The following is a 115343-nucleotide window of genomic DNA, read 5'->3' on the forward strand; positions in this document are numbered from 1 at the left end:
TGAGCATCAGCTGCTGATGCTTCTCGGACTGCTCAACAGTAAGGTTTCTTCGGAGCTTGCAAAAGTACTCAATCCTACGCTGAATATGAATCCGGGGGACGCAGCAAGACTGCCGATGCCCGAGTCTGAACTTTGTGATGAGGATATTGAAGGTATAGTCCGTGAAAACGTTGAAATATGCGTCTCTGACTGGAACAGCTTCGAGACTTCATACGACTTCAACCGCCATCCCTTGCTGTGATTGCAGAAAAAGCGGAAATATTTCGCCGTAAACATTGATTTATATGATTTTTTGTGTTATAATAGTGTAACCGTATATTATCGACATAAGCATAATATTTATATAGATGAGGAGAATACGAATGGCTATTACCGAAGCAGTTGAAAATTACCTTGAGACTATACTTATACTTTCACAGAAGCAGCCCGATGTCCATGCTATCGACATCTGCTCTTATCTCGGCTATTCACGTCCGACTGTCTCTATAATCCTCAAAAAGATGAAGGATGAGGGACTTGTAACGGTTGACGATGATAATCACATAAGACTTACTGACGGCGGCAGGATAGTTGCTGAGCGTATCTATGACCGCCATACTGTGCTCACTGATTTCTTTGCTTTTCTCGGAGTTAAGCGTGATGTGGCTGCTGAAGATGCCTGCAAGATCGAGCACGACCTCTCCGACGAGACTTTCGCGCTGCTTAAAGCGCATTATAAGAAGCTTGCCGAAGAGCAGAAATAAGCCTTTTTCGGAGGAACTAATGGGTAAATATGAAAAATTCAGGGAGGAAGCTCCCGTATTCGTATACAAGTCATACAGCATAGAGGAAACTGCCGATACTGTTGAAATCGGCTATGAATTTGAGTTCCCGGGCTTAGCTAAGTTCACTCCCGGCTGGACTTTCCGCAAGCCTGCGGATATGACAGTAAATGGTGACCTTACTTTTGAAAGACTTGTTTTCTCGCTTGGTATGGCAGAAGCCGTGAGCTACTGGAAAGCTGCCTGTTCGCCTGTATGCCGCGTAGAGTGCGGAGAGCTTGACAGCGAGCAGATACAGTGGTGGAAGAAGCTGTGGTTTCTCGGACTTGGCGAGCTTTTCTTCGTAAACGGCATAAAAGCTGATTTTGAGACCTTTGTGGAGATTGTTCCCACAGGTAGCTTTGACAGTTCACTCAAAGAGACAGACCGTCAGCCCTCAGGCTGTCTTGTGCCTGTTGGCGGCGGAAAGGACTCAGCACTCACACTTCAGACTCTTGTTGATGCAGGTATGAAGTGCAGATGCTACTCCATAAACAAACGCCGTTCTATAACTGATACGGTTACTACAGCAGGGCTTTCCGAAGATGCGCTGATAATCTCGCAGCGCCATTTTGACCGTTCACTTATCGAGCTAAACAACAAGGGCTACATCAACGGTCATACGCCATTTTCGTCAATAGTTGCTTTTTCGGCTGAAATAACAGCATACCTTAACGGACTTAAATATATCGTTCTCTCCAACGAGTCAAGTGCCAATGAGAGCACTGTAGTAGGGCAGGACGTAAATCATCAGTATTCCAAGAGCTTTGAATTCGAGCAGGATTTTCACAGCTATGAGGAGAAATATCTCCGCACGGGACAGTACTATTTCAGTTTTCTGCGTCCTCTTGCGGAGTTCCAGATAGCTAAGATGTTCGTATCTCACAGGAAGTATCTCCCCATATTCAGGAGCTGCAACCTTGGAAGCAAGGTATCTCCCGATATATGGTGCGGAGAGTGCCCGAAATGCCTTTTCGTATGCCTGATACTCTCACCCTTCCTCAGTCTTTCCGAGCTCAATGATATATTCGGCAGGGATATGCTGAATGACGAGAAAATGAAGGAATATTTCATCGAGCTTATCGGACAGTCCGAGCACAAGCCTTTTGAGTGTGTGGGTAGTATCGACGAGGTGAATTTGGCTGTTTCACTGGCGATACGCCGACTTGAACAGGAGGGGGAGAAGCTCCCGATGCTGTTTGAGGAATATAAGGTACGCGGACTTTATCACCCCGAGAGTATTGATATGCTTAATGAGAAGTGCTGCGGCTCATTCAACGAGCAGAACCTGCTGCCCGAGGAATTCAAAAACATACTGACAAAGGAAATGGAGCGTTTGCTGTGAATAAATTCAGCGAATATATAAAAGAATACACAAACGGAAAGAAGATATGCATTCTCGGCTTCGGACGAGAGGGTAAGTCCACTTACAAGATACTGGAAAAGTACGGCACACAGGCTTCTTTAGCTATTGCAGACCTTAATCCCATAGACCGTGAGGCAAACGGACTACCCGACAGTATTGAGCTTATCTGCGGCAAGGAATATCAGCAGTGCCTCGACGATTTCGATATGGTGTTCAAAAGTCCCGGAATAGTTCTCGAAAAGTCCCTCAGTGAGCTTAAATGTCAGATAACCTGTGAAACACAGGTATTCTTTGAGGTGTTCCGTGAAAAGATAATCGGTATAACTGGTACAAAAGGCAAGAGCACTGTTACTTCCATCATATACCATGTGCTGGATAAGTCGGGAGTTGACTGCCGTATCGCAGGTAATATCGGTATACCCGTATTCGATATCGCTGAGGGTATGACTCAGGGAACTGTAGTTGTCTGCGAGCTTTCCTGCCATCAGCTTGAATATATGACGGTTTCTCCGCGATATGCTGTATTCCTCAATCTATATGAGGAGCATCTCGACCACTACGGTACTATGGAGAATTACTACAATGCAAAGAAGAATATCTATCTTCATCAGCAGAGGGGCGACCTTCTCTGGATAAACAGTGAAATAGCTCCGAACTGCGATAACACGGAAGTTATACGTGTTTCAAACTCCGACAGCGAGGCTGATATATACGTTGCTGACGGCGTTGTGAACTACGAAAACGGCAGGAAGTACAATATCCCTGTTGACGATATAAAGCTTCTTGGCGTTCATAATCATTACAATATCGCTATTGCACTTGGCGTTTGCAGTCAGTTCGTGGACGAAGCGGACTTCGACAAGGCTGTACGCACATTTGATCCTCTTTCTCACCGCCTTGAATATGTGGATACTGTCCGCGGTATACGCTGGTATGACGACTCTATATCTACTGCCTGCGCAACTGCTATTTCAGCTTTGCAGAGCGTTCCGAGCGTTGGAACTATCCTCATCGGCGGCATGGACAGAGGTATCGACTATACTTCACTTGTAGATTTCCTTGCTGATTTTGAGGTTCAGGTCATCTGCATGGAGGCTTCGGGCAGGCGCGTTTATGATATGATACAGGCAAGCAGCAGCTTTAACAATAAAGACCGCGTACATTACGCCGACCACCTTGAGGACGCAGTAAAGCTTGCTGCGGAGATAACTCCCGAGGGTATGAGCTGCGTTATGTCGCCTGCGGCTGCAAGCTACGGCATTTTCAAGAACTTCGAGGAACGCGGCGATGCTTTCAAGAAGCTCGTTTCAGAAATAAAAGATAAGAACTGATTGCAGGGGCGGATATTTATCCGCCTTTTTCATGTCTTTCTATAAGAGGGTAAAAAACAGGCTTTTTTCAACGAAAAAACATTGAATATCAAAAAGATACACCTTGGGTGGAGTTGACACATATGATATGTAAATATGAGCGTCGCGACAAACATATTGTCATTTACAGTTATAAACGGGCGAGCGGAACTCGCCCCTACAGCGCGTTCATGCTACTTATTGCGTAAGGCGCGGGCTGTCGAGGACGCCAGCCCCTACGATCCTACTCACTAATAACTGATTACTATGCACTAACCGCTAAAAACTTGCCAAATAGGCTTTTATTGCTAAATTTTATGGAAACTCTTGCAATTCACAGCAACCTATGATATAATATTAACGATGGGGTCTTGAGCCCCGTAAATGAATTCTCAGGAGGAATTATATCTATGTTAACTTCAGCTACAGAAATGCTCCAGAAAGCAAGAGCAGGCAAATACGCAGTAGGTCAGTTCAATATCAACAACCTTGAGTGGACTAAGGCTATCCTTCAGACAGCTCAGGAGTGCAATTCACCTGTTATCCTCGGTGTTTCAGAGGGCGCAGGCAAGTATATGTGCGGTTTTGAGACTGTTGCAGCTATGGTTGCAGCTATGGACAAGTCTCTCGGAATCACAGTTCCTGTTGCACTTCACCTCGACCACGGCTCATACGGTGCTTGCTACAAGTGCATCAAGGCTGGCTTTACATCAATCATGTTCGACGGTTCACATTTCCCGATCGATGAGAACGTTGCTAAGACAACTGAGCTCGTAAATGCTGCTCACAATCTCGGTCTTTCTATCGAAGCAGAAGTTGGTGCTATCGGTGGTGAAGAAGACGGCGTTATCGGTAAGGGCGAGTGCGCAGATCCTGCTGAGTGCAAGATGATCGCAGACCTCGGTGTTGACTTCCTCGCAGCCGGTATCGGTAATATCCACGGTGTATATCCTGCAAACTGGGAAGGTCTCAGCTTTGAGACTCTCGAAGCTATCAACAAGACAGTAGGTGATATGCCTCTCGTACTCCACGGCGGTACAGGTATCCCTGACGATATGATCACAAAGGCTATCTCTCTCGGCGTTGCTAAGATCAACGTAAATACAGAGTGTCAGCTCGTATTTGCTGAGGCTACAAGAGGATATGTTGAGGATGGTAAGGACAAGCAGGGCAAGGGCTTTGACCCAAGAAAGCTTCTCGCACCGGGTGTTGATGCTATCAAGGCTAAGGTCAAGGAGAAGATGGAGCTCTTCGGAAGCGTTAACAAGGCTTGATCATAATAATTCCATAAATATAAAACCTGAGGACTTTGTGTTCTCAGGTTTTTCTTTTATATATTCTCGCAGAAGTCTATGATCTCAGTTTTTCGCGGTTCAACTGCTTCCTTGTACTCTATGGAGCAGAGTCCGAGACTGCCGCAGCATTCAATTTCAAGGTGACCGTAAAAGTGCTCTATAGTACCTATTATACGCTCACACTCCTTCATATTCGGCCCTGTACGGAGTGCTATGGTATAGCCCTTTTTTCCGCTGCTGAGCTTGGCATGAGGTTCATGTGTATTGCACCACGGAGTGCATCTGTCGATGAAAGCCTTGAACTGAGCAGGAACGTCAGCCCAGTATGAAGGGGCAACAGATACGATGATGTCTGCGTTCTCGAACTTATCCATAATTACATCAATGTCGTCGTGCTGAACACACTCCGCCGTATTATGACAGCTCCTGCACCCTTTGCAGAAACTGAAATTAAAGTCGTCTATGCATATACTTTCGGCAGTGTATTTACTTGTCAGTTCCTCTGTGACTATGCGGACTATCTCCGCTGTTGCGCCGTTTCTTACGGGACTGCAATTGATGATGAGTGCGTTCATAATGATACCTCCGTTTTATAATAATAAAACAGATTATAGCACAGTATAACTCAAAAGTCAATATGTAAAGGCGGTATTCATACGGAAGTTTAAGGGCTATGGCTTTTATAAATTATGAGTTAACGTAATTAATTGATGAGCGTATGAACGGGATTCCAAAGGGACTTTGTTCCTTTGGCAGAGTCCAGAGACGGCGTCTCTGGTCGCTGTTCCCAGTTTTTAAAGAACAGCGAAATAATACGAAGGCGCATCGCAAAGGGTGAATTTCAAAACAGTCCGGTGGACTGTTTTGAAAGAGGGAACGCCTTGCAAGAGAAGGCGTTCCCTACAACGGGACGTCGAGGACGCCGTCCCCTACAAAAGAGTTTTTAGCTGTTCAGTAAAGATAATGGGTCGATATACTTGCCGTTGTGAGTCATTTCGATGTGGATATGAGGAGCAAGTGAACTCTCGATATCGGCAGAACCACCAACAGTTCCTATGACATCGCCAGAATTGAGTTTGTCGCCCTCCTGTACTGCGAGGTCGGCATTGAGTCCGCAGTATTTTGTAGTATATCCGTTTTTATGGTCGAGGAGCAGAGTTACTCCCCATAACGCGTCATTCTTTACAGCTGTTACCTCTCCGCCTGCTATGGCATAGACCTCGGTACCTACCTCGGCAGCAATGTCAACACCGTTATGGGTCTGCCATGAGCCTGTAGTCTCATTTTTTACAAGCTCACTTCCGCTGAATGGTGCGATAATATTGCTGATATCGCTGACAGGCAGCCTGAGGTCTGTCATGCCCTGTGCAACTGTTTCCTCAGCTTCTGCCTGTACGGGTTCGGCAGGCGGCGGAGCGTCAACGCTTATCTCTGCGGCAGGTATAGTAACTGTGGGCGCGTCCGTAAAAACGGGTATGGTAGCGACTGCGGTAGTGACCTTGTAAGCAGGAGCAGTGGCTTTCGGTATGTTTGTAACTCGTCTGTCAACGGCAGCTTCTTGGACGATGGTCTTGTCCGCAGAAGGCTTTACTTCGGTGATCCTGTCGCCCTGTCTGTGAGCGAAAAAGCAGGCAGCACCTATCATAACGGCGCTTATGCCAAGAGCGGCATAAAATCCCTTAGAGCCTTTCGCGTAATGTTTATCGGTCAGTTCATTTTTCTTCATACTAACACCTCCGACCATATTATTGACAATTTGACGTATAATATTCATTTTTTATGTTTTAGAACTTTGAGCAGCTGTAGGGACTGCCTTTGGCAATCAGAATTATTATTGATTAATACATAGTGATTAGTAAGTGAGCATGACCTGCGCCCTTATGGTATGTTTATGTGTAGGGACGACCAATGGTCGTCCGTCAATAGCGCACAACCTTCCACAAATGTGACAAAATAAAAAGGGGACGATATAACATCGTCCCTTTGAGTTTAAAATACAAGTTTAAAATTGTCTCCGATGAAAACAGCATTATTTTCGAGACCGTTTACAAATTCACTGTTTTCCTCGTCAATCTTTTTCTGGTCATCGCCTGTAACGTCATTAAGCTTGTTCAGAATGAAGTATATTGCTAATGCACACAGTACAAGTATAACGATTTTTGGAAGAAGATTTTTTATTCTCATGTCACCACCTCCTTGTCAGTTATTTTCAGGTTCCTGCGATGTATCTGAAGAAAGCGCATTAGGATCATAAGGTAGTGTGGGTTCTGTAGGAACAGCGGCAGGATATTCTGTCCATGGCTGCTGCTGTACAGGCTGAGTCCAAGGCTGCTGGTCGTCTGCCGAAGGCTCGTTGTACTGCTCTATAGTTGCAGGCTCTGTAGTAGTTGTGGTTGTTGTGGTGGTAGTAGTCGTAGTGGAAGTTGTTGTAGTTAGCTCAGGGCGGACTTCCTCAGGGAGCTTCTGTTTTGATGGCTTGACGCCGTTAAGACCGTAGCACTCCTGATAAGCGAGGAGAAGGTCACGTATCATATACTTTGAATACTCACCGCTTTCGATAACGCCTGCAAAAGCGACTTCGGGGTTATCAGCAGGAGCAAAGCCGATGAAGAACGAGTTCTGCTCATCGAGTATCTTACCCGTCTGAGGAGTACCTGTCTTTATAGCCACATCGAAACCAAGGTCTGTAAGAGAGTATCTTGCAGGCATATTTCTTGCAGCGTCCATCATACCGCCGACAATATAATCATAGAGGTCGGGAGTATTGAGCTCTATCTGCTGAGCTATAGTCGGTTCAGTCTTTTTGATAAGTGTATCTGTACCGTATTTGTAATAGCTGTCTACCAGATATGGCTGATATCTTACACCGCGGTTAGCGATAGTATTTGCAACTACAGCCATTTGCAGGGGAGTCATACCGCAGTCCTGGTTACCGATACCTGCCTGTATAACATAACCGATATACCATTCCTGACCGTATTCGGCAAATGTCTCAGGGTTACAGAGATAGCCCTCTGCATCGCCTGTTTCAATGCCTGTATGTGAGCCAAGTCCGTAGAGCTTTGCGTACTTTGTGATATTGTCGATACCGAGCATTCTTGATACTTCATAGAAGAAGCTGTTACATGATACCTCGATAGCAGGGCGGACAGTGATATTGCCGTGGTATCCCGTACACTCGTATCGTGTTCCGTAGAACCAGTAGTCATGGGAGCAGTTGAGCGGAGTGCCGCCTGTGATTACTCCTTCATTCAGACCAGCCGTAGCAGTAATGGTCTTGAAGGTTGAACCCGGTCGGTAAAGACCATAGGTACAGCGGTTTACAAGGGGAGTATCCTTAGCCTGTAAGAAGTAGTCATAGTTTTCGGAGTAATCCTTCAGATTATAAGTGGGGGCGGTAGCCATTCCTCTTACAGCACCTGTCTTAGCGTCAAGAACGCATATAGCACCGCAGTTTCCCTTGAGTACCCACGGTTTCGGATTTATAGACGGGAATGTATTATTGAGGAAGTTATCAAGTATATTCTGGAGCTTGAGCTGATAAGCACCGTTTACGGTAAGCTTTACAGTTTCACCTGATGTGGCATCGGATATAGTCTTTACATCTCTTACCACACCGTCCTTGACAGCTATCTGTTCCTGACCGTTGAGACCTCTGAGCTCGGTTTCCATAGCGGCTTCGATGCCGTTTTTACCAAGTACATCATTGTAGCTGTAGCCCTTGTTTTTAAGTTCATCATACTCCTCAGCGTAGATAGGACCTACAGTGCCAATCTCATGGGGGAGGATATCTCCGCGGACTATTTTTCGCTCGGAAGCATCAATTGCTTCGATGCCGCGGTAGAAATTGCCAAGCTCTTTAAGGTCAACTACAGTTTTTTCATCAACGCCCTCAGCGAGGAGAAGGTCGTTACTGTAGGAGAAGTCCTTATCTATCATCTGATAGCGCATACCTGCAATTATACGTTTTTCCTCGTCGTTATACTTATCGTCGATCTCATAATCGGATATGAGCTTGTCGATGCAGTTTTCGGCAGTGGCATAAACGTTGAGGTTAAGGTCTGAGATAAGCTCATCTGTCTCCTTTGAGGTGAAAACATAAGGTTTTGTAAAGGATACGGGTATGCTTTCCTTGAATTTATAGCCTCTTTCCTCCAGTGCGCGGTAGATGCCGAGGAGAGTTTTGTTGCCCTCTTCAAGATCAGTGGGGAAGAAAGCCATTCTGAGCACCAGATCTGTTCTGGATTCGTTGGTAACTATGGTATTGCCGTCGTAGTCTATTATCTCTCCGCGAGTAGCCTTTACGCCTTTTGTATAGGTAAGAGTACCCGGCTCATACTGGTTTGGAGAGGCGATATTCTTATCGCCGACTACCTGTATCTTCATAAGTCTGAGAGAGCTCAGCAGAGCAAGCAGGACTACCAGCATGATAATGATTATGGATTTAAGGTTTTCTGCAAATCCTTTCAATGGACTGCCTCCTTTATATTTTTATGACCGCACGGTTAAGTGCGGTCCGAAATATATCATCTTTTGTTTTCTGTCTGTATATTTGTATTTATGGCTTCTTCGATAGTAAGATGCTCCTTCGGCATAAGCAGCTTGTTGACCAGCTTTATGAGAAGATATACGAAGAAGGAAGATATAACAGTGTATGCCCAGACTCTCAGGGATACCCTTACGAATATGCGTCCGACGTTTTCGTAATCCCATATCTGATAGTAGAATTTGTAATCCAGCCAGCACTGTATGTATGATACCAGAGCAGTTATCATCAGGTAATTGATGAAGCGGTTTTTCAGGTAAAGCTCAAATACAAGGTTTGCAGCTATACAGAAGAATGCAAGTATAACGGCGTTATATCCGAAAAGCTTACCGCAGCATATATCAATGAGGAAGCCGCAGAATGCTCCTGTAACAGCCGAACCGTAGATATTGTTGTTTATAGCGATACCTATGGCAAGTGGAACAAGGAGTATTGGCTTATAGAGCGTTCCCGATGTCATTATGATAAAGCTCAGGAAGATAAGCAGATAATACAGCAGCCAGCGTATAGATGTTTTTATGCGCAGGATATGCTGCTGACGGGTAGTTTTAATCCTCATGGGCTTTTCCCTCGTCCTTATCAGCCTTGTCCGATTTATCGTCCTTTTCCTCTTCCTCGTCATCGTGGAATTTACCGCTGAAATCGGTTATAACTATAACAGAGGTAAGTCTTGTAACGTCCACACACGGCTGAATATCGGCACATACGGAGAGACCGTTTGAGTCAAGACCGATGTCAAGGATAGTACCGATAGGGTAATCCTTTGGGAAAAGACCGCTTGTGCCTGTGGTTATCATAAGGTCGCCGCGCTTCAGCTTGTTCTTTTTCGGAACGTGTATAAGCTTGGTCTGACCGTTCTCAGATGAGAGTATATTGCCCTCGATTATGCCCTGATCGGCATTTGACGATGAAGCAACTGCTGCAACGGAAAGGTCGGGAGAAAGGATAGTTCTTACAGTTGAAACGTGCTTTGATACTTCGACTGTGATGCCCACAAGTCCCTCTGCGGTAACAACAGGACAGTTCACCATTATTCCGTCCTCAGAGCCGCGATCGATTGTGAAGGACTTGAACGGATCATTGGTAACGTATCCGAGAACTCCGCATGGCTGAGAGAGCTGGTAATCCTCGTTCTTTTCCTTTATGGTGACGAATTTGCGCAGCTCCTCGACTTCAGCTTTTATAGCGTCATATTCGGTAAGCTGAGCATTCAGCTCGCCGATCTGCTTTTTGAGGCGTTCGTTCTCCTCGTAATACTTGTCGGCGTTTGAAAGCTTGTCAACAGTATTCTCCATTTTCATGCTTATCCTGTTTGAAGCGGCACGAAAAGGCTTTGTGATCGTATTTATAAAGGAAGCTCCCGAAATGGAATAGCCGCCTCTTGTGACGGCATAGATCATTATACCAATAAGGAAAGCGAGAAAAGCAAGCAGGATCTTACATCTGGTGCTTTTTAAGAATTCACGCATGAAGCTCCTCCTTAATAGTACTTGACGTTTTCGGTGAGAGCGTCCTGATAATCGCTTATATTTTCGAGTATCTTGCCTGTACCCTCAGCAACGCAGTCGAGAGGATACTCTGCGATATAAACAGGCATACCTGTTTCACGGTTTATGAGCTTGTCCAGACCGCGGAGAAGTGCACCGCCGCCTGCAAGGGTAATGCCGTGGTCAATGATATCTGCCGAAAGTTCGGGAGGAGTTTCTTCAAGAGTGGACTTTATAGCGTCGATGACTCTTGAAAGGGGCTCAACGAGAGCGTCACGTATCTCGGCAGAAGTAACTGTTATATTCTCCGGGAGACCGTTGAGAAGATTTCTTCCCTTAATCTCTTGAGCTTCCTCCTTCTCGCTTGGAAAAGCAGAGCCGATATCAAGCTTGATGTTCTCGGCAGTTCTTTCACCAATGAGGAGATTATACTTTTTCTTGATATAGTTGATGATAGCTGCATCGAACTCATCGCCTGCACATCTTACAGAGCGTGAAGCAACGATGCCGCCCATTGATATTACAGCGACTTCGCTTGTACCGCCGCCGATATCAACTATCATGCTGCCTGCGGGAGCGTTTGTGGGGAGACCTGCGCCGATAGCGGCTGCCATAGGCTCCTCAATTATGAGTACGTTGTTTGCGCCTGCCTTTTTGCAGGATTCACGTACAGCACGTCTTTCAACGGCAGTAACGCCCGAAGGAATGCATATGATAACGTTAGCTTTTGTAAAAAGAGTACCCTTGAGGGCTTTTCTTATAAATTCCTGAAGCATTGTGGTAGCTATATCGAAATCGGCGATAACGCCGTCCTTCAGAGGTCTGACAGCAACGATAGAACCGGGGGTACGACCGATGACGTCCTTTGCCTCCTTACCGACATAGCGGCATTTATCTGTTCTGGTATTTACGGCAACTACTGAAGGCTCTCTTATTATTATACCTTTTCCCCTCATATATACAAGGGTATTAGCAGTTCCCAGGTCAATGCCAATATCTTTTGTAAACATTTTGCAGCTCCTTAAAATGCATTAATTCTTGTTATACACATATTATATTATATCACCAACGGGACATATGTACAAGAATTTTCGGCGAGAAAAAGCATTTCCCGACAAAATTAGTGTAATACGGTCACATAACAGTCCGCAGGTGATGAAAAACTGTCGAAAAGGACAACAGCGGTGATTATATCAGCCTGAGATGACCTTCGGAGCGGTTTTTATGTACGCATATATCGCTGCGATGATACAGATTACCTGTGCAACGCTGATATTTATGGAAAAACCGAAGGTAAGTGATATAAGGTCAGTAGCGAATGTACTCGGGGCAAGTGTGATACCTCTTGACCAGCCAAGCCATGCGAATGAACCTGAAGCAGCACTTGCGATTATACCGCCGAGTATACAGCCGCATATAAGAAGAAGCAGAAAATATAGAGTTTTTTTCATAGTAATATCTCCAATCTTTTGTAAAAACTTAGTATATATCAGATGCCTGACGAGCCGAAGCCTCCGCTTCCGCGCTCAGTCTCCGAGAGTTCGTCACTGACTTCTATCTCGGGCATTAAGATACGTGTGGGGATCACCTGTGCGATACGCATACCGTGTTCAACGGTAAAGGGTTCTTTTCCATGATTTATCAGCGGAACGAACCATGCTCCGCGGTAATCGCTGTCAACAACACCTACGCAGTTGGCAAGAGAGACTCCGAATTTTGACGAGAGCCCCGAGCGTGGGTAGATAAGCAGTGCGATATCGTCACAATCGGGCTGTGCGGTAATACCGATCGGTATCATTTTTATCTCGCCCACACCGAGAGTCACAGGCTCATCGAGACAGGCACATAGATCGAGACCTGCGCTGCCTGCTGTGGCACGTGAGGGGATAACAGCCTTTGGATCGAGTTTTTTGAAGGTAAGTTTCATATTCAGATACCTCTGTAGTATAGTCCGCGGGTGATGTTTCCCTGCGGCTTCCGCCCTGAGAGAACAGAGCGTATCATATCGTCTTCCTCGTCGGAGAGATAAGCGACACCGAAGGATATATTGCTCAGCTCGTCTGTTCTGTCAAGCATGGAGAGCTTGTCGGCGTTGAGTATCTCCACATAGTCCTTTGAACAGGCTACAGGGAGCTCTCGTCCTGTACGGTCAATGAGCTTCTTTGTGCATTTTCCGCAGCCTACTTCATTCTTTATAGGGCAGTTTCGCGTGAGCATAAGGGGAAGTCTGCCGTAAACTGCCGCACCAACAGGCAGGGATGTATTTACATGAGCGATCTGCTGTAAAGTTGCTTCAACGGAGAAAACGCAGTCCTCAAGTCCGAGACCGTTAAGGTATTCAGCACTGAAAGAGTTGAAAACATTAAGGGTGAAGCTTCCGTGAAGCTTGTATCCAAGCTTTCTGCCAATAGCGATATGATCGGGAGTATGGCAGTAAAGTCTGTTCAGCCCAATACTTTTCAGCTTTGTGAGCCTGTCTGCGAGTTTTTCCTCATGTGCAATGAAGCGCGGAGGAGAAACTATTATCTTTTCCATATCCACGGCACCGAGAAGCTCGTCATTTATCAGCTCTTCGGGAATAATGACATATTCTGAAAGAGAAGCTGCAATGACAGCCTGTCTTATTGTTCGGCAGAAAGTCCTTACAGGAAGCTTTTCGCCGATATTCGTTGCTGAGCTCTCAGGCAAACGCGGTGAATAGTCCGTTATGGTATAAGCAGGCGTATTTGCAGATATAACGCGTTCTGTGAGTTTTTCACTCACTTCGCGGCGCAGCTCGTTGAGCTTGCCTGCGGTGACTATTAGTCCATCATCTATATCAGCAGTAAGCTTTCCGAAGCTGAACACAGTATCACCAAGCTTTGAAAGCTGCTTTGTGAGCATTTCCATGTCAGTAGGGCGGTTTAAAGCATGCTGAGGAATATCTCCCTCTGCACTTGCCGAGATATCGCCGCAGGTCGCAGTGATGCGGACAGGAGTATCTTTTTTGATAACTGCGTGGAAATCAGCAGTAAAAGCCTTGCGCTCAAAGCGGTAAAGCTCGTGTATCTTTGGGATAAGCTCGTGAGCGGAAATAACATCGTCCTTTTCACGGACTCCGAACATATCAGTCCTCTGTGCGGTATAGTAGCCGTCGGTAAAGCCGCTCCGTGAAAAAACTCCGCGCAGGAGCTTCATATCGGGGGCTTCACCGTCAAGAGAAGCTTTTAGCTCGTGTACAGCCGAAGCTGCATATTCGGGGCGCTTCATGCGTCCCTCTATCTTGAATGAGTCAACGCCTATTTCGGCAAGCTCCCGTGCATAGGGCAGGAGAGAAAGGTCTTTCAGGGACAATGCGGCTTTGCTTTTATTTCCCACAGCCGAGAACGGCAGTCTGCAAGCCTGTCCGCAGCAGCCTCTGTTGGCTGAACGCGAACCTATCATGGCGGACATATAGCACTGTCCCGAGACTGACATACACAGCGCACCGTGTACGAATATCTCGGTCTCTATACCCACATTGCAGATGCGTGAAATAGCAGCTTTGTCCAGTTCACGCGCAGGGACTACCCTTGCATAGCCAAGCTCACGGAGCAGGGAAGCTCCCTCGGCAGTATGCACAGACATCTGTGTAGAGCCGTGAAGTACGGCATCGGGAACACAGCGGCGTATAAGCTCCGCACAGCCCCAGTCCTGAACGATGAATGCGTCAACTCCGCTTTGTGCAGCGACTTTGATATATTCGCAGAACTCTTCGGCTTCTTCATCGGAAATGATAGTATTCACAGCAAGATCAAGCTTTGCACCGTATTTATGGCAGAGCCTTGCGGCTTCGGCTATTTCCTCCGCAGAGAAATTGGCAGCACTGCTTCTGGCGGAAAAACGCTTGCCGCCTATGTATACAGCGTCTGCACCCGATCTGAGAGCAGCCTGTAAAGTCTCCATGCTGCCTGCGGGGGCGAGTATTTCGGCTTTATTCATTAAATGCTGTCGCTGAGCTGCTTGAGCTTGACCATATTCTCAAGCTGAACTATCTTAGACTTGAGGACTTCGATCTCCTTCTGTGCAGCGTCACGCTCTATACGTGTTCTGCCAGCCTCGTCAACATATTCCTTAGTCTGGTCACGGATACTGTCAAGGCGCTGATTAGCCTTGTTGAGGTCGTCAAGGAGAGCCATAGCGACCATTATTGAAGCAGCATAGGGTGAAGAACCGCTTGCTGCAGTAATCTCGTTGATCTTTGTTTCAAGTGCTCTTGCAAGAGCAAATACGTAATTAGGTGCTTCTGCGGTCTTTATCTTGTATTCCTTTCCGCAGATGATTACCTTAACTTCATTAAGCATAGTATCGTCCTTTCCGTGGCGTATTTTAAACCAACTTACATTATACACTATTTCTCGAAGAAATGGAAGAGTTTTTTGAAAATTTTTATTTTAGTGATAAGTTATTAGTGCATAGTGATAGTGTGAACGTTATTACAGAGCAGGATATTTCTCCCAAAATATAGAGCTGTTAAGGGTTCAATAATAACTCTCAACTCTTAATTCTCAACTTATATAAAGGCGAGTATGACACCTATCATAAATACAGCTGATATTATGATATGCGGAATACTTTCCGAAACAGCTTTGCGTATAGGTAACTGCTGTTTGAAATACCTGTATCCTATTCCGAAAAGAGCAGGCAGAAGTATAGCAACAGGGGATAACGGTCCGGGAAGTCCGGAGTCCATAGTGATAGCAAAAAAGATAACTGCAACGACCGTGAGAACTATGACTTCCATAGTTTTTACGGAATATCTCGACTTCTGCGGCTTATCATTGTTATGTGCACTGGCAAGCGTCAGCATTTCAGTTATCTTTTTCTCAGCTTCCTCGGAACTGAGCTTGCCATCGGTCAGCTCTGACGAAAGTGCGGCTACGTCAGACTGTAATCTCTCATCTCTCGTTTTTGCACTTTCTTTCTTTTCCCTTGTGCCTGTAAATATCCCTGTGCTCTTTTCCTCGGTTTCATATGGCTCGGAATTTATATCAGGAAGTTCAAAGGGATCGGGTGTTTCTTCGTCAGATGAACTGCCGTGCTTTTTCTTTTTGCTTGCACTCTGAGCCCTTGCCTGTGCAAACATTTCCTCGACTTTTGCCGCAGCTTCCTCGGAACTCATTTTCTGTCCTGAGGAGTTTCCGTCGTCGGACGCAGTGGACTTGAAGGCTGACAGTATGTCGTTAAGATCGTTATTTTCGTGCTTATCCTGCATTTTTATCAACTCTTTTCATTAAACTTTGAGTACCCGTTTTCGTATTTCTTGTCAATGTCAAAGGAGTCTATCTCTGCCTTTGAAAGATCGCTTTTTCCGTCAAAACGGTAAGATCTGCCGCTATCGGCTATAATTTCCAGAACGCAGTAGTCCTCGTCATCAATGCCGTTGGAATAGTATTTTTCATCGCCCTCATTCCAGAGAAGCTCCTTATACTCTCTTTCGGAGCGTATCTCAGCTCTTCCGTACAGGCATACGCCCTCAAATGTTGTATCATCTGAGAAGTACAGGCAGACATGATTGTTTTTTATAAGGCTATTTACATGGCTTGAACTTGTATTCGTGGAGATAAGGTGTCTGCCCAAGCCCTTGTGCCATACACAGAAAACCTTGCGAATATTCTGTCTGTTTTGTTCGTCGGTGTATCCAATTTCGGCAAATAAAGAACGGTCAATAAGTGCCATTATTTCGTTTAGTGTCATGTTTTTCACCTCGGAATTGTTTTAGTTGAGAATTGAGAGTCTGAGATAAATCAGAATTTACAAGCGCAATCATTTATCCAAAATATTTAGAATTGCCAAAAAAACGAATAATCCTGTAAGTAAAACCAAAACAATATTACCTTTTATAGCCCCTTTCAGATCAAGGTCTTGCTTCTTCATAGCTAACAGAACTTTTATGACCAAAAAAGACATGATCACAGGTATTACAAGAAAAGACGGAAGAAATTCCATACTTAGAATGAACAAAACCAATAATACCAACAAATAAACGATAGTATTAGATTGCATCATACTTTCTCTTAGCTCCGCCTTTCCTCTCTTTATATGGGCTTGAGCCATTATTTCTGCTATTTTATCTTCGGTATTCTGATGGTTCCTGTCTTGTGAGATAGGCTCAGGTTGGGGATCTTCTCCGGGCATAAGCGGTTCGAGAACAGGCGATTCACCGGTATTATTTAATTTATCACTCATATCATTTCCTTAATAATATTTATCATCTAAATTCCGCTTTATCGTAGTAACGTCTGTCTGAGGGACGTCGAGGACGCCGTCCCCTACAAGCTGACGGCTAAAGGTAATGGCTTAGTAATAACGCTTCAAGCCGATGACTTTTCCGAGAACTTCCACTTCGTCCACGATAATAGGCTCCATAGTATCGTTCTCGGGCTGTAAACGGTAGTGACCGCGCTCCTTGTAGAAGGTCTTTACGGTAGCCTCTTCGCGGTCTATGAATGCTACTACGATATCGCCGTTTTCAGCGTAGTTCATGCGTTTTACGATAACTATATCACCGTCGAGGATACCTGCATTTATCATGCTTTCACCGCGTATCTTCAGAGCGAAAAGCTCCTGCGGATCAACTCCGGGGGCTTCAAAGCCGATATATCCCGTGATATCTTCAACAGCTGTGATAGGCTTGCCTGCTGTGACAGTACCCATAACGGGAACAGAAGTAGTACCGCTGTTTGGCAGGCGCAGGGTGCGGTTCAGGTTGCCTGTTTTCTCAATGAGTCCCTCACGGACGAGAGTCTCGATATAACGGTGAGCAGTTGATGTGGACTTGAAGCCCATAGCGTCCATTATCTCTCTTACAGAAGGTGACATACCGTCGCTGAGACGGGATTTGATATAATTGAAAACAGCGATTTCCTTATCCTTGAGCATAATTATTCCTCCGAAAGCTTTTTCAGTATCATCTTAGCGATCTTGTAAGCGTCACCGCAGCCGAGAGTTATGACAAGGTCGCCATCCTCAGCGTGATCGCATACATAGTCGCATATCTGTTCAAAGTTTGCGTATTTTCTTTCGTCTGTCCATTCAGCTGTCTCGTCCTGCGGGAACCATATGCAGTTGGGTATCTTTTCTGCAAGGTGACGGGTGAAGATACCGTATGTGTTCTTTTCGCGGCTTCCCATTATGTCGGTGAGAACTGCGTGATCGGGTATCTGTAAAACTCTTGCGAAGTCGTCAAGCAGGAGCTTTGTACGTGAGAATGTGAAAGGCTGGAACACAGCCCAAACGTGGTTGAAGTTCATCTCCATAGCTGCATTGAGAGTAGCTTCCAGCTCTGTTGGATGGTGAGCGTAGTCATCGACTACAGTTATGCCCTTTTCAAAGCCAAGCTTTTCGAAACGGCGTTTAGCACCGCGGAAGTCCTCAAGTCCTTTCTGTATGAACTTGAAATCCGTTCCTACATAGCGGGCAGCAGCAACAGCAGCAAGTGAGTTGAGGACATTGTGTATGCCTGCAACGTGGAGAGTCACAGTGCCCAGTTTTTCGCCCTTGTACATAGCATCGTAAGTTGTGAGGAGACCGTTTTCGTGCTTTACGTTCTCGGGATAGTAGTCGCAGGAGCTGTCCTTGCCGAAGGTGATTATCTCCTTGCCTGTGATGCCTTCAAGTGACTTCATTGAATTCGCGTCAGAGCCATTTACGATGATACACTTTGAAGTATTCTCGTTGAATTTATGGAAAGATTTGATGATATTTTCAAGTGTGCCGAAATAATCGAGGTGATCTGCGTCGATGTTGAGTATTACGGATATATCGGGGAAGAATTTAAGGAAGTGATCCTCGAATTCGCAGGACTCACATACCATTATATCGCTTTTGCCTGCAATGCCGCTTCCGCCGATGCATGGGAGCTTTCCGCCGATATACGCAGAGAGGTCTATGCCTGCTGTGTAAAGTATCTGTGTTATCATTGAGGTGGTCGAGGTCTTGCCGTGAGTACCCGAAACGCAGATAGCGTTGCTGTACCAGCTTGTTACGATACCGAGCAGGTCTGCACGTTCAAGTACAGGTACTCCGCTTGCTTTTGCGGCTACGAGCTCGGGATTGTCAGCCATGATAGCGGCAGTGTGTACGATAAGATCAGCACCTTCGATATTCTCAGCTCTCTGACCTATGAAAACGGGAATACCCATTTTTCTTACGGCATCAAGGGTCTCGGTCTCGTTATTATCCGAGCCTGTAAGATAGTATCCCTGTGAATGGAGTATCTGTGCGAGGGGGTACATACCCGAACCGCCTATGCCTATGAAATGAATGTGCTTTTTACCGTTTAAAATATTGGTATCCAAAATGATCACCTTTCTTAATATATTATAATAGTATATGCCCGAACAGGATCGGGGGATATAAACAGTCCATAATTTATGATGAACTGATATTTTCTTGTGTTTAAAACAGAAAATGTTAACAATTTTTGTAATCTGATGATGTCTGTAAAACAGCTCAAATCACGCTGTCACGCACTTTTCACAAAGTTTTCATCACTTTCACTCGAAATAATTAGATTTTTTCCTCGTATAATCAAAAATTAGCTTGCATTTTTACAAAATATAAGCTATAATAGTTTATAGGTTTACTAACTGCTGCGTAATGTGGGAGAAATAAAGAAAATCAGCAGTCAGACCGATGAGTTCATAGACATTTTAAGGAGGAAAATCTATGGAAATTACAGATGTAAAGGTTAGGAAGATCATGTCAGAGGGCAGATTAAGAGCCGTAGTTTCAGTAACTATCGACGATATGCTCGCAGTGCATGATATCAAGGTGGTACAGGGAGATGAAAGACTCTTCGTGGCAATGCCAAGCAGAAAGGACGAAAACGGAGTGTTCCGTGATATCGTTCACCCTATCTCACCTTCAGCAAGAAAAATGTTTGAGGAAAGCATACTTGAAGCCTATGACAGACAGCTTGCTATACTTGAAGCAGAGGAAGCAAATGAAAATGTTGAAGAGGCTGAAGGAGCTTGATCTATGGCACTATTTAAAGACCTGCCGCGAGGTGGGTCTTTTTATATTTTCAGTATCCTTGCGGCTTTTAGTATGGCTACCTGAGTCTTTCCGTCGCGGATAGTGCCGTCCATGACCTGCTTTACAGCTTCCGAAAGAGGTATGCGCTCAACATCGAGGAATTCATCGGGGTCAAGGTTCTGACTGCTGAAGGTAAGTCCCTTTGCAAGGTACATATATGTTATCTCACTGTTGTAAGCAGGAGTAGGCAGCATCTCGCCGAGATAGATGTATTCCGAGCAGGTATAGCCTGTTTCTTCAAGGAGCTCGCGCTTTCCGCATTCAGCGTGGTCCTCATCCTTTTCGAGCTTGCCTGCGGGAACTTCTCTTGTTACGGTCTTAAAAGGATAGCGGAACTGCTTTACAAGGAATATCTCGTTGTTCTCGGTTATGGGTATCACGCATACGCCGCCGTGATGGTGGAGTACATCTCTTGCGGCAGTTTTGCCGTTTTCAAGCTCTGCGGTATCATGTGTGATAGTGAAGATAGGTCCTTCGTACTTTACATCGCTTGATATAGTTTTCTCCTGTAAGTGCATAATAATTCCTCCAAGCATATTTTTAAGACTTTTAAGTCTGAGAACTTTATAAGCAAATAGATAAGTTTATTATATCATAATATACTGCAAAAAGCAACAGAAAAACGAATATATTTTCGATTTTGCGCTAAAAAGTGAAAAGCGGCAGATTGCTTCCAGCGAGTGTCGCTATTTCCGTAATTATATGTTATAAGCGCGGAGCCCGCGCCGCCATGTTCGCGGTCAAAAAGTGAAAAGCGGCAGATTACTTTCCGCGAGTGTCGCTATTTCCGTAATTATATGTTATAAGCGCGGAGCCCGCGCCGCCATGTTCGCGGTCAAAAATGAAAAGCGGCATATTACTTTCCGCGAGTGTTGCTATTTCTGTAATTATATGTTATAATGTAATGTGCTACTATAAACGAATGAAGGGAACATAAAATGGAAGTTTACCTTGACAATGCTGCTACCACAAAGCCATGCGCAGAAGCTATAGAGGCTGCTGTGGAAGCTATGACAGATAATTACGGCAATCCGTCGTCGCTCCACCGCGTGGGACTCAATGCACAGCTCCTCATGGACGGCGCAAGAAAGGCAATTGCCGACTCAATAGGCGTTGAAAGCGGCTGTATCATTTTTACTTCGGGAGCTACCGAGAGCAACAATCTCGCACTCCGCGGAGCTTCGGCTGCTTACGGAAGAAAGCGCAAAAAGATAGTTATATCCGCAGTTGAACACGCCTCTGTGGAAGAGACTGCCGCTGACCTTGAAAAGAAGGGCTTCGAGATAGTCCGCGTTTCTCCCCGTGAGGACGGAAAATACTACGCCGCTGACTTCGTAAATGCCTGCGATGACGACACCTGCCTCATAAGCATGATGTATGTCAATAACGAAACAGGCTATATTATGCCGGTCAAGGAGACTTTCTCCGCAGTGAAGCGGAAATTTCCCGAAATAATAACTCATACCGACTGCGTACAGGCTTACATGAAGCTGCCTGTTAAGGCAAACGCACTCAGTGCCGATCTCATATCACTCAGCGGACACAAGATACACGGCGCAAAAGGTGTGGGAGCGATCTACATAAAAAAGGGAGTCCGCGTACTTCCCGTAGTTACAGGCGGCAAACAGGAAAAGGGGATACGCTCAGGCACTGAAAGTGTTCCGCTTATTGCGGCATTCGGTGCGGCTGTGAAGAAGCTTGCTCCGACCATATCGGAGCGTTACGAAAAAGTCAGCAGACTTAAAGCGTATCTGCTGGATAAGCTCGGCGGTATAGAGGGAGTTACGGTAAACTCTCCCGAGGACGGTTCGCCCTATGTGGTGAATATCTCGGCTGTGGGTAAGCGTTCGGAGATAATGCTCCATTTTCTTGAAAGTAAGGAGATATATGTTTCCAGTGGTTCTGCCTGTTCAAAGGGACAGCAAAGCGGAGTTCTCGGACAGTTCAGCATAAGGGACAAACGTGCGGACAGTGCACTGCGAATCAGCATGACAGCCGAGACTACCGAGGAACAGCTTGATATCTTCTACGAGGCTCTCCGCGAGGGCATGGAAAAGGTAAGAGGCTGATATGGAAGAGGAACAGAAAAAGAAGAAGTTCCCGAAAGGGCTGATCATAGCCGCAGTAATATTGATTGTTTTTGCGTTTGGCTGCGAATTCATGTCTTATTGCTTTAATAAGTATTTTTTAGGCTATAGGATAGATGAGAAAAACGCCAAAGCAGAATACTGCATGAAAGCCGTTAATACAGTTGTTATCGAGACTTATGAAAAAAAGGGTGAACAGATACCGAAAGACAAGGAATATATCGTAAGAGGCAATGGACAGAATATCGAAGCGTGTGAGCTGATCGCAGAGAGTTCATACAGTGATTACCTGCGCGATGATAAAAAGCTGTACTGGGCTGTGAAATTCAGAGACGGCGAACCCTGCGAGGCGTGGAGCTGCTATCGTCCGATCAAAGATGATGAACTGAGATATTACAGCAGAGATGAACAGGTAGAGTTATATAATAAAAATGTGATGAAAAACAGTAAAAACGTGCTCGGTTACTTCAATGCCAAGGAAGGCGTAAAGTATTTCCACTGATGCAGATATTATAATAGTATAGGAGAATTTGAATGAAAGAGTTAATACTTGTAAAATACGGTGAAATGGCACTGAAAGGTCTCAACAAAAAGACCTTTGAGGATATGCTCATAAAGAACATAAAGCGCAGACTGAAGCCTCTCGGTCACTTCCAGATGACCAGTGCTCAGTCCACAACATACATAACTCCACTCGATGATGACATCGACCTCAGTGAAGTTGCCGACAGAGTGGGCAAGATATTCGGTATCGCAACTTATTGCCGTGCTTGTGTGTGCGAGAAGGACTTCGACGACATCTGTAACAAGAGCTATGAGTATCTTGAAGATGTACTGAGCTGCGCAAAGACATTCAAGGTCAACGCAAAGCGTTCGGATAAGGCTTTCCCTATGAAGTCGCCGGAGATATGCATGGAGCTGGGCGGAAAGCTGCTTGAAAAGTTCCCGCATCTCACTGTTGATGTTAAAAATCCCGAAGTTACGGTAACTGTAGAGATACGTGACGAGAATGCTTTCGTTCACGCCGAGAACATCAAGGGAGCAGGCGGACTCCCAGTAGGAAGCAGCGGAAAGGCTATGCTTCTGCTTTCAGGCGGCATCGACAGTCCTGTAGCGGGATATATGATGGCAAAGCGCGGTATCCATATCGCAGCTATACACTATGTAAGTCCCCCTTATACATCAGATCGAGCACAGCTGAAAGTTGAGCAGCTCTGCCAGAAGCTCACGGACTACTGCGGAGGAATCGCATTCTACTGCGTACCGTTCACAGAGCTTCAGGAAGCTATCAAGGACCACTGTCCCGAGGAGTTCTTTACTATTATAATGAGAAGGCTTATGATGGAGATAGCTCAGCGCATCGCGGCAAAGGACAACTGCCTTGCACTTATCACAGGTGAGAGTGTGGGACAGGTGGCAAGCCAGACAATGGCAGCTATGGTCTGCACAGATGCGGTATGCCGCATACCTGTTTTCCGTCCATGTGTAGGAATGGACAAGACTGAGATAATCGAGATAGCACGTAAGATAGATACCTTTGATACATCTGTACAGCCCTATGAGGACTGCTGTACTGTATTCACCCCTCGTCACCCAAAGGTAAGACCTCAGCTTTCAGACATAGAAAAGGCTCAGAACAGCTTCGATTTTGAACCGCTTATACAGAAGGCTGTTGAAAATACAGAGATGAAGACCTTCAATTTTGGAGATTGATTTTTTAAGTTTTTCACAAAGTAATCACTTAATTTTTGTGAAATCTTGACTAAAGAGAGCGTGTTGATTTAGTGGTAAGCAGTAAATTTTCTGAATGTAACCCCGAAAAACTTGACAAAACCGTTGCAAATGTTGTAAAATTATTAGAACGAAAGGGTCTGACTATATCTACAGCGGAGAGCTGTACGGGCGGACTACTTTCGGAGCTTATAACATCAGTATCGGGCGCGTCGGCAGTCTTTGAACTTGGGATATGTACTTATTCGGAGAGAATAAAGACAAAGTTCCTTAACGTTCCTGCTGAGGTGATAGAAAAATTCGGAGTCGTAAGTGAGCAGACTGCACTTTTCATGGTCAGAGGACTTAAAGAAAGTTCGGGTGCAGATGTGTGTGTTTCCGTAACGGGTATCGCAGGTCCATCGGGCGGAACTGCGGAAACACCTGTGGGAACGGTGTATATCGGCTTCGATATCTGCGGCAGACAATTTGTACGGCTGCCCGAGCTTTGGAAACTCAGTGATATGAGCAGAGAGCACATAAGACGGTGTGCGGCTGCTTATGCATTTGAAACTATTGAAAAAATACTGATGGAGGCGGTAACAAACTGATGAGCGATAGATTAAACGATGAAAGCTCAGAGGCTCAGCGCAGAGCTGAGAAGATAAAAGCTATCAGAAGGTCGATACACGGCGAAGCAGAAGTTGCGCCTACGACCTATGACAATAAAACAGCAGAAAGTGAACGCTCGGAAACTATGGCGGAACGTATCATGCACGTGAAGGAAAAACACAGCTCGACAGCTGAGGATATCCTTGATGAGCTTGACGAGGCTATAGCTTTTGAAAAGGCGGAAGCTGTGAGAATGGCTGCCGAAGAGGCTGCCGAGGCTGAAAAGGCTGCTGTTAATGCTTCTCCTGATATCTCGGACATCATCAACGAGCTTGAAACACCCGCACAAGAGGAATTGAGCGAAATTGCTGATGAAATTACCGAGGATTTTTCAGAGGTTGATACCGATATTGCAGCAGAGGTTGAGGACTTCACCGAAACTGCGGCTGAAAGTTCGGAAGAAGAATTAACGGAAGTATCTGATGAGGCTGAGGCTGAAACTGAAACGGCTGAGACAGGATCGTATGCGGAAGCTGAAGACATCGAAGAAACAATGGTGTTCACTCCTGTGGGACAGAATACTACTGTTGAAGACCAGCTTGCTCCTCTAAAACGGGCTGAGGAGGAAGCGGCACAGCAGCTTGGAATGACCGACAGGAATATTGACGGGCATAGCTTTCAGCCTATGGAAAAGGCTGACGAAACAGTCAAGCCTGAAAAGAAGAAAAAAAAGAAGAAGAAAAAGCCTTTCAAGCAGAGGCTTCGCGGACTGTTCCCGGAAAAGGGCGACAGTGTGCTCGAATGCATAAGAAAGATCGTTTTTCTCGGCTCAGTGATCGCTATCTGCGTCTGCGGATACCTTGTCGGAGATTATTATTACGATCTCTGGTCAAGCAAGCACAAGACAGCGGAATTAATGGATCTGTACGATATCTATAAGGAACGTGAGCCGCAGATCGAAGAAGAAACAACTCCCGAGGGAGATAAAAGAAAAAAATATGGCGGTATGCTCGACGGAGCTAAAAAGCTCTGGGACATCAACCATGATATAGTAGGTGTTATCAGTATCCCTGATACGCCGCTCAACAACCCTGTTTTACAGGCGGACGACAATTCAAAATATCTGAACATGAAATATGATCTCACTGAAAATATCGCAGGAGAGATATTCATGGACTACAGAAATCATTTCGATGATGTAGGTGAGGACGGATATTTAAGATATGAAAATTCGCAGAATCTGATCATCTACGGACATGATATGTGGGACGATCAGATGTTTGGCTTTTTAAAGTATTATCTCAGGAATGAGGCATATTACGGAGCACATCCCGTAATTGATCTCAGTTCTAATTATGAGAGATACAAATATAAGATATTTGCATTTTTTATGCTCGATAATAACGACGATACAGATACTAAGTTTGACTGCTGGAACGTTCTTGATTTTGCTGACGAAAAAGAATTCTACGATTTCGTAAATGAGGCAAAGAGAAGAACTATACGCACAAATGACGTAGATGTTGAGTACGGAGATCAGCTCCTTACACTTTCTACCTGCAGCACCTTCTTCCCTGATGAAAGAGGACGTCTTATAATTCTTGCAAGGCGTGTAAGAGAAGGTGAAGATCCGATGAAGGGAACTCAGGACAGCAAAGCAAATCCTAACATAAAGTGGCCTACATTATATTATTCGATACATCCGGACGAACACTATGATCCGAATGCCGAATTTGTTCCCTACGGTCCAAAGGGAGGAAAGTGATTAGCAATGAACAAGAACGCGAAAACAATAACAGCCTGTGTAAGCTGCGCTGCGGCTGTTGGACTTGGTGCGTTTGCATTATACCTGAACAAGGACAAGAAATCTGTTCCGACTGTGGATAATGGCACAACGGCTGTGACAGAAGCAACAACGGAAGAAAATGCCGAAAAGCTTTCAGCCGATTGGGCAGACAATTATGAATATGTACCGTCTCTTAACGGTGTGACCGAAAGAACCAAGTCACTGATGCGTCTCAACAAGGACATTATGGGCTGGGTAAAGATCGATGGGACTCAGGTCGATTACCCGTTCTTGAGAGACCCCGGTGAGGTAGCTGCAAACGATCCGTATTACGGACCTGATGAGTGGGTGCCTAATTCATATTATCTTGAAAAGGATATATTCAGACAGTATTACGACCGCGGAACATTCTTTGCGGATTACCGCGATAATTTCGGCGGCGATGAAAGTCAGCAGTCTGATAATCTTGTGATCTACGGACATAACTGGTATGACGGGACTATGATGGGCTCATTGAGAAAGTATCGTCCCGATCCCGAATTCTATGAGCAGCATCCTTTTATCGAGGTAAGCTCGAACTATAAAGAATACGATTACGTTGTCTTTGCATATCTCATAACAAGCGGAAGCTATAATGCTACCGACTTCCATTACTGGGATATGGAAGATTTTGATACAGAAGAAGATTTTAAGTTTTACATCGACAACTGCCGTGGCGGACAGCTTCTGGATACAGGAGTTGATGTTAAGTACGGCGACAAGCTGCTTACTCTTTCTACCTGCTATGCTGATTATGATAATTCGCGTTTCATAGTTGTGGCAAGAAGACTGAGAGAAGGAGAAGTCGCAGGAGACATGACAACTATACAGCACACTGAGGAGTATTTGAAGAAAAAGAATGAGGAAGCTGAAAAGGCTTCAAAGGAAGAAGCGGAAAAAGCCGCAAATGAGGAAAAGCCTCAGTGATCTGACTTTATAATCTAAAGGAGATTGTTATGAAAATGCAGAAAATGCTTAAACGAGCAGCAGCTGCAGCCTCGGGAATCATTGTATTCTCTGGGACAACAAGCATGACTACCTTTGAAAATGCCGATACTGATGTTAATGCGTCAGTGGCGGCAGAAGAGGTAAGTAGTGCAGCAGACGCTGTAACGGAAGCAGCTTCTGAAATTGCTGCGGATACCGCAGAGGAAAAACAGAAGATGCCTGAGGATTGGGAAAAAGCTGATATCAGCGAATATGACTCAAGCCTCACGCTTATAAGCTATGAGCTTGCAACACCTGAAATGGCTAAGATAGGTGAAGCTGCTGACCCTTATGCAGGGCTTTCAGAGGAAGAGCGCAAGGCTCGTGAGGAAGCTGTGGAAAAGAAGAAGAGTGCTTTGAAAAAAGGTACTCCTTCTTTGTCAAAGAACGCTGCAAAGAGCAGAAGCAAAGCTCCGACTGCTGTCGAAATAAAAACTTCGGGAGCATTCGTGGGTGATATCCCCGATTCTCAGCCGGGACCCACAGTAGACGCTCAGCCGGGACAGTTCGCATTCGTAACATACGGCTGGGGACACGGTGTTGGCATGAGCCAGAACGGTGCTAATTTCTATGCCGCTTATGCGGGCTGGACTTATCAGGATATACTGTTCCACTATTATCCCGGAACATACCTGATGAATACAGGAATGACAGACGATGAAGAGCTTACTATCGCTCACGAACCGGCAGGTGATACCCTGAAGGTCGTATCCGAGATAGTAAACCGCGAGGTTGGCGGAAGCTTCTCTTATGAAGCTATCAAGGCTCAGGCAGTTGCTGTATATACTTATTTAAAGTATAACGGTGATGATTCAAGAGACCTGAGAGGTAAGCCAAATCCGCCGCAGGTAGTTATTGATGCCTGCGAGGAGGTTCTCGGCGAAGCTCTTTATTATGATGATAATTACGCCCTTACAGTATTCTCTGCTTCGAGTGGAGGCTGTTCGGCAAACTGCTATGAAGTATTCTATGCAGACTACCCGTACCTGAGAAGCGTACCGAGCGAGTATGATGCTGCGTTTGATCCGCACTGGGGTACAGTAAAATATATGGACGCAGCAGAAGTGAAGAAGAAGCTGGAAACAGCTTACCACATTACTCTCTCTGACGATCCGGATAACTGGATACAGCCTGTATACTCGGAAGAGACAGGATATGTAACAGAAGTATGCATCGACGGACAGACTACTGCAAAGGGTTATCCGTTCTCAATGATGATGGGACTTAAATCATCAAAATTCAATCTTACATATACACATGATTGATAAAAGGCGATAAACAGCCTGATTAAGAACAAAAGGAATAAGTCTTTGGATATACCAAGTGTTACGGCATTTTATATTCGGAGACTTATTCTTTCTTTTTGGGTGATGAAAGGTGAATCCGAGTGGTAAAAAAATCCTTAAAAATACCCGAAAAGGTGAAAAAAGGTGAAAGCAAAGCAAAATATTTAACGAATATAGAAACGTTTGTTTCGTTTTAAAGCAACCGAAAGTTAAACTTTAAACAAAATCGACAAAAAATAGCCGATTTTAGGGTTTATACTTGTGAGATATTCCATCTTGAATTTCTACCCAAATGATGTTAAAATAGGTTTAGGGTGAAAAAAGGTGATTGGATGTGAAATTTTCCAAATTAGGGTGATCGAATCCTAAGAGGTTGTACGAAAGCGAGGCGAGGTTCAAATGGCAGATCTGTTATGCGGTACTTATTACCCGAGTATAGATCAGAAGGGCCGTATGAGCTTCCCGACAAAGCTTCGTGAGATCCTCGGACCGGAGTTTTATCTCTGTCAGGGACATGATGACGCCTATATCGCCGTATACTCACCGGAGGCATTTCAGGAATACTGCGAAAAGCTTAATTCCGTAGCAGGCAAGAATGGTGCAAACATAAGACGTATGCTTCTTGCAGGTGCTGATAAGCAGGTCCCCGATAAACAGGGACGTATCTTTATCACACAGCAGCTCAGAGATCATGCAGGTATCACCGACGAGGTCGTTGTTATCGGTGCAAACAAAAGAGCTGAGATATGGAATAAGTCTAAGTGGGAAGAATTCAACAATAGTATCTCTCAGGATGAGATCAACGACTTGCTTGCTGATCTTGTTATCTGATACGGACGTTTCTGTATTCGTTTTCCGAACATTGTCGGATTAAGGAGAGTTTTGTTTAATGGAATTCAGCCACATACCTGTTATGCTTGAGGAATGTATTGAAGGACTTGATATCCGCCCCGATGGTATCTATGTAGACGGTACCGCAGGAGGTGCAGGTCATTCCTCTGCAATCGCTGCCCGACTGAATGAAAAGGGCAGACTTATCGCTCTTGACAGAGATCCCGACGCAGTTGCTGTTGCAACAGAAAGGCTGTCGGTGTTCAGTAATGCCAGAGTGTTCCACAGGAACTACTCGGAGATAAGGGCGGTCCTCGACGAACTTGATATAGACTATGCCGATGGTATCCTTATGGATCTTGGCGTTTCGTCATTTCAGCTGGACGAGGGAAGCAGAGGTTTCTCTTACCACACTGATGCTCCGCTTGATATGCGAATGAGCAAGGAGGGTATGAGTGCAGCAGATGTTGTCAATACCTATTCAGAGTCAGAGCTTGCAAGGATAATATTCGAGTACGGAGAAGAAAAATTCTCACGAAAGATTGCTGCGAATATAGTCCGGGCAAGAGAAGCTGCTCCCATAGAGACTACATTACAGCTTGCAGATATAATAAGAGAAAGTGTTCCTCAGAAGGCGAGACGCGAAAAGAACCCTTGTAAAAAAACCTTTCAGGCAATAAGAATTGCTGTCAACGGAGAATTCGAGCACCTCGAAAAAGGTCTTGACGACGCTTTTCACAGCCTGAGAACGGGCGGACGGCTCGCAGTTATAACCTTCCATTCCCTTGAAGACAGAATAGTAAAAAAGATATTCGCGGAATGGTGCAGGGGCTGTATTTGCCCACCTGACTTCCCACAGTGTGTATGCGGACACAAGCCGCAGGGAAAACTTGTAAACAGAAAGCCTTTAGAGGCTAAAGAAAAGGAACTCGAAAGAAACAACAGAAGCAGAAGCGCAAAGCTCAGAATAATAGAAAGGAGTGCGGAAAGCAATGGCTGAAAACACTGTACGCTATTATAACGACGAAAGCTACGACGATGCCGACTCGGACGAGACAACCGATATGGACGACGCAGTAAAGAATGATACTGAGCAGAAGCCTGAGATACATATGAGAAAGAACGAAGCACAAAGCGGTTCGGTTCTTATGATAATATTTGTGTCGCTGCTGGCTGCCGCACTGCTTGGCTCGGTTATCTATTCGCTTGATAAGCGGAACACGGTGTACAACAAGGTGTCCGCAATGAACGAGAAGCTTGATGAAGCCGAAGCCGAAAACGTAAGACTCCAGTCTGAACTTGATAGCAAGATGTCCGCTAAGAATATAGAAGATTATGCGGAAAATGTTCTGAAAATGCAGAAGATAGATTCTACACAGATAAAATATATCAAGATACAGACAGGTGATGTCGTTACTATTCCGGAGCAGGAAAAAGGTGTGATATCGAAAATCAAAACCTTTTTCGATAATTGCGTGGAATATTTCAGAGGGTAAGTCCAATATAAATATAACACATGGACTGCCTGTATAATTAATGAGCACTATCGGCGATAAAAATATAAAAAGCCGAGGTTATATGTAGAACACGGAGATACAGCGGGTGATCGGAATATCGGAATTGCAGTTCCCGGACTCTTAGAGAGAAAGAGAGTCCGGGAGCGGCAGTCCCACGCTTGAATAGCGATAAATCCTTCGTCGTATCAAAACAAAAGGACATCCCAGAAAAGAAATAAAGATGTTCACGGGCGGGGCACACAAAAACCCTGCCTTATTTATTTATAGACGATTTTTCGCGGAAAGGAAGAATTCTGCTGTGATAAATACAAATCCGTCGAATTCGATGCGGTTCAGGTCAAAAATAGTTATGACAGCTGCTTTCAGTCTGCTTTTCGGAGCTGTTGCAGCCAACTTCTTTAAAATATCCGTTCTTAACAACAAGAAGTATCAGGATATGGCAAATGACCAGCATTTTGGTTCTATAAGCATCTCTGCTCACAGAGGTACTATATACGATTCAAAAGGTATAACCCTTGCAAAGAGTGCGACTGTATACAAGATCTTCATTGATCCTGCCGCTTTTAAGGAGGATCTTAAAACTCTCCAGAAGCGTATCGACAAGAGAAATGAGGAAAAAGCAAACGGGACATATACTCCTGTCTATGATGAAGAAGGCAAGGAGATAAATATACTTCCCGAGTCAGCTGATGAGTTCAAGGATAAGGCAGCTGCATTTGTTGCACTGAAATTGAATGTAACAGCCGAGAAAGTCAAAACAGCTATGGACGCTGAGGGCAGATATTCAGAGATAAAGGTACAGACAGAAAAGCCTGTGGCTGATGAGATACTGAATTATTTCTATGATATGGGCTTTGTTTCTGTAGGAAGTGTCGAGGATACAAAGCGTTATTATCCTCAGAATGACCTTGCAGCTTCTGTAATAGGCTTTACCAGAGGAGACATAGCATACGGAGTAGAGTCATATTATAATAAGTATCTGTCAGGCGTTGACGGAAGAACGGTTTCTGCAAAGGACTCTAACGGTAAGGAGCTTCCCTACAGATACTCCAAGACCTTTGAGCCTAAGGACGGCGACGACGTATACCTTACTATAGACAGAGAGATACAGTATATCCTTGAAAAGCATCTTAAAGAGATGTCTGAGGAGCATGATGTCAAGAACAGATCATGTGCTATAATGATGAACCCCAAAACAGGTGCTGTACTGGGTATGGCAACATATCCAAGCTTTGATCTTAACAATCCTACAGAGCTTTCAAGCGATATGCTCCTCAAAAGAGTATTCTATGATAAGGATATTGATGATCCTAAAGAAAAGGATATTGAGGAATGTACTCCCGAAGCCCGTGAGCGTCAGTGGAACAACAAATGTATCAGTGAGCGTTACGAGCCTGGTTCGGTATTCAAGATAATCACAGGTGCCTCTGTAGTTGAGGAAAAGGCTATAGACATCAATACATGGTCTCATTTTTGCAGCGGTATCGAGTACTTTCAGGACGGCGACCGTAAGCTTCCTATAGCCTGTCACAGCAAGGATACAGGCGGACACGGCTCAGAGTCGTTCCAGAAGGCACTTACAGATTCATGCAACCCTGCTTTCATGGCTATGGGTCAGGCGCTCGGCATGGAAAAGTTCCAGTATTACTTCGATGCTTTTGGTTTCAGAGAACCAACAGGTATTGATCTCCCTTACGAGGCAAACGGTGATCTTCCGACTCTTGAAAAAATGATAGATATCGACCTTGCCGAAGCATCTTTCGGTCAGTGCGAAACAGTTACACCTTTAGAGCTTATCACAGCTTGCAGTGCAGTTGTAAACGGCGGCTACCTGCTTCAGCCCTATGTTGTTGACAAGGTAGTGGATCAGGACGGAAATATCGTTCTGAATAACGAAAGAACTGTAAGGAGACAGGTAATATCTGAAGAGACCTCAAAAACAATGGCAAATGCCCTGAGAAATGTCGTTATAGGCAATACCGCCGGCAACGTTGATATAATGGGCTTTTCTATTGGCGGTAAGTCGGGTACTTCACAGCGTTTCAGTGCTATAAGACAGAATGTTGCACAGGAATACGGCAAGGAAAATGAAAACCTTAATGAATACGGTGCTTCGTATGTATGCTTTACTCCTTCCGATGATCCCGAACTGATACTTCTTGTGCTTGCTGATATGCCTGATAAGAGCAATCAGCAGTATTACGGAAGCAAATGTGCAGTTCCCTGCGCACAGGATATCCTCACAGACGTTCTCAGATACCTTGACAAGAGCCCTGAGTATGATGAGACTGAGCTTAAAAACCTTAATGTAAAGGTACCGCTCCTCAAGGGAGCATCTATAGATGATGCAATAAAGACCATCGAAGGTCTTGGCGTAAAATACGAAAAGATAGGCAACGGTATCGAAGTAGTCGAGCAGTCTCCAATAACAGGAACAGCTATATCAAAGGACGGCTGCATCTATCTTTATACAGAAAAGGGCAATACCTATGAGGCTGTAACAGTTCCGGATCTTTCGTATTACACCCCTGAGCTTGCAAACGAAGTGCTCAGTGCACTCGGTCTTAACTATGTAGCTAAAAATTCTCTTGCGACACAGGAGGGAGCAACGGTAAAGAGTCAGAATATTGATCCTTATTCAGTCGTAGCTAAGGGTACTACTATAGAACTTGAATTCCAGGCACAGTCGTTCAACGACTAAATGCAAAAGAAAAAGACAGGAGGCAGACAAAATGAAATTATGTGATCTTATTGAAAATAACGCCGTGACAGCTATAGGCGATACCGAAATAAGCTCCGTGACCGACGATACACGCAAGGTAACTGAGGGAAGCCTCTTTGTCTGCGTAAAGGGTGGAAGCTTTGACGGACATACGGCGGCTGCGGAGATGCTTGAAAAGGGGGCGGCGGCTGTAGTGTGCGAGCGTGATCTCGGACTTGGCGACAGGCAGATAATCACGGATAATTCCCGTAAGCTTTACGGTCAGATATGTTCGGCATGGTTCGGACACCCCGAGCGCAAACTGAAAATGATAGGTGTTACGGGTACTAACGGCAAAACTACCATAACTAATGTTATCAAGCATATCCTTATGAAAAACGGTCACAAGACAGGTCTTGTAGGAACTATACAGAACGAGATAGGCGATGAGGTCATTCATACCGACAATACAACGCCTATGGCATACGATTTCATGCAGCTCCTTGCAAAAATGGCTGATGCAGGCTGCGAGTATGTTGTAATGGAGGTATCTTCATTCGGTCTGTGTCAGTACAGGATAGGCTCGTCTTACTTTGAGACTGCGGTGTTCACTAATCTTACTCAGGATCACCTTGACTATCACAAGGATATGGAGGACTATTATCAGGCAAAGAAAATGCTCTTCGATATCTGTGATACAGCTATAATCAATGCAGACGATGACTACGGCAAGAGACTTTTCGGCGAAGTAAAGTGCAGAAAGCTCAGCTTCAGCGTAAAAGAAAATGCTGATATATATGCCGACGGTATAAAGATAAAGTCAACAGGCTCAAGCTTCTGGTTCTGCTGCGGTGATAAGTCCCACCTGATAAAGACAAGAATGCCGGGACTTTTCAATGTATCCAATCTGACAGCTGCAATTGCAGTATGTCTTGAAGCAGGCGTCAGCATAGACAGCATAATTTCTGCTGTTGAGGAATACAACGGCGTAAAGGGACGCTGCGAGGTAATACCCACGGGTCGTGATTTCACAGTTATCTGTGATTACGCTCATACTCCCGATGCTATCGAGAATATACTCAGAAGCGTTAAGGAGTACACCGAAAACGATCTTATATGCCTGTTTGGCTGCGGCGGAAACCGCGATGCGGCAAAGCGTCCGAAAATGGCAAAGGCTGCTGCAAAGTACGCCGACAAGCTCATAATAACATCGGATAATCCGCGAAATGAAGAGCCTGAAGCTATAATAAAGGACATACTCGCAGGCATCGAAGGTATGACGGTGAACTACGATGTTGTCACTGACAGAAGGGAAGCTATATATCATGCCTTGAAAATTGCTGAGAAAGGTGATATAATAGTTCTTGCCGGCAAGGGTCATGAGGATTATCAGATACTTGCGGGCATGGAGCATATCCACTTTGACGAGCGCGAAGTGGTAGCCGAAGGGCTTAAACTGCTCGATAAATAAAAAACTGGAGTTGTTATATTAAAATGTCTTTCTGGATAATCAATCTTGTCACATCACTTCTTTCATTCGTGATAGCAGGTGTTTCGGGTATATTCCTTGTACCCTTCCTGCATAAGATAAAATTCGGTCAGCCCATAAAAACTGTTGACGGACCAAAGTGGCACGCGAAAAAGCAGGGAACTCCCACAATGGGCGGTTTTATGTTCATAATATCCACAGTGATAACCGCTATTGCAAGCTACTGGATATACAGATGGAAAATGGGCTTGGATACTACAGATAAGAAGAGTTTCTATCCGTTCTATCTCATGCTGGGCTGTATTCTTTTTTCCGCAGCTTTCGGTATCATCGGTTTTATCGACGATTACACAAAGGTAGCCAGAAAGAAAAATGACGGACTTACTCCGTGGCAGAAAATTGCTTTACAGCTTTTATTCTCTGTAGGTTTTCTCGCAGTGATACACTTCTTTGGTGACGGCGAGACACGTATAGATCTCGGGTTCTGGAAATCTCCTTCACTGGGAATATTCTATTATATACTTATGATGGCTGTGATAATTTACCTAACGAATGCGGTAAACCTCACAGACGGCGTTGACGGACTCTGCGGCTCTGTAACATTTGTAGCTATGCTCATATTCACAGTATGCTGCACTATCCTCAAAAAAGACGAGATGACCTGTTTCACTATGGCACTTGCAGGGGGCTGTCTCGGATTCCTGCTCTGGAATCTCAATCCCGCAAAATGCTTTATGGGCGATACAGGCTCAATGTTCTTAGGTGCAGCCGTAACAGGTGTGGGACTTATCCTTCACAAGCACCTGCTGCTTATCCTTGTTGCACTTGTGTATATACTTGAAGCACTTTCCGTAATGATACAGGTAGGCTACTTCAAGATCACAAAGAAGAAGTACGGCGAGGGAAGACGTATATTCAAAATGACTCCTATCCACCACCACTTCGAGATGAGCGGATTCAGCGAATACAAGATAGTCATAACTTTTTCGCTTTTCGGCATTATTTTCGGAGTATTGGGAATAATAACACTGCTGGCTCTGTGATGTGAGCAGAATTTGTCATACCATAAGGAGGAAAAATGGCAGCAAGCAAAACTGAAAATAAAAAGCGCGTTTCTCTTCCGAATGTTTTTTCGGGAGGAAGAAAAGGAGACCTGAGCCTTTCGTTCTTTGCATACGTTATGATACTGCTTGTTGTCGGTATCGTAATGATGTCCTCTGCAAGCTATGCATGGGCATACAGCGAGCACGGCGGTGATGGTCTTTACTATGCAAAAAAACAGGCGAAGAATGCTATAGTAGGCTTTGTCGCAATGATCTTCTTTATGAAGATGGATTATCACAATTTCAAGAATTTAAAGCTCCCTGTACTGAAGAAATTCAACATAGCAGGACTTTTGTATTGTGTGGGTATCGTTCTCCTCATAGCCGTACTTATTTTCGGTAACGATGAAGGCGGTTCAATGGGCGCAAAACGATGGATCGACATCGGCCCTCTCAACCTGCAGCCGTCAGAGGTGGCAAAGCTTGCGCTTATTATCTTCTTTGCCTATAATATGGAGCGCGACGGCGAAAAGATGAACGATTTCAAGACGGGAATAGTCAAGTATGCCATAATACTCGGCGTATACGTTGCACTCATTGCCGCTGAAAAGCACATCTCGGGTATCATACTTATAAGCACCATCGCAGTTGCTATGATACTTTGCGGCGGTGTTAACAAAAAGCACTTCCTTGCTTTCGGAGCAGCAGTCCTCGGACTTGCGATAGCTTATATCTCATGGCAGGCACAGGTGCCCGACAGCTATGTAAACGTCAGAATAAGAGCATGGAAAGATCCCTTTGCTGATAAGCTCGGCGATACATGGCAGAATGCAAACTCTATTATCGCTATAGGCTCAGGCGGCCTTTTCGGACTTGGTCTCGGAAACTCCCGTCAGAAGTATCTTTATCTCCCTGAGACAAAAAACGACTTTGTTTTCCCTATAGTATGCGAAGAGCTTGGCTTCGTGGGAGCACTTGCCATTATAATCGTATTTTTCCTTCTTATTATAGAAGGCTTCTCAATAGCAGTACGCTGCAAGGACAGATTTGGTATGCTCATTGCTGTAGGTATCACTACACAGATAGGCATACAGACTGTTCTTAACTTAGCAGTTGTAAGCAACCTTATACCTAATACAGGTATCAGCCTTCCGTTCTTCAGCTACGGCGGTACCGCGCTGATAATGCAGCTGGCGGAAATGGGGATAATGCTGAATATATCACAGCATCGGTATTATCCCGATGAAAAGCCCAGACCGAAAAAGAAGAAAAAAACTGTAAAAGAAGAAAAAGCAGAGTTAAAAGGAGCATGAACATGAGAGTACTCATTGCCTGCGGCGGAACAGGCGGTCATATAAATCCCGGACTTGCAATAGCTGATATTATCAAGAAGAAGTATCCGGATACGGAATTCCTCTTTGCAGGTACTCCGAAGGGTATGGAGTCAAAGCTTGTCCCGAAAGCAGGCTACAGACTTGAGACTATTAAGGTAGCAGGATTTCAGAGAAAAATATCCCTTGAAAATATCGGCAGGAACGCCAAGGCTGCGGCTTATCTTGTTACATCGGGCAGGAGGGCAAAGCAGATAATAGAGGGCTTCAAGCCCGATATCGCTTTAGGTACAGGCGGCTACGCAGCAGGTCCCGTTATCAGGAAGGCTGCAAGAATGGGTATACCTACGGCAATACATGAGCAGAACGCTTATCCGGGCGTTACAAACAAGCTTCTTTCCAAGGAAGTGGACTATGTTATGCTCACCGTTAAGGAAGCTCTCAAGTTTATGGACAAAAGCAAATTCGAGTACAGTGTTACGGGACTTCCCGTAAGAAGCAATATAAATACCATGAGCCGCGAGGAAGCACGTAAGAAGCTGGGTATGGACGACAGCTTCACTATCCTTTCATTCGGCGGCAGTCTCGGTGCAGGCTGCATAAACGAGACTATGACCGAGGTCATCAAGTGGCACGTGGGCAAGGGACTTGACATCAACCATATCCACGGCTACGGCGGTATGGGAAAGGATACTTTCCCACAGGCTATGGAGGCAGCAGGTATACCTCTCAAAAATGACAGACTCCGCATTACAGAGTACATAAACGATATGGACGTATGTCTTGCTGCTGCGGATCTTGTTATCTGCCGTTCGGGAGCGTCTACCCTTGCCGAGCTTGAAGCAGCAGGAAAGGCTTCAATACTTATACCCTCACCTATAGTTGCTGGAAATCACCAGTACCACAATGCAATGGTGCTTGGAAACGCAGGTGCGGCAGTAGTCATCGAGCAGAAGGACGTTACCAACCAGCGCATGATAGACGAGATAGAAAAGCTTTACGGCGACAGTGCGAAAGTAAAGTCTATGTCAGAAAGTGCAGCTAAGCTCCACCTTGCAGATACAAATGACAGAATACTTGCAGTAATAGATAAGCTCATTGAAAAGAGGAATAAAAAATGAACACAGGTATTAGAGTTGAAGTAAACGGTGAAAAGCTTAATGTGTACAGCGAAGGAAGCGGAGATATTACCATCGTTTTTATGGCGGGAAACGGCGTTACCTGCCCTGTGCTTGAGTATAAGCCGATATATCGCAGAATGTCAAAGAATTACCGCATAGCAGTCATTGAAAAGGCAGGCTACGGTTTCAGCGATAGGGCGAAAACTCCGAGAACTATCGAAAATCTTATCAATGAGGACAGAGAAGCTCTTATCAAAGCGGGCATTGAGCCGCCATATGTTCTCGCAGCGCATTCCTATTCTGGCTTTGAGGCAGTATACTGGACAAATACCTATCCCGATGAAGTGAAAGCAGTGCTGAGTATGGATATGGGTATCCCGACTATGGCGATATTGCAGGCTAAGGAAATAGGCGAGGAAAAACGCACCGCCTTGATAAAAAAGCAGCTGAAGCTGCTTCAGAAGGTGGCAAAAGGCGGATTTCTTGCAAAGCTTTTCAGGAACAAGCTTGAAAATGCTTCGGGTCTTCTCAGCGGCAGCGAGCTTGATGACGAAGAAAAGAAGATATACAGGGAAATGTTCTATAAAAACATCGCTAACACCGAATTTTCCGAGGAAGCGATGTACATGACAGAAAATGCACAGAAAGCAGAAAATACAGGCATTCTTAAATGCCCGTGCTGCTTTTACATAAGTGATATGAAGACCGTGACTAAAAAGGTCTCATGGAGACAGGTAGGCATAGATTACGCAAAAAAATGCGGCGGAGAGATACATCTTTCCGACAAAGGGCATATGATGTATGCTTTCATACCCGATGAAATGTCGGAGACATTCACAAAATTTCTAAATTCAATTCGCAATTCATAATTCGGAATGCAGAATTGAATGTGTCGGCTTACGCCGACGGATTAAAGATTATTTTGATTCTGTTCGCCGAATGGCGAACACCTATAATTCCTAATTCCGAATTCCTAATTTCGCATTACAAATCCAAATTTAGAGGAGCTAAATTTGGATTTGTAACAAAATATCCCTCACAGGCATACAATACATAAAAATGCTGTGAGGTGGTATAATGCAGAAATTCATAATAACGGGCGGCAAAAGTCTGCGAGGCGAGCTTGCCCTGCAGGGGAGCAAAAACAGTTCGCTGCCGATAATGGCGGCTGCACTGCTTTGCTGCGGCGAGTGTACGCTGCATTGCTGTCCTAAGCTTACCGATGTTTATGCAGCTTCAAGGATACTTAACTGCGTAGGCTGTCGGTGTACATTCTCGGATAATACGGCTGTGATAGATTCACAGGTAGTCGACAGGACACAGATATCCGAGGAGCTTATGCGCGAGATGCGCTCTTCAATAATATTCATGGGTGCAATGCTTGGCAGGACAGGTGAATGTGTTGTAAGCGTTCCCGGCGGCTGCGAGCTTGGTCCGCGCCCTATTGATATGCACCTTGCGGCACTGAAAAAAATGGGTGTCGATATTACGGAAAGCGGCGGCAGCATAGTCTGCAAGGCTGTATGCGGCAGAGCAAAGGGTGCAAAGATATCACTTGTTTTCCCATCGGTGGGAGCAACAGAAAATGTTATACTCTGTGCAGTGACTGCTGACGGCGAGACAGTGATAAACAATGCTGCCCGTGAACCTGAGATATGTGACCTCTGCGGATTTCTGAGAAGCTGCGGAGCTGATATAAAGGGCGACGGCGAGAGCAGGATAGTAATAAAAGGAAAAAAACAGCTTCACGGCTGTGAATATACAATAATGCCTGACAGGATAGCAGCGGCGACTTATCTTTCTATGGTCGCAGCCGCACATGGCGAGCTTATACTTACAAATGCCTGCGTCCCTGAAACAGAACCGTTCCTGTCAGTGCTTGAGCAGACGGGATGCAGCATATATACATCGGAAAACAAAATATATCTGCGCAGCGGTCCGCGCCTCCGCGCTGTAAGGGAAAGGATCAGGACAATGCCTCATCCCGGATTTCCCACAGATGCACAGGCGGTACTCATGGCTGCGCTTGCTGTTGCTGACGGAACGAGCATTTTCGAGGAGAATATCTTCGACTGCCGATATCGTCACACAGAGGCTCTTATTAAAATGGGGGCTGATATACAGGTACTTGGCAAGGTGGCAGTTGTTAAGGGAGTGGAAAAGCTTCACGGAGCCAAAGTGCAGGCTACTGACCTTCGGGGAGGAGCGGCAATGATAATATCTGCACTTTGCGCTGACGGTACATCTGAGATAAGCCGTATATGTCATATTGACAGAGGATATGAAAGAATTGAAGAAGCCGTAAGACTTCTCGGCGGAGATATGCGTCGGGTCTGAGGCGGAAAGATCTGGAGAAAGTATGAAGGACGTCGAGAAAACAAGTGTCGAAAGAAAGAACAGCCGAAAGCGTATCAGACGGCGAAAAAGGTGGACGAATGTTTACGGACTTGTGGTGCTTCTGCTGGCAGTAACCGCAGGAATAACCATTAGCTATACATTCCTTTTCAATATAAGCGAGATACGTGTTTCAGGCGAATCTGATATGTATTCCGCTGAGGAGATAGTCGTTGCATCGGGTATTAACGAGGGCGATAATCTTCTTAGGCTCGATACGAAAAAAAGTGAGCAGAGGATACTTGATGAGCTGCTATATGTCGAGACAGCAAAGGTGAAAAGGGACTTTCCTTCATCACTGGAAATAACGGTAACTCGCTGTATACCTGCTTTCAATGTTCAATACGACGGTGGAGTTCTTATTGTCAGCAAAAAGGGAAAGATACTTGCGGAAAATGATTTCATTACCGAGGGCCTTCCCATAATATACGGACTTGACCCATCAGGACCGACTCTCGGAAAGCCTGTATCCTCGGAAAATGAGCATAAGAACGAGGCGTTCACAGAGCTCATCAGTACAATGGTTTCCATCGGAGATGACAATATTGCTATTGTAGACCTGAGTGACGAGCATTCCATAGTCGTTCAGTATAAGAATGATATGATATTCAAAATGGGCAACTGGAATGATGTGGAATATAAGCTCAATCTTGCAAAGAATGTTATGAACGACGACACTGTAAAGGGGAAAAAAGGCTATCTTACGATGATAGGCTCTAACCAGTGCAGCTTCAGAACAAGCGACTCTCCGGCATCTACTCCGGGTATCATTGAGCCCACAACACAGCCTAAAACAGATGAATACGGCAATCCTATAGACGATATCGGCAGCGGTGAGCGAAATCCCGAGCAGGAAGCAGATTTTGACCGTATAAACAGCACAACTGCAACCACTCAGCCCGAGCCCGAAACCGAGGCACAGAACCAGTGGACAGATAACGGTTATGACTACAACAGCGGTTACGATGACGGAAGTCAGTGGCAGAACGATGGCGGATACAGTGATTATGGCGGAGATTACGGCAATTATGACAGTGGTACACAGCAGTGGTAAGGAATAAAAATGTACAAAATGCTGAAAATATGCCGCTCGTTATTGTTAAATTCGCAGAAAATAAAAAATGTTTTATTTACTCTTGAAAAAAAAGACTCAGTATGCTAAAATATAAAGTGTATTTATAGGTTAATATATAAATTTGATGATTTATAAGGATAATAAATAGTAGGAGGAGTTCAAATGTCAGATTTCAATTATGAGGAAACACTCGAACCCGATGTTAATATAAAGGTCATAGGTGTAGGCGGCGGCGGCGGAAACGCTGTAAACTGCATGGTAGATTCGGGCGTTAATAATATAGAATATATCGCCATCAATACAGACGCAAAGGCTCTCAACAAGTCAAAGGCTACAACAAGAATACCGATCGGTGCTAAGCTCACAAAGGGCAGAGGCGCAGGAAACAAGCCTGAGATCGGTCAGCGCAGTGCTGAAGAGAACCGCGATGAGATCGAGACACACCTCAAGGGCGCTGACATGATCTTTATTACAGCAGGTATGGGCGGCGGAACAGGTACAGGTGCTGCTCCTGTTGTTGCAAAGATCGCTAAGGAAATGGATATCCTTACAGTTGCTGTTGTTACAAAGCCTTTCCTCTTTGAGAGAGAGCAGAAAATGGCGCAGGCTGAAAGAGGTATCGCAGAGCTCAGAAAGTATGTTGACTCCCTTATCGTTATCCCTAACGAGAGACTTCTCGTAGGTCTTGACAAGCCTCTTACAATGATGCAGAGCTTTGCTCTTTCAGATGACGTTCTCAAGACAGGTGTAAAGAGCATTTCTGATCTTATCGTTGAGGAAGGATACATCAACCTCGACTTCGCAGACGTTTCTACGATCATGAAGGACGCAGGCTATGCTCACATGGCTATCGGTCACGGTACAGGCAAGGACAAGGCAAGAGATGCAGCAAATGCAGTTATCTCCAGCCCGCTTCTCGAAACATCTATCTCAGGTGCTAAGAGACTCCTTATCAATATCGCAATGTCAGAGGATATCCTTTCATCTGATGTTGATGCAGCTACAAAGATGATCACAGATACAGCTGCTGAGGGTGTTGAGTTCATCTTCGGTACAGCATTCAAGGAAGATATGCAGGATGAGATGACCATTACAGTTATCGCAGCAGGCTTCGATGATGATTCTGCTCCTGTTGCAGACGCTCCTATTGAGGAAAGCCCTGAGGAAGAGATCATTCCTATCGACAATCCTCTTATTGACGGTTTCGGTTATGGTGCTCCACAGCAGAGACCTGCACAGCCTTCTTCAAGTCAGGATTATGATCTTGATGACATTTTCAAGATGCTTGGCAACTAAGAAAAACAATTATCAGCGGTCCTTTGCGGACCGCTTTTGTTTTATGTAAATGACGTAATTTAGCCATGTCAAATACTTTTTGCAGAATTTTTTGCCGCCTGCAAAACAGATTTGGTTGCAATAGAGTCCTGCATCTGCTATGATGAGTACAGACAGGTAAAACCTGCGGAAAGGAGAAACGCTATGGAGCTTGGAAAGAAAATAAAGGAACTGAGAGCGGAAAAGAACTGGTCACAGGAGATGCTGGCAGAACGCGCGTATGTCAGCCGCCAGACTGTTTCAAACTGGGAGACTGAAAAGAATTATCCCGATGTTCACAGCCTTCTTATCCTAAGCGATATTTTCGGCGTTTCTCTCGACGAGCTTATCAAAGGAGATGTTGATACTATGAAAGAAACTATCAAAAATGAAGAAGGCAAAAGGCTTAAAAGACTTGAAGTAATTGCTGTTATCGAAATGCTTGCGCTTATGTTCGGTGTAACTCTTATTGTGGATAAAGGCGGCGAGATAGGGCGTATGATAGGTCTGTTCCTTGCGGGAGTGTTGTCAGTCATCATTATAATGGATTTCCACAAAATAGAAAATATCAAAAGGGATAATGATGTTCAGACCTACCGTGAAGTAGTTGCGTTTATGAACGGAGAGACTCTTGATGATATCGAAAAGGAAAAGGAAGCTGCAAAGCGTGTGTCAGAAAAGAAAAAGATACTTATTTTTTTAGTGTGTTATTTATCAGCAGCTGCTGTTATCGCACTTATTAAATTTGTTTTTTTTCACTGAGCGATCGTAAAATATAATTTGACTTTGACTCCTTTGTAAATGTTCCTTGTTCTAAAACAATAATGAATATGAGCAACAGGAGTTTCTTTTTATTATTTATGTTATTAAATTGTAAAAAAGATAAATATTGTCTAAAAATAAGATAAAGCAGTTGACAGTTAGTTAAACACTTAGTATATTTTACATAAATTTTATAGTAAAGTGCACTAAAATAACTCCAAAATTTCTACATTTCAATAGTTGAAATAATATAGTCAATATGTTATAATTTATATAAGGCATAAATCAGCAGAACCTGTATTCTTATACTGTGAAGGCTTATTTATATGCAATATCACCAATGAGAAGGGCTTCACTGTGTTAGAGTGCGGGTTTTTGTTCCTTAAATTTTTAACCTCGATTTAGCGAGGGGAATGGAGTGTACCATGAGCGATCAGACACCGACAGTATTAAGAGAAACCAAAATAGGTCAAAAAGGTTTTGTTAAAGAGGACGTTATTACATATCTTGACGAACTCAATTCAAAGATAGTTGGTCTTGAGGAAGAAAATAAAGTTTTAAAGGAGAATGGCCCTGCAACAAATTCTGATGAGCTGAAAAAGGCTTTAGCTCAGGTCGAGAACCTTCAGGAGAAGCTCAATACCTCCAACAACGCTCTCAGAACTGCAAAGAAGGAAAACGAAGAACTTCAGAAAACCATAAATGAGCTCAAGGCTGCAGGCGGCGGACAGGCATCTGTTGCTGCACTTGAAGCTGCTAAGAAGGAAATTGAAACACTTAAGGGACAGCTCAAGGCTGCCGAGCAGAAGGCTGCTGCAAGCGGAAATGCTTCACAGGCTAACGCTCAGACAACAGCTGCACTTGAAGCTGCTAAGAAGGAAATAGAGGATCTCAGGAACCGTCTCAAGGCTGCTGAGCAGAAGGCTGCCGCTACAGGCGCCGCTGCTGCAACAGGCGCTGCTGCTGAGGGCGAGGTCGCTAAGCTCAAGCAGGAGATCGCAAAGCTTTCAGAGGATATCAGCAGCAAGAACAAGGAGCTTTCAGAGAAGGACGGCAAGCTTGCTGACCTTGCTAAGAAGGATGCTGAGATCAAGTCACTCAATGATGAGATCGCTAAGCTCAAGGAAGAGGGAAGCAATCCTATCGCTATGATGGGCGCAATGTTCGCTGAGGCTCAGAAGAACGTTAACCAGATCCAGAATCAGGCTAAGATCGATGCTGATAACGTTACCAAGGAAGCTAATGACAAGGCTGCTCAGATACTCGATGATGCAAACATCGAAGCTGAAAAGGCTGTTGCAGTTGCAAATGCTGCTGCTGAGACCTGCATCAGAGAGGCTAACGATCAGGCAAGAAATACTATTAATGAAGCTAATGCACACGCTGATAAGGTAAATTCAATGTCCAAGACTGTACGCGAGATGCTCCTTACAGAGATCGAAAGCGTAAACAGCAAGTTTGCTGATATCAAGTCTGTACTTAACAACCTTACAGGTCAGTGCACAAGCAGAATGGGCGAAGCTCAGAACCTTATCGGTGAAGCCCGCAAGACTGTTGATACTGCAAAGTCTGACGAGAATACCATCAAGAAGGCAGAAGCTCCAAAGGCTGAATTCTCACCTTCAAAGGCTCCGAAGGCTGCTCTCTCCGATCTTCCATCTGCAAAGACAGGTGACAAGAAGAGCGACCCTTTCGCTAATGTAGGCGGCTTCAATAAGGATAATAACAATAATAAGAATAATAACAATAATAATTTCAACAATAACAATAACAATAATAATAAGCCTGCACAGACACCTGCTCAGAATCAGCAGCAGAACAAGCCTGCACAGGGCAATAAGAGCGCAAGCTTCAACTTCGATATGGCAGAGCTTTTAAAGGCTGCCGAAGAGGAAGCTGCAAAGGATCCTGAGAACTAATAATACGAATTACCGACCTCCCTTCGGAGCGATCCGAGGGGAGTCGGCAATATAAACTTGTATGGAAAATGCAGATTGTTGGGTGGATATCTTGCTTGATTTGGATTTCAATTTGAATGAACTGAACAGCAAAACGGACGAAGAGCTTGCCGTTCTCGGAAAGACCGAAAAAACAGCAGCTGCTGTCCTTATATCACGCTATTCCAGGCTTGTTTTCATTAAATCGGAAATTTATGCGAATTCTGACACCGACAGTGACGACCTGCATCAGGAGGGCATGATGAGTCTCCTTAAAGCGATAGATGCTTTTGATCCTCATAAGGGGGTAAAATTCTGCACATTTGCAGAGGTATGCATCGTTAACCGCATGAGGACTCTTTCCAAAAGATCTGTGAAAAATACTTCTTTTGCAGAGCGCATAGATGAAGAAGAAGCAGAAGATGTTCTGTCTGTGGAAGAAACTCCTGAAAGCATTTACTTTTACAAAGAATTTTTTTCCGAGCTCTGGAAAAACATCTGCTCGGTGCTGTCATTGACTGAGCTTAATGTGCTTACACTTTGTGTACAGGGATTAAGCTATAAGAGTACAGCAGAAAAGCTCGGTATGACCGAGAAAGCTGTGGACAATGCCATGCAGCGTGCAAGAAAAAAGATACGTGCTGTCATGCACGACACAAATTGAAATATGACCGTGTAGCTCAAGCCAGAGAGCGTTGTTTTACAAAGATGTGGGTGGAAATCCAACCGTGGTCGAAGAAAAAATTAAGCGAGGTATTTAAGATGTACGAAGACAAGACATTAGTTTGCAAAGAGTGCGGTCAGGAGTTTATTTTCTCCGCAGGTGAACAGGAATTTTATGCAGAGAAAGGCTTCGTAAATGAGCCACAGAGATGCAAATCATGTCGTGATGCAAGAAAGAACGCAGGCAAGGCTGAGCGCGTAATGTACACAGCAACTTGCGCTTCATGCGGCGGCGAAGCAAAGGTTCCTTTTGAGCCAAAGGAAGGAAGAGCTGTATATTGCAGCGAGTGCTTTGCAAAGATGAACGAAGCATAATTGATCAGACCGAAAGCACAGTCGGAAACGGCTGTGCTTGGTTTTGTTTATGCGTACTGCCGAGCAGTGCGCTATTTTTGAGTTTATGAGGTGCAGAAATGCTTGATAACAGACTGAAAAAAATTGCAGAGCTTGTCAGCGGCGAAGGTATCGCCGTCGATGTCGGTACAGACCATGCATACCTCGCGGCTGAACTGGTTAAGAGCGGAAAGTGCAGTAACGTCATCGCTTCCGATGTAAAGGAAGGTCCTCTTGAAGCTGCGCGTAATACAGTGGAAAAATACGGAGTAAAGGACAGCGTTGAGCTGGTGCTCTCTGACGGACTTGATAATGTTGACCTCACAGGTGTTACGGATATCATTATCGCAGGCATGGGCGGAGAGACTATCGCTGATATAATGGAGCGCGTTGCCAAGTCTGGCAGAGCAAATGAAGAGACAGGCTGGATACTTCAGCCTATGACAAAACCTGAGGTGCTCCGCAAAAAGCTTTATGAATGCGGTTTTGTCCTATGGGACGACATCGTTGTTGAGGAGGGGGACAAGCTTTACAACATTATGAAAGCGGAATATGACCCGAATATCCTCTTTGACTTTACAGAAACTGAAAGCATAATGGGGCATCTTGATGAGGAAGAGCCTGTTTCGCGTAAATACCTCGACCGTGAAGCAGAACGCTGTCTCAGAGTTGCGGAAAGTCTTAAAAATGCTGGGAAAATCAGCGATGCGCAGCATTATGAAGCTATCGCAGCAAAGTTGAAAAACGGTATCGGTACTGAAAATGTTAGCGATATTGCAGCTTTCCTTGATAGTCTCTACCCTTTCGGACTTCAGGAGAAATGGGACAATTCAGGCTATCTTGTGGAGTGTCCCCTTGAAGAGTGCAGAAGGATACTCCTTGCGCTGGATATTACAAATGAAGTTGTGGACGAAGCGTTTAAAAAGAATGCAGACCTTATTATCTCTCACCACCCTGTCATTTTTGATCCGAGAAAGAGAATTATGAAAAACGATCCTGTTTACAGGCTCATAACAGATGGTATCGGAGCTATCTGTATGCATACTAATCTCGATATAGCACAGGGCGGTACAAATGGTGTAATACTGAGCAAGCTCAGAGAAAAATTCAGCTTTGAGTGTGAGCCTGAGCCTTTTGAGGAGCTTGGCGGCGAAAACAATCTCGGCTGGATAATAACTCTTGAAGATGCTGTATTGCCGAAGCAGCTTGCAGAGATTTGCAGGGAGATATTCGGCTGCGAATATGTCCGAATTAGCAAATGCAGACACAGGATATCAAGGATAGCCTTTTGTTCGGGTTCGGGCGGCTCTATGCTGGGTGAAGCATTGGAAAAGAGCTGTGATGCCCTTATAACAGGCGATGTGAAGCACGATGTGTGGATAGATGCGAATAACAGCGGTATCGTACTGCTCGACTGCGGTCACTTCCACACTGAAAATATCGTTTTATGGGAGCTACGCCGCGTACTGGAAGAAAAATTCCCACAGCTGGATATCGAAATATCCGGGAATTCTATTGATCCCTGCGAATATGTCTGAGGTGAGAAAATGAGTATATTCATATGTCCAGTGTGCGGAAAAAAGCTCGAACTGTCAGGGAATTCCTACGTGTGCGAAAAAGGACACAGCTTTGACAGGGCAAGGAGCGGCTACGTAAATCTGCTGCTTTCAAAGCATATGGGCAAGACAGTACACGGCGACAATAAGCTCATGGTGCAGGCGAGGAGAGATTTCCTGAATAAGGGCTACTATTCCCCACTGTGTGATGCACTGTGCGATGCTGTATCCGATAATCTCAGCGGTTCGGTCGTTATTGATGCAGGCTGCGGTGAAGGATATTACACATCAGCAATAATTGACAGGCTGAAAAATGATAATATCATGGCAGAAATATGTGGTATAGACATATCCAAAACAGCGGTTGAGTACAGCTCGAAGCGTATCAAAACGGCAGAGCTTGCAGTTGCAAGTGTTTTTCACATACCTGTTGCAGACAGCTCCTGCGATATGCTGGTAACACTATTTGCTCCCTACTGCGGCGAGGAGTTTCAGAGAGTTCTCAGAAAAGACGGTATAATGATAATGGCTATACCTTCGGCAGATCATCTCTGGGAGCTGAAAAAGGCTATATATGATACTCCGTACAAGAATGAGGTCAAGCCATATGAGCTTGAGGGCTTTGAGCTTATAAGCAAAAAGCGCGTGACTTATGAGATGCACCTTGACTGTCAGGAGGATATAAATGCGCTGTTTTCCATGACTCCTTATTACTACAGAACAGGTCGTGAACAGCAGGAGAGGTTGTCACAGATACACCAATTAACAACAAAAGCAGATTTTGAATTGCTTATCTATCGCAATATATGATAGGAACCTGCCTGCAATAAATGCTGCCGAATTTATACTAAGCACTATCAACGCTCGCAGCTGAGTCAGTTGAATGCAGTGGAACTGCACATAAAAAATAGCAAAGGAATGATCTTATGGCTCTTGACGGAGCTTTCTTATATGCAGTCAGAAACGAACTACTGCCCCTTATCGGCGGAAGAGTCGAAAAGATACATCAGCCTTCCCGTGAGGAGGTAATTATTTCCATACGCACCCGAAGCGGCAGCAAAAAGCTGTATATTTCTTCAAATGCTGGAAGTGCAAGGGTGCATATCACTGAAAATACTGTGGATAATCCCCAGACTCCGCCTATGTTCTGTATGCTTCTCAGGAAGCGTCTCGGCAGCGGTAAGCTCATTGATATCAGGCAGGACGGGCTGGAAAGAATACTTTTTCTTGATTTCGAGTGCGTCAACGAGCTTGGCGATGTAGTCACGGTGACTCTCGCCTGTGAGATAATGGGACGCTGTTCAAATCTTGTCATTATCAGCCATGAAGGCAAGGTCATCGACAGTATCAAACGAGTTGACGAGGATATGTCCCGTGAGAGACTTGTGCTGCCCGGAATGAAATACACCATGCCGCCCCGTGATGACAGACTGAATTTTCTGACAGCCGAGCCCGAGGAGATAGTATCGCGTCTGCGGAGTACCGAGCCTAAGGAGCTTTCAAAGGCTCTTATACGAATATTCGAGGGTATATCGCCGATACTTGCCCGTGAGTGGGCATTCTTCGCAGGCAGGGGAGCGCATCTCGAAAGCGACACCATAGATGGCGATCAGCTTGACAGGCTTCTTTTCGTCATAAAGCGCACGAAGGGACAGCTTGAAAACGGCGAGTGCTGCTTCTCGGTTGCAAGCGACAAGGAAGGACAGCTGAAGGATTTCTCGTTTATCCGTCTTTCACAGTTCGGAACACTCATGTACACAAAGGAGATACCCACAGCCTCGGAGCTGCTGGACTATTTCTACTCTGAGCGTGACAGGGCGGCGCGTACAAAACAGCGCGCAAATGATCTTTTCAAGCTGCTGATGAACCTTACAGACCGTACTTCAAGGCGTATCGCCGCACAGCGCGAGGAGCTCGATGCCTGCGCCGACAAGGAACACGCAAAGCTCTGCGGCGATCTTATCTCGGCTAATATGTACCGTATTCAAAAAGGCGACAGCAGTGCAACAGTAGAGAATTTCTACGACGAGAGCTGTCCGCAGATGACCATAGAGCTTGATGTGCGGAAAACTCCTGCACAGAATGCTCAGCACTACTACAACGAATACAAGAAATCCGTTACTGCCGAGGAAAAGCTGGCAGTGCAGATACAAAAGGGCGAGGAAGAGCTTCAGTATCTTGAAAGCGTGTTCGATTCGCTTACAAGAGCTTCTTCTGAAAATGATATCATACAGCTTCGACTGGAGCTGCGTGAGCAGGGCTATGTCCGCTATGCAGGCGGAAAAGCTAAGCCGCCAAAGGCGCTGCCCCCTGTGGAGTACAAGTCCAGCGACGGCTTTACCATACTTGTGGGACGAAACAACAAGCAGAATGACCAGCTCAGTCTGAAATTTGCGGAAAAGTCAGATATATGGCTGCATACTCAGCTTATTACAGGTTCTCACGTTCTTATACTTACTGACGGTGAAACTCCGCCTGACAAGACAATTGAAGAAGCTGCCGTAATAGCTGCGGTAAATAGCAGCGGCAGAAATTCGGGACTTGTTCCCGTTGACTACTGTCTGGCTAAGTTCGTGAAGAAGCCTGCGGGAGCAAAGCCGGGTAAGGTAATATTCACCAACTACAAGACCGCATTCGTAAAGCCCGATGCAGAGCTTGAGCAGAGTCTGAGGGTATGAGTATGAATAAGAAACTTGATGCGGAGTTCTTTCACCGCGATGCACTTGATGTAGCTCCCGACCTTGTAGGAAAGATACTGGTACACAGGCTTGCTGACGGTACTGAGCTGCGCGAGCGTATCGCTGAGACAGAGGCTTACCGCGGCGAAGAGGACAAGGGCTGTCATGCAGCAAAGGGGCGTACAAAGCGTACAGAGCTGCTTTACGGTGAGAGCGGTGTCATTTATGTGTATCTCTGTTATGGTATGCACTGGCTTATGAATGTCATAACAGGTGAAAAGGATCAGCCTCAGGGCGTACTTCTCCGCGCAGGGGAGCGTTTTGACGGACCTGCAAAGCTTACAAAAAATATGAAGATAGACGGCAGCTTCAACGGTGTAATTCTCGAAGAAAATGAAGAGGTATGGTTTGAGGACGACGGTTACAGACCTGAAATAAGGACTGCGCCCCGTGTGGGCATAGACTATGCAGGTGACTACTGGAAGGACATAGAATGGCGGTTTATTGCTGACGGGAAGTGATAATGTGGATATACGCTGTACAGGCTGGAATTCTATATATAAAATCGGAACTGTGTTGAAAAAGCAGTCGGACTGTGAGTATATGCTCCTGCTCATAAGGAGCAGAAGCTGCGTTTTTATTGACGGAGCAGAGATGCATCTTCCTGCAAATACGCTCATTCTGTGCAGCGGCAGGCGAGAGGTAGAGTGCTCGGCAGACGAATGTGCAATTATGTGCGACTGGATATGCTTTGATGCAGGAGACGAGCAGGAGCTTATGGAGTCACTTGAGCCTGTTTTCGACAGTCCCGTAAGATTTGCGGATACAGAGTTCATATGCGGACTTATGCGGAATATTTCCGAAGAGTATTACACTCTCGGAGCGAGAAGGCTGAAAATGCTTGACAGCCTTATGAGGATACTCCTTATAAAGATAAGCGACGTGGCAGTGCGCAGAGATATGTCTGTGCAGACTACAGAGCCACACTACGGACTTCTGATAGAGCTTAGAGAAAAGATATACCGCAATCCTCAGATGAAGTGGAATGTTGATACTATGGCAGCGTATGTAAATATGTCAAGGTCGTATTTTCAGCACCTTTACCGCGAGACCTTCGGCGTGTCCTGTATTGCAGATGTTATCAGCGGAAAGATAGAAAAGGCAAAGGAGATACTCAGCGAGACAGGCTGTACAGTATCACAGGTGGCGGCAATGTGCGGCTATGACAATGAAGAGCACTTTATGAGACAGTTCAAGAAAAATGTGGGAGTTACTCCTACAAAGTACAGAAAGCAGTTGTGATGTTAAAAAATAGTTCACAATTAACAAAGTTTATTAACAGTAATGATGCGACAAACAACGAAATAACGGCATTTTTGTCAATTATTGCGGACTATTGTTCAATTGTTGCTGTTTTTATGTACAAATGAGGTGATAAAACTTAAAAAAGGCATTATCCTAAGGCAAAATAATGGTATTTATCAACAAAAAATAGCAAAATATTGTCATTTGGTCTCGGGGTATTATTTATAACAATAAAGAAAAAAGTTCATACGGCAAACGCAAACAACGTATTACAGGCGAAAATCGGCTTGTCTTGTCATTGTGTGGAATCAAGATGAAGATTTGGTGAATTAATGGCAAACTTAAGACTATTTTAAGAAACGGCGGCTATAATGTAATCAAATGATACGAAAGGAGTGTGAGACTCCGTGCGGAAACAGCCGTTTCGGAGGTAGTTATGGCAATCAATACATTCGCTCGCAAAGAAATCAAGTTTCTCCTTAATATGGATCAGTATCACGGACTGATGGAGGTCATATCAGAGTATATGAATCCTGATGATTACTGCATAGGCGGCAAGGAGTACGGTATCTATAATATCTATTATGATACTCCCGACGATTATCTTATAAGAGAGTCGCTTTCAAAGCCTTATTACAAGGAAAAGATCAGACTTCGCAGCTACTATTCGCCTGCAAAGCCCGATGACAAGGTTTTCCTTGAGATAAAGAAGAAGATCGGCGGAATTGTTACAAAGAGAAGAGTTTCAATGACTCTTGCTGATTCAGATGCATACTTCGCTGACAGAACAAAGCCTGTATTCGATAAGTACATAACAGAACAGGTTTTCAGGGAACTTGATGTTTTCCTTGACAATTATCCCATCGCACCAAAGCAGTATATCAGCTATCAGCGTGAGGCTTTCTTCGGCAAGTATGACCACGATTTCCGTCTTACATTTGACAGAAAGATAACTGAGCGCCGCTATGATCTTGGATTGAACTATGAGAGCTACGGTAACTATATAATCGGCGCAGACCAGAGACTTATGGAAGTCAAGGTCTTAAACGCTATTCCTGACTGGCTGGTAGGCAAGATGTCAGAGTTGGGCATCTTCAAGACCAGCTTCTCAAAGTACGGCAGAGCATATCAGAATTTTGTAAAGACACAGATCGAGGGTGCTCAGCAGACTTCGGGAAGAAGAATTTATATATCAGGCATCTCAATGGTCAATAATAACGTAATTATGAACAGGAGCGTATAATTTATGTTTGAACACGGTTTTTTCGGAAATGTACTTTCAAAGTATTATGAGTCGAGTGATTCGGTTATAGCAAGCAGTGACTCAATGTTTAATCCTATCAAGGCAGGAGAATTCTTCCTCTGTGTAGGAGCTGCACTTGTTATAGGCTTCCTTATCAGCCTTATCTACATCGTTACTCATAGAAAAGAGGGCTACTCTCAGAGCTATGTCCTGACAATGATAATGCTTCCGACTATCGTTTCACTTATACTTTTACTTATAAACACAACAGCAGGCGCACTCAGTCTTGCAGGTGCATTCACACTTGTACGATTCAGGAGCGTTGCCGGTGACCCGAAGGATATAGCATATATCTTCTTCGCAATGGCAGCAGGTACAGCCTGCGGTATCGGATATATCGGATTTGCAATCGTATTCTTCATTATCCTCGGCATCGTAATGTTTATCCTCAGCGAGACAGACTTCGGCGGCTGCAAGAAGAGACATATGACTCTTAAGATAGCTATCCCCGAGAACCTTGACTATCAGGGCGTATTTGAGCCTGTTCTCAGCAGATACACTACATTCCACAAGCTCAGAAGAGTTAAGACAACAAACTTCGGTACACTTTTCGAGCTTATCTACAGCGTTGATGTTCTTGACAACATCGACCAGAAAAAGTTCGTTGATGAGCTCCGTGCTCTTAATGGAAATATGACCATCAACCTCGTATTCTTCAAGTATGACGACAAGATCTACGAAGGCTGATATAAAAAATCAAAAACCCTCTCCAGCGAATTTGTCAGGCTCTAACTGTAGGTCTGACAAATTTTGCATATTTGGAAAAGGAGATACAGATATGAAATATAGAAGGTTTACTGCAGCGGCTGCTGCATTTCTAACACTGATAACAACTATATCCTGCGGAAAAGATGAAGTTACCGAGTCGGACAAAGATAAAAATCCGACTATATACAGCGAAAATACTACAAAGAATTCCACTCAGAAGCTTGACTGGGGCGACAGCTCCAAAAAACAGCAGCAGAATAACGGCGGACAGAACAACGGTCAGAATATGCCTCAGCAGAACGGAAATAACGGCAATATGCAGGGTAATAACCCTCAGGGGGGCAATTCTGCGCCTCAAACAGGCGGAAGCGGCTATCCGTCAGGCAGCGGAAATAATAATTTCTGGGGCACAGGTAATCCAAACAGCGGCGGACAGCAGTATAATCAGAACTATGGACAGTCAGGCGGCACATGGGGCGGAGTTCAGAATAATAATAACAACTATTACGGCGGCGGTTTCAGCGGCTATACAGGCGGAAATAATCAGAGCAGCGGAGAAAACCAGAGCAATGAGAATACACAGCCAAATACCCAGCCAAATACCCAGCCTGCAACACAGGCTCCTACTGCACCTGTCAGCAGTACAGAAGCTGAAGTGCCTGAAGACAATATGAAATATACTGCCGAGGTAACTCTTGGCAGCCAGATAAATATTAAGGGCAGCAATATAAGGCTTAACGGTTCAGTGTTGACTATTACCTCAGAGGGCGATTATATATTTACCGGAAGTCTGCCAAACGGTCAGATCTGTGTGGACACCGAGTCTCCTACAGATAAAGTAACTATCGTGCTCAACGGCGTTGATATAGCAAACTCAACAGGTCCTGCTATACTTATTGACGAGGCTAAAAAGTGCACTATCAAGGTCAAGGAGGGAACTGCCAATTATCTTGCAGACGGCGGCGACAACAAGGCGTATGACGGTGCTATCTTCTCAAATGATACACTGAGACTCAAAGGCAACGGTGAGCTTTATATAACAGCAAACAATGCACATGGTATCGCCTGTGACGACGATATAATCATTGATAACGGTACATATAATATCATTTCTGCCAAGTCGGGAATCATGGTACATGATGATCTTACGATCAACGGCGGCAGAGTAAACATTAAAGCTGGTACAAACGGTATCAAATCAAAGGGTACTATCAATATAAACGGCGGCTGTACTATGATCTCCGGAGGATATAAAGAGGAAAAACGCTCAATTTACGCTATGGGAACATTCAGCTATACAGGCGGATATGTATTCGCGGCAGGCAATCAGGTATCTGTTCCGACATACTCCGAGAAACCGTATGTCGTTATGGATCTTATTGATCCTGTTGAGGGCGGCAGCACCGTTGAAATGGTTCTCAATGATATACAGATGGCTACATTTGTTCCTCATACAGAGTTCAGAAGCCTTATGATGCTTGCACCTGAAATAGCAGCAGGAAATACATTCTATGCTGTAATAAACGGTGAAAATACCGAGACTTTTACTGTAGAAGACGGACTTAATCTGTTTAATACAAAATAAAAGAAAAAATATAAATATATTGTAAATATGTAATAAGTAAAAACTTATTTACATAAAATTAACTTGAAAAAATATAAAAAAATAAGAAAAAGTACACTTTATTGTATTTTTGTAGACAAATGTATATTGTAAAGTACGTGATAATGCAATATAATAAATACAGCAAATGAAGATTATTGGTATTCAACATCAAGTACCCTCCCCTCTCATGTGCTTGATATTGAGTATTAGTTCACTTGCACGCCATAGAAATAGTTTTGTCAAGTAATAAAACTAACCCCTTTCATTTGTAATTTTTTCATGTTTTCTATTCTCAATAATTTGTTTTAACTTATCGTCTATGGCTCGACTCACAGTGCTAAACGAGAAATCGTTTGAGTCGAATATCCGCTCCCTCTGAGCGGATTTTTTTTGCATTGTGAAACTTGCGTGAAAGATTATATAATCCGCTTGACAAATTCTATAATCAGTGATAGTATATATGTAATGAAGAAGGGAAGTGATGTACCCGTGAAAAAAAGTGTATACAGTCTCGTCCTTATGGACGATGTTATAAAAGCCGTGGACGAACAGGCTTACCGACTGGGAACGAGCCGTTCAAATCTGATAAATCAGATACTTGCCGAGCACCTTTCCTGCGTTACTCCCGAAATGCGAATGAGGGAGATATTTGAACAGGTGGCAGAGCTTGTGAGCAGCAGCTTCCGTATACAGGAGCAGCGTTCACCGTCGCTTATGACTGTTCGGACGGCTCTCGAATACAAGTATCGTCCCACGATCAATTATAAAGTGGAGCTTGAACGCTCACCGTCGGATTATATAGGTACGCTCAGAGTGAATATAAGGACGCAGAGTGCTGCATTGATAGATATGTTCCACAGCTTTTTTGCGTACCGCGCAAAGCTTGAAAATTCTTATCTACAGCAGCTCGGTATAAATAAGTACAGCTGCGAGATAGGTGACGGAAGCTTTTCGAGAAGGCTTATAAATACAGGAACGCTGTCAGGCGAGCAGGTGGGCGAGGCAATAGGCGAGTACATCAAGGACCTCGACCATGCAGTGAAGGTATATTTTGCATCTCCGTCGGAATTCGGCGAGAGTGCTCATATACTTGAAAAGAATTATCGGGCACTACTGGGCAGGTATATCATTTAGTTCAGAGAATAATGTGATGATAAGAAAGAAAATGTGAATGGAGGAATAAATATGAATGCAGAGAAATTGACTCAGAAATCAATAGATGCCGTAAGAAAGGCTCAGAGTATAGCTGTAATGCAGTCAAACTCGGTGATCGAGCCTATTCACCTGCTTGCAGGACTTGTTCGTCAGGAAAACGGACTTATACCGCAGCTCCTCAAAAAAATGAATATAGATGTGGATATCTTCGATTCCGAAGTAGAAAAGAAGATAAATTCACTCCCAAAGGTAACAGGCAGCGGAAGAAGCAGCAATATCGGTATCTCGGCTGAGTGCGACAGAGTTCTCACATCGGCTGAGGGTATTGCTTCAAATATGAAGGACGAATTCGTGTCCGTTGAGCACCTTATGCTTGCCCTTATCGACAGCAAGGACAGAGATGTATCTCAGCTGTTCGGTACTTTCAATATTGCCCGTGACAGCTTTCTCAGCGCACTTATGTCCGTGAGAGGAAATACAAGAGTTACCAGTGAAAATCCCGAGGACACATACGATGTCCTTACAAAATACGGTCAGGAGCTTGTGGGACTTGCGAGGAGAAATAAGCTCGACCCAGTTATCGGCAGAGACAGCGAGATACGAAACGTTATCCGCATCCTCTCAAGAAAGACGAAAAACAACCCTGTGCTCATTGGTGAGCCGGGCGTCGGAAAAACTGCCATTGCTGAGGGACTTGCCCTCCGTATCGTGGCAGGAGATGTCCCCGACAGTCTTAAAGACCGAAAGGTGTTCTCCCTTGATATGGGAGCTCTCGTGGCAGGAGCGAAGTACCGCGGCGAATTTGAGGAGCGTCTGAAAGCTGTTCTCAACGAGATAAAGAACAGCAACGGACAGATACTGCTCTTTATTGATGAGCTCCATACTATCGTCGGCGCAGGCAAGACCGATGGAGCTATGGACGCAGGCAATCTTTTGAAGCCTATGCTTGCAAGAGGTGAGCTGCACTGTATCGGTGCTACTACACTTAACGAGTACCGCCAGTACATCGAGAAAGACCCGGCATTGGAGCGCCGTTTTCAGCCTGTTATGGTTGATGAGCCAAGCGTTGAGGATACAATATCAATACTTCGTGGCCTGAAAGAGCGTTACGAGGTATTCCACGGCGTTAAGATAAGCGACAATGCACTTATTTCAGCTGCAATGCTTTCAAATCGTTATATCACAGACCGTTTCCTGCCTGATAAGGCTATTGACCTCATAGATGAAGCCTGCGCGACTATACGTACGGAAATGGACTCTATGCCTACCGAACTCGATGTTATCTCACGTAAGATAGTTCAGCTCGAAATTGAAGAAGCTGCACTGAAAAAGGAAAGCGACAATATCTCTCAGGAGCACCTTGAAGAGATACAGAAAGAGCTTGCAGAGCTTCGTGAGAAGTTCAACAGCATGAAGGCAAAGTGGGAGAACGAAAAGAACGATATCTCCGCTGTTCAGAAGCTTCGTGAGGAGATCGAAAAGACAGGCGGCGAAATAGACAAGGCAGAGCGCGAATACGATCTTAACAAGGCTGCCGAGCTGAAATACGGCAAGCTTCCGCAGCTCCAAAAGGAACTGGAAGAGCTTGAAAAGCAGGCAGAGCATGATGTGGAGAACGGCAGACTGCTGCGTGACAGAGTTACAGAGGACGAGATTGCAAAGATAGTATGCCGCTGGACAGGTATTCCCGTATCAAAGCTCATGGAGGGCGAAAAGGAGAAGATACTCGGTCTTGAAGGACTTCTTCACAAGAGAGTTATCGGACAGGACGAGGCGGTAACTAAGGTCAGCGAAGCTATCCTGCGTTCACGTGCAGGTATACAGGCTCCCGACAGACCTATCGGTTCGTTCCTCTTCCTCGGACCTACAGGTGTCGGCAAAACTGAGCTTGCAAAGGCACTTTCAGAGATACTCTTCGATGATGAGAGAAATATTATCCGTATCGACATGAGCGAATATATGGAGAAATTCAGCGTAAGCAGACTCATTGGTGCGCCTCCCGGCTATGTCGGTTATGATGAGGGCGGTCAGCTTACTGAAGCAGTTCGCAGAAAGCCTTATTCTGTAGTTCTCTTTGATGAGATAGAAAAGGCTCACCCCGATGTGTTCAATATACTCCTGCAAGTCCTTGATGACGGCCGTATAACCGATTCACAGGGCAGAACAGTTGACTTCAAGAATACAATAATCATACTCACATCAAATCTCGGTTCACCTTATATCCTTGAGGGGATTGACGAAAAGGGCGAGATAACGGACGAAGCACGTTCACAGGTGGAGGGACTCCTCAAAACACAGTTCAGACCTGAGTTTCTTAATCGTCTTGATGAGATAATCTTCTACAAGCCGCTGGCTAAGACGGAGATAGTCAAGATCGTAGATCTTATGCTTGCAGACCTCCAAAAGCGTCTTGATGACAAGCACATACGTATAAATGTAAGCGATGCGGCTAAGAATTACATCGTTGAATGCGGTTACGATCCGAATTTCGGTGCAAGACCGCTGAGAAGATTTATTCAGCGCAATGTTGAGACTCTTGCGGCAAAGCGTATAATTGGCGGCAATCTGTCGGCAGGTGACATTATAGATATAGACCTTGATGCAAATGGAAAGCTGACTGCGGATTAATGTATAAAGTTTCAGCCATAGTATCCCTGACAGTATGTGGAGATACTATGGCTTTTTTGTGCCTGTCGGAGCTTTAAAAATGACAGATCATGTTGAAAAACGGGATTTTTTGCATGAGTTCACAAAAAGTTTAGAAAATCTGTCGTGAAAACGTTGATTTTTTTACCTTCAAAGGGCTGATTTCACTGTATATTTCGGAATATTTTGGCTATAATATACAAAAAGTAAAATAATATTTGCTTCGTCTCACCGCTTTCAACGGAAAATAGGCAAATTCTATGGCGGTTTTGAATAAAAATGGGGCTGTATACAGCCAAATATAGGTAGATTTGTCATTTTTTTTTGAATTCCTTGACAAATCATCACAAAGGGTATATAATTCAATTGTAAAATCTTATTTATGGAGGATAAAACTATGACAAAGACCGAGTTAATCAGTGCAGTTGCCGATAAGGCTGACTTCACAAAGAAGAATGCAGAGACTGCTGTAAACGCTATCATCTCAACAATTACAGATGCTCTCGCAAGCGGGGAGAAGGTTTCAATCGTAGGCTTTGGAACATTTGAAGTTCGTGACCGTAAGGAGAAGCAGGTAATCAACCCTCAGACAAAGAAGATGATGACAGCTCCAGCATCAAAGGCTCCTGCTTTCAAGGCTGGTCAGGCTTTCAAGAACGCTGTAAACAAGTAATTCTAAGGAGGATACTATCATGCCGGAGAAGAAGACTGCAGAAACAAAAGTAGTTGAGACAGCTGCTCCTGTAGAGGAGAAGAAGGCTGCTGCTGCAAAGAAGCCAGCTGAGAAAAAGGCTGCTGCAAAGAAGCCTGCTGAGAAGAAGGCTCCAGCTGCTAAGAAGCCAGCAGAGAAGAAAGCTGCTGCTAAGAAGCCTGCTGCAAAGAAGGCTCCAGCTGCTAAGAAGCCTGCTGCTAAGAAGGAAACAGCTGAGGAGAGAAAGGTATTCATTCAGTACAACGGTGCTGAAGTTGCAGGTACAGACCTCATTGACAAGGCAAAGGCTGTTGCCGGAGTAAAGTCTGCTAAGAGCGTCGTTGTATATGTAAGACCTGAGATCAACAAGGTATATTACGTAATAGACGATAACACATTCGGCAATTTTGATCTTTTCTAAGAATTGAAAGGCTCCGCTTTATGCGGAGCTTTTTTGCGCCATGCGGGGAGCCCCCGCAGCCAAGTTCGCGTTTCAGTAAAACTGATGCGCTGATTTATTTTCCGCGCATGATGTTGTATCAAAATTGTAACACACATAAACAAGGCTCTCCATACAGGAGAGCCTTATACTATATCATGTTTTTATCAGTTTAAATAATCTTTTGTAAAAGCGTGTGTCATCAGCTTATACTGCGCTTTCGGTAGTTACCTTATGATGCAGGTGTTGGGTCAAAACCGAGGAGTATGCGCTGTATTGCAAGTGCGTCCAGAGTTGAAATTCCATCGCCGTTCATATCACCGAGTGCAATTCCTCTTTTTGTGATATGTTGTGCGTCAGTACCGTTTTCGCCGTACTTGTTAGGATTTGCAAGAGACTGCATTATAAGAACAACGTCGCCCATGTCGAGTGAACCGTCTCCGTTGGCATCTCCCTTATCGCCGCTGTATTCTTCAACTTCAAGTTCGCTGCGGATGATAGTATTTGTATCAGGAGAAACATAGATATTACCTGAAACAATGTCGCCCTTGCGGATATCTGAGTCAAAGCAACTGTTTATAGTGTAAGCACCAACGTTGCTTATAACAAATCCGTTTTCTGAACCGATAGTGAAGTCTGTAACCTCAGCGTTGTTGATCTTTACGAGCTTAGCTGACTTATCAGCTGAATTGATGTAGACTATAAAAGAGAATTCAACTGATTGTGTGTCATAAACAGTGCGGTCGGATGATTCACCTTCTACATTGCACTTGAAGCTGCCGTCTGTACCAATTTTTACGATATAAGTACCGCCCTTGAGTGTGTTGAACTCATCGGCTGAAACAGAAGTATCACCGTCAAGTGACTCTATCTTGATGTATTCGGGATAAATGTTTGTGATATCCCATAAGTAATCGGTCCTTAAAACCTCAAAATTGCCCTTGTTTGAATGTCTGTTTACGCTGTGGTAAGCACTGATAGCAAGACCGCTCAGATCGAGTGACTCGCCCTCGTCGTAGATAGTCTTTGTTGGGATAGTCTTTATCTCGTTGAAGTGGTCAACGCCTGTACCGTACATCCAGAGTTCAGGTTCTGTATATGTTGTTGAATTGTCGGGAACATCGTTATTTGTACCGCCGTAAGGGTAAGATACATTAGCTGTTGTGGTAGGGCTCGGGTTATAGTGAGTTGTAACAGAATATAGATCAATTCTGAAAATATCATAGAGATAGTTTACAGCCATATGGCTTTGATTAGCAGTTACTATTATATTATCGCCCTTATTGAGGCTCTTTAGTATTTCAGTGACTTTTTCTTCCGAAAGACCGTCTTCGAGGCGGAGAGAGCTTAAAGTGTATTTTATACCGCCGCTGAGATAAAGCTCCTTATAGCTGCCACAATCAGCATAGCTGTCGAAAGTACCTCTGAACGATGTGCGGTCATATTCTTTTACACTTGTTACCGGAGCAGTTAACGTAGTTGTGATCGTAGTAGTTGTTACAGGCTGAGTAACTGCCTTATCGGTAACTGTTACCTGGAATGACTTTTTATCTGCGCCTGTACCGCTGCCGTATATTACGTAGATAGTATATGTGCCGGGCTTTGTGTTGTCGAATTCAGATGCATCGACAGTATAGTAATCAGAATCAAATGATGCACCGAAAACATCACCGTGCATACCCTTTGAGTTCTCATATATTCCATATGCACGGCTGCCTGATAGGTCAAGCTCTTCGCCTATTGCATAAGTGGTCTTGGTGGGATATGACATTACAGAAAGAGCATACTTTTCCCAGTATTCTGTAGTAACAGGCAATGTCGTGTTAATGCAGGTGGTCGTTGTCGTTATTGATGTCTGGACGCTTGTTGCTGTAGTTGTGCCCTCAAGAGTCTTTTCTATATTTATAATAGTATCAGAAGCTGAAAGGGTAACATTTATTATATTGCCCTTGCTCAGCGAATTGACGATCGCTGCAAGTGATTCGCCATATGGATATTTTTCGTTGTTGATGAAATAGAGATAACCGTCCTCTGCATGGTCGAAAACGCCTGCGATACCGTGAACTTCATTATCCTCCACAGTTACAGTGGTATCGTTTTCTGTGCTTGCACTTTTGAAGGTGATGATGTAATGATCGTCAGTGTGCTCGGGATTATCTACATATGTATATTCCATATTCAGTTTTTCACCGACTTTGGGTTTGTGACCGAGCTTGTTTGTGAGGTGCTGTAATTCAAGCGGAGCGTTGAAGAAGTATTTGCCTGCTTTATCGAGTGTTACTGAGTCGTTGTCGATAGCAGTTATAATACCGCTTGCACTGGAAGTTACTGTCGGAAAACAGCATGAAGCAGCAGGATAGCAGTCATAGCAAGCAGCACAGCCGTTTGAAGCAACGTGTATTTCGCTTTTTGGCACTTCCTTATGACAGAGCATACACTTTGCCATATAGGCTTCCTGTGCTGTATCAGCGGCTACAGCTACTGATGTACTTGTGATCGTAGGTGCAGCAGAAATCATTGATGCTGACATTGCAGCTGCAAGTGTGATTGATAATAATTTTTTGAATAGCATAAATAATACCTCCTTTGTAAATTTTTCATGCTTTCTATTACTTAGACGGAGCAGGAAAAATAAACTCTCACATTTTTTCAGAAAAATATTATGAACTTTTTATGAATGGATATATTGCTTTTATTACTATATATAATATATGAATAGCAAAATAATTACCATGCGAGATGATAATTGACGGATTGTGTGAGATTATTTATACTTATAGCACAAAACATCATCTAATAAGTATTATATGTCATTGAAAATACAGATATTGGAATATATAATATAGACAGTGAGAAAAGGTATGCAATAGGCATACTGTTCAGAGGATATTAAAATCTGGAGGGATTTGCAATGAAAAACACTAACCTTAAAAAAAGAGCTGCATCTGTTGCGGCTGCGGCTGTTATGACAGTGTCAGCAGCGGTAGGTACAACTGCCAATGTTTTTAACTTTGGTACAGGTGCAAAACTAATGACCGTGTATGCGGCTGAGAGCAGTGTTAAGATACTCAGCAGTCAAGGCTACGGCGAGGGCGTTTATGCCACATGGTCATCGGTATCGGGAGCTTCGGGCTACAATGTCTATGTTGACGGCACTCAGATAGACAGTATGCTCATAAGGCAGTACAGCGGCTACATGAGAGCCGATGCAGTAGGTCTCAAGGCAGGAAGTCATACTATTAAAATAGTACCTGTTATAGGCGGCAGGGAAGATAGTTCAAAGGCTGCCGAGACTAAGGCTAATGCTTATGCACACGACAGAAGCGGCTTTGCTTTCGTAGGCGGCAATGCTAACGGTGCATACAATGCAGACGGTACACTCAAGAGCAATGCTATCGTTGTATATGTCACAAACTCAAATAAGGACAGTGTTACAGCAAGTATTGATGCTACTGGTAAGGGAGCAGAGATTCTTACAGGCGTTCAGAACATCATTACAGGCTACAAGAAAGGAAAAGAATCCAGACCGCTGAATATACGCTTAATCGGTAATATCACAGATCCATCAGTTCTCACTAAAGGCGACCTTATGATGGATACAGTCACAGCAGGCTGTACCGTTGAGGGAATAGGAAACGATGCAACTCTTAATGGTTTCGGTCTCGTTATGAAGAACTGTTCAAACGTTGAGGTGAGAAACCTCGGCTTTATGAACTGCAACAGCAACGAGGGAGACAACTGCGGTTTGCAGCAGAATAATAACCATGTATGGGTGCATAACTGCGACTTTTTCTATGGCGATGCAGGCTCCGACGCAGATCAGGTAAAGGGCGACGGTGCACTTGATACCAAGACATCTACATATATAACTCATTCCTATAACCACTTCTGGGACAACGGCAAGTGCAACTTGCAGGGTATGAAGTCTGAGTCTACAGATAATTATATCACATACCACCACAACTGGTATGACCACTCAGACTCACGCCACCCCAGAATAAGGACCTGCTCGGTACATTGCTACAACAACTATTTTGACGGCAATGCCAAGTACGGCGTAGGCGTAACAATGGGAGCTTCATGCTTCGTTGAGAATAATTATTTCAGAAACTGCAAATATCCTATGCTTATTTCGATGCAGGGCTCTGACGATATCACAGGCGGTACTTTTTCAAGTGAAGCAGGCGGCGTTATAAAGTCATTCGGCAATATTATGACAGGTCAGAAGGCTTATACCACATATCAGCAGAATAATACAGATTTCGACGCTTACGAGGCTTCTTCAAGAACAGAGAAGATAGGCTCAAACGTAAAAGCAAAGAACGGCGGAACTGTTTACAATAACTTTGATACATCAAGTGTGATGTACAGCTATACTCCCGATAATGCAAGCGATGTTCCTGCAATAGTCACATCAAAGGCAGGACGAGTTGACGGCGGCGACTTCAAGTGGCAGTTCGATAACTCCGTTGACGACGAGAGCTACGTTGTAAATCAGGGCTTGAAATCTGCACTTGTGGCATACAAGGGCAGCGTAACAGCTATCGGAAGCGGCTTCAAGGAGGACAATACTCCTGCGCCTGTGGTAACGACTACTACTGTTACTCAGCCTGTAGCTACAGATATAACTACTACCACGACTACAGTTTCACAGGCAGCTTCATCGACTACTACGTCTGCTCCTGTGGTAACTCCCGTAACAGGCGGAAATATCATCTTCGCTTCACCAAACGGCGGCGGAGACGGAAAGACTTCAAGCTCGCCTACTGACGTTCTTACAGCTATAAAGTCAGTACCCGCAGGCGGAACTATTTATCTCCTTGCAGGTACATATAAATATACCTCAACTATTATGATAGAGGAGAGCAACTCAGGCAAGGCAGGCGCATACAAGACCATTGCTGCTTATCCCAATGCAGATGTAAAGTTCGACTTCTCGGGACAGGCTGTTGACGGTGCAAACCGCGGTTTTGTCCTTGACGGTTCATACTGGCACTTCTACGGATTCACTGTTGCAAATGCAGGGGATAACGGTATGCTCCTTTCAGGCGATAACAATATCATCGAAATGATGGTATTTGAGGGAAATCAGGATACAGGTCTCCAGATATCAAGATATAACGGCTCATACAATACTGTTGCACAGTGGCCCACAAACAATCTTGTGAAGAACTGTACATCGCGCAATAACTGCGATGATGCTACAATGGAGAATGCAGACGGCTTCGCTGCAAAGCTTACCTGCGGTGAGGGAAATGTATTTGACGGCTGTATCTCATACTGCAACTCAGATGACGGCTGGGACTTATACGCTAAGGAGGCTACAGGTCCTATAGGCGTTGTAACGATAAAGAACTGTATCGCATTCCGCAACGGCTTTACAGAAAGCGGCAAGGGTTACGGAGACTGTGACGGCAACGGCTTCAAGCTTGGCGGCGGCGGTGTTGGCACACGCCATATCGTAGAGAACTGCCTCGCGTTTGAGAACCTCAACTGCGGCTTTACAGACAATAATAACCCGAAATTCGGTGATATGAAGAACTGTACCGCATATAACAACGGTATCGGCGGCAAGGGCAAGGCTAACTACATGGTATATCGCTGCGATACATCTGCTACATTCAATGGCATGATGTCATACATCAATACAGGCAGAGTCTCAAAGACCAATGCGGCAGGTATAAAGGTATCAAATGATAAGTTTGTCGGAAATATGTCCGATTCTGTTTACTACAACAGCAAGTATTACTATGCAAAGTCAAATACTGCTATGACTAACGGCGCAAAGCTGGGCGATATCATTACTCCTGCGGACAGTGACTTTATGACACTTAACGTTGCTGCTATGGGAACTGATTTCCACAAGGCATGGAGAAATGCAGACGGCTCACCAAAGACAGGCGGATTTGCTGAAACAGCATCAGGCAGCGTGTACAAGAGTATTGGCTATCATATGAGCAGCGGTGTCAAGCAGACTGCAACTCCCGACCCATATGCAAACGGTACATCTAATCCTGTACAGACTACAACTTCCGCAACAACAACGACTACTACAACAACAACGACTATTGCAACATCAACTACACTGCCTAAGGGTAACGGTGTAGCAGGTGATGCAAACGGCGACGGCGAGATAGATATGTCTGATATCGTACTTATCATGCAGAGCCTTGCAAATCCGAACAAGTATCAGATAGCTCCCGAAAACCGTGATAATGCAGACGTTAACCTCAGGGGCAATGGTATAACCAACGGTGATGCACTGGCTATCCAGAAGTATCTCCTGCATCTTATACCCACTCTCCCCGAATCATGAAAATGATCGGGTCTCCAAATAAATGATACAATGGAAAAAGGAACCTCACCCCCATCAGGTTCCTTTTTTCATAATTTAAGCTAATAGCTTAAATAATAACAGATTTTTTACATTTAAAGCGTACTGAAAATATTGACATTCAGCTTAAAAGAAAGTATAATAAGATTAAAGAATTATTGGAGCTTTCCAATATAAGGAGGATATAAAACATGAAAAATAAGCTAAGAAAGGCGATCGCATTGGCTGCTGCGGGAGTTATGGCAGCTGTACATTGCAGTTCAACAGGTCTTTTCAGTGCTATCGCAGCAGGTGAGGCAACTGCTGCTACAGCTTTCCCTTACACTATCGAGGGCGAAAAGATGAAAGGTGCAGACCTGTGGAAATCTATCTATCAGACAGAGATACCGGGATACTCAGGCGAAGGATTCTATTATCTCACAGCTCAGCCTGCATCATTTGAGGTCACTGTTCCCGATGACGGTATGTATTCTATCGTTGTCCGCGGAGCACAGATACTCAATGAGGGTGGCAGACAGCAGGCTGTAAAGATCAACGGAGTTAAGTATACGACACAGGCTGCTTATTCAGACAAGTGGATAGACTATGATTTCGGAATGGTACGTATGAACAAGGGCGTTAACACTATCGAATTCATCAGTGAGTACGGTTATATGGCTATTGATACTGTAACGGTGGACAATGCACAGTTCCCCGATCTTTCAAAGGCAAGCGGAACAACGGTTGATAAGAACGCTACTCCCGAGACAAAGGCTCTTATGAAGTATCTCAAGAGCGTTTACGGTAAGCATATCCTTTCGGGACAGCAGGAGATATACGGCGGCGGTCACGCTGTTGAAACTACTATCCGCTATGACGCGAATGCAAACAAGTGTGTAGATCAGGAAGGCGTTGAGTACGTTATCGACGAGGAGAGCTGGGACAAGACCGAGCAGGGCGAGAAGTTCCCGTGGCACTGCACAGGTCCTGACGGACAGGTCTATACCTACAGCACTCAGAACCGCAACTACACATATAACGATTATAACTATGAAGTAAGATACATCAAGGAGCTTACAGGCGAAGAGCCTGCTATACGCGGATTTGATTTCGGAAGCTACTGCCCCTGCTATGCATGGGACGACGGCGTTGCACAGCGTATGATCGACTGGGCTACAAAGAAAAACGGAATATGCACAGCTTCATGGCACGTAAATGTTCCGACAACAAAGGCTGACTACACTCTCGGTGAGCCTCTTGACTTCGCAAAGACAACTTATACTCAGAATACTGATTTCGTAACTGCAAACTGCATGGTAAAGGGCACTATGGAGTACGATTACTTCCAGCTCTGTATGAAAAATCTTGCTGCTGAGCTGAAAAAACTTCAGGACGCAGGCGTACCTGTGATATTCCGTCCATTCCATGAAGCTGAGGGAAATCCAAGTCATACCGACGATCCTATCGACGGTTCGGGAGCATGGTTCTGGTGGTCCAAAGAAGGCGCAGTAGTATACAACAAGCTCTGGAACTTCTTGCAGGATACTCTCACCAATGAGTACGGACTCCACAATCTTATCTGGGAGCAGAACCTCTATGCATGGTCTGACAGCTCTGCAAAATGGTACTCAGGCGATGACAAGGTGGATATCGTAGGCTTCGATAAGTACAACTGCCAGTACAACCGTCACGACGGCAAACAGCAGGGAACTCCTAACGAGGACGCTGAGGCAGGTATATTCTATACTCTTAATAAATTCGTTAACGGTAATAAAATGGTATCAATGCCTGAGAACGACTCCTGCCCGAGCCTTAACAATATGCAGGTTGAACACGCTTACTGGCTGTACTTCTGTCCGTGGTACGATTCTGAGCAGGCTCACTTCCTCTGCGGTAAGGAGTATCAGGATCCCGATACATTCAAGGAGCTTTACAAGAGCGATTTCTGCATCACACTTTCAGAGCTGCCAAAGGATCTTTACAAGGGCAGTTCAGAGCCTTCAACAAGCACGACAACAACTACTGCCAAGCCTGTAACAACTACCACTGTAACGACTTCTTCCACACCTGCTGTAGCAGCTAAGAAGTACGGCGATACAAACTGTGACGGTGAGATAGATATGTCTGATGTTGTACTCATTATGCAGTCACTTGCAAATCCTGACAAGTTCGGCATAAAGGGCACAGACAAGAACCACATCACAGCACAGGGTGAAGCAAATGGTGATGTTGATGTAAGCAGCAAGGGCATTACTTCAAACGATGCACTCCGCATACAGGAATATCTTCTCGGCAAGGTAAAAGACCTTACACCGTCAACCAAGTGATAATAAAAAACCGAAAGCACTGCTTTCGGTTTTTTTATATATTCAGCGTTCAAATGGCTTATTGAATGAACCTATCTCGATCAAATTGCCTTCGGGATCGGCAATATAGCAGGTACGCTGTCCCCATGGCTCTGTGGTGGGGGCTAATATAGGCACTGCACCTTTTTCCACAGCCTTTTTGTACTCTATATCCACTTCCTCAAATGTATCCACATACAGAGCTATCTCGGAATGACCATTCAACCCTTTGATGTATTCGTACTTGCGGCTGGTCATTTTCTCAAAATCATTTCTGCCGTAGAGCAGGAACAAAGTTCCGTCCTTTATTAGAAATACATTTGAGGTATCTTCGGCTTCTTTTATCTCAAAGCCAAGTACATCACGGTAAAAACGTATCATTTTTCCCATATCTTCAACGAATAATCCGAAGCCGTCAAGTCTCATAAGAACCTCCTAAAAAAGTATCGGTTTGTGATTGGGGATAAATTATATCATCGATGACCGAACGTCCGTCTATGAGTCTGAATACATAGATGATTATGCATGTACCGACAATAATGCCTGTAAGCTTTGACAGGACAGGTATTCCGCTGAATGAAGCGAGCCATACGCTTCCGTTCAGAAGATAGTGGAGCAGCAGGAAGCATGAGATATGCAGCACCGTCAGCGAGCCTTGTGGCAAGGAAATAAGTGATTATGCCTGTTATAATTGGCAGAAGCTTGGCGGAATTATACTTCTTCATAATAAAGAATGAAGTCACAGGAAGAGCAAGATATATAAATGCAGTTATGCAATATCCTAAAATGGTGCTGTCTGAAAAAACGATATCATTTCCGTTCATAGCATTATTTTATAACGGCAAAAGCCTGTTTGAGCGTACTTGCAGGGATAATACTTATATTATAGTCCTTTGGGTCTATAGCTGACATTGACTGCTTAGGCACTACACAGGTGGTAAAGCCCATGCGTTCAGCCTCGCGTATACGCTGTACTATATGTGATACCGAGCGAATCTCTCCGCCAAGACCTATCTCACCGAAAGCTATGAGCTGCTCGTCTATCTGCTTATCCATTATGCCTGAGTACAGAGCCATTGCTACAGGCAGGTCGCCTGCGGGCTCGTCAAGCTTGAAGCCGCCGACGATATTGAGGTAAACGTCCAGTCCGCCCATGAATATGCCGAGACGTTTTTCAAGTACGGCGATTATTATATTTAGCCTGTTGAAGTCAAATCCCGTGACCATGCGGCGCGGAGCAGAATAACTGGTCTTTGCGGCAAGTGCCTGCACCTCTGCAAGTATAGGTCGGCTGCCCTCCATGACACAGGCTACGCAGGTGCCCGATACGTTGTGGGGACGACCTTCAAGGAGCATCTGCGACGGATTTGACACCTCACGCAGTCCCTTATCCAGCATCTCGAATACACCTATCTCGTTAGTCGAGCCGAAACGATTCTTAACAGCGCGGAGTATGCGGTAGCTCTGATGCCTTTCACCCTCAAAATAAAGCACAGCATCAACGATATGCTCCATTACTTTAGGGCCTGCAATAGCACCGTCCTTGTTTACGTGACCGACGATGATTATTGGTATCTCCTGATTTTTGGCAGTGTGCATGAACAGGTTCGTGCATTCCCTAACCTGTGTAAGACTTCCAGGACTCGATGTGATATGGCTTATGCTCATGGTCTGAATGGAGTCTATTATAGTGATATCGGGAGCACTTGAAGCTATAGTCTGAGCTATTGACTCAGCATCGGTAGCTGTAAGGATATAGAGATTTTCTGTATCCACTCCAAGTCTCTGTGCACGGAGTTTTATCTGTCTTGCGGACTCTTCTCCCGAAACATAGAGTACGGAGTGATCCTCGCCGAGAAACTGGCATATCTGGAGAAGTATGGTGCTTTTTCCGATACCCGGTTCACCGCCGAGAAGAACAAGAGAGCCTTTTACAAGACCTCCGCCGAGGACTCTGTTAAGCTCTCCTATGCCTGTATCATAGCGGACATCGCTGTCTGCACCGATATCCTCAAGCTCAAGGATACTGTCGGAAAGGTCGGGAGCAGCTCCGCCCGATGCCGATGAACGCATACCCGCAGGAGCTGTATCCGCAATGTCCTCCTCGAAGCTGTTCCAAGCTCCGCAGGATGGGCATTTTCCGTTCCATTTTGTGCTTTCATAGCCGCACTGATTACAGGTGTAAATATATTTTGATTTAGCCATTTTTTACCTCATTAAGAAAAGGCTTTTTCGATATTCTCCGATGTGAGTGGATACTTTCTGCCGCAGAGCATTGTGCTGTCAGATGGCTTGAAGCCTGATATGTCAGAGCCGGCAATTGACCAGCACTGAACATTGCCGTCAAAATTTGTAGCGTAGAATATCTTTGCGTTTATATCAAAGTGTATTCCGCCGTCTGTATCACAGGTGGTATCAAGTTCTTTTATGCCGTCCTCTTCAAGGTAGAATACACGCACCTGAGAGTCATCGAGGATACCTGTGGATACGACCACCTCGGGGACTCCGTTTACATCGAGATCAACTATTTCGAATGCAGCGTCATTGAGATCCGGCTCTGCAAGTATAGAATCAAGCTTTTCCTTATACAGCTGTTTTTGGTCGTCCTTCATAACTGCGTTCCAGCATTCGGTATTGTACAGAGCATAGTTAACAGCACTATCGCCCATAGTATATTTTCTGCCAATTTGTGCTGTGACGAAATCGCGGTAAAGGTGGAGGTACTCCTCATACTTTGCAAGGGTCACCTCATTGCTGTTTATTTCGTAGCGTATGGTAGTACCGGAGGAAGCACTTCCCGAATTGTTGTAGAAATCAAACTCTTTATTGAAGCTTCCTTCCTTGAAGGTAAGGTATTCGCCTGTGGAGAAGCTTTCACCGTCGTATGAGAAACCGATAGCGGTTTGCGACGGTATGAACTGGAAAGTACCGTAAGCTCCCGTAGTGGCAATGAGGTCGGCAGTGTCGCCGATGAGCATATATACATCGCATTGCGAGGAAGCGCCCGAGGAGGGGGAGAGCACAAGCTCGGGAATATCGTCGCCTGTAAGGTCGCAAAGATCGAACATTGAGTCGTCCGAGTACCTGTCAGAGTTTTTGAAGCTGCTGATGATCATTTTGAAAGGCTGCTGCCAGTCAAAGGTCACATCAGACGGAGCAGAATTCACATCAAGCAGACTCGGCGGCGGTTCAACCGCTTTTGGGGTTTCGCTGCATCCTGTAAATGCGGAAAGAGCAGCCGCTGTGACAAGTAAAGTAGTGTTTTTCTTTATATTCACTGTTGTTGCCTCCTGATTTTATATACAAATATTGTACCACTTTTGACGAACTCTGTCAATAAATATTATTACGGGTCGAAAGTGCATTTTTTTATGAAAAACAACGGTTTTACGTTGTTAAATGCTGCCGCATCTCAGTTTCCAGAAGTATTTTCGCTTACATTCCGGAAAGTCATCAAGCACACCGTGTTCGGGGTCGTAAAAAGTACCTTCGCAGTACAGTGACCAGTGCCAGCAGCGTGGAGTTTCAAGGCTCAGCAGGCAAAGTGGCGGCAGCTGCGACTTATTATCAGCCTGTTTACGTTCATCGGATATGTAAACGCCGTGTTCGCGGAAGGTGCGCTTCATCTCTTTCAGGTCTGTTTCGCGGTCATTATCAAGGTATTGGCATATGTATTCGGGAGTTTTTTTCAGTACCATAGCAAGTACAGCCTGACCGCACTGAAGGTCTGTAGGCTCATGTATGTAATAAATATCCATTTTATCACCTCTCTGATATTTTACCATATCTGTAAAATGGTGTAAAGACTGTATTTTGGGCAAAATATCCACCTTATCTGTGTTATCGGGGTTGAAATCAGATAAAAATAGATGTATAATATATAAAATAGATAAAATATAGAATGGATGTACAATAAAATTATACACTTATACTATAAAGTGGTAATTTAATGATGTTATAGAAAGAGGGTATTAAAATGAGGAAAAACTTGATCCAAAAAACTATCAGTACAGCTGCGGCATTATGTGTACTGATACAGCCGTCGGTACAGATAATACCGCGGACCACCGCAGCAAACACAGCGATCAGCTATTCAAATGCAGTCATAGCCAATAAGGGCTCAGCCGCAGGCGATGCCGTTATCAAGGGCAGTAGCGCGGCGGTAGTGTACGACAGTACCCTGAGATCCGATGTGCTCGACCTGCACGGAGATTCCTTCGGCAGCGGCTGGTTACAGCTCCCTGCAATGTTTGGCAATGGCTGTGAGAACGGTTTCAGCTTTTCATTGAAGTATAAGCTGGACAGCGGGGCTGAAAACTATACAAGGCTTTTTCAGTTCTCGCCCGTACCCTTCGGAGCAGGTGCAGCACCCAGTTATTCTTCACCCGATATATCAATCGACCTGAAAGACAAGAAGTCATTCAGAACAAGTATATTCGTGGGCAAGGGAACAACTACCGAGAACGATGACAAGCACAGGGCTATATTCGATGTTCAGTCTGCTCCCGACAGTGGAAAATGGCATGAGCTTACGGCTGTATATTCAAAGAATAAGGCTGAATTCTACATTGACGGCAAGCTGCAAAGCATAAGTGATGCGGATACTCTTACTGACACTATGAACAGCCTTTTCAGTGAGGGAGTCCTGCCGTCTTATATCTACAATTCAATAGGACATTCGGTGTATTCCGACAATGATATAAAAGCCTGCGTGGACGATGTTGCGCTTTACGGCTATGCACTTACCCCGCAGCAGGCAGTAGCTCTGCCAAATGATCCGTTGTATCTTTACACATTCGAGGAGGATACAATAACCGAGGGCGAGGCTGTTCCCGAGCAGGAAAATGCCACAGCCCGCGACGGCACAGTTCTTACAAGCATTCCCGAGTATGAGACTGTTTCTCCTGACGGCACTCTGGTAACAAAATTCTGGAAAGACAGCAAGGGCAGCTATTACTATTCCGTAAGAAAGCAGAGCCACGGCACATGGGGCACAGTCATCGAGCCCTCAAAGCTGGGACTTGTCACTACTACCGAGGATCTGTCATCGGGCTTTTCACAGACAGCTCCTGCGGCTGCAACTGTTGAGCATGACGAAACCTACTCAATGCCATACGGCAAGCATTCTAAAATACGAGACAACTACAAGGAAATATCATTTCCGCTGAAAAAGGGCAGTTCTACCCTGACAGTCTATTTCCGAGTTTATGACGACGGTATGGGCTTCAGATATGCCCTTGATCACGGCGCAACAATAAAGGAGGAGACCAGTCAGGTCATCTTCCCGAGCCAGAGCAAGTTCTGGGGCAACTGGCCAAACGCCACTTATGAGTGGGACATGGTCGAGCTCCCAAGAGACAGGGCAAATGAGACCAATGCTACCTACTCCTGCCCGTATACAGGCGTTATCAACGATAAGTACTGGGTAACTGTCACAGAGGCAAGCGTTTTCAATGAGGACAATCCCTACTGTGCAGGCTCTCTCCAGTTTATCGGCAATTATCACAGTCTCCGCTTCAAGGGCGGCGTCAAGGTAAGCGGCATCACGATGAGCAGCGCTTTCCATACTCCGTGGAGAGCAGTAGTCATCGGCGACAGCCTTGATCAGATGTCATCCAGCGACCTTGTACTCAACCTCAATCCGCCCTCGGTCATAGAGGATACAAGCTGGATACGTCCCGGCAAGACTGCATGGTCATGGTGGAGCAGCGGCGGTGATTCACCTGTTGAATACCACACTCAGAAGGACTATATCGACTTTGCGGCAGACAACGGCTGGGATTTCGTATGTCTCGACTTCGGCTGGGCTCTCTGGGACGACAGTGAAGATAAGGTCAAGGAACTATGCGAGTACGGCGCAGAGCGAGGTATAGGCATCTATCTCTGGTACGGCGTTAACAACAAGGGACATTCAGGCTATAAGGACAGCAAGGGAAATCCTGCATATCCATATTATTCGCTCCTTGATGAAGCAACTATAGTACGTGAGTTCAAGCGCATAAGAGGTCTTGGAGTAAGCGGAGTCAAGGTAGACTACTACGAGAGCGACACTCAGGAGACCATGAAGCAGATGAACCTCTGCGCAAAGATAGCTGCTGAAAATCATCTCATGGTGCTCTTCCACGGCTGTACCATTCCACGCGGCGAAAGCAGAACATATCCTAATATAGTTTCATATGAGGCTGTAAACGGAACAGAGTACTACAAGTGGTTTGACGCTCCTGCACTGGCTAACCGCGTCTCCTACACATTCACAAGAAATGTAGCCGGCTCGGCAGACTTCACACCTACCGGTATACCAATATACGGCATAAAGGCTACAGCAGGCTTTGCACTTGCCGACGTTGTAACTATCGAGTCCGGCATACAGCACTTCGCACATTCTGTATACACCTATCAGGGCAACAAGGCTCTGCCGTTTCTCAATGATGTTCCCGTTGCATGGGACGATATGAAAGTACTTGACGGCTATCCCATGCAGTTCAACGTTACCGCAAGAAGAAGCGGAAGCGACTGGTACGTAGGAGCTTCCACGCTGTCGGCAAGAAAGGTCACTGTAAAGCTTTCCGAGCTTATTGACGATGACGGAACATATACAGCTTATCTCTTCGGTGATAACAAGGACGGCAGCGAGCTTGAATTCAGGGTAATTCGAGACGTTACCAAGGACAGCGTTATCGAGGAGCAGCTCCTTGCAAACGGCGGTTTTGCAATGAAGATAACCAAGAGCGGCATGAAGCTTACGACTCCGTACAGCAATTTCAAATTCTACGAAGCTGAGAAGGCTAATATATCAGGCAATGCGAGAATCACCTCTGGCAAGGACGGCAAGTACAGCTCCGGAAGCGCATACGTAGGCTATATCGGCGGCGGAGCTAACAATGCAGTCACATTCGAGAACGTAAATGTTGACAAGGCAGGGGAGTATACTCTCCGTATCTACTATGTATCGGGCGAGAGAAGAAGCCTCAGCGTAGATGTAAACGGCACAAACGCAGGCAGACTGGACGGACTTTATGCAAACAAGAACGACTGGTCGGGTATTGCGGCTGTTGATACCAAGGTCACTCTGAAAGCAGGCAATAACACTGTCAAGCTTTACAACGCCAGCGGCAATGGTCCGTCTATCGACCGTATCTCAGTGGCTATACCATTTGAAGAGGTAGTCGGCGACATTAATCAGGACGGAGCTTTCAATGTGGCTGACCTTGTGCTCATGCAGAAATATCTGCTTGGAGCAGCTTCATTCAATAAGCAGCAGTTTGCTGCGGCTGATCTGAATAGGGACGAGATAATAGATATCTATGACCTTATAAAGTTCCGTAAAAATCTCATTTCAAAATGAGACAAAAGTTTTAGAAATATAATGTAATTTATTGCGGAAAGCTCTCCTATGAAAGCTTTCCGCGATGTTTTTTCAATAATAAAAATAAATACTTCTGTATCATTGTGTCAGCTGCTTATGACAGCATTTTTTATAACATATGAATATTTTTGCTGTAAGATATTGATATTTTCCGATATTTATGTTATAATAAAGTATTACAAATCTCAGTTTAATATTCAACTTATTTACAAAAAGGGGTGCAATAATGGATAGACCAATAGAAATTGGTGTTATCGTCGCGGGGATCGACGAAGAATACCAGAATGCTGTTTTAGACGGGATCAAAAAATGTGCTAAGAGATACAGAGCTAATATCTCGTGCTTCTGTTCATTTAGCGGTGTACTTGCCAGCCGAAAGTTCGACATCGGCGAATACAATATCTTCAATCTCATAAATTACGATAAATTCGATGGAATGATACTTCTTACCAATACTATCAGTGACCCTATCGAAAAAGAAAAAATAACCTCAAAGGTAAAAAAATCGGGACTTCCCGTAACAGTCCTCGACTGCGACACATATCCCGAATTCATAAACATAAGTATAGACAATTACAAGGCTATGCGTTCACTTGTGGATCATATCCTTGAAGAGCATAAGGTCACTCTTGTAAACTACATTTCGGGGCCGCTTGCCAACCCTGAGGCTTCTGCAAGACTTAATGCATTCTATGACTCTATGGACGCTCATTCAATACCCGTAGATAATGACCGTGTTTATCTGGGAGAATTCAGAGCGGCTGACGGCAAAAAAGGTGTAGATCAGTTCATAAGCTCTGGAATGCCCCGTCCGCAGGCTATAATATGCGCCAATGACGCAATGGCGCTTGCTGCAATAGAGGAGCTTAACAATTTCGGATATAATGTTCCCGATGATGTCATAGTAACAGGCTTTGACAATACCTATAATGCTCAGCATCACGTGCCCGCACTTACCACCGTATCACGCCCTCTTGAAGAAGCAGGATATAAAGCCTGCGAAATACTTATAAAGATCGCAAACGGCGAAGAGTATGACAATAATACGTCTCTTGATGCAGTTCCTGTGTTCAATGAAAGCTGCGGCTGTAAAAATCCTGAAAATACCGATTCAATAGAATTTAAAACTTCTTATTATAAGCTGCTCAATAAATGCAAAAGGGACATTTCGCTCCTGAACCGCATGACTACCGAGCTTGCCGAAAAAGACGAGCTTGATGATAATCTTCGCACGATCACCTTCTTTATACGCGATATAAAATGCGAAAGATTCTGTATCTGCCTCTGTTCAAACTGGGACGCAACCGCATCAGGAAATGCCTCAAATGATAAATCCAATACTATCCAGACTAAGGGCTATACTACAAAAATGAGTGCCCCTCTGATATTTGATAATGGTACAAATATTCCTGTCAAGGAATTTCCAAGCTCGGATATGCAGCCTGTTCCATTAAAGAACGGCGGTAATATAAGCTTCTTTATGCCGCTTCATTTCCGCGAGCACTGTCTCGGATACTATATCTTTGTGAACAGCAGCTTCCCTACAAAGAGTCTGCTATGTCACTCGCTTTTGCTGAACATCAGCAACTCAATTGAAAATGTCAGAAAACTGATACATATGAACGGCATGATAGATGAGCTCGACCGCCTTTACGTTATCGACCCGCTCTGCAATATCTACAATAGAAACGGTTTTATCAGAGAAGCTGACAAAATGGTAAAGAACTGTCTTGAGACAAAACAGAAGCTCCTTATTGCCTTCATAGATATGGATGGTCTGAAGATAATAAACGATAATTTCGGACATAAAGAGGGCGACTTTGCTCTCCGACAGTTTGCAAACGTTGTAAACGAATGCTGCCGCGGCAGCAGGATATGCGCACGTTTCGGCGGTGATGAATTCATTATCTTCGGCGAAAATGCCTATGAAGAGGATATTGACGCTCTTGAAAGTGTTTTTCATGTTCAGCTGAAAAAAATGAACCGACTTATCAATAAGCCCTATGAGCTTGATGCAAGTATAGGTACTATAGTTACCGAGGTAAATGCCGATACCACACTCTTCAATCTTATAACACAAGCTGATGAGATAATGTATGAGGAGAAAAAACGCAAACGTACTTCTCGCTACCTCAGACACGACTGATATTATAACAAAACGCCTCGATTATACATCGGGGCGTATATTATCAAAGCAGCGGAGCGAACATATTGAGTACAGCTCCTGCTATTTTTTTTGAAACCGATCGTTTTTCACAGTCCTCAATAGTTATTAGCTGCGAAAGCTCGGCTGTTTTATTGAAATCACGCACTATCTCTTTTATAACGGAGCATTCGTAAAGCACACTTCCGCATTCAAAATGCAGATAAAAGCTCCTGTAATCGAAATTGATTGTTCCCACAAGTGCGGTCTTGCCGTCTGCAACACAGGTCTTTGCGTGGATAAATCCGGGAGTGTATTCGTATATCTTTACTCCCATTGCCGTGAGCTGAGCGTAGTTGTTCCACGCTATCATGTGGACATACCACTTGTCAGGGATATGCGGAGTAATTATCCTTACATCGACTCCCTTTTTTGCGGCAAAACCGAGAGCATTCGTCATCTCCTCATCAAGTATCAGATAGGGTGTGGTAATGCAGACGTATTCACGGGCATTATTTATAAGTTCAAGGTATACACGCTTTCCCACAGGTTCTTCATCAAGGGGAGAGTCGGAAAAGGGCTGTACAAAGCCGTCATTTTCAAGCATTGAAAGATACTGGGGCTGCTTCGGTCTGAATCTGATGATCTCGCTGTTTTCAGCCTTTTCCCAGAGCTGAAGAAACATGACCGTATAATTCCACACAGCCTGTCCGCGTATCATTACTGCCGTATCCTTCCAGTGACCGAAACGTTCCCTGCGGTTGATATATTCGTCTGCAAGATTAGTACCGCCGTTAAAGGCTGTATGACCGTCAATAATCACGATTTTTCTGTGGTCGCGGTTGTTCTGTACAGATGATATCATAGGACGGAACGGATTGAATACCTTGCACTTTATCCCATTCTCAGCAAGCTTGCGGAACGGCTTGACGGAGTTCATCATACCTGTGCCTATGCCGTCATACATCAGCCTTATGTCTACTCCATCAGCTGCTTTTTTTATGAGAAGCTTTGAAATAGTATCGAACATATAACCTTCGGTGATTATAAAAAATTCAAGGAAGATAAAATGCTTTGCGGAATCTATTTCCTCTAAAAGCTTTTCAAACTGGATCTCGCCCAGCGGGAAATATTCCGTATTAAGATTTCTGTAAACAGGATACATACCGTGTTCCGCAACATATCTTGCAAGATTCAGTGCATCGGGACACATGGCAGACAGCTCATTCATTACATCATTATCCTGCACAAGAAGCGTTCTTGTCTGCTTCTGATTCCGCATATCAAGAGATTTCGGAAACTGCTGTGAAAGCTTCAGGAAAAGATAGGATATGCCGCCCATGAGCGGGAAAGCACTGATAATTACTATCCATGTGAAACGGTACGCTATAGGTTCATTCTTGTTTGTGATGTATATAGCAAGGATTATATCAAGGATAATAAGAATGAAGTATACAAAGTAAAAACGTGTTCCGAGACTTGCTACAGCCAGCATAAGAAAAGCTATCTGAAGCAGGAGAAGAATAACGAATGCAGCGTTTGTACTGAGGACACTGCTGAGAAGCTTTTTTATCTTCATTTTCCACCTCCTGATGATGATATAATAATTATAGCATAAATGCTAAGAAATAGCAACGACCGCGGCAGAATAGTTCACGATTTTCTGTCATAAAAAATATGAAAGGACGATATGCATGAATAATATCAGACCATATGAAAGAAATGTTTATTACTATGAAACAGATAAAATGGGGATAATGCACCATTCAAACTACATAAGGATATTCGAGGAGACAAGAATACATTTCCTTAACGAAGCAGGAATGCCCTTTGAACAGATAGAAGCGCAGGGGATATTAATGCCCGTGCTCTCTGTGGAGTGCAGATACAAGCGTCCACTTGTTTTTGATGAACCATTTGCAGTATACCCAAAAATCATAAAGTTTAACGGTACGACCCTGTATCTTGAATATAAACTCATAAGCCGAAAAACAGGTGAAATATGCGTCGAGGGCAGTTCATCACACTGCTTTACCGATCTTGATATGAAACCTCTCAGGACTAAAAACAAATATCCTGATATATATAAAGTATTCAACGATTATGTCGGCTATGAAATAAAAGAATGATAACAAAAAAGCTCCCTTCACAGGAGCTTTTTTATGTTAGAGTTTGTATAGTCAGTACTGACTGATTTTAACAGAGGTCAAGAGATCTCTTCGATCCTTACATTTGAAATATATACTGTAGCAGTTGAACCTCTGTGGCCGAGATTGTATTCAAGTCGTCCCTTTGGATCGTCCTTTTCCTTCATCTCGAATTCATAGGTAAATGTCTGCTTTTCTGGAGTTACAGTAAGCTTTGTGTCCTCGAAATATCTTATCCAGCCTGCCTCGGGAGCAGATACACATGTGATGATCTCTCTTTCCTCATCTGCATATGCATCAAAGGTAAGCTTGTACTTCTTGCCCTTTATCATCGGGATATCAGGCTGTACCAGCTGTACCGAGTAATCCTCTGTACCTTCCTTTTCGGAAGTGATAACGATCATATTGTCCTTTATCTCAGCTGCACCCTCACCGCCGTTGAAGAGCAGGAACTTCCAGTTTACATCATCAGTGAGATCCTCTGCCTCTGAGAAATCTCCGTTGTAGATGTAGTTGCCGTCTTCCAGCGGTTCACGGTAAGACTTTTCGGGCTTCTTAACGTTTGTATCGTATTCGGGCTTCTGATAAACTCTTACATAGTCTATCTCGAACTCTGCATTGTCAAAGTTTGTAGTCTCGTCAGGATTTCCGGGCCATGTTCCGCCTACTGCCAGGTTCATCTGAACGAAGAATGGCTGATCGAAAGGTGCAGGATACGGCTTTTCGTCCTCGCCCTGAACAGCCGTGAACCAGTCGTTTACTGTATTGTAAAGGTTTCCGTCGATATACCAGCGTATCTCACCCGGCTCCCACTCTACAGAGAATTCATGGAAGCTGTCAGCATAGGTCTGACCTGTAAGGTTCCATGTGCCCTGCTTTTCGCCGTGAGGTTCGCCGTAATGGAGAGTACCGTATGCAGTGCTTACGTTGTTTCCGAGTACTTCCATAATGTCGATCTCGCCGCATTTAGGCCACTGTCCGTAGTAGCTCTCGTCCTTTGGCATCATCCATATAGCAGGCCATAAGCCCTGTCCTTCGGGGACTTTAGCACTTACAACTACTTTACCGTAAGTAAAATCTGTCTTGTTCTGACCTGTTACCTTGCCTGAGGTATAGTAGTCCTTTCCGTCCTTTTCAGATTTGATAGCCTTGATTACCAGCTTTCCGTCACGGATAAATACATTATCTGTCGAGGTAGTGTATTCCTGTAACTCTTCGTTAGTCCAGCCGGGTTCATGAGGCTCGTAGTTCCACTTGCTTTCGTCAAGTGCATCAGCACTGAATTCATCGTTCCAGATAAGATCGTAGCCCTCTATCTCAGGTACGTCAGCCTCATCGGGAGCAGCAGCCTCTGTAGTTGTCTCGGCAGCAGATGTGGTTTCAGGTGCTTTTGTAGTATCATTGCTTTCGTTTTTATCTCCGCAGCCTGCTGCTGAAACGATCATTGCAAGAGCTGCGATAAATGATAAAGCCTTGTAATTCTTCATGTTTATTCCTCCTTAAATGAGAGGTTTATTCTCTTATGGCATTATTATAACTTTTTACTGCAAAAAATTATAGCAAAATACACTGATTTATGGTAAACTGGTGATGTAATAAAATGTGCAGCTCTGTTGCCATATCTCATCATACTGTGAAATAAACCAAGCCCGAAAGCGTTTCCGAGGTCGCTTCGGGCTTGGTAAATATAGGAGAGGTGATTATTTCGTTATGGTTCGAGGGACTCTACAAGTCCGAGGAGATACTTCTGTATCTGCATAGCGTCATTGTTTGTGATGCCGCTCTTGCCGTTTTCGTAAACGTCTGCATTGCGCTGACCCTGTTCGGTGATATGGTGCTCGTCGGTACCGTTCAGACCGAATTTGTTAGGATTAGCCAGTGACTGCATTATAAGAACTATATCATTCATTGCAACTTCGCCGTCGCAGTCTGCATCGCCGTAGAGTATATCTTCATCAGGTATATCCTGCGGTGCTTCTGCAATATTGTCGAAGTCAAGCCAGAGCTGTACATATTCGCTGTCGGCTGTATAAGCAGGAGAAGCGGTGTTCTGTGAGGCGAGCTCAGATGCTGTAAGAGCCTTGCTGTATACTCTCATCTCGTAGAAGTCAGCCTGTGAATTTCTGCCTGTTTCGGGGCAGGCACCAAGAGTAAGCGGATAGCCCGAGTGAGCAACTCCTGACGAGCCTCCTGCCTTTTCGGCAAGCATCTTACCATCGCAGTATACTCTCAGCATATTGTTTTCCGCATCGTAAATACCTGCTACCTGATGCTTCCTGCCTATCCAGTCTGAACCGAGAGTCGCACTTACGCTGTTCCATTCTCCGCCTGAATAGATGAAGAAATAGAGTACGGAAGGTTCTGCTCTGAGTCCGAATGAATAGTCGCCCTTGCTTGCGAACATATTGTACTGCTGCGAGCCTGTAGGAACTAAATTTGTCTCAACTGTAAAGGAGTTTTTGCCTTCAAGTGCGCTTTCGAGCCTGCTGCATGAAGGTATGGTAACAGCGCCTGATACGTAATTGCCGTCGCTTGAATTTGTGAGCTTAGCACCTGAGCCAATAGGCACCTGTAAAGCATTGCTGCTCTTGTCCTGAATAACTGCGCCGTCTGAGCGGAGCTTAGCTGCGAGAGTGGTCATATCCTTGCCTGTGCTTGATGAATCTACAGGGATAATGGTGTATTTCCAGCTGTAAGGTCTGCCTGAGGGAAGTCTGTACTGTTCAAGAGTACCCTGACCGCAGGTAGCGCTTCCTGTACCCATTGAGCCGTAGTCAACGCTGAGGATAGTCTCGCTTCTTGGCTTCAGCTTGTATGGGTGGTCGGCATTCTGGAGATCCTCGGGCATGAAGTGGAGAGCGCTTGCCTCTACTTTTCCGTCAGCGGCAATGAGAAGGCTTGAACCCTTGCTCTCGTTCTGAACGGCTATCCACTTGACGTCTGTGAGGTTTCCGCAGTCGTCAGCCTTGAGGTAAGGATAGAACATTTCTGAAACTGTGGATTCCCATACGCCCTGTCTGCCGTTGGTCTTACGGTCGTTGAATGTCTCGACAGGACCGTTTCCGTACCAGCTGAGCTTCTCTGCGCCTGCGGGGAGCTTCATAAACGAGCCCACGCGGATAAAGTTGCCCAGTCCCTTGTTTATTGCGTTTACGTTGAACTCAACGTCAACTGTGCCGTTGCAGTGGATAGTGTATGTGATGTCAACTGTAGTGCCGCCTGCATTCGGAAGTGAAAGGTGTGAGATTATCTGCTTCTCGCCGCCGTCTAAGTCCTTGACGTCGATAGCGTTGCACTTTGCGCCCTTCATGGCGTCGCGCCACTTTTTGTCGTATAAGCCGTTAGCGCCCCAGCCTGTGTCGTTTTCAACATTGCCGCGCCAGAAGTTGGGAGTCGGTCCCTCGTCGATGAGGGCGTCGCCCTTGTATGCATAGGTCTTCATAAGACCTGTTGACTTGTCGATGATGAAGTTGAAGTCCTTGCCTGTAGGAACATAGCCGCTTGGAGTATCAACAATAGTGACAGGCTCGCTGCCCTTGTCCACTCTTGCGGTAGTTCCGCTGCCCTGTAAAGGTATCTGACCGTAGGATATCTCAGTGCCCTCGGGAACGAGCTCAGTGCCGTTCTTTGTAGCAACTGAGATCTCGATGAAGAATTCATCGCCTGCAAGGTATTTCTTTGGAAGTGAATACGGAACGCTGATAGTACCTCTTGTGAGAGGAGCAACATCGGGATTTTCCACCTTGCCGCTCTGTATCTCGATACCGTTCTGGAGCAGCTTCCACGTAACATCGAAGCTGCTGAGATTCACGAAGTTGTTTTCGTTATATACGCCTACCTGTTTCTTTTCCAGCTGTGAAGCATCAGCAGAGAACCAGAAGTTCTGATACTGATACTTTACCTCGGCAAGCTCGGGCTGAGGAGTTCTGTCAGGGCTGATGAGTCCGTTCTCGCAGAAGCTTCCGTCATTTGGACGGTCACCCCAGTCGCCGCCGTAGCCGTAGTAATTACCCTTAGCCTCGTCCTTGTAAAGGTTAGCCTTTGCGTATGATTCCGAGTAATAGTCCCAGCCGCCGTTAGGAACCTTGACAGCTCTTGACTGGTCTACCCAGTCCCAGATGAAGCCGCCCATCATATTGTCGGCTTTTCTGATGTTGTCCCAGTACTCCTTGAGAGCGCCCACGGAGTTGCCCATAGCATGGTCATACTCGCACATAACGTAGGGCATCTTGCCCTGACCTGCATTGTAGGCTATATTGCCCGAGCCCGGATACATATTGCTCTTCATGTCAACGCCCATTGCATTGTCCTGACCTTCACTGTGTACAGGACGGGTGTAGTCGTTCTTCTTGAAGTACCATATCATATCGCGGAACATACCGCCTGCGTCGCTTGCGTTGCCTGTATAGCCCATTTCGTTTCCGATAGACCATGCAACTATGGCAGGATTGTTTTTCAGGCGCTTGTAGGCAGTTTCTGTTCTGTCCATAGCGAGCTCGTAGAACAGAGCCTTAGTGTTGTTGTTCTTGCCGTCCTGAAGCGCATGGCACTCCATATTGGTCTCGCCCATAACGTACATACCGTACTTATTGCAGAGCCAGTAAAGGTATGAATCGTTGCTGTAGTGTGATGTTCTTATAGCGTTGATGTTGTTCTTTTTCATAAGAGAAACGTCCTCGCGGATAGTTTCCTGAGGTACAGCCTTGCCGTAGAACGGGTCTGTATCATGGCGGTTTACGCCTTTGAGGAGCAGACGCTTGCCGTTGATAGTGATAGGCTGCCACTGCTTTGTGGTCAGTCTGTATGAGCCGTCGACCTCTGCACGGGTGAAGTTTATCTCGCGGAAGCCAAGCTGAGTGGACAGTATCTCCTGTACATTGCCGTTGCCGTCAGTAAGCTTCAGAACGAGAGCATAGATATTCGGCTTTTCAGCTGACCAAAGCTTCGGTGAAGCTACCGAGGTCTTGATAGTGCAGCTGCCCTTGTTTCCGTTGAGAGAGTCTATCTTTGCGGACGCACCGCTGAGTATATTGTTTCCGTCCTCGTCGTATGCCTCGGCAGTAACGCTCCAGCCGTTCTTGGCATTGCCTGAGAGGTTTGCAATATCCATTGCTATCTCAAGCTCGGCATTGGTGAAGCTGTCGTCAAGGTCTGTGCGGACGGTATAGTCTCTTATCTGTACATCGGGAGCACTTACGAGGAAAACGTCGCGGAAGATACCGCCGTCGTAGATCATATCCTGATCCTCGAACCACGTACCGTCACAGAATTTATGTACCTCTACTGCAAGAGTGTTCTCACCGTCAGTGAGCAGGTCGGTTATATCGAAGCGGTGAGGGCTGAATGTGTCCTCGCTGTAGCCTACAGCAGTACCGTTTACATATACATAGTATGCGGATTCTACGCCGTCAAACTCGATGTATACTCGTCTGCCAGATTTGCGCATTGCGCTGTCAACAGTGAACTTCTTGCGGTAAAGTCCCACAGGATTATAGTTTGTGGGAGCCTGTGGAGCAGGTACGTAGCTGTCGTATTTTGACTGCCATGGCTGACCGACATTGGTGTAGATAGAGAAGTCAAAACCCTGACGGGTCCAGCTTTTGGGGAGCTGTACTGTTTTCCAGCCCTGTGCAGATGAGGGATGATAGTCTGGTTTTAAGCAGCCTGCATTGATGTGAGAACTTGCCTGCTGTGAGTTCTGAACTACGACCAGATCCCAGTCCTCGTTCTTTCCTGTGAGCATCTGCAAATACTCTGATTCCTCACGTGCGTTATAGTCCCATACTGCGTTTACGGCAGCTTCTGTGGAATGATAGGGCACAGGGTTGCATGATGCGGCTTCGCGGTTTACCTGAAATACGTCCTCCGCACCGTTCTGACCCGTCCATTCTTTTCCTGTGAAGGAAATAGCAGCGGCTTTTTGCGGGACTGTGAAGCCGAATGATGTGGCGGCTGTCATGACAGCTACAATAGCTGACACAATACGTCGTTTCATAATTAAGATCCTCCTTGTTTTAATAATTCCCCTGATATATTTTTCCATTTTATCAAGTTATCAAACTGATGATTTATTGTTTTAAATAAATAACATTACAGTGTTGATAACCATTTATTATGTATAATATAGCACAAAAATGAGCAGATTGCAACTGATTTTTTGAAAAAATAGTGTAAAATATAACGATTTTTGTTATTTTGTATTGCATATTACCAAAAAGACCACTCTCATATCATGAGAGTGGTCAGTATTTCAGTCACTTTCTATTATATTTTTGATATCCTGCATACGTGAGTCCCATTCTGCACTTTGATCTGCACATTTTTTCAGCTCGTCCGCAAGGAGATTGAGCTTGAAGGGCGGGAGATTTTTCTTATATCTCAGCTTGTGTTCGAGACTTGCCCAAAAGTCCATAGCAATAGTTCTCAGCTGTACCTCAGCTCTGACGAGACGCTTTTCGTTTTCGAGGAAGATCGGCACTGCTACGATAAGATGCAGGCTTCTGTAGCCGTTTGCCTTGGGATTTTGTATGTAGTCCTTTTTCTCAATAAGAGTAATATCGTCCTGCTGCAAAAAGCAGTCTGCCAGTCTGTAGATATCCTGCACGAATGAGCATACCACGCGTATACCTGCAATATCGCTGACATTGTTTTCAATAGCTTCGATATTCCGCGGTATATGCCTTGAAAGCAGCTTTCGGAATATGCTTCCGTAGCTCTTTATTCTCGACTGTATGAACTCTATGGGATTGCTTTCGCCGTTCAGTGAGAACTGCTCGTTGAGTACGCGGAATTTGGTCTCTATCTCCATTATTGCGCACTTGTAATATGTAAAGAACTGCTGCATGGAAATCATATTATTCTCAACGGAACGCAGAAATTCCGCTTCTGACATTTCCTCCTCCGTGAGCTCGTGCAGCCCTCTTGTTATTTCGTTTTTAAGCTCCATTGTTTTACCTCGCATTTTATGTTCGTTATAAGGATATTATACCATTATTAAATGTAAAGGTCAATCGGAGCAGATGCTTTTTCATTTGTTTGACACAGAACTGTCAGCTGTGGTATACTAATTATACATTACTGAGAGGAGCATAGTCATGGCTTTTGATTACAAAAAGGAATACAGGGAATACTATATGCCGAAGAACAAACCGCATATAGTTGAGATACCGTCAATGAACTTCATTGCAGTCGGCGGAAAGGGTGATCCCAACGAAGAGGGCGGCGAGTACAAGCAGGCTATAGAGCTGCTGTACGGTATCGCTTATACTATCAGGATGAGCAAAAAGACCGACCACATTATCGACGGCTATTTCGACTATGTTGTTCCGCCCCTTGAAGGCTTGTGGGAGCAGGAGGGCAGAGTCGGTATCGATTACAGCCGCAAGAGTGAACTAAAGTGGACAGCTATGATAAGACTTCCTGATTTTGTCACAAAGGCGGACTTTGAATGGGCGGTGGAGCAGGCTGCAGTGAAGAAAAAAACGGACTTTTCTAAGGTTGAGTTTATGACATATAAAGAGGGGGTCTGTGTTCAGTGTATGCATACGGGCTCTTATGATGACGAGCCTGCTACAGTCGAAGCAATGGACAGCTATGCTGACGGCATGGGCTATGATATCGACATAGACCACAGCCGCAAGCACCATGAGATATATCTTTCAGACCCGAGAAAAACAGCTCCCGAAAAGCTGAAAACAGTTGTACGTCACCCGATAAAGAAGAGGGGATAAAATGAAACAGTATATAGTTGACGCTTTTACGGATAAGCTGTTCGGCGGTAATCCTGCGGCTGTCTGTGTTGCGGACAGCTTCCTCGATGATAAGCTGATGCAGGACATAGCCTCTGAAAATAATCTCTCGGAGACTGCCTTTGCCGTAAAGGACGGGAACTCATACAGGCTGCGCTGGTTCGCGCCCAAGGGTGAGGTGGACTTCTGCGGTCATGCTACTCTCGGTGCTGCATTTGTGCTGTTCGGCTTTTATGAAAAGGACAGCGAGAGTATAGTATTTGAGACTGCAAAAGGCAGAATTGATGTCAGCCGCAGGGGAGAGCTTATTGAAATGGACTTTCCTGCATACGCTCTTGAACACGTTGAAATAACCGACAGCATGATAGAAGCTTTAGGGGCGATACCGCTTGCCGCATACCGTGACCGAGATATCATGTTCGTGCTGCGTGATGAAGACGAGGTACGGTATTTGCAGCCTGACCTCGAATTGCTCTCACTGCTTGACTGTGCGTGTATAGCTGTGACAGCAAAGGGCAGTGAATACGACTGTGTATCAAGAGTTTTTGCTCCGAAATACGGTATACCCGAGGATCCCGTTACAGGCTCGGCGCACTGCATGATAGCCCCCTACTGGTGCAGGAGACTCGGCAGGGACTCTATAACAGCATTTCAGGCATCATTGCGTACAGGAGTGCTTAACTGTACAGCCTGCGGAGACAGGGTGAAGATATCAGGAAAAGCGGTGCTGTTTTCGGCTGCCGATATAAAAATCAGATAAGGCGATATGTACAAATCATAAGCGTTTTTTTGTGAGTTCCTACAAAGATGAAAAATACTATTGACTCTCACGTTACGTCATGGTCTATACTGAGATCACACGAGAGGAGTGGATAAGATGATGACAGTCAAGCAGGTCAGTGAGCTGACGGGAGTGAGTATACGCACTCTGCGATATTACGATGAGATAGGGCTGCTGCCCCCTGCGTCACATACCGAGGGCGGATACAGGCTGTATGACGATACGGCACTGGAAAGGCTTCAGCAGATATTGCTTTTTCGCGAACTGGAGTTTCCGCTCAAAGATATAGTGCGCATAGTGAGCAGTCCCGATTTCGACCGTAAGAAGGCTCTTGAGCAGCAGATAGAGCTGCTGGAACTGAAAAGGAAAAGACTTGACGAGCTTATCAGCTTTGCTCGGAGAATTAAAATGATAGGAGTGAGAGCAGTGGATTTTTCTGCATTTGACACATCAAAGATAGACGAATACACACAACGCGCAAAGGAAAAGTGGGGCAGCACTCAGGCTTATGAGGAGTTCTCACAGAAGAAGCGTTCGGACGAGGAGAATCAGCAGGTCATGGAGGACTTTATGCAGCTTTTTGCCGACTTCGGAAAGCTTAAAGACGGCAGTCCCGAAAGTGATGAAGCACAGGCAATGGTGAAGAAGCTTCAAGGCTTTATAACCGAGAATTTCTATACCTGCACAAATGAGATACTCAGCGGACTTGGCAAGATGTACGAAGCTGACGGAGAGTTCAGAGATAACATCAACAGTGCAGGCGGCAGGGGAGCAGCAGAATTTGTATCAAAGGCGATTGTTGTATACTGCGGCGAGTAAGCGTGATAAAATAAAAAAGGGACTTTCATAGTCCCTTTTTCATAAGAATATGTATTTGTCAGTGCTTTTCGCTGTTGAAGTTTTTGAAATAAAGTCCGCCGTAAAGACTGAACATAAGATTTTTAAGGAAGCTGACATCTGCCTTTGCGCCTGTGAGAATGTAATTCTTTGCGATGCTGTTCATGCCGCTGGCAATGAAGTCAACGATAAATATCCTGTTTTCATCGGAAACATCACTGATAAAGTATTTGCATTCCATAAGCGATCTGTACTGCACATCATAGAGAAAATGTATCATATCGTTATTGACAAGCAGGGATATTATATGGCGTTTATCGACAATATAACGGCTGTAGCCCTCGCAGAAGCTGCGGAACACAGCTGAGTGGCATGAAGTGAGGCTTTCTTCCGGAAGGAAACAGCAGTTATGGCTCAGCTCATATATTATTACGTTTTCCTTTGTGCCGAAAAGGGAATAGAAGGTCTGGCGCGATACCTGAGCTTCACGGCACAGGTCGCTTACGCTTATATCATTGAAAGACTTTTCTTCAAGAAGTCTCAGAAGTGCTTCGGAAATAAGCTTTTGTGAGAGTAAAGCTGATTTGTTGCTGCCCTGATACATTGACAAAATACCTCGCTTTGTAAAAGTTTATTGAAGCTCCTTGACAAATGTCAAAGAGTATGATAATATTATAACAAGGGATTAGACATTTGTCAAGCCCCTTTTAACTGAATTTTACGGAGGTCAAAAATATGGCACAGGTTACTAAGGATACAAAGATAGGCGAACTTCTTCAGCTCGATACAGACGTATCACCGATCCTTTTCAGCATTGGTATGCATTGTCTCGGATGTCCTGCATCTCAGGGCGAGACTATCGAGGAAGCAGCAATGGTACACGGCGTAAACGCTGACGAGCTCGTAAACGCTATCAATCAGAAGCTTGCTGAATAATATCGGAATAATACCCAAAACAAAAAGGACACTTCAAGTGTCCTTTTATTTTTATACTATGTTGTGATCGTAGACCAATATCGTGAACTCGGTAGAGTTGATCTCGGCAGTGAGTGTAGTCATGGGACGATCGTTTTTATAATCCTCAGATGACATGAAATCCTTTTTTTCCTGTCCTTCCAGTATCAGGAAGTACAGACGCTGAAGGGGATCGTCATTATACCATTTTGTTGATGACTGATATCTTCGTCTTGAAACGCCTGTTTCGTCGATATAGACATCGCTCACCTTTACTTTTCCGCCGGATATAAGGGTAACGGAGTTTGCGTTCCAGAAAGATGAATAGCCCTTTGTAAGACCGTGTTCGTAAAGGTAGCCCGAGAGCTGATACCATGTGTTCTGCTTGTAGCCGTCCTTGGGCATTTTCATAACATTTGACACGCCGAGATATCCTGCGGCAAATACAGGGACAATGAGCAGTGATACCAATCTTGAGCAGTCTGCTTTTGCAGAGACAGCCCAGCATACGAACAATATGCTCAGTATAAGGGAAGTTCCAACCATAGGAGTAAGTCTCCAGTCGGCAACTGCAAGGACTCCGCAGATATATCCCATAAGGACTACGGCTGTTACAGCCCAGTGCATCCAGACCCATATGCGCATCATTCTGCCCTTGCGGTCGTTTCCGTACTTTTTATAGCAGAAGGTTGCAGCTATAGGAAGTACAGCCAGCATCAGAGCTGATATAATGTATATCAGGTTCGGTACGCCCTCTTTATCGGTGAACATGATATCGGGCATATCCTCTACACCCAGCAAACGAAGCCATGCGAGAGGCAGCTTCTGAACATGGGATATCCATGAGCTCATTTCCGAAAATTCTGAGTTTGCGTCCTGATAACGAGCCTGCATATTTCCGAGGAGCAGGTTGTTTATGAGAGTTCCGGCTATTGTCATTATGAGAAATACAAGGGCACGGAAAGTTACAAGAGCTGTCCTGCCGCTTAAAATGCTGTATTTCCTGTTGATGAACTGTTCAATGAATATTGCGCCTGCAAAGGGGATTGCAAACAGAGTAAAGCCTGTTATGCCGTCCATTCCCGTAAGCAGCATGAATACGCACAGACACAGGAAAATGACCAGCTTGTGCAGAGAAGCTCCTTTTGCGTTTTTGCCCTCTTTTTTCAGTTTCCTTTCCCTGTTTCCGACTGACAAAAGCCTTGAATAGAGAAATGCGCCTATGACAAGGAAGAGTATACCCAGAGAGTAGTAGATAGTATGTCCCCAGAATATCTCTCTCAGCTTTGGCGTGACAAGAGTTATTGAGATGAAAAGGGCTGTACCAAAAAAGCCTGCGGAAGTGCTGCCTGTGATCTCTTTTATCATAAACAGCATAAAGAATGTAAGGATAATGAAAAAGCACAGCATACCGCCCACATGAGCAGTCATAGTCAAGCCGAATATCTTTACCAGCGGTATCATGATCGTACTTGTGCTGAACGGCAGGAAGCAGGCGTAAGTGAAGTCAGGGTCATAAAGCTTGCCGCTTACTACCGAGGCGTTTGCCCACAGTATAGTGTCGGTACAGTCAGCGTGGAATTCATATCTTGCTGCGAAAACGATATAATATACCGCAGAGGCGACAGTACATATGAATACGAAAAAAGCGGCTGCAAAGAGGATCGTATCTCCGAGGAGATTTTTCTTTGAAGGTTTATCAGTGCACGATGCTTCAGCGCTGACATCGGCTGTGTGCAGTGTGTCCGTGTCGGGAGCTTCAGCTTCCGTATCTGTTTTTTCTTCGGGGAGCTCATCATTCTGCTGAGCAGCTTCTTCCGTAAGGTCTATGACCTCTTCTGCGGTATCGGAAGCCGTTTCCGTAAGGTCGATGATATCGTCGGAAGGTGCTTCCGCAGCTTCGTTATTATCTGTATCGTGAAGTTGTGTCTCGATCTCTTTATCCATTATATTACCTCAAAATACGGGAACGGGCAGCAAACGCTGCCCGAACTGTTATTTATTATCTTTTTTTGTATAGAGCAGTATCTTTCTTGCGAAGAAATTCCAGAGGAATGAAACTGCTGTTGAAACTACCTTTGCTATTATCTGGAAGAGGCTTGTCTTATCGCCGATCCATATCTCGAAAAGCTTGGTGATGCCGATAGTTATGAGAAGTCCCACAACACCGATAGCCGCAAAGCTCAGAAACTCCACAAGCTTGTTCTCGACCTTTGAATTCTTGAATATCCATAGGGTGCTTATGAGATAGTTTACTGCAAGACCTGCAATGAAGGAAAGGGAATTGGCTACCCAGCCGAATTCCTTCTGTTCTCCGAAAGCAAATCTGAACAGTATATACGACAATGCGAAGTCTACAACGAAAGCCAGTCCGCCCACAAAAAGATAGCGGAAAAACTGTATCAGAGTATTGTCCGTATCGCCGACAAACAGCTTTTTGAACTGTTTATCGCGGAATATCTGCTTGATCTCGTCCATTACTTCTGCTTCTCCTCGTGGTATTCCTTTTCTGTATTGACGTTCCAGATAGCAGACTTGTCTGTGCTGCCGCTCTTGATAGCCTTTACAGCCTCGAAAGAGGTTACCATAGAGTGGTCGATATTGTTGTATCTGTGCTGACCGTTACGTCCTACACAGTAGAGGTTCGGGATAGTATCGAGGTAGCTGATGAGCTTGTCCATTTCCTCGTATGTGTCGAAGTAAGCAGGATAAGCCTTCTTTACCTTTTCCATATGTGTGTCGATAACTTCGTCTGCGCTGTCGATAAGACCAAGCTTTACCATTTCCTTTACGCAGAAATCGGAGAACTGCTCTTCTGTCATGTTCCAGAACTTGTCGCCCTCTGTTACGAAGTATTCAAGACCTACCCATACAGTGTGACCGAGATCCTTTACCATGTAAGGTGACCAGTTGTTGTAGATCTGGAAACGTCCCATTTTAACTCTTCTGTCCTGAACGTATACCCAGCAGTCTGGCACGATATTGCCCACAGTTTTCATAGTTGTCTTGTTCTTGAGCTTGAGCTTCGGAACGAGGACACCGAGTGTCATATAGTCACGGTATGGAAGTCCTGCTGCGATACGAGCTGCATCTTCGGGAACATCGTTCATACCTGCAACAAGGTCCTTGACAGGCATAGATGAGATAACGCAGTCGCCGTTAAGAGTGATCTCCTGACCGTCCTTAACGTAAGTAACGCCTGTAAGGTTATTGTTTTCGTCCTTGTGGAGCTTCTTTACTCCTGCTTCCATGATGATAGTACCGCCAAGCTTCTTAACTTCATCGGCAGTAACCTCCCAGAGCTGTCCGGGACCAAGCTTAGGATACTTGAATTCCTCGATAAGTGAGGTATTTACCTTACGGTTCTTTACCTTGAAGAGCTTGCCGAAGAAGTCCTTGATGATACCTACGATAGACAGACCCTTTGTACGCTGAGCACCCCATGAAGCGTCGATCTCGCTCGGGTGTCTGCCCCAGAGATTCTCGGTGTAGTACTCGAAGAACATGGAGTAGAGCTCCTTACCGAAGCAGTTGATGTAGAAGTTTTCAAGATTTGTCTCAGGGCGCTTGTGGATAGCAGCCTTCAGGTAGCTGAAGCCTACCTTGAGAGTTGTGAAGAAGCCGAAGTTCTTGATAGTTTCGGGCTTGAGAGATACAGGATAATCATAGAACTTGTCATTGAAGAGGATACGTGAAACTCTGTGTCTCTTGAGCATTACGCGGTTTTCCTTCTGAGGGTCTGGACCGCCTTCCTCAACGTTAACGTGTCTCTTGAGGTATTTATCGTCAGATGAAGGTGAACCCTGAACAGGGAGCATATTGCTCCACCAAGCGTTTACCTCAGGTATTTTTGAGAAGAAACGGTGACCGCCCATGTCCATGCGGTTGCCCTTGTAGTTTACGGTTTTGGAGATACCTCCGATAGCGTTTGTTTCTTCGAGGACAGTTACTTCGTACTCTCCCGAGCCGTCTTTAAGCAGCTCATATGCGGCTGTAAGACCTGCAGGTCCTGCGCCGATGATAATTACTTTTTTCATGCCTGTATTTCCTTTCCGCGGAGACTGATACTCCGAAATATACTACATAATTTAGACGTAAAAGTTTGCAGAAACTCTCACTGAAAAACGGCTTTTTTCCTTTATTATAAGTATAACGTACTTAAAAAGCCGATACTATAAATTACATTATACCACATCTGAAAATAATAATCAAGTAAAAACTTCGATTTTTATGCCTCATAGCTATTAGCAGTGCATATATGACAAAAACGAACAGCGTAATTTGTTCTTAGTGCATAGTGGTTAGCCGTTAGCCCTTAGCAAGTGAGTAGAAAGTAGAAAGTAGAAAGTAGTAGGGGCGGCGTTTCGCCGCCCGTCAACCCCCGATACAGGTTACATGAGCGCACTGTAGGGACGCGCATTGCGCGTCCGCCAATTACGTATAAACTCCAAATGACACACTGTAGGGGCTGATGCCTACATCAGCCTGACGAAATCCAACGAGACTCGAACAGGGCGATGTGGGCATCGCCCCCTACACATGGCTATTCATCATTCGGGGATTATTTACGGGCGAGGGTCACTCGCCCCTACAATCTACTCACTAATCACTAACCACTTGCGAAGCCAAAAAAACCGAGCCTGTTATTTCAGACTCGGTAATATTTATAAGACTTATTTTTCGGTGCAGAACTCCACCTTTTCGCCGTTGAGTATCATATTTGTAGTTCTTACAGCGCACATCTTTCCGCACATTGAGCAGGTGTGTCTGTCAGCAGGAGGAGTGCTCTCGAAGTATGCGCGAGCTTTCTCGCCGTCAACAGCTATCTCGAACATCTTGTCCCAGTCTACTTCGTGACGTGCCTCAGCCATAGCGTTGTCGCGGTCTGTGGCATGAGGGATACCCTTTGCGATATCAGCAGCGTGAGCAGCAATAAGGCTTGCGATGATACCTTCCTTAACATCGTTCGTATCAGGGAGTCTCAGGTGCTCCGCAGGAGTTACATAGCAAAGGAAGTCAGCTCCGCTTGCAGCAGCGATAGCACCGCCGATAGCAGAAGTGATGTGGTCATAGCCGGGGAAGATATCAGTTACGAGAGGTCCCAGTACGTAGAAAGGAGCGTTATGGCAGATACGCTTCTGGAGCTTCATATTAGCAGCTATCTCGTTCATTGCCATATGTCCGGGACCCTCAACCATTACCTGAACGTCCTTAGCCCAAGCTCTTTCAGTGAGTGCGCCAAGCTCGATAAGCTCTGATATCTGACCTGCGTCTGTAGCGTCGTCTATACAGCCGGGACGGAGTGCGTCACCGAGAGAGATAGTGCAGTCATACTCGCGGAGTATATCGAGGACCTCGTCATAGTGCTCATAGAATGGGTTTTCGTTGCCTGTCATCATCATCCATGCAAAGAGAAGTGAGCCGCCGCGTGAAACGATGTTCATTTTACGCTTGTCTCTGCGGAAAGCCTCAACTGCACGGCGATTGATGCCTGCGTGTATAGTCATGAAGTCTACGCCTTCTTCTGCGTGAGCGCGAACGACTCTGAGAAAGTCCTCGGCAGTTATTTCCAGAAGATCTTTTTCAAGATAGCCGATAGCATCGTACATAGGAACAGTACCTATCATAGCAGGTGATTTTTCAATGAGAGCCTTGCGGAAAGTGTTTGTCTTGCCGTAGTTGGAAAGGTCCATGATAGCCTCTGCGCCGAATTTGAGAGCCATGTCCACCTTTTCCATTTCGATGTCGTAGTTCTTTGCGTCACCTGAGATACCGAGATTAACGTTTATCTTTGTACGCATTTTTGTACCGATACCCTCCGGAGATATTGACTTGTGGTTTACGTTGCAGGGGATACAAACCTCGCCCTTTGCAACGAGTGCGCGAAGCTCCTCAGGGTCTATATATTCCTTCTTAGCGACTATTTCCATTTCGGGAGTGATTATGCCCTTTTTAGCCGCTTCCATCTGTGTGTGGTAATTCTTCATTTTGATTTCCTCCGATAAATAATTTTTGATTTGAATCAAGCTTCCTTTGCAAATTCACCCGTAAGAGCGAAAGCGTGGTTCATAGGACCGCTGCCATTTCCGAGATCGAGCATAGCAGCCAGTGCGCCCGAGATGTAGTCTTTAGCGCGTTCCACTGACTTTTCGAGAGTGAAGCCCTTTGCAAGATTAGAAGCGATAGCACTTGAAAGTGTACAGCCCGTACCGTGAGTGTTGGGATTGTCTATGCGTTTTCCCTTGAACCATGTTGAACTGCCCTTATTCCACAGCAGGTCGTTTGCGTCATTGAGACTGTGACCGCCCTTGCACAGCACTGCGCAGCCGTACTTCTCACCTATGATCCGAGCAGCCTTTACCATATCCTCCTGCGAGGATATTTTCATATTCGCAAGTATCTCCGCTTCGGGGATATTGGGAGTGACCACTGCTGCAATGGGGAGAAGCTCGTTTTTGAGAGTCTCTACAGCTTCATCAGCGATAAGCTTTGAACCGCTTGTTGCTACCATAACAGGGTCTACAACTATGTTCTCAGCCTTGTATCCGCGGAGCTTTTCGGCGATAGTGCGGATAAGCTTGTCGGAGGATACCATGCCTGTCTTTACTGCATCGGGACGAATGTCCGTAAATACAGCATCAAGCTGCATGGCTAAAAATTCAGGCGATACCTCCATAATACCTGTTACGCCGGTCGTGTTCTGTGCGGTGAGAGCGGTTATTGCGCTCATGGCAAAAACACCATTCATGGTCATGGTTTTCATGTCCGCCTGAATGCCGGCGCCTCCGCAGGAATCGCTCCCTGCGATAGTTAATGCTGTTCTCATTATAATTGCTCCTTCTGACATATTCGGACTTTACGTCCCAGCATTAATTTTGTATAGCGAGACAAGGTGGTGCCCCCGATGTCCCGCGCAGCGTGAAACTGCCCCCTTGCCACGTTGTCGCTCTCAAACTCGCTCACTTTATCGTTAATCGTTAAACGTACTCGCAAACGGTACAATGCGCAAAATGAAACGTGAACCAATCTGTAGGGAACGCCGCCCTCGGCGTTCCTTGAAATGAATATGACAATTTATAGCGCTCACGCTGCAAAAAAGGTGCGCCTGCACAGAGACACACCTACATCACATAAGTATTTCCCTACGTTGGCATTATCCAAATCAGGTAAGGTCGGAGTTTACAACTCCCTCTCAGCCTGTTCACAAGCTCCCTTTTACAAATATTATACCACATTGACCGAAAAAGTCAAGAAGGCAAAATATTAACAAAATATACTTGATTATTGTCAAAGTCTTTGGTAAAATTAATATATGGTATGAAATACATATCAATTTTTTAATTTGAAATAAATTGGAGGTATCTATCATGGACAAGAAAGCAATGTACAAAATAAGCTATGGACTTTTCGTTGTGACAGCAAACAGGTACGGCAAAGACAACGGCTGCATCACAAATACGCTGGCTCAGATAACTTCTATACCGAACAGAGTAAGCCTGACAGTGGCAAAGAACAATCACACTCACGATATGATACTTGAAACAGGCAAATTCACAGCCTCTGTTATCAGCAAAGATGCTGATTTCGGACTGTTCAGGCATTTCGGCTTTCAGTCGGGACGAGATGTGGATAAATTTGCGGATTTTTCCGACTGCAAACGCGCAGAAAACGGTACTCTCATAATCACAAAGGGCACGAATGCATTTCTGTCCTGTTCCGTATGGCACAGCATAGATCTGGGTACACATACCATGTTCATTGCAAATGTTGAGGATATGGAAGTCCTCAGCGATGCTCCTTCCGCTACATATGAATACTACCAGAGCAATATCAAGCCAAAGCCCGAAGCTGTGGGAACTACTGCCGACGGTCAGACTATATGGAGATGTGTTATCTGCGGATACGAATATGTGGGCGATGAAGTCCCCGACGACTTTATCTGCCCTATCTGCAAGCACGGAAAGGCAGATTTTGAAAAGTTAAAAGATGCTCCAAAGAATAACGCAGTACCCGTTGGAAAGACCGAAAGCGGCGAGACCGTATGGAGATGTACTGTATGCGGCTATGAGTATATCGGCGATGAAGTACCTGCTGACTTTGAATGTCCTATATGCGGTGTGGGTGCAGACCAGTTCGAGCTTATAAGCTCCGCACCTGCCAAGAGCAGCGGAAATAAATACGCAGGCACAAAGACCGAGAAAAATCTCCTTGAAGCTTTTGCAGGAGAGTCTCAGGCAAGAAACAAGTATACTTACTTTGCTTCTGTTGCAAAGAAGAACGGCTATGAGCAGATAGCTGCACTGTTCCTGCAAACTGCCGAGAACGAAAAGGAACACGCTAAGCTCTGGTTCAAGGCTCTGGGCGGCATAGGTACTACAGTTGAAAATCTCAATCAGGCTGCTGACGGCGAGAACCACGAGTGGACGGATATGTATGAGAGAATGGCAAGGGAAGCAGACGAAGAGGGCTTCCACGACCTTGCCGAGCAGTTCCGCGGCGTAGGAGCTATCGAAAAGCACCATGAGGAGAGATACCGTGCTCTGCTTCATAATATCGAGGCTATGGAAGTGTTTAAAAAGAGCGGCGTAACTATGTGGGAGTGCAGGAACTGCGGACATATCGTAGTCGGCACGGAAGCTCCCGAGGTATGTCCTGTATGCTTCCACCCGCAGAGCTATTTCGAGGTAAGAAAAGAAAATTACTGATAATATCTGACATAAAAGGGGAATGAGGGTATGATCGTTTATTTTTCGGCTACAGGCAACAGTAAATATGCCGCAGAGCGTATTGCTGACGCACTTGGCGACAGGGCGGTATCGATCGAAGAGAAATGCTATGATATAACCCTGAAGGAGGACGAGTGCCTGGGCATAGTAACTCCTACTCACTGGTGGGCACTGCCAATACCTGTAAGGGCTTTCCTGAGAAATCTGAAGCTTCACAGAAGAGGCAGCCACTATATCTTCGTGGCTTCCACCTATGGAACTACTCCCGGTTGCAGTGCAGAGGAGACACGCCATATACTGAGAGAAAAGGGCATAAGGCTCAGTGCGGCTTACAATATCAAAATGCCAGATAACTGGACTGTCACCTTTGACCTTTCCGATCACGAAAAGGTTGCAAAGCAGAACGAAAAGGCTGAGGTCAATATCGACAGGACTATCGCCATGATACTCCATAAAAAGAAGGGCAATTTCACAAGACTGAGGACTCCTTATGCTATTTATCCGTTTACGGATAAGGTTTTCGCAAAGGTTAGAAGCACCAAAAATCTTTCCGTTGACGACAACTGCAACGGCTGCGGTCTGTGTGCAAAGAAATGTCCCGTAAACGCTATAGAGATGCGAGATGGCAAGCCCGTCTGGGTAAGGGACAGATGCGCACTGTGTTTCCGCTGTCTGCACCATTGTCCCCAGTTTGCAATACAGTTCTGGAAAGGTGCGACTAAAAAGCATGGGCAGTATACAAATCCCAATGTAAAGGTCTAATAATATGTATAAAAAGCAAAAACTATCTGTTATTCTTGCGGCAGTGCTGGTATTTGCATCAGGCTGCGGCAAAAAGACAAAAGAACCCGATAAAAAAGTGATACCAAGCTGCACAATGGCGGTATACTCCCATTACGACGGCTGGGGAGAGGACGGACATTCCCTCGGTGAAGGCGAATTTGACGAGACCTTTACCATAAAGTCGGGAGATATTTTCTACGAGACCCGTGACGGTCACTGGGTAACGGAGCAGCGTGACAAAAATCCCTATGATGTCATTGCTGAAATAAAGTCCGTAAGTACTGACGGTATAGTATGGACTTATAACGGAAACGAGTGCAGTACAAGATTTGACAGATGCTCGGAAGTTTTTTCAATGTATACGGTATATGACGGTATAAATTACGATTACAAGGTAACATTCTCGGACTATTCGGAAAATTAATAAAGGAAAATATCTCATATGACAGAAAACACAAAACCCAAATACAAAATATTCAACCGCGACATGATGAAATGTCTTGCTATATTCATCATGTTCTGGGGACATCTTATAGGCTGGGCAGTGCAGTATAAGTACGGTGATGTCAAAGCATTCTATACTCTCCCTATGTGGGAGTACATAGTTATATACACTTCGCTGATCTGTCCGCCTGTTATGTTCTTTTTTATCGCAGACGGCTACAAGTACACTCACGACAGAAAAAAGTACGCGAAGAGACTTTTTATATTCGCCTGTATAACTCAGCCCTTTGACTGGCTGTGCTGCCATAAGTTCAGCGGCTGGTGGCATACCAATGTTATATTTACATTGTTTTTCGGACTCCTTGCTATTATGGCTTGGGAGAGCAGATACAAGCTCTGGCAGAGGATACTGCTGGTGATACTCTGTGACGGTATGACACTGCTGATACAGTCCGACTGGATGGCTTTCGGAGTGCTGTTCATACTGTTCCTGCACATCTTCCGCGACAAGCCTAAGGCAAGATGCATAGCCTATATGATCCTTATGTGTCTGCATTTCCTGCCTAATCTGTTCAGTCTCGGCAAGGTGCCGACAGGCAGGCTTATCATTCAGATAGCAGTAATGATGCTCATGTTCGTGCTGGCTTATCTGTGCATGACAGTATTCTATAACGGCAGAAAGGGTAAGCACCCCACACTGGCGAAATGGTTCTTCTACGGCTTCTATCCGCTCCATTACCTGATAATATGGATAGTTGCGGTTGCTATAAGCAGTTAAATCTGGATTATATGCAATAACTTGCCGAGCGTATGAATGGGATTCCAAAGGGACTATGTTCCTTTGGCAGAGTCCAGAGGCAGAGCCTTTGGTCGCTGTTCCCAGTTTTTAAAGAACAGCGAAATAATACGAAGGCGCATCGCAAGGGTGAATTCCGAAAACAATCCAGTGAATTGTTTTCGGAAGAGGGACGCCTTGCAAGAGAAGGCGTCCCTATAATGGGACATCGAGGACGCCGTCCCCTACAACGGAACGCCGAGGGCGTCGTTCCCTACAAATGTAAATTATGATTAATCTTAGCAAGCAAAAATACAATGCTCAGAAGTAAAATAAAAAGGCACTCAACTGAGTGCCTTTTTTATGCTTATTGACTTATGAGGAGCTTGCGGAGTAAAACAAGGTCGAATACATCTACTGTATAATCGTGGTTCATGTCAGCGTTGTCTGCGGTTATTTCCTTTTCAGCTCCGAGGAGGAATTTTTGCAGCATTACAAGGTCGGCAACATTCACAGAAGCATCGTTGTTCACATCGCCTTTGACCACGGTGCTGGTCAGTCCGTAAACTGCTATCTCAGCCACGTTGCACAGGTACACATCGTCATTGTTAAGCGGACTGGTCGGTGCGCCTGTGGGAACTTCATATCGGATATATCTTGCGGAAAGATTTTCAAATTCGTCTGTATAATTCATCTTGAAGGTAGGCTTATTTTCAATGGTATAGACCTTTTTCCAGTTGGTACCGTCAGTGGATACACTGAAATATCCGCCTATCATTCGTGCTTCGTAGCCGCTTCTCGGACAGTATGCGATAGTGCCAATATTGCAGACTTTTCCAAGATCAAGCTGAACATATCCGCCTTCAAGTCCGTCAAAATAGGTATTCATATTGCCGTCGTAAGCCTTTTCAAATGTTACGGAAGCAGTGTCCTTCCACGAGCCGCTTCCCGTACCCGAAACGGGTTCAAGCTTATCATACTTCGGACGTGTGGAGCTTTGTCCGTGAGGGACTCCGAACAGAGCTATCTCTGCGATATTTGCGCAGTACGCGCTGTCCTTGTTGTACTCGTTCTTGGGTGCTCCCGTTGGGACTTCATAGCGGATATAACGGGCTGTGGTGTCGCCTGAAAGAGCTGTTACGTAGTGCATACCCGATGAGGGCTTGTTCTTTACAACGTATATCTCCGACCAGTTAGTACCGTCCTGAGAAGCGAGAAATCTTCCGTCAGTCATACGGTACTCATAGCCGCCTCTCGGAGCGTATCCCAGAGCTGTAATGTCATATAGCTCGCCTAAATCAGCCTGTACCCAGCCGTCGCTGACACCGTCAAAGTAAGTTGCTGTACTGCCGTCAAATGCCTTTGTGAAGTTTGTTGAGGAGTCGCTGTTCCATGAGTCTGAGCCGCTGAGCATAGACGAGGATATTGCTATCTGATCGGTAAGAGCGGCACCGCCTTTAACTCCTTCGATGATGTAAGTAGTTACGGACTGCTTTGCAAGAGTGACTTCAAGAGCATTGCCCTTGAGGTCGATAGTATTCAGCGACTTCCATGACTCGGAATTGCTTGTACGTATAGGCTGAGCCTTAGTGCCCACTGTATCAAAGCCTGAGAGGTCAAATACTATCTGCTTGTCCGATGAACCGTCGTTTGTGGCAACAATAACAAGCTTGTTGTTCTCCTTGTCAAAGGCTGTGACGCAGTTATTGCCGGATTTCAGCATTGTCATACCCGGACGGATATAGCGTGAGAACTGCCCCATAGAGTAGTATTTCTTGGTAAGGATAATATTGTTGTTGTCATGGTCTGCAACAGCAAGTCCCCAGTAGCCGCCCTGAGTATTTACCATGCCTTTGTCCTTGTTGCCGTTCATACCCACTGAGGAGATGTGGTTGTCAATGACCTGCCACAGTATCCATGCCGAGGAATTCAGCTCGTTGAGGTCAAGGGTTATGCGGTCTGCAAGCCATAGTCCCGCACCCATTTCGCCTGCATTTGTACCTGCTGTAGAACCGCCGTCAACCTCGCTCATCCACAGGTTTCTGCCTGCCTTTATGGCAGTTTCTTTAAGCTCGGCACGTTTGCTTCCTCCGTAGGTGTGGGTGTCGATACGTCCGATAAGAGCCCTTGTTGCGGCGGACATATTGTTCCATGAGCTTATTGCCGTATCTATTACGGACTCGTCGTTGGCGCTTATGATGATATCGTTGAGCCCGCGCTTTTTCAGAGACTTGGAAAGCTCCTGATAAATAGTGTCCATAGACTTGCCCTGATCGAAGTGGCAGCCCTCCTGCTTGTTGCTGTATGCGCCCCAGTAGTTGGTGTACGGCTCATTCATGGGCGTTATGCTCTGTACGTGTATGCCCCACTCCTTTTCGTAGTGGGCAGTTACTTCGGCGAGGTATTCTGCGAAATCTGTGTACTTGTCATCGCGGAGGTTGTTCTTGCCCGAGTCCTTTGCACCTGAGCTGCATCCGCTGTTTGTCATATAATAAGGCGGAGAGTTGGAGAACATCTCCACTATCATGTCATCGCCTGCGGCTTTGATGCATCTTTGAAGTACGTTGCGCTGATTATAGTCGGCAGTCCAGTCGTAGGTCACATTGCCGTTGTTGTACTTCGTATAGCCCGGCATATTCGAGTCTGTTCTGGTTATGTGAGTGTGGGAGGGATCATCGCCGCCGCCTATGTTGAAACGTGCGATGTTGAGCCCCAGTCCGTCAGGACTGAAAAATGTATCTGCTGCCTGCTGTGCCAGAGTATCGGAGTAGCCGACTCTGTTTGCCCACCAGCAGAGAGAAGTGCCCCAGCCCTCGAACTTTCCGCCGTTTATGTCGTATACATCGTAGGGAGAAACATTTACTATGGTGGCTGCGGCTGCTTCCTGAGCAGGCATGACAGTCATCATCGTCGATAAAATAGCTGCTGCGGCAGCCGTTGAGAATATCCGCTTGAATAGCTTCATATGGATTTACCCCTTTCTGTATTGGTTATCTATCATTATACACAATTATTTTAGAAATGTAAACACAAATTTTTAGGAATATGGTGAAAATATGATGTAAATTGATTTTACAATAGTGTGTTCAGCTGTTTACTTTACAGAATCGGTGATATGTGATATAATAAATGCATACTAAATAACCGCCGAAAGGCGGTTATTTCCACGAACATAGTTCGTGGAGCGCAAATTTTTTTTAAAAGTAGGAAATTTGCGCATTACATTTATTCATGTTAAGCTCATTTTGCCCTAAAGGTCAAAACAAGGTGCAAGAAAAAGATGGATATAGTTATTTTTTCTTGCACCTTGACAACTAAAAATTGACTTTATAACTCAAAATGAAGTCAATTTTTAGTTGTTGAGCAGACATTAATTAACAGGTCGGTATGTGAAGCCGTGCAGAGGCGGAGCTTTACTCCGCCTGTCGGTTTCAGGACGAAAAATAACTGTTTTGCAGTATGCTTAGCTGAAACCGACGGACGAGAGCGTCCCTGCACGGCTCAGTGCGGCTTACTATTTCAGTGGGAAAGAAAGGTCAATTATGAGTTCTTACGTTGAGTTTAAAAATGTCAGAAAGACTTATAAGACAGGCGAGGTAGAGATAAATGCTCTCAGCGACGTAAATTTCGAGATAAATAAAGGGGAATTCTGTGTAATAGTCGGTGCATCGGGTGCAGGAAAGACTACTATACTCAATATCCTCGGCGGTATGGATACACTTACTTCGGGAAGCGTATTCCTTGACGGTACGGAAATATCTGCACTGAACAAAAGGAAGCTTACCGCTTACAGACGCTATGAAGTGGGATTTGTTTTCCAGTTCTACAATCTTGTGCAGAACCTTACTGCTCTTGAAAATGTGGAGCTTGCCGCGCAGATATGCCGTGACCCTCTTGACGCGGGAAAGGTTCTTGAACAGGTGGGACTTGCCGAGCGTAAGGCTAATTTCCCTGCACAGCTTTCGGGCGGTGAGCAGCAGAGAGTGGCTATTGCCCGTGCTCTTGCCAAAAATCCCAAGCTCCTGCTTTGTGATGAGCCTACGGGAGCTCTCGACTACGAAACAGGAAAGGCTGTACTGAAGCTTTTGCAGGACACCTGCCGCAAAAACGGCATGACTGTTGTGGTGATTACCCATAATCAGGCGCTTACTCCAATGGCTGACCGTATCATAAAGGTCAAGAACGGAACGGTATCAAGTGTTCGTATGAACGAGAATATCGTTGATATTGAAGATATAGAGTGGTGACGCTATGGGTTCGGCAGTAAGAAAAACAACTCTCCGCGAAATCCGCGGAACTTTCGGAAGATTTTTTGCCATCATGGCTATTATCGCTCTCGGAGTCGGCTTCTTTACAGGCGTAAGGATAACAACTCCCGCAATGGTGGATACAGTCAACAGATTTCTTGAGGAAAAGCAGCTCTACGATTACCGCCTGTTGTCGTCACTTGGCTGGCAGGAGGAGGATATTGCGGACTTTAAGAGCCGTCCCGATGTGAGAGCGGCTGAAGGCGCGTACAGTCTTGATATAATCACGGCAGGAGCAAGGGAGTATGTTTTCAGGGCGCATTCCCTGACGGATAATATAAACGGAATAAAGCTTATTTCAGGAAGAATGCCGCAGGCTCCCGATGAATGTATAATGGAGAACGGAAAGGATAGTTTCCCTGTAGGTACTTCTTTTTCTATTTCCGATGAAAACTCGGAAAGTGTGAAAAACGCTCTGAAAAGCAGTAAATTTACTGTTGTCGGAACTGCGGATTCATCAATGTACATCAATTTTGAGCGAGGTACAACATCAGTCGGAAACGGCGAGATAAACGCTTTTATCTATCTGCCCAAAGATGCCTTTGACCTTGATGTATACACGGAAGCATATATCCGCTTCGATCAGGACTATACCATATATTCCGATGAATACGACAGCTTCATGGACGGCAGGGACAAGCAGTGGGAGAGCATAGCGCAGTTCCGTGCGGATATGCGATACGACGATATTTATTCCGAAGCTGAAAGCAAGCTCAATGACGGAAAAAGTGAGCTTGAAAAAAATCGCAAAGAGGGACGTGAAAAACTGGACTCCGCCAAAGCCGACCTCGACAGCGCGAAAGCTCAGCTCGATGAACAGCTTGCTCAGCTTGAACAGATAAAAGATGTTATGCCTGAGCAGTATGCTTCGGGTATGGAGCAGTACAACAGCGGTCTTGCCGAATACGAAAGCGGACTTGCAGACTACGAAAGCTCCCATGCAGATTTTGAAAAGCAGATATCCGATGCGGAGGCTGATATACAAAAGGGCGAGACCGACCTTGCGAAGATGAAAAAGCCTGAGGTGTTCGTGCTTGACAGAAATACCAATATCGGCTACGCCTGCTTTGAAAACGACTCCGAGATAGTTGCGCAGGTGGCAAGGATATTTCCAGTATTTTTCATACTTGTGGCAGCTCTGGTGTGCATGACCACTATGAGCCGAATGGTTGAGGAACAGCGAACTCAGATAGGCGTATTCAAGGCTCTGGGATATTCCGAGGGTACAATAATGGGTAAATTCATGTTCTACTCTGGACTTGCAGCCCTCATAGGCTGTGTACTGGGCTACGGAGCAGGAACATATCTCTTCCCGAAGATAATCTGGACGACCTATGAGCTTATGTACCTGAAACTGCCAATGCATTATCTCTTTGACAAAAAGCTTGCATTTATCGCTCTTGCGGTATCTCTTATATGCTCAGTCGGTACAACATGGTTCAGCTGCCGAATGGAGCTTTCGGAAACTGCCGCAGGACTTATGCGTCCCAAAGCTCCGAAAGCAGGAAAGCGAGTATTCCTTGAATACGTGGGCTTTATCTGGAAGCGCATGAAATTCCTGCATAAGGTCTCTATACGTAATATTTTCAGGTATAAGAAGCGTTTCTTTATGATGATACTTGGCATCGGCGGCTGTACTGCACTGCTTGTCACAGGCTTCGGACTCAAGGACTCCATTGCAGATTTTGCTGAGATGCAGTATGGTGATATTCAGGTAGCAGACGCTTCTGCATCACTGAGGAATTTAGGAGAGGCGCTTCCCGAAGAGCTTGAAAATGTCTTTGCGGAAAACACCTCAGACTATTCTCTGCTCTACACAGGCACATGGGATCTGCTCTATGGGAAAAAGGTCAAGAGCGTAACCGTAAATGCCGCCGAAAGCTTTGAGGGAATGGATAAATACTTTAAATTCAGAAGCATGGACGGAATCGAGCTTGCTCCGCCTGCCGACGGTGAGGCGATAGTAAGTCACAGTATCGCAGAGCGTTACGGCATCAAGACAGGTGACACTATGAAGCTGCGCGATGAAAATATGCGTGAGCTTGAAGTAAAGGTAAGCGGAGTCTTTGAAAATCATGTTTACAATGTGGTGTTCATGGGCAGAAAAACTATGGAGCAGCAGCTTGGCGAGAAACTGCCGATAAACTATGCTTTTCTCAACTTCAGAAGCGGTGCGGACACCTATAAAACTACTGCTGCACTTTCTAAAAACGGCAATGTTACGGCAGTTCTTGTGTTTACTGATCTGAAAGAAAGACTCAGCAAGATGATGAGCAGTCTTGACTATATCGTTCTCATCGTTATAATCTGTGCCGCGGGACTGGCATTTATCGTACTCTATAACCTGACGAATATCAATATTACCGAGCGTGTCCGCGAGATAGCTACGATCAAGGTACTGGGCTTTTTCAGGCGCGAAACTTCATCATATGTGCTTCGTGAGAATGTTGCCCTTACCGCTATCGGTACGGCAATAGGACTTCTGCTCGGCATATTCGTTCACCGTTTCGTTATGGCACAGATAAGAGTGGATATGGTGGATTTCAGTGTGCGGATACTGCCGAAAAGCTTTATTTACAGCATAATTCTGACATTTCTTTTCACCTTTATAGTCGATCTTTTCATGGAGATTAAATTAGAAAAAATAAATATGGCAGAGTCACTTAAATCTGTAGAGTAGATCAGATTAAATCATGCTTGCAAACTGCTTAAACAAATGGTTGAAATTTACTCTCCCCGCAAAGAGGGGAGAGTTTTTTTGTATAACTCTAACGAATATGGTAAAACCAAACTACAGAATATTGACTTTTTGTCATTATTATGCTATAATAATTACGAACTAAGAGAGTTCAGGGGATAGGATCGCTGTTAGATTCAATTAAGGAGAAAATTTAATGAATTACAAGATCAAAAGAGGCGTACTTAAAAGGTACAAGGACGAAAAAGGCGTTACTGAGATCTTCATTCCCGATAACGTAGGGATAATCGATGAGGGGGCGTTCTGCGACTGCACAAATCTTGTGAGAATTCTTGTTCCCGATACTGTTCAGGTCATTTCCGATACAGCTTTCAGCGGTTGTGAAAATCTCAGAAGCATCGAAATACCTGAGAGTACGATGCATCTCGGTTGGTATGCTTTCAGGGGCTGCCGAAATCTCAGTGACCTCACAATCCATTCATCACTGACAGAGATAGGCAAGTTTGCCTTTGCGGGCTGTGAGAACCTTTACCATGTAAATGTAGTACACGGCGACAAGGTCTACAAGTTTTGTCTCAAAGGTGAGCTCGACAATGAAAGGTGGCAGAAGATACGTCACAAGGTAATCAGCCTTAATAAACCAATTGCTTCATAAAAGTGATCACTACAATCACCCCCGTCCGTAATAATGGGCGGGGTGTTTTTTTCGAGCTGAGCCAGCTCGACCGCTGCTCCGCGTAAGGGTTCTTTTAGAGCTTTAGTTTTAGCCGCGAGTAATAATAAAACGAAAGGCATACATTATCGCGTGAGCGCAGAGCCAGCGCTCCTTATGTCGTCCGTGTATCATTAAAAGGGCAGTTGCTACTCGACACGGGCGGCGTGACGGCGCACCCTTACTCTGCGTAAAACTCGGGCTGTTGAGTGACTCTCTGCTGTGCAGTGAGATGTCCGTAGGACAGAGGGTACGTGCAGCTGTTAACTGCGTCAGCCCCTACATTCTCAATTCGCGGACGACCATTGGTCGTCCCTACAGTGCGTTCATGTAATTTGCATCGTAAGGCATAAACTGGCGCGGGGAACGCGCCCCTACAATTATGAATTATGAATTGATAACTACTTACTGCTCACTCGCGAACTGTCGAGAACGCCAGCCCCTACAGACAAAAAAGCCATAGTATCTCCCAATCGGAAATACTATGGCTTATATTTATACATGGATCATGGCTTGAATTCAAATTTCGGCATGAGCTGGAGCTTGTGGAGATTAGCTCTGTGAAGTCTGTCTATCTTCTCCTTTATTGCAGGTTCTGAGCTGAGATCGTCAAGTCCGCGGATATATCTGTCCAGCATAGCGTATGTGAAGCCTAAGTTCTCCTCGTCTGTTTTTCCGCAGAGTCCGTCGATAGGCACTTTGTGTACCAGCTCATCTGGGAGTCCGAGATACTCGCCAACCTGTAATACCTCGGTAACTGTCAGGTCGGAAAGTGGCGAGAAGTCTCCTGCTGCATCGCCGAATTTAGTCGAATAGCCTACCCAGTCCTCAGACATATTGCAGGTATTTACAACTCTGCCGTTGTGACAAGCCGCAACTGCATAAAGAGTTGTCATTCTTATACGTGCAGGAGTATTGACTATAGCCTGATTTGAAGGCTCAAGGTGCTTTTTGAGTTCGCCCATGAATGCGCTTACAGTATCGCCGATATTGATAGTATAGCTCTTTATACCAAGTGTATCCACCAGCAGACGGCTGTATGCGATATCAGCCTGTTCGCCCTGAGGCATGAGGACTCCGATAACTCTGTCCTTGCCGAGAGCTTTTACACAGACAGCAGCTGCAACGGAGCTGTCTTTACCGCCTGATATGCCGATAACAGCATTGGTCTGGGGAGTAGCTGTCTTTTCAAACAGGTCACGTACCCACTGTACTACATCATTGGTCACTTTTTCTGCATTAAAGCTGTAGCTCATTTTAATACCTCCATAATCATTCCGAAGACTTTAGTTTTATGGGCGGCAATTGCCGCCCTTGTATGTATCAGTCAGCCATTACCTTCTTGATAGCTGCAAGTAATTCATCATATGTCTCAAAAGCAGGAAGCTCGGGGTGATCCTTCTTGATCTGCTCAGTGCTTCTGAACAGGAAGCCAGCCTTGCTTGCTTCTATCATGCCGAGATCGTTGTAGCTGTCACCGCTTGCGATAGTGTCATAGCCTATGGACTGAAGAGCCTTTACTGTTGTGAGCTTTGATTTCTCGCAGCGCATCTTGAAGCCTGTTATCTCGCCGTTATCTGCAACTTCAAGGCTGTTGCAGAAGATAGTAGGCCAGCCCAGCTTCTTCATAAGAGGTGCAGCAAACTGTGTGAAAGTATCGCTGATGATTATTACCTGTCCAAGTTCGCGGAGAGAGTCGAGGAACTCCTTTGCGCCCGGCATTGGGTCGATCTTAGCGATAGTGTCCTGAATTTCCTTGAGTCCGAGACCGTGCTCCTTGAGAACACCGATACGCCAGTTCATGAGCTTATCGTAATCGGGCTCGTCACGGGTAGTCTTTTTCAGTTCGGGGATACCGCTTGCTTCTGCAAAAGCGATCCATATCTCGGGAACGAGAACTCCTTCAAGGTCAAGACAAGTTATATACATAATGAATTCCTCCGTTGAATTAAGATATTACTTTCTTATTATACTACGTTTCGGACTGTTTGTAAAGAAAAAAACAAGCTTTTTTTACACGGTGGCAATAAGTTTCCCCTCAGAGTAAGCTCCGAGGGGGGATTGAGTTAGAAAACATAATGTTCCTTAATGAAGTCTTTAAGCATATTGTTTCCGCCTGTAGCGATGTATGTGTAATAGGATAATACTATAGATGCATCAACTGCATCGATTGTGCCTGTTCCGTTAACGTCCATTTTCTTTATCTCGGCTGCGGTGAGTGAATAATCGTTTGATGTCTGGACTTTTGCATAAGCTGAGAGAATATTTGAAGCATCAACTGCATCAATACTACAGTCGCCGTTGGTATCGCCGCGGCTTATTATATATGGTCTTGCGTCAAAGCCCACTTCCTCGGAATATCTTGCAATGTCGTAGCTTGTAAATCCCGGGAGAGTATCATCAACAAATACTATGAGCTGTACATTGTTTTTTACAGGCAGTTTTGTGGCTGTAGTATAGAATATGCCGCCGCTGAAAATATCAATAGGTGTGCCCCATGAAAAACGGCTGTCTGTATTCAGCTTTTTTACTATCGGAGATATTTCCTGCTTATCGGAAAGTCCGTATATGATAAGATAGTCTGTATCTTTGTTTTTGCCGCTGTTAAGTACAGCGTCGATCTTTACATCATCGCTTAAGAGGGGCTTTCCTTCGCTGTCTGTGGTAAAGAATTCGATAAGGCTGTTTTTGTCGGTAAGTTCTGTCTGAGGTTCGAGAGTGAAGTCGCTGAAAACTGTTATCTGCCCGATGTTTTCGGACTTCTGAGCCTTTGCGTACTGCTCATCGGTAAGCTTGCATACTATCGTAGCAGTATAATTTGAGCAGAATACTTCTGTACCCTCAATTCCAAGCTCCTTTACTATCTTTGCAGAAGCTTCCTTATATGCTTCTTTGAGGAGTCCAAGCCTTATTTCCTGAGAATAATCAGCAACCTTCTTTTCGACCTCTGTACCGCCTAAGCCCTGTTCGTACAGCGAATAGGTGTAATCGTGTACCTTTTCGGCAACGGTTTCGTCGATATCTTTTGTGTCTATATCCTTGTAGAATATCCAGTAAGAATTGTCCTGGGTTTTATCCGTTACAGTCGCAGCAGTTTCAGCATCATTTTTCTTTGACAGCGGAACTACGAGCTTTCCGTCATTGAATGCGAACTGATACTTATCGCCTTTATTGCTGCTGCCGAGATCAACACCTAAGGTAGAGGCGTAAAAATTGTAACCGTAATAATACTCTTTTCCGTCTGCATCACTGAGATGAATGCTCCAGTGTCCCGAACCGTCATACATTGCGCTGGTTACTGTCAGTTCCTTTGAGTCCATAAGATCGGAGCAGTTTCCGACCTTGTTCAGAACTGCTGAGTCATCGAGCTTATAGTAGCTTGCCATTGCATAGACAGGATTATCAGGCGCGGAATAAACCAGTGTCTTTTTTTCGTTACCCTCAGATACGAGTACATCTCCGTACGAAAGATCGGCAGGTGCGTTTTCCCATACTACCTTGTCACCTGTATATTCAGTGTTTGATTTAGGATATACATATTTGAGCTGTGTGTACTTGTTTTCGTAAGTGCCTACGACTACATAGAATTTTTCAGCGTCAAGCTTGTTGTCCGAAGCCGATGATGCCGAGACTGCGGTTTTGTCCTCAGCAGCATATGCGGCAGTAAACGACAATGAGGTAAGCCCCAGTGTCAGCGCAGTTATAAACGTTAAAGCTCTCTTTTTATTCATAATAAGACCTCCTTTAATAAGGAAAGGGCAGATAAACTGCACGTTTTTGCTTTTCACTTATTAGACGTTTGGAAATAACAGTGCTCTCACTATTTAAAGAAATAATTATCTTTTAACGGTGGGGGATAACCTTTTAACAATAGAAATCTCCCTGCACATATGTACAGGGAGATTTAATTATCAGTAAGCAAGCACGGTGTCGATTATACCCTGATAGAGATAGCCTGTCTGGCTGGCAAAATCAAATCCGAAAGCCGCAGGGTTTTGCAGCTGCATAACGATTATATATGAACCGCTTGCTTTGTATTCATCATAGTTTGAATAGTTTATTTTCTCACCTGTGCGGTCAGAAATGTTTTTCAGGCAGCCTGTGATATACAGGAAATCTCCGGCGCCTGTTTCGGCAGTGCCTGTTTTTGCGAAGAATTCATAGTTTTCGGGGACATATAGTCCGAGATTGCCTGCAACTCCGCGCATACCCTCAAGGAGATTGCCGCGGCAGTTTTCGGGAATACTTCCAAGCGTTTCGTAAGGAGTGCTTCCCTTGACCGTTTCAGTATACGGGTCGTTGGTATCTACTACCTGCTGCAGCACGAAGGGCTTGACCATATCGCCGAATACAGCCTCTCTTCCGAGCGCTGCAAGGTATATGGGGCAGGTGCGGACATAAGCCTGACCGAAAGCGCTTCTGCGCAGATCGTCGAGACAGTATATCTCGATGTTATTCTCGATAGGTCCGAAATCGCACTGTATAGGGTCGCAGAAATGGAATATATCATTAAGGTCTGCAAGCACCTGTTCTGCGCCGAGTGTATCAAATACCTTTGCGAAGAATATATTGCTTGAATTTACAAATGCGGAAGTAAGAGTTCTTTCGGGAACAGGATAATATCCTGTGTCGTGATCCCAGTTGACTATTGTAGCTCCGCTGTCTACCCATGTGCCATCGTCGTAAAGTGTAGTTATACCGTTCTTGTCGGCGATGACCTCTGACATTATCTTGAAGCATGAGCCGGGTGAAGCGTTTTGGAAAGCCTTGTTTGCAACAGTTCCGCTCATAAGGTTTTCGCCGTATGACGGGTCTGCATCGAACAATTCTGGATCATAGTTAGGGTAGGAGACCTCAGCAAGTATAGAGCCGTCCGTTCTCATTACGACTATTGAGCCTGCCATACCCATATTTGCCATATATGCCGAAAGTGCGTTCTGCACGTTTGCATCTATAGTCAGGCGTACCGACTGTCCCACATTGTTTTTTCCGTCAACGGGAGTGGGATTGTTTGTGCGCAGCAGGTCGCCGAAGGTATCGTCAAAGCCTGCTGATACCGCACTTATTATATTACTGAATGAGTAGCTGTAGCCCTCGCCGTAAAAACGCTGATCTTCGTTTTCATTGGCGTAGGTGCCGTATGTTATAAGGTTATAGTTGGTATCGTAAATATTACCTCTATAAACCATAGTAGTTGTT

At 45.1% G+C, this 115343-nt stretch carries 95 protein-coding genes and 1 riboswitch (2 of these 96 cut by a window edge); of the genes, 57 read left to right on the top strand and 38 right to left on the bottom strand.

Translation table 11 applies throughout. The features are described from left to right. The 5 genes from L870_RS0112315 to fba all read left to right on the top strand — a co-directional run. Positions 1–241 carry the 3' portion of an Eco57I restriction-modification methylase domain-containing protein gene (locus L870_RS0112315; RefSeq protein ID WP_028518395.1) on the top strand. 1820 nt of this gene lie to the left of the window's left edge, so the window shows 241 of its 2061 coding nt (coding positions 1821–2061); its start codon lies off the left edge, out of view; it ends in the stop codon at positions 239–241. Between the two features lie 121 nt (positions 242–362). After that, positions 363–743 carry a metal-dependent transcriptional regulator gene (locus L870_RS0112320; RefSeq protein ID WP_028518396.1) on the top strand — a complete coding sequence of 127 codons (381 nt, stop codon included), beginning with the start codon at positions 363–365 and terminating at the stop codon, positions 741–743. A gap of 19 nt (positions 744–762) precedes the next feature. After that, the gene (locus L870_RS0112325; RefSeq protein ID WP_028518397.1) at positions 763–2145 is read left to right on the top strand and encodes a MurL-like N-terminal domain-containing; all 1383 of its coding nucleotides are present in this window, start codon (positions 763–765) and stop codon (positions 2143–2145) included. Beyond that, on the top strand, positions 2142–3497 hold the full coding sequence (murD, locus tag L870_RS0112330; protein ID WP_051411550.1) for a UDP-N-acetylmuramoyl-L-alanine--D-glutamate ligase: 1356 nt from the start codon (positions 2142–2144) through the stop codon (positions 3495–3497). The genes L870_RS0112325 and murD overlap by 4 nt, the downstream gene beginning before the upstream one ends. Positions 3498–3925: 428 nt before the next feature. Continuing rightward, positions 3926–4789, top strand: a complete 864-nt coding sequence (gene fba, locus L870_RS0112335; protein ID WP_028518399.1) for a class II fructose-1,6-bisphosphate aldolase — start codon at positions 3926–3928, stop codon at positions 4787–4789. A 56-nt stretch (positions 4790–4845) separates the two neighbouring features. On the opposite strand, the gene L870_RS0112340 is transcribed toward fba, so the two are convergent. The 16 genes from L870_RS0112340 to murC all read right to left on the bottom strand — a co-directional run bounded on the left by L870_RS0112340 (position 4846) and on the right by murC (position 19161). Continuing rightward, positions 4846–5385, bottom strand: coding sequence for a flavodoxin family protein (locus L870_RS0112340; protein WP_028518400.1), 540 nt, complete (start codon positions 5383–5385; stop codon positions 4846–4848). Positions 5386–5753: 368 nt separating this feature from the next. Further along, complete coding sequence (locus L870_RS0112345; protein ID WP_028518401.1) at positions 5754–6536, bottom strand: M23 family metallopeptidase; 783 nt, start codon at positions 6534–6536, stop codon at positions 5754–5756. A gap of 263 nt (positions 6537–6799) precedes the next feature. Further along, on the bottom strand, positions 6800–6994 hold the full coding sequence (locus L870_RS0112350) for a hypothetical protein (protein ID WP_028518402.1): 195 nt from the start codon (positions 6992–6994) through the stop codon (positions 6800–6802). A gap of 15 nt (positions 6995–7009) precedes the next feature. Further along, positions 7010–9280, bottom strand: coding sequence for a penicillin-binding transpeptidase domain-containing protein (locus tag L870_RS0112355; RefSeq protein ID WP_028518403.1), 2271 nt, complete (start codon positions 9278–9280; stop codon positions 7010–7012). Positions 9281–9336: 56 nt separating this feature from the next. Beyond that, positions 9337–9915, bottom strand: a complete 579-nt coding sequence (locus tag L870_RS0112360; protein ID WP_028518404.1) for a hypothetical protein — start codon at positions 9913–9915, stop codon at positions 9337–9339. Further along, positions 9905–10825, bottom strand: coding sequence for a rod shape-determining protein MreC (gene mreC, locus L870_RS17625; protein WP_051411551.1), 921 nt, complete (start codon positions 10823–10825; stop codon positions 9905–9907). The genes L870_RS0112360 and mreC overlap by 11 nt, the downstream gene beginning before the upstream one ends. Positions 10826–10836: 11 nt before the next feature. Then, complete coding sequence (mreB, locus tag L870_RS0112370; protein WP_028518405.1) at positions 10837–11853, bottom strand: rod shape-determining protein; 1017 nt, start codon at positions 11851–11853, stop codon at positions 10837–10839. A gap of 183 nt (positions 11854–12036) precedes the next feature. Beyond that, positions 12037–12294: a DUF4321 domain-containing protein gene (locus tag L870_RS0112375; RefSeq protein WP_051411552.1), complete on the bottom strand. Its 258-nt coding sequence runs from the start codon at positions 12292–12294 to the stop codon at positions 12037–12039. A gap of 38 nt (positions 12295–12332) precedes the next feature. Further along, complete coding sequence (gene dut, locus L870_RS0112380) at positions 12333–12770, bottom strand: dUTP diphosphatase (protein WP_028518407.1); 438 nt, start codon at positions 12768–12770, stop codon at positions 12333–12335. A 2-nt stretch (positions 12771–12772) separates the two neighbouring features. Then, positions 12773–14803, bottom strand: a complete 2031-nt coding sequence (locus tag L870_RS0112385; protein ID WP_037272089.1) for a U32 family peptidase — start codon at positions 14801–14803, stop codon at positions 12773–12775. Continuing rightward, complete coding sequence (locus L870_RS0112390; RefSeq protein ID WP_028518409.1) at positions 14803–15165, bottom strand: cell division protein ZapA; 363 nt, start codon at positions 15163–15165, stop codon at positions 14803–14805. Before L870_RS0112390 ends, L870_RS0112385 begins: the two co-directional genes overlap by 1 nt. A 209-nt stretch (positions 15166–15374) precedes the next feature. Continuing rightward, positions 15375–16076, bottom strand: a complete 702-nt coding sequence (locus L870_RS0112395; RefSeq protein WP_028518410.1) for a DUF4405 domain-containing protein — start codon at positions 16074–16076, stop codon at positions 15375–15377. 5 nt (positions 16077–16081) lie between these two features. After that, positions 16082–16558 carry a pyridoxamine 5'-phosphate oxidase family protein gene (locus tag L870_RS17630; protein WP_051411553.1) on the bottom strand — a complete coding sequence of 159 codons (477 nt, stop codon included), beginning with the start codon at positions 16556–16558 and terminating at the stop codon, positions 16082–16084. Between the two features lie 69 nt (positions 16559–16627). Then, positions 16628–17050, bottom strand: coding sequence for a hypothetical protein (locus tag L870_RS0112405; protein ID WP_028518411.1), 423 nt, complete (start codon positions 17048–17050; stop codon positions 16628–16630). A 111-nt stretch (positions 17051–17161) separates the two neighbouring features. Continuing rightward, complete coding sequence (gene lexA / locus L870_RS0112410) at positions 17162–17743, bottom strand: transcriptional repressor LexA (RefSeq protein ID WP_028518412.1); 582 nt, start codon at positions 17741–17743, stop codon at positions 17162–17164. Between the two features lie 2 nt (positions 17744–17745). Beyond that, positions 17746–19161, bottom strand: a complete 1416-nt coding sequence (gene murC / locus L870_RS0112415; protein WP_028518413.1) for a UDP-N-acetylmuramate--L-alanine ligase — start codon at positions 19159–19161, stop codon at positions 17746–17748. A gap of 370 nt (positions 19162–19531) precedes the next feature. Between murC and spoVG the strand changes: the two genes are divergently transcribed. Next, the gene (gene spoVG, locus L870_RS0112420; protein WP_028518414.1) at positions 19532–19840 is read left to right on the top strand and encodes a septation regulator SpoVG; all 309 of its coding nucleotides are present in this window, start codon (positions 19532–19534) and stop codon (positions 19838–19840) included. Positions 19841–19881: 41 nt separating this feature from the next. Here spoVG and L870_RS0112425 read toward each other — a convergent pair whose 3' ends face one another. Further along, positions 19882–20418 (bottom strand): NUDIX domain-containing protein, encoded by a 537-nt coding sequence (locus tag L870_RS0112425; protein ID WP_028518415.1) that lies wholly within the window; start codon positions 20416–20418, stop codon positions 19882–19884. A gap of 420 nt (positions 20419–20838) precedes the next feature. Here L870_RS0112425 and L870_RS0112435 point away from each other — a divergent pair, with 420 nt between their 5' ends. The 35 genes from L870_RS0112435 to L870_RS0112605 all read left to right on the top strand — a co-directional run bounded on the left by L870_RS0112435 (position 20839) and on the right by L870_RS0112605 (position 61047). Then, positions 20839–21969, top strand: coding sequence for a cysteine desulfurase family protein (locus L870_RS0112435; protein ID WP_028518416.1), 1131 nt, complete (start codon positions 20839–20841; stop codon positions 21967–21969). 1 nt (position 21970) lies between these two features. Next, positions 21971–22489, top strand: coding sequence for a hypothetical protein (locus L870_RS0112440; protein WP_028518417.1), 519 nt, complete (start codon positions 21971–21973; stop codon positions 22487–22489). Between the two features lie 32 nt (positions 22490–22521). Continuing rightward, positions 22522–23700, top strand: a complete 1179-nt coding sequence (gene thiI, locus L870_RS0112445) for a tRNA uracil 4-sulfurtransferase ThiI (protein ID WP_028518418.1) — start codon at positions 22522–22524, stop codon at positions 23698–23700. Positions 23701–23771: 71 nt separating this feature from the next. Beyond that, positions 23772–24308 carry a CinA family protein gene (locus L870_RS0112450; RefSeq protein WP_028518419.1) on the top strand — a complete coding sequence of 179 codons (537 nt, stop codon included), beginning with the start codon at positions 23772–23774 and terminating at the stop codon, positions 24306–24308. Next, on the top strand, positions 24308–26074 hold the full coding sequence (locus L870_RS18670; RefSeq protein ID WP_051411554.1) for a class B sortase: 1767 nt from the start codon (positions 24308–24310) through the stop codon (positions 26072–26074). Before L870_RS0112450 ends, L870_RS18670 begins: the two co-directional genes overlap by 1 nt. A gap of 6 nt (positions 26075–26080) precedes the next feature. Beyond that, positions 26081–27061 carry a class B sortase gene (locus tag L870_RS0112460; protein ID WP_028518420.1) on the top strand — a complete coding sequence of 327 codons (981 nt, stop codon included), beginning with the start codon at positions 26081–26083 and terminating at the stop codon, positions 27059–27061. A gap of 29 nt (positions 27062–27090) precedes the next feature. Continuing rightward, positions 27091–28386, top strand: coding sequence for a SpoIID/LytB domain-containing protein (locus L870_RS20160; RefSeq protein WP_028518421.1), 1296 nt, complete (start codon positions 27091–27093; stop codon positions 28384–28386). A gap of 420 nt (positions 28387–28806) precedes the next feature. Next, on the top strand, positions 28807–29238 hold the full coding sequence (locus tag L870_RS0112470) for a division/cell wall cluster transcriptional repressor MraZ (protein WP_028518422.1): 432 nt from the start codon (positions 28807–28809) through the stop codon (positions 29236–29238). A gap of 58 nt (positions 29239–29296) precedes the next feature. Next, positions 29297–30238, top strand: a complete 942-nt coding sequence (gene rsmH / locus L870_RS0112475; RefSeq protein WP_028518423.1) for a 16S rRNA (cytosine(1402)-N(4))-methyltransferase RsmH — start codon at positions 29297–29299, stop codon at positions 30236–30238. Beyond that, a complete protein-coding gene (locus L870_RS0112480) occupies positions 30231–30734 on the top strand; it encodes a cell division protein FtsL (RefSeq protein ID WP_028518424.1) in 504 nt (167 codons plus the stop codon). The genes rsmH and L870_RS0112480 overlap by 8 nt, the downstream gene beginning before the upstream one ends. Before the next feature lie 319 nt (positions 30735–31053). Next, the gene (locus L870_RS0112485; protein WP_242836508.1) at positions 31054–33456 is read left to right on the top strand and encodes a penicillin-binding transpeptidase domain-containing protein; all 2403 of its coding nucleotides are present in this window, start codon (positions 31054–31056) and stop codon (positions 33454–33456) included. 31 nt (positions 33457–33487) lie between these two features. Then, entirely contained in the window at positions 33488–34927 is a 1440-nt protein-coding gene (locus tag L870_RS0112490; protein WP_028518426.1) for a UDP-N-acetylmuramoyl-L-alanyl-D-glutamate--2,6-diaminopimelate ligase, read from the top strand. A gap of 23 nt (positions 34928–34950) precedes the next feature. Then, entirely contained in the window at positions 34951–35988 is a 1038-nt protein-coding gene (gene mraY, locus L870_RS0112495; protein WP_028518427.1) for a phospho-N-acetylmuramoyl-pentapeptide-transferase, read from the top strand. A 35-nt stretch (positions 35989–36023) separates the two neighbouring features. Further along, complete coding sequence (locus L870_RS17640) at positions 36024–37301, top strand: FtsW/RodA/SpoVE family cell cycle protein (protein ID WP_037272093.1); 1278 nt, start codon at positions 36024–36026, stop codon at positions 37299–37301. Between the two features lie 2 nt (positions 37302–37303). After that, positions 37304–38440 carry an undecaprenyldiphospho-muramoylpentapeptide beta-N-acetylglucosaminyltransferase gene (murG, locus tag L870_RS0112505; protein ID WP_028518428.1) on the top strand — a complete coding sequence of 379 codons (1137 nt, stop codon included), beginning with the start codon at positions 37304–37306 and terminating at the stop codon, positions 38438–38440. Then, complete coding sequence (locus L870_RS0112510) at positions 38437–39309, top strand: alpha/beta hydrolase (RefSeq protein ID WP_028518429.1); 873 nt, start codon at positions 38437–38439, stop codon at positions 39307–39309. The genes murG and L870_RS0112510 overlap by 4 nt, the downstream gene beginning before the upstream one ends. Positions 39310–39517: 208 nt before the next feature. Next, a complete protein-coding gene (murA, locus tag L870_RS0112515; protein WP_028518430.1) occupies positions 39518–40777 on the top strand; it encodes a UDP-N-acetylglucosamine 1-carboxyvinyltransferase in 1260 nt (419 codons plus the stop codon). A gap of 22 nt (positions 40778–40799) precedes the next feature. Further along, entirely contained in the window at positions 40800–41888 is a 1089-nt protein-coding gene (locus L870_RS17645) for a cell division protein FtsQ/DivIB (RefSeq protein ID WP_080676450.1), read from the top strand. 183 nt (positions 41889–42071) lie between these two features. After that, positions 42072–43205, top strand: a complete 1134-nt coding sequence (gene ftsZ, locus L870_RS0112525) for a cell division protein FtsZ (protein WP_028518431.1) — start codon at positions 42072–42074, stop codon at positions 43203–43205. Positions 43206–43388: 183 nt separating this feature from the next. Beyond that, on the top strand, positions 43389–43985 hold the full coding sequence (locus L870_RS0112530; RefSeq protein WP_028518432.1) for a helix-turn-helix domain-containing protein: 597 nt from the start codon (positions 43389–43391) through the stop codon (positions 43983–43985). Between the two features lie 425 nt (positions 43986–44410). Continuing rightward, positions 44411–45904 (top strand): coiled-coil domain-containing protein, encoded by a 1494-nt coding sequence (locus tag L870_RS0112535; RefSeq protein WP_028518433.1) that lies wholly within the window; start codon positions 44411–44413, stop codon positions 45902–45904. A gap of 82 nt (positions 45905–45986) precedes the next feature. Continuing rightward, entirely contained in the window at positions 45987–46586 is a 600-nt protein-coding gene (locus L870_RS0112540; protein WP_242836514.1) for a sigma-70 family RNA polymerase sigma factor, read from the top strand. A gap of 98 nt (positions 46587–46684) precedes the next feature. Then, positions 46685–46960, top strand: coding sequence for a zinc-ribbon domain containing protein (locus tag L870_RS0112545; RefSeq protein WP_028518435.1), 276 nt, complete (start codon positions 46685–46687; stop codon positions 46958–46960). Positions 46961–47058: 98 nt separating this feature from the next. After that, positions 47059–48516, top strand: coding sequence for a Nif3-like dinuclear metal center hexameric protein (locus L870_RS18675; protein WP_051411555.1), 1458 nt, complete (start codon positions 47059–47061; stop codon positions 48514–48516). A 9-nt stretch (positions 48517–48525) separates the two neighbouring features. Beyond that, a complete protein-coding gene (locus L870_RS0112555) occupies positions 48526–49344 on the top strand; it encodes a methyltransferase domain-containing protein (protein WP_028518437.1) in 819 nt (272 codons plus the stop codon). Between the two features lie 116 nt (positions 49345–49460). Continuing rightward, a complete protein-coding gene (locus tag L870_RS0112560) occupies positions 49461–51212 on the top strand; it encodes an Rqc2 family fibronectin-binding protein (RefSeq protein ID WP_028518438.1) in 1752 nt (583 codons plus the stop codon). A gap of 2 nt (positions 51213–51214) precedes the next feature. Beyond that, positions 51215–51733 carry a DNA-3-methyladenine glycosylase gene (locus L870_RS0112565; RefSeq protein ID WP_037272098.1) on the top strand — a complete coding sequence of 173 codons (519 nt, stop codon included), beginning with the start codon at positions 51215–51217 and terminating at the stop codon, positions 51731–51733. A gap of 4 nt (positions 51734–51737) precedes the next feature. Further along, positions 51738–52514 carry a helix-turn-helix domain-containing protein gene (locus tag L870_RS0112570; protein WP_028518440.1) on the top strand — a complete coding sequence of 259 codons (777 nt, stop codon included), beginning with the start codon at positions 51738–51740 and terminating at the stop codon, positions 52512–52514. Between the two features lie 439 nt (positions 52515–52953). Next, the gene (locus tag L870_RS0112575) at positions 52954–53760 is read left to right on the top strand and encodes a polyphosphate polymerase domain-containing protein (protein WP_028518441.1); all 807 of its coding nucleotides are present in this window, start codon (positions 52954–52956) and stop codon (positions 53758–53760) included. A 3-nt stretch (positions 53761–53763) separates the two neighbouring features. Continuing rightward, complete coding sequence (locus L870_RS0112580) at positions 53764–54507, top strand: DUF4956 domain-containing protein (protein ID WP_028518442.1); 744 nt, start codon at positions 53764–53766, stop codon at positions 54505–54507. A gap of 91 nt (positions 54508–54598) precedes the next feature. Then, a complete protein-coding gene (locus L870_RS18680) occupies positions 54599–56113 on the top strand; it encodes a carbohydrate-binding domain-containing protein (RefSeq protein WP_028518443.1) in 1515 nt (504 codons plus the stop codon). A gap of 510 nt (positions 56114–56623) precedes the next feature. After that, positions 56624–57268, top strand: coding sequence for a hypothetical protein (locus L870_RS0112590; RefSeq protein WP_155250200.1), 645 nt, complete (start codon positions 56624–56626; stop codon positions 57266–57268). Between the two features lie 51 nt (positions 57269–57319). After that, entirely contained in the window at positions 57320–59917 is a 2598-nt protein-coding gene (clpB, locus tag L870_RS0112595) for an ATP-dependent chaperone ClpB (protein ID WP_028518445.1), read from the top strand. Positions 59918–60332: 415 nt separating this feature from the next. Beyond that, positions 60333–60608, top strand: coding sequence for an HU family DNA-binding protein (locus L870_RS0112600; protein WP_028518446.1), 276 nt, complete (start codon positions 60333–60335; stop codon positions 60606–60608). Between the two features lie 19 nt (positions 60609–60627). After that, positions 60628–61047, top strand: a complete 420-nt coding sequence (locus L870_RS0112605) for a DUF6465 family protein (RefSeq protein WP_037272101.1) — start codon at positions 60628–60630, stop codon at positions 61045–61047. A gap of 250 nt (positions 61048–61297) precedes the next feature. Here the strand turns inward: L870_RS0112605 and L870_RS0112615 are convergent, their stop codons facing one another. After that, positions 61298–63637: a bacterial Ig-like domain-containing protein gene (locus L870_RS0112615; protein ID WP_028518448.1), complete on the bottom strand. Its 2340-nt coding sequence runs from the start codon at positions 63635–63637 to the stop codon at positions 61298–61300. A gap of 339 nt (positions 63638–63976) precedes the next feature. On the opposite strand from L870_RS0112615, the gene L870_RS18685 reads away from it, so the two are divergent. Beyond that, positions 63977–67381: a pectate lyase family protein gene (locus L870_RS18685; RefSeq protein WP_051411556.1), complete on the top strand. Its 3405-nt coding sequence runs from the start codon at positions 63977–63979 to the stop codon at positions 67379–67381. Between the two features lie 209 nt (positions 67382–67590). Next, complete coding sequence (locus tag L870_RS0112625; RefSeq protein ID WP_028518449.1) at positions 67591–69705, top strand: glycosyl hydrolase; 2115 nt, start codon at positions 67591–67593, stop codon at positions 69703–69705. 42 nt (positions 69706–69747) lie between these two features. Here L870_RS0112625 and L870_RS0112630 read toward each other — a convergent pair whose 3' ends face one another. The 5 genes from L870_RS0112630 to L870_RS0112650 form a co-directional block, all read right to left on the bottom strand. Continuing rightward, positions 69748–70149, bottom strand: a complete 402-nt coding sequence (locus L870_RS0112630) for a VOC family protein (protein ID WP_028518450.1) — start codon at positions 70147–70149, stop codon at positions 69748–69750. Next, positions 70139–70366, bottom strand: a complete 228-nt coding sequence (locus tag L870_RS0112635; protein ID WP_028518451.1) for a hypothetical protein — start codon at positions 70364–70366, stop codon at positions 70139–70141. Before L870_RS0112635 ends, L870_RS0112630 begins: the two co-directional genes overlap by 11 nt. A 185-nt stretch (positions 70367–70551) precedes the next feature. Further along, complete coding sequence (gene radA / locus L870_RS0112640; RefSeq protein WP_028518452.1) at positions 70552–71928, bottom strand: DNA repair protein RadA; 1377 nt, start codon at positions 71926–71928, stop codon at positions 70552–70554. A gap of 11 nt (positions 71929–71939) precedes the next feature. Further along, on the bottom strand, positions 71940–73001 hold the full coding sequence (locus tag L870_RS0112645) for a hypothetical protein (RefSeq protein WP_028518453.1): 1062 nt from the start codon (positions 72999–73001) through the stop codon (positions 71940–71942). Positions 73002–73118: 117 nt separating this feature from the next. Then, positions 73119–73481 (bottom strand): hypothetical protein, encoded by a 363-nt coding sequence (locus L870_RS0112650; RefSeq protein WP_028518454.1) that lies wholly within the window; start codon positions 73479–73481, stop codon positions 73119–73121. A gap of 218 nt (positions 73482–73699) precedes the next feature. Between L870_RS0112650 and L870_RS0112655 the strand changes: the two genes are divergently transcribed. Together L870_RS0112655 and L870_RS0112665 are read left to right on the top strand one after the other, a co-directional pair. Continuing rightward, positions 73700–77068: a glycoside hydrolase family 97 N-terminal domain-containing protein gene (locus L870_RS0112655; protein WP_028518455.1), complete on the top strand. Its 3369-nt coding sequence runs from the start codon at positions 73700–73702 to the stop codon at positions 77066–77068. 247 nt (positions 77069–77315) lie between these two features. After that, positions 77316–79235 carry a substrate-binding and GGDEF domain-containing protein gene (locus L870_RS0112665; protein WP_028518457.1) on the top strand — a complete coding sequence of 640 codons (1920 nt, stop codon included), beginning with the start codon at positions 77316–77318 and terminating at the stop codon, positions 79233–79235. A gap of 43 nt (positions 79236–79278) precedes the next feature. Here L870_RS0112665 and cls read toward each other — a convergent pair whose 3' ends face one another. Beyond that, positions 79279–80811 (bottom strand): cardiolipin synthase, encoded by a 1533-nt coding sequence (gene cls / locus L870_RS0112670; protein ID WP_028518458.1) that lies wholly within the window; start codon positions 80809–80811, stop codon positions 79279–79281. Positions 80812–80926: 115 nt separating this feature from the next. On the opposite strand from cls, the gene L870_RS0112675 reads away from it, so the two are divergent. Next, positions 80927–81361: an acyl-CoA thioesterase gene (locus L870_RS0112675; protein WP_028518459.1), complete on the top strand. Its 435-nt coding sequence runs from the start codon at positions 80927–80929 to the stop codon at positions 81359–81361. Positions 81362–81438: 77 nt separating this feature from the next. On the opposite strand, the gene L870_RS0112680 is transcribed toward L870_RS0112675, so the two are convergent. The 3 genes from L870_RS0112680 to L870_RS0112690 all read right to left on the bottom strand — a co-directional run bounded on the left by L870_RS0112680 (position 81439) and on the right by L870_RS0112690 (position 88325). Next, a complete protein-coding gene (locus tag L870_RS0112680) occupies positions 81439–82866 on the bottom strand; it encodes a family 16 glycosylhydrolase (protein WP_028518460.1) in 1428 nt (475 codons plus the stop codon). A gap of 221 nt (positions 82867–83087) precedes the next feature. Beyond that, positions 83088–87374, bottom strand: a complete 4287-nt coding sequence (locus L870_RS17660; protein WP_051411557.1) for a glycoside hydrolase family 2 TIM barrel-domain containing protein — start codon at positions 87372–87374, stop codon at positions 83088–83090. Positions 87375–87629: 255 nt separating this feature from the next. After that, a complete protein-coding gene (locus L870_RS0112690; RefSeq protein WP_028518461.1) occupies positions 87630–88325 on the bottom strand; it encodes a GTP pyrophosphokinase in 696 nt (231 codons plus the stop codon). 148 nt (positions 88326–88473) lie between these two features. Here L870_RS0112690 and L870_RS0112695 point away from each other — a divergent pair, with 148 nt between their 5' ends. From L870_RS0112695 to L870_RS0112705, 3 genes are all read left to right on the top strand, one after another. Beyond that, positions 88474–89109, top strand: coding sequence for a GyrI-like domain-containing protein (locus tag L870_RS0112695; protein ID WP_028518462.1), 636 nt, complete (start codon positions 88474–88476; stop codon positions 89107–89109). 1 nt (position 89110) lies between these two features. Continuing rightward, a complete protein-coding gene (locus L870_RS0112700) occupies positions 89111–89887 on the top strand; it encodes a PhzF family phenazine biosynthesis protein (RefSeq protein WP_028518463.1) in 777 nt (258 codons plus the stop codon). A gap of 117 nt (positions 89888–90004) precedes the next feature. Beyond that, entirely contained in the window at positions 90005–90727 is a 723-nt protein-coding gene (locus L870_RS0112705) for a MerR family transcriptional regulator (protein ID WP_028518464.1), read from the top strand. Positions 90728–90785: 58 nt separating this feature from the next. On the opposite strand, the gene L870_RS0112710 is transcribed toward L870_RS0112705, so the two are convergent. Continuing rightward, positions 90786–91349: a TetR/AcrR family transcriptional regulator gene (locus L870_RS0112710; RefSeq protein ID WP_028518465.1), complete on the bottom strand. Its 564-nt coding sequence runs from the start codon at positions 91347–91349 to the stop codon at positions 90786–90788. Between the two features lie 131 nt (positions 91350–91480). Between L870_RS0112710 and L870_RS0112715 the strand changes: the two genes are divergently transcribed. Beyond that, positions 91481–91681 (top strand): DUF1858 domain-containing protein, encoded by a 201-nt coding sequence (locus L870_RS0112715; RefSeq protein ID WP_028518466.1) that lies wholly within the window; start codon positions 91481–91483, stop codon positions 91679–91681. A 51-nt stretch (positions 91682–91732) separates the two neighbouring features. Here L870_RS0112715 and L870_RS0112720 read toward each other — a convergent pair whose 3' ends face one another. The 5 genes from L870_RS0112720 to thiD all read right to left on the bottom strand — a co-directional run bounded on the left by L870_RS0112720 (position 91733) and on the right by thiD (position 98525). Beyond that, the gene (locus L870_RS0112720) at positions 91733–93646 is read right to left on the bottom strand and encodes a hypothetical protein (protein WP_028518467.1); all 1914 of its coding nucleotides are present in this window, start codon (positions 93644–93646) and stop codon (positions 91733–91735) included. A gap of 48 nt (positions 93647–93694) precedes the next feature. Beyond that, a complete protein-coding gene (locus tag L870_RS0112725) occupies positions 93695–94177 on the bottom strand; it encodes a GtrA family protein (protein WP_028518468.1) in 483 nt (160 codons plus the stop codon). Continuing rightward, on the bottom strand, positions 94177–95736 hold the full coding sequence (locus L870_RS0112730; protein WP_028518469.1) for an NAD(P)/FAD-dependent oxidoreductase: 1560 nt from the start codon (positions 95734–95736) through the stop codon (positions 94177–94179). The genes L870_RS0112725 and L870_RS0112730 overlap by 1 nt, the downstream gene beginning before the upstream one ends. 636 nt (positions 95737–96372) lie before the next feature. Next, a complete protein-coding gene (gene thiC / locus L870_RS0112735; protein ID WP_028518470.1) occupies positions 96373–97686 on the bottom strand; it encodes a phosphomethylpyrimidine synthase ThiC in 1314 nt (437 codons plus the stop codon). 35 nt (positions 97687–97721) lie between these two features. Continuing rightward, positions 97722–98525 carry a bifunctional hydroxymethylpyrimidine kinase/phosphomethylpyrimidine kinase gene (gene thiD / locus L870_RS0112740; protein WP_028518471.1) on the bottom strand — a complete coding sequence of 268 codons (804 nt, stop codon included), beginning with the start codon at positions 98523–98525 and terminating at the stop codon, positions 97722–97724. Between the two features lie 295 nt (positions 98526–98820). Continuing rightward, positions 98821–98924, bottom strand: a riboswitch (TPP riboswitch). 142 nt (positions 98925–99066) lie between these two features. Between thiD and rbr the strand changes: the two genes are divergently transcribed. From rbr to L870_RS18690, 4 genes are read left to right on the top strand one after another with little or no spacing between them, the layout of a single operon-like run. Then, entirely contained in the window at positions 99067–100404 is a 1338-nt protein-coding gene (gene rbr, locus L870_RS20075; RefSeq protein WP_028518472.1) for a rubrerythrin, read from the top strand. 30 nt (positions 100405–100434) lie between these two features. Further along, positions 100435–101187, top strand: a complete 753-nt coding sequence (locus L870_RS0112750) for an EFR1 family ferrodoxin (protein ID WP_028518473.1) — start codon at positions 100435–100437, stop codon at positions 101185–101187. 4 nt (positions 101188–101191) lie between these two features. After that, positions 101192–101632, top strand: coding sequence for a hypothetical protein (locus L870_RS0112755; protein ID WP_028518474.1), 441 nt, complete (start codon positions 101192–101194; stop codon positions 101630–101632). Between the two features lie 18 nt (positions 101633–101650). Further along, a complete protein-coding gene (locus L870_RS18690) occupies positions 101651–102430 on the top strand; it encodes a TraX family protein (protein WP_051411558.1) in 780 nt (259 codons plus the stop codon). Positions 102431–102794: 364 nt separating this feature from the next. Here the strand turns inward: L870_RS18690 and L870_RS0112765 are convergent, their stop codons facing one another. Then, positions 102795–105392 (bottom strand): discoidin domain-containing protein, encoded by a 2598-nt coding sequence (locus tag L870_RS0112765; protein ID WP_028518475.1) that lies wholly within the window; start codon positions 105390–105392, stop codon positions 102795–102797. A 577-nt stretch (positions 105393–105969) separates the two neighbouring features. Here L870_RS0112765 and L870_RS0112770 point away from each other — a divergent pair. From L870_RS0112770 to L870_RS0112780, 3 genes are all read left to right on the top strand, one after another. Next, complete coding sequence (locus tag L870_RS0112770; RefSeq protein ID WP_028518476.1) at positions 105970–106674, top strand: ABC transporter ATP-binding protein; 705 nt, start codon at positions 105970–105972, stop codon at positions 106672–106674. A 4-nt stretch (positions 106675–106678) separates the two neighbouring features. Beyond that, entirely contained in the window at positions 106679–109414 is a 2736-nt protein-coding gene (locus L870_RS0112775; RefSeq protein ID WP_028518477.1) for an ABC transporter permease, read from the top strand. Positions 109415–109628: 214 nt separating this feature from the next. Then, a complete protein-coding gene (locus tag L870_RS0112780) occupies positions 109629–110087 on the top strand; it encodes a leucine-rich repeat domain-containing protein (RefSeq protein ID WP_028518478.1) in 459 nt (152 codons plus the stop codon). A 563-nt stretch (positions 110088–110650) separates the two neighbouring features. On the opposite strand, the gene nadE is transcribed toward L870_RS0112780, so the two are convergent. From nadE to L870_RS17670, 4 genes are all read right to left on the bottom strand, one after another. After that, the gene (gene nadE / locus L870_RS0112785) at positions 110651–111400 is read right to left on the bottom strand and encodes an NAD(+) synthase (protein WP_028518479.1); all 750 of its coding nucleotides are present in this window, start codon (positions 111398–111400) and stop codon (positions 110651–110653) included. Between the two features lie 67 nt (positions 111401–111467). Next, the gene (gene thrH, locus L870_RS0112790; protein ID WP_028518480.1) at positions 111468–112073 is read right to left on the bottom strand and encodes a bifunctional phosphoserine phosphatase/homoserine phosphotransferase ThrH; all 606 of its coding nucleotides are present in this window, start codon (positions 112071–112073) and stop codon (positions 111468–111470) included. A 137-nt stretch (positions 112074–112210) separates the two neighbouring features. Further along, entirely contained in the window at positions 112211–113875 is a 1665-nt protein-coding gene (locus tag L870_RS0112795) for a dockerin type I domain-containing protein (RefSeq protein ID WP_028518481.1), read from the bottom strand. A 180-nt stretch (positions 113876–114055) separates the two neighbouring features. After that, positions 114056–115343, bottom strand: the 3' portion of a protein-coding gene (locus tag L870_RS17670) for a penicillin-binding transpeptidase domain-containing protein (RefSeq protein WP_051411559.1). Its footprint extends 188 nt past the window's final position; the window shows 1288 of its 1476 coding nt (coding positions 189–1476); its start codon lies off the right edge, out of view — the gene reads right to left on this strand; its stop codon occupies positions 114056–114058.

It is taken from the genome of Ruminococcus flavefaciens ATCC 19208, from assembly GCF_000518765.1.
GTDB lineage: Bacteria > Bacillota > Clostridia > Oscillospirales > Ruminococcaceae > Ruminococcus > Ruminococcus flavefaciens.

Bases quoted from the DNA above. Each gene is read 5' to 3' on its own strand.
- L870_RS18680 (WP_028518443.1), top strand. From the start codon at position 54,599: ATGAAATATAGAAGGTTTACTGCAGCGGCTGCTGCATTTCTAACACTG.
- L870_RS0112600 (WP_028518446.1), top strand. From the start codon at position 60,333: ATGACAAAGACCGAGTTAATCAGTGCAGTTGCCGATAAGGCTGACTTC.
- L870_RS0112440 (WP_028518417.1), top strand. From the start codon at position 21,971: ATGGAAGAGGAACAGAAAAAGAAGAAGTTCCCGAAAGGGCTGATCATA.
- L870_RS0112360 (WP_028518404.1), bottom strand. From the start codon at position 9,915: ATGAGGATTAAAACTACCCGTCAGCAGCATATCCTGCGCATAAAAACA.
- thiI (WP_028518418.1), top strand. From the start codon at position 22,522: ATGAAAGAGTTAATACTTGTAAAATACGGTGAAATGGCACTGAAAGGT.
- L870_RS0112680 (WP_028518460.1), bottom strand. From the start codon at position 82,866: ATGAAGAATTACAAGGCTTTATCATTTATCGCAGCTCTTGCAATGATC.
- L870_RS0112720 (WP_028518467.1), bottom strand. From the start codon at position 93,646: ATGGATAAAGAGATCGAGACACAACTTCACGATACAGATAATAACGAA.
- L870_RS0112385 (WP_037272089.1), bottom strand. From the start codon at position 14,803: ATGAATAAAGCCGAAATACTCGCCCCCGCAGGCAGCATGGAGACTTTA.
- L870_RS0112690 (WP_028518461.1), bottom strand. From the start codon at position 88,325: ATGGAGCTTAAAAACGAAATAACAAGAGGGCTGCACGAGCTCACGGAG.
- L870_RS18685 (WP_051411556.1), top strand. From the start codon at position 63,977: ATGAAAAACACTAACCTTAAAAAAAGAGCTGCATCTGTTGCGGCTGCG.
- fba (WP_028518399.1), top strand. From the start codon at position 3,926: ATGTTAACTTCAGCTACAGAAATGCTCCAGAAAGCAAGAGCAGGCAAA.
- L870_RS0112530 (WP_028518432.1), top strand. From the start codon at position 43,389: ATGGAGCTTGGAAAGAAAATAAAGGAACTGAGAGCGGAAAAGAACTGG.
- L870_RS0112765 (WP_028518475.1), bottom strand. From the start codon at position 105,392: ATGAAGCTATTCAAGCGGATATTCTCAACGGCTGCCGCAGCAGCTATT.
- L870_RS0112345 (WP_028518401.1), bottom strand. From the start codon at position 6,536: ATGAAGAAAAATGAACTGACCGATAAACATTACGCGAAAGGCTCTAAG.
- L870_RS0112705 (WP_028518464.1), top strand. From the start codon at position 90,005: ATGATGACAGTCAAGCAGGTCAGTGAGCTGACGGGAGTGAGTATACGC.
- L870_RS0112580 (WP_028518442.1), top strand. From the start codon at position 53,764: ATGTTTGAACACGGTTTTTTCGGAAATGTACTTTCAAAGTATTATGAG.
- thiC (WP_028518470.1), bottom strand. From the start codon at position 97,686: ATGAAGAATTACCACACACAGATGGAAGCGGCTAAAAAGGGCATAATC.
- L870_RS0112710 (WP_028518465.1), bottom strand. From the start codon at position 91,349: ATGTATCAGGGCAGCAACAAATCAGCTTTACTCTCACAAAAGCTTATT.
- L870_RS0112750 (WP_028518473.1), top strand. From the start codon at position 100,435: ATGATCGTTTATTTTTCGGCTACAGGCAACAGTAAATATGCCGCAGAG.
- L870_RS17645 (WP_080676450.1), top strand. From the start codon at position 40,800: ATGAAGGACGTCGAGAAAACAAGTGTCGAAAGAAAGAACAGCCGAAAG.
- thiD (WP_028518471.1), bottom strand. From the start codon at position 98,525: ATGAGAACAGCATTAACTATCGCAGGGAGCGATTCCTGCGGAGGCGCC.
- L870_RS0112630 (WP_028518450.1), bottom strand. From the start codon at position 70,149: ATGAGACTTGACGGCTTCGGATTATTCGTTGAAGATATGGGAAAAATG.
- mreB (WP_028518405.1), bottom strand. From the start codon at position 11,853: ATGTTTACAAAAGATATTGGCATTGACCTGGGAACTGCTAATACCCTT.
- L870_RS18670 (WP_051411554.1), top strand. From the start codon at position 24,308: ATGAGCGATAGATTAAACGATGAAAGCTCAGAGGCTCAGCGCAGAGCT.
- L870_RS0112575 (WP_028518441.1), top strand. From the start codon at position 52,954: ATGGCAATCAATACATTCGCTCGCAAAGAAATCAAGTTTCTCCTTAAT.
- L870_RS0112770 (WP_028518476.1), top strand. From the start codon at position 105,970: ATGAGTTCTTACGTTGAGTTTAAAAATGTCAGAAAGACTTATAAGACA.
- radA (WP_028518452.1), bottom strand. From the start codon at position 71,928: ATGGCTAAATCAAAATATATTTACACCTGTAATCAGTGCGGCTATGAA.
- L870_RS0112695 (WP_028518462.1), top strand. From the start codon at position 88,474: ATGGCTTTTGATTACAAAAAGGAATACAGGGAATACTATATGCCGAAG.
- L870_RS0112340 (WP_028518400.1), bottom strand. From the start codon at position 5,385: ATGAACGCACTCATCATCAATTGCAGTCCCGTAAGAAACGGCGCAACA.
- L870_RS0112795 (WP_028518481.1), bottom strand. From the start codon at position 113,875: ATGAATAAAAAGAGAGCTTTAACGTTTATAACTGCGCTGACACTGGGG.
- L870_RS0112535 (WP_028518433.1), top strand. From the start codon at position 44,411: ATGAGCGATCAGACACCGACAGTATTAAGAGAAACCAAAATAGGTCAA.
- L870_RS17660 (WP_051411557.1), bottom strand. From the start codon at position 87,374: ATGAAACGACGTATTGTGTCAGCTATTGTAGCTGTCATGACAGCCGCC.
- lexA (WP_028518412.1), bottom strand. From the start codon at position 17,743: ATGCTCAAGGATAAGGAAATCGCTGTTTTCAATTATATCAAATCCCGT.
- L870_RS0112320 (WP_028518396.1), top strand. From the start codon at position 363: ATGGCTATTACCGAAGCAGTTGAAAATTACCTTGAGACTATACTTATA.
- L870_RS0112700 (WP_028518463.1), top strand. From the start codon at position 89,111: ATGAAACAGTATATAGTTGACGCTTTTACGGATAAGCTGTTCGGCGGT.
- L870_RS17640 (WP_037272093.1), top strand. From the start codon at position 36,024: ATGGCAGCAAGCAAAACTGAAAATAAAAAGCGCGTTTCTCTTCCGAAT.
- L870_RS0112510 (WP_028518429.1), top strand. From the start codon at position 38,437: ATGAACACAGGTATTAGAGTTGAAGTAAACGGTGAAAAGCTTAATGTG.
- L870_RS0112460 (WP_028518420.1), top strand. From the start codon at position 26,081: ATGAACAAGAACGCGAAAACAATAACAGCCTGTGTAAGCTGCGCTGCG.
- L870_RS0112470 (WP_028518422.1), top strand. From the start codon at position 28,807: ATGGCAGATCTGTTATGCGGTACTTATTACCCGAGTATAGATCAGAAG.
- spoVG (WP_028518414.1), top strand. From the start codon at position 19,532: ATGGAAATTACAGATGTAAAGGTTAGGAAGATCATGTCAGAGGGCAGA.
- L870_RS0112650 (WP_028518454.1), bottom strand. From the start codon at position 73,481: ATGGATATTTATTACATACATGAGCCTACAGACCTTCAGTGCGGTCAG.
- L870_RS0112350 (WP_028518402.1), bottom strand. From the start codon at position 6,994: ATGAGAATAAAAAATCTTCTTCCAAAAATCGTTATACTTGTACTGTGT.
- murG (WP_028518428.1), top strand. From the start codon at position 37,304: ATGAGAGTACTCATTGCCTGCGGCGGAACAGGCGGTCATATAAATCCC.
- ftsZ (WP_028518431.1), top strand. From the start codon at position 42,072: ATGTCAGATTTCAATTATGAGGAAACACTCGAACCCGATGTTAATATA.
- cls (WP_028518458.1), bottom strand. From the start codon at position 80,811: ATGAAGATAAAAAAGCTTCTCAGCAGTGTCCTCAGTACAAACGCTGCA.
- L870_RS20160 (WP_028518421.1), top strand. From the start codon at position 27,091: ATGAAAATGCAGAAAATGCTTAAACGAGCAGCAGCTGCAGCCTCGGGA.
- L870_RS0112665 (WP_028518457.1), top strand. From the start codon at position 77,316: ATGGATAGACCAATAGAAATTGGTGTTATCGTCGCGGGGATCGACGAA.
- L870_RS17630 (WP_051411553.1), bottom strand. From the start codon at position 16,558: ATGACACTAAACGAAATAATGGCACTTATTGACCGTTCTTTATTTGCC.
- L870_RS0112390 (WP_028518409.1), bottom strand. From the start codon at position 15,165: ATGCTTAATGAAGTTAAGGTAATCATCTGCGGAAAGGAATACAAGATA.
- mreC (WP_051411551.1), bottom strand. From the start codon at position 10,825: ATGCGTGAATTCTTAAAAAGCACCAGATGTAAGATCCTGCTTGCTTTT.
- nadE (WP_028518479.1), bottom strand. From the start codon at position 111,400: ATGAGCTACAGCTTTAATGCAGAAAAAGTGACCAATGATGTAGTACAG.
- rsmH (WP_028518423.1), top strand. From the start codon at position 29,297: ATGGAATTCAGCCACATACCTGTTATGCTTGAGGAATGTATTGAAGGA.
- L870_RS0112625 (WP_028518449.1), top strand. From the start codon at position 67,591: ATGAAAAATAAGCTAAGAAAGGCGATCGCATTGGCTGCTGCGGGAGTT.
- L870_RS0112405 (WP_028518411.1), bottom strand. From the start codon at position 17,050: ATGAGTGATAAATTAAATAATACCGGTGAATCGCCTGTTCTCGAACCG.
- L870_RS0112605 (WP_037272101.1), top strand. From the start codon at position 60,628: ATGCCGGAGAAGAAGACTGCAGAAACAAAAGTAGTTGAGACAGCTGCT.
- L870_RS0112490 (WP_028518426.1), top strand. From the start codon at position 33,488: ATGAAATTATGTGATCTTATTGAAAATAACGCCGTGACAGCTATAGGC.
- L870_RS0112375 (WP_051411552.1), bottom strand. From the start codon at position 12,294: ATGAAAAAAACTCTATATTTTCTGCTTCTTCTTATATGCGGCTGTATA.
- L870_RS0112480 (WP_028518424.1), top strand. From the start codon at position 30,231: ATGGCTGAAAACACTGTACGCTATTATAACGACGAAAGCTACGACGAT.
- mraY (WP_028518427.1), top strand. From the start codon at position 34,951: ATGTCTTTCTGGATAATCAATCTTGTCACATCACTTCTTTCATTCGTG.
- L870_RS18675 (WP_051411555.1), top strand. From the start codon at position 47,059: ATGCTTGATAACAGACTGAAAAAAATTGCAGAGCTTGTCAGCGGCGAA.
- L870_RS0112730 (WP_028518469.1), bottom strand. From the start codon at position 95,736: ATGAAAAAAGTAATTATCATCGGCGCAGGACCTGCAGGTCTTACAGCC.
- L870_RS0112545 (WP_028518435.1), top strand. From the start codon at position 46,685: ATGTACGAAGACAAGACATTAGTTTGCAAAGAGTGCGGTCAGGAGTTT.
- clpB (WP_028518445.1), top strand. From the start codon at position 57,320: ATGAATGCAGAGAAATTGACTCAGAAATCAATAGATGCCGTAAGAAAG.
- L870_RS0112780 (WP_028518478.1), top strand. From the start codon at position 109,629: ATGAATTACAAGATCAAAAGAGGCGTACTTAAAAGGTACAAGGACGAA.
- L870_RS0112325 (WP_028518397.1), top strand. From the start codon at position 763: ATGGGTAAATATGAAAAATTCAGGGAGGAAGCTCCCGTATTCGTATAC.
- L870_RS0112560 (WP_028518438.1), top strand. From the start codon at position 49,461: ATGGCTCTTGACGGAGCTTTCTTATATGCAGTCAGAAACGAACTACTG.
- L870_RS0112675 (WP_028518459.1), top strand. From the start codon at position 80,927: ATGAATAATATCAGACCATATGAAAGAAATGTTTATTACTATGAAACA.
- L870_RS0112615 (WP_028518448.1), bottom strand. From the start codon at position 63,637: ATGCTATTCAAAAAATTATTATCAATCACACTTGCAGCTGCAATGTCA.
- L870_RS0112715 (WP_028518466.1), top strand. From the start codon at position 91,481: ATGGCACAGGTTACTAAGGATACAAAGATAGGCGAACTTCTTCAGCTC.
- L870_RS0112755 (WP_028518474.1), top strand. From the start codon at position 101,192: ATGTATAAAAAGCAAAAACTATCTGTTATTCTTGCGGCAGTGCTGGTA.
- L870_RS0112775 (WP_028518477.1), top strand. From the start codon at position 106,679: ATGGGTTCGGCAGTAAGAAAAACAACTCTCCGCGAAATCCGCGGAACT.
- L870_RS0112565 (WP_037272098.1), top strand. From the start codon at position 51,215: ATGAATAAGAAACTTGATGCGGAGTTCTTTCACCGCGATGCACTTGAT.
- L870_RS0112555 (WP_028518437.1), top strand. From the start codon at position 48,526: ATGAGTATATTCATATGTCCAGTGTGCGGAAAAAAGCTCGAACTGTCA.
- murA (WP_028518430.1), top strand. From the start codon at position 39,518: ATGCAGAAATTCATAATAACGGGCGGCAAAAGTCTGCGAGGCGAGCTT.
- L870_RS0112435 (WP_028518416.1), top strand. From the start codon at position 20,839: ATGGAAGTTTACCTTGACAATGCTGCTACCACAAAGCCATGCGCAGAA.
- rbr (WP_028518472.1), top strand. From the start codon at position 99,067: ATGGACAAGAAAGCAATGTACAAAATAAGCTATGGACTTTTCGTTGTG.
- L870_RS0112395 (WP_028518410.1), bottom strand. From the start codon at position 16,076: ATGCAGGATAAGCACGAAAATAACGATCTTAACGACATACTGTCAGCC.
- L870_RS0112425 (WP_028518415.1), bottom strand. From the start codon at position 20,418: ATGCACTTACAGGAGAAAACTATATCAAGCGATGTAAAGTACGAAGGA.
- thrH (WP_028518480.1), bottom strand. From the start codon at position 112,073: ATGTATATAACTTGTCTTGACCTTGAAGGAGTTCTCGTTCCCGAGATA.
- dut (WP_028518407.1), bottom strand. From the start codon at position 12,770: ATGAAACTTACCTTCAAAAAACTCGATCCAAAGGCTGTTATCCCCTCA.
- L870_RS0112725 (WP_028518468.1), bottom strand. From the start codon at position 94,177: ATGGACGAGATCAAGCAGATATTCCGCGATAAACAGTTCAAAAAGCTG.
- L870_RS0112655 (WP_028518455.1), top strand. From the start codon at position 73,700: ATGAGGAAAAACTTGATCCAAAAAACTATCAGTACAGCTGCGGCATTA.
- L870_RS18690 (WP_051411558.1), top strand. From the start codon at position 101,651: ATGACAGAAAACACAAAACCCAAATACAAAATATTCAACCGCGACATG.